Here is a 111093-nt window from a genome sequence, read left to right as displayed (position 1 = left end):
ATTGACGATGCGTGACACGCCCCGCTCCGCCTTCCCCCATTTCATGGCGCTGCCGACGCGCTGGATGGACAACGACAGCTACGGGCATGTCAACAACGTCAACTACTACAGCTTCTTCGACACCGCAGTCAATCGCTTCCTGATCGACCGCGGCGTGCTCGACATCCACAAGGACGAGATCGTCGGCTTCGTCGTCGAGACGAGCTGCTCCTACTTCAGTTCGATTTCCTTCCCCGACACCATCCACGTCGGCGTGCGCGTTGCCAAGCTCGGCAATTCGAGCGTGCGCTACGAGCTGGCCCTGTTCCGCAACGACGAGCCCCTGCCCTCGGCGGCCGGGCATTTCGTGCACGTGTACGTGGATCGGCCGAGCGGCAAGTCGGTGCCGATTCCGGCGCCGGTGCGCGACGTCTTGGCAAGCCTGCAGGCTGCCTAAGCCATCAAGTGCGCAATTTCAACGGAACCTTGTTCGTCGAAGATGGGCGATGACTCGGCCAGGCGCACGGCTTCGTTGAAATCCGCTGCCGTCACGAGACAATAGCCGGACAAGGCGCTGCTGCTCAGCTTCGGGCCGATCAGCCGCGTCGGCACTTCCACGCTGCCGTGGCTCAAGGCGCCGCGGTCGACGAGGGCTGCGCCCAGCCCATCGAACCAGGCATCCCACTGCAGCGGATTGTGGCGCGGCCCCTCCGATTCTCCCACGGTGGCGCCCCGAAATACGATCAAAAACTTTTCCATGCCGGCCTCTTTCGCGCCTTGTTTGCGCATGCGTTGACGATCCAGTGACCCAACCGTAGCACAAGCGTCGGGGCCGCGACGCACAGCTTTGCCTTGTCCCGGATTTGAAACGGAGCACCCGGCGACAGGATTTTCCAGCCAGTGCTAAGCTGTTGCATTGTTAACAGTGTTGTAATTTTCACCAACACTGCCATTTCACCACAGGAGAATCGCAATGCACATGGACACCGGAATCAGTACCGAAGACCGCGCCAAGATCGTCGAATCGCTTTCGACCGTCCTGGCCGATGCCTACATGCTTTATTTGAAGACGCACAATTTCCACTGGAACGTCACCGGCCCCATGTTCTCGACCCTGCACGTGATGTTCGAGGAACAGTACACCGAGCAGTGGAACGCGCTGGACGACATCGCCGAGCGCATCCGCTCGCTGGGCCATTTCGCGCCGGCCACCTACAAGCGCTATGCCGAGCTGTCGAGCATCACCGAAGAGCCGGAAGTGCTGTCGGCCAAGGAAATGATCCGCCAGCTGGTCGAAGGTAACGAAACCCTGGTGCGCACCCTGCGCGCCGGCGTCAAGGTGTCTGACGAGCTCGACGACTACCCGACCGCCGACATGCTGACGGCCCGCATGGACGTGCACGAGAAGAATGCCTGGATGCTGCGCTCCTTCCTGGAGCAGGGCGCGGGTGCACAGCAGGGCGACGCCTCGTCGGACTAAGTCCGGCCGCAGCGCTGGCTGCATGAACAACGCCAGCTTTCGGGCTGGCGTTGTCGTTGGTGGATCCGGCGCTGCCGGCTGGGCTAGCGCTGCGCGATGCGCGACGTGGAAACGACGACCACCTGGGCCAGGCGCCCCTCCGGCACATAGCTCATCGTCATGTCGTCCTGGAACTCGCCCTGGTTAAAGTGCATGGTGACATTGCCGTCGCGCGAGACGAAGCGGTCCGGCGACACCGCGCGCAGGCGCATCGGCTTTTCGCGGTCGATGCGCGCTTCGATCCACTTGGTCGACACCGGATTCACGCTCAGGCGCCAGCCGTTCGACATTTTGTAGGCGCCGGTAATCTGCCGGGTCTGGTCTTCGGTCAGGCGCACCGTCGAGGCGGGCGCCCGCACCTGCACGGTCGAAGACGCCTCGGTGTCGGACGGCGGATACGGCGTGGTCTGGGCAGAGGCGCAGCAGGCGAAGACAAACAGGGATGCGGGCAGCAGGTGGGCGAGGCGCATGATGGTTCCTTTTCGAAGCGGATTGGGTTCGGACAGGCCACGCGGCGTGCGCGTGAAACCTGTCCCCTGGAAGTCCGCAATGCGGTCTGAACGGATTGCGGATGGGCCCAGTGTAGGCCCGTCCAGGCCATCGAAAAAGCGCTATACGCCCCGTATCACGAAACAATCTCATTTCGCATAAAGCCAGATCCTAGCGAAATGAAGCGAAAAATCGCATGCAGATGCGGCTTTTTGTATCATGAAGGGTCGATTCTGCCCCTGTCGGGCTCGCTTCCTGCCCGCCCTCCCCTCTACCTCAAGCCTGCGGCAGGATGAAGTCGAATTCGTAGAAGTGCTTGCGTTCCTCGATGCGGATGTGCATGGTGCCGGCGATCCCCGCCAGCTCGCCGGTGCCGGAATCGGGCACCACCGTGATCGACAGCGCCTGGGCGCCGCGCGCCATCGTGCCGCTGTGCTGCACGACGAAGCTGCCGCGCTTGCCCTGCAGTGTGCCGCTCACGCGCTCGATGGCGACATAGCCGGCCGAGCCTTCGGTGGTGGTCATGGCCGACAGCATTTCGCCGACGCCCGTTCCCTCGAGCTCGCCGTGGTAGCGCTTGTCGATGGCCATGCGGCCGGTGGTCACGCCGTCGCGCACCTCGGGCTGGCCCTGCGGGGTGACGGTGACGTCGAACGGTCCTGCGACATGTTGCTGGCTCATGGTCGGCTTTCTTGTGGGTGAAGAGATAGCGAACATTCTAGAGCAAAGCGGCGCCCTTGCGTTCATCGGCAGGCCGCTTCCTCAGCCGGCCGGAGGTGTCAGCACGCCGGGGTAGTCGCGGGCGTCGACGATGGTGACGATATCGACCGGCCCGGCCAGTTCGACCGCGCCGCTGCTGCCGATACGCGCGGGATCGAGCCTGAGCAGGCTGCACTGGCCGATCGTCGCGTCGGCGGCGCCCGTCCCGCCGACGCGCAGTTCTCCGCCCGCCTGCAGGAAGCAGGCTTTCAGGGTGTCGTAGCTGGCATGCTTCTCGGTGCGCATCGAAATACTGAAAAGCGAAATCCGCTTCTGCACGGCGCGCAGCTCGCGCAGCGCCTGGCCGATCTCGGCGAAGGGCAGACGTCCGCTCGCGTCCGTGCGCAGGATCCAGGCCACGTCGAGCGACTTCTTGCGACTCTGCTCCCTGAACATAATGGTCGCGTCTTCCTCATCGGCCCGTGCGAGCTCGGGCAGGATGAAATAGCCGCCGCGCCTGAGCGCCAGCGTCTCGTCGACGGTATCGCCGACCACCGACACGCCCCAGCTCAGCGGCTGGTAGCCATCGCGCTCGGCCATCGGCAATTCGGTAAAGGAGATGCGGAAATTGAAGTCGAGCTTGCGCGGCTCGGGCGGCAGGTAGGACTGCAGCTGGCGCTGCGCGCGCAGGAAGAAGCGGTAGGGCAAATCGCCAGGATTCTTGCGTGTAACAATCTTGATTTCGGCGGGCGGGGCGCCGGTTTCCTGGGCCAGGCCCGGAGTGACGGCCAGCAGCGGAAAGAACAGCAACAGCAGGCGGGACAGGATGGACATGGGGCTCCAAGGACAGGGCTGAAGAATGTTGCTAAACAACCATTCTTCAACGCGATGGATTGAATGTCAACTGCCGTATGCGGTGCGCCTGCGTCGGGAGGGGAAGGCTAGGAAGTGAGGCCCGGCAAATGCAGGTCGATCACCTTCATGATCGCCAGCGTGGTGCCTATGCTCATCTCGCCGCTGGCGAAGGCATGGCGCAACGCGGCCTGCGGCAGGCCGGCCGCGGCGGCCAGGTGGGTCGTGCCTTCGGCGCGCGCGGCGGCGGCAAAGGCGTCGGCCAACATGGCTGAGTCGCCGCTCTCGAAGGCGGCGGCGAGATAAGCGCACAAGGCTTCGAGCGTCGTCAGCTGCGCCGCGGGATCGTCGGTCTGCATGCTCTTAATGGGTTGGGCCGGCGGCGGCGGGCTTGCCGTCCTTGCCCGGTTTCGGCGGCGGTGGTGGCGGCGGTACCGTCATGGATTCGGCCGGCTGCTCGTCTTTCCGGAGCACCTGAACGAAGATTTCGTTTTGCTTGATCATGCCAAGCTCCAGGCGCGCGCGTTCCTCGACGGCGCCGGTGCCTTCGCGCAGGTCGCGCACTTCCGATTCGAGCTTGGCGTTGCGCGCCTTGAGTTTATCGGTATGCGCGTGGGCCAGCGTGACCTGGTCGCGCAGGTCGGCGACGGCCAGCATCCCGCCCTTCCCCAGCCACAGCGGGTACTGGATCAGGAGCAGCAAGGCGGCGAGAACGAGGGTAATGATGCGCATGGGGGAATTCTGGAAAGCGGGCCGCCACAATGGACGGCCCGCGGGTACGACGGATTACGTCAACCGGTGTTACTTCAGGTTGTAGAACGCGTCACGGCCAGGATAGCTGGCGACGTCGCCGAGGTCTTCCTCGATGCGCAGCAGCTGGTTGTACTTGGCCATGCGATCCGAACGCGACATCGAGCCGGTCTTGATCTGCAGGGCGTTCAAGCCCACGGCGATGTCGGCGATGGTCGAGTCCTCGGTCTCGCCCGAACGGTGCGAGATCACGGCGGTGTAGCCGGCGCGCTTGGCCATCTCGATGGCGGCGAAGGTCTCGGTCAGGGTGCCGATCTGGTTGATCTTGATGAGGATCGAGTTGGCGATGCCCTTCTGGATGCCTTCTTTGAGGATCTTGGTGTTGGTGACGAACAGGTCGTCGCCGACCAGCTGCACGCGCTTGCCCAGGGCGGCCGTCAGCGTGGCCCAGCCTTCCCAGTCGCCTTCGTGCATCGCGTCCTCGATCGAGATGATCGGGTACTTGTCGCACCAGGTCGCGAGCATGTTGGTGAAGTCGGTCGCGGTGAGCTGCAGGCCTTCGCCTTCCAGGTGGTACTTGCCGTCCTTGTAGAACTCGCTGGCGGCGCAGTCCAGGCCGAGGGCGATGTCCTTGCCGGCTTCGTAACCCGCGTCTTCGATCGCCTGCATGATCAGCTTGATCGCGTCTTCATGGTTGGCCACCGACGGCGCGAAACCGCCTTCGTCGCCGACCGCGGTCGACAGGCCCTTCGCGTGCAGGATCTTTTTCAGGGTGTGGAAGACTTCCGCGCCGTAGCGGATCGCTTCCTTGAACGAAGGCGCACCGACCGGGATGATCATGAATTCCTGGATGTCCAGGTTGTTGTCGGCGTGGGCGCCGCCGTTAATCACGTTCATCATCGGCACCGGCATCTGCATCGCGCCCGAACCGCCGAAGTAGCGGTACAGCGGCAGGCCCGCTTCTTCGGCGGCGGCCTTGGCCACGGCCATCGAGACCGCCAGCATGGCGTTGGCGCCCAGGCGGCTCTTGTTCTCGGTGCCGTCCAGGTCGATCAGGGTGCGGTCGAGGAAGGCCTGTTCATTGGCGTCCAGGCCCATGATGGCTTCGCTGATTTCGGTGTTGATGTTCTCGCAGGCTTGCAGCACGCCCTTGCCGAAATAACGCTTCGGATCGCCGTCGCGCAGCTCGATCGCTTCGCGCGAACCGGTCGATGCGCCCGACGGCACGGCCGCGCGGCCCATCACTCCCGATTCCAGCAGCACGTCGCATTCGACGGTCGGATTGCCGCGCGAGTCAATGATCTCGCGGCCGATGATATCAACGATAGCACTCATGTTCTACATCTCCAGAAGGGTGAAAAATCGTCTCGCACATGAAAGACGAGGCGCCATTGTGGCGCCTCGTCTTCATGCTTCGTTAGCTCAGCAGTATTATGCCTTGAAGTCCGACTCGAGGAAGCCCGCACGTTTCACGACGCGGTCGATCTCGACCAGGGTCGTGAGCAGTTCCTTCATGCGGCCCAGCGGCACCGCGTTCGGGCCGTCGGACAGGGCATTGGCCGGATCCGGGTGGGTTTCCATGAACAGGCCGGCGATGCCCGCGGCTACCGCAGCACGCGACAGCACCGGGATGTGTTCGCGCTGGCCGCCCGAGGACGTGCCCTGCCCGCCCGGCAGCTGCACCGAGTGGGTGGCGTCGAACACCACCGGGCAATTCGATTCGCGCATGATGGCGAGCGAACGCATGTCCGAGACCAGGTTGTTGTAGCCGAAGGAGGCGCCGCGTTCGCAGGCCATGAAGTTGTCTTCATTGAGGCCGGCTGCGCGCGCCGCATTGCGCGCCTTGTCGATCACGTTCTTCATGTCGCCCGGAGCCAGGAACTGGCCCTTCTTGATGTTCACCGGCAGGCCCGAACGGGCGCAGGCATTGATGAAATCGGTCTGGCGGCACAGGAAGGCCGGGGTCTGCAGCACGTCGACGATGGACGACACTTCCGGAATCTCTTCCTCGGTGTGGACGTCGGTCAGCACCGGCACGCCAATGGTCTTCTTGACGTCGGCGAGGATCTCCAGGCCCTTCTCGCGGCCGGGGCCGCGGAACGAGGTGCCCGACGAGCGGTTCGCCTTGTCGAAGGACGATTTGTAGATGAAGGGGATGCCCAGCGCGCTGGTGATCTCCTTCAGCGTGCCGGCGGTGTCGATGGCCATCTGGCGCGATTCGATCACGCAGGTGCCGGCGATCAGGAAGATCGGGTGTTCCTGGCCTACTTCAAAGCCGCAGAGTTTCATGCTGCATCTCCTTGCAAAGCGGTGGGGGCATTCGCCGCAGTCTTGGGGTTGGCCGACTGGTGCGCCAGCGCCGCCTGGATGAACGACGTGAACAGCGGGTGGCCGCTGCGCGGAGTCGACTTGAATTCAGGGTGGAACTGCACGCCCATGTACCACGGGTGTGCGTTCTCGCCGGTGCGCGGCAGTTCCATGATTTCGCACAGGTCTTCGTTCGGGGTGCGCGCCGCGACGACCATGCCGGCCGCTTCCACCTTCGGCAGATAATGGTTGTTGGCTTCGTAGCGGTGGCGGTGGCGCTCGGTCACGACGCTGCCGTAGATCTCGGCGGCCAGCGTTTCCGGTTTCACCGCGCAGGTCTGGGCGCCCAGGCGCATGGTGCCGCCCAGGTCCGAGGTCTCGTCGCGCTTTTCCACTTTACCGTCGTGGTTCTGCCACTCGTTGATGAGGGCGACCACCGGCTGGTCGGTCTCGAGGTCGAATTCGGTCGAGTTCGCGTTCGGCAGGCCGGCCATGTGGCGCGCGTATTCGATCAGCGCGACCTGCATGCCCAGGCAGATGCCCAGGTACGGGATCTTGTTTTCGCGGGCATAGCGCGCGGCCATGATCTTGCCTTCCACGCCGCGCTTGCCGAAGCCGCCCGGCACCAGGATCGCATCGTATTTGGCCAGGTGGTCGCAGCCCTTCGATTCGATCTCTTCCGAATCGAGGTATTCGATGTTGACGCGGCTCTCGGTGTGGATGCCGGCGTGGCGCAGCGCCTCGGTCAGCGACTTGTACGATTCGGTCAGGTCGACATACTTGCCGACCATGCCGATGGTGACTTCGCGCTTCGGGTTTTCCAGCGTGTGGATCAGCTTCGCCCACATCGACAGGTCGGCCGGCGGCGCCTGCAGATCCAGAGCTTCGAGGATGATGTCGTCCAAGCCCTGCTCGTTGAGCACCTGCGGCACCTTGTAGATGGTGTCGACGTCCCAGACCGAAATCACAGCCTGCTCTTCGACGTTGGCGAACAGCGAAATCTTCGCGCGCTCGTCGTCGGGAATGCGGCGGTCGGCGCGGCACAGCAGCGCGTTCGGCGAGATGCCGATCTCGCGCAGCTTCTGCACGCTGTGCTGGGTCGGCTTGGTTTTCAGTTCGCCGGCCGAAGCGATGTACGGGACGAGCGTCAGGTGCACGAAGGCGGTCGACTTGCGCCCCGAGCGCAGCGACAGCTGTCGCGCCGCTTCCAGGAAGGGCAGCGATTCGATGTCGCCGACGGTGCCGCCGATTTCGACCAGCGCCACGTCGACGCCTTCGGCGCCGCGGCGGATGTAGTCCTGGATCTCGTTGGTGATGTGCGGGATCACCTGCACGGTCTTGCCGAGGTACTCGCCGCGACGCTCCTTGCGGATGACCGATTCGTAGATCTGGCCGGTGGTGAAGTTGTTCACCTTCTTCATGCGGGTGCTGATGAAGCGCTCGTAATGGCCGAGGTCGAGGTCGGTCTCGGCGCCGTCGTCGGTGACGAAGACTTCGCCATGCTGCATCGGGCTCATCGTGCCCGGATCCACGTTAATGTAGGGATCGAGCTTGAGCATGGTGACTTTGAGACCGCGCGATTCGAGGATCGCAGCGAGGGAAGCGGCCGCGATTCCCTTGCCCAGGGAAGACACGACGCCGCCAGTGACGAATACAAATTTGGTCATTGTGCTGAAGGTGCCGAATGGCACGCGCGGGAAATGGAAATTATACCTTAAACAGGCACAAACATTGTCACCGTCAGCCCCTTGTCGGCTTGACACGGCCGTTTTCAGCTCCGCCAGACTGTTCGAAAGCGAATGTGTTTCGCGATGACAACATCACTGTGACCTACTTCCGGAAACCGGCCATTTGTGACTTCTGTGCAATTGCAATTGCCATAGATCAAGGTTACATTGGCCTTTTCCTTATTTGTATAGGCAAGATCCTCATGGGCTTTTTTAACAACCTCAACATCGGCAAGCGCCTCGCGATCGGGTTCGCGCTGACGCTGGCCATGGCGGTGCTGATCGCCGCGGTCGGTATCGCCCGCGTCAACAGCGGTGCCGCCAGCACGGCGCAGGTACTGGCCGAACCGCTGGCCAAGGAACGCATGATCACCGAGTGGTACATGCAGGTGTTCGCCGCGGTGCGCCGCACCGCCGCCATCGTCAAGAGCAGCGACGCCTCGCTCGGCCCTTACTTCAAGGAAGACGCCGCGCAAACCGGCAAGCGTTCGGCCGAGCTCCTGAAGCAGATCGAGCCCCTGATCGTGGCGGGCGAGGAAAAAGCCCTGTTCGACCGCATCACCGAGCAGCGCAAGGCCTATTCGAGCGCGCGCGACGAAGCCGTCAAGGCCAAGGCCGACGGCGACCAGGAACTGGCCGCGCGCATCCTCGACGAACGCTTCACGCCCACCGCCAAGGCTTACCAGGAATCGATGCAGCAGCTGGTCGCAATGCAGGCCGCCCACATCACCGCAACCGCACGCACCATCGACGACAACGCCGACGGCAGCGAAACCCTGATCGGCCTCCTGGCCCTGGTCTCGGTGCTGATCGGCGCGGTCTCATCCTGGCTGCTCACGCGCGGCATCGTGCGTCCGATCCGCGAAGCCGTGGCCCTGGCCGAAACCGTCGCCAGCGGCGACCTGACCCGCCGCATCGACGCCACGGCAAAGGATGAAACCGGCGCCCTGCTGCGCGCCCTGCGCCACATGAACGACAGCCTGGTGAAAATCGTCACCGAAGTGCGCGGCGGCACCGACACCATCGCCGGCGCCTCGGGCGAAATCGCCGCCGGCAACATGGATCTGTCTAGCCGCACCGAGCAGCAAGCCGCCTCGCTCGAAGAGACGGCCGCCTCGATGGAGCAGCTGACCGGCACCGTGCGCCAGAACTCGGACAATGCGCGCCAGGCCAACCAACTGGCCATCACCGCCTCCAACGTGGCGGTCGAGGGCGGCGCCGTCGTCGGCCAGGTCATCACGACCATGGGCTCGATCAACGAGTCCTCGCGCAAGATCGTCGACATCATCGGCGTCATCGACGGCATCGCCTTCCAGACCAACATCCTCGCCTTGAACGCGGCCGTGGAAGCGGCGCGCGCCGGCGAACAGGGCCGCGGCTTCGCGGTCGTGGCCTCCGAGGTGCGTACCCTGGCCCAGCGTTCGGCGGCGGCGGCCAAGGAAATCAAGGCCCTGATCGGCGACTCCGTCGAGAAGGTCGACCTCGGCGCCAAGCTGGTCGACCAGGCCGGCGCCACGATGGAGCAGGTGGTGGAATCGATCCGCCGCGTCACCGACATCATGGCCGAGATCACCCACGCGACCGCCGAGCAGACCGGCGGCATCGAGCAGGTGAACCGGTCGATCGGCCTGATGGACGAGGCGACCCAGCAGAACGCGGCCCTGGTCGAGGAATCGGCCGCGGCGGCCGGCGCGATGCAGGAGCAGGCGGCCAAGCTGGCGCAGGTGGTGGGCGTGTTCAAGCTCGATGCGCAGGCAGTTGGGGCGCCAGTGGCGGCCGCAAAACCCGCGCCGGCCCGTGCGGTGGTGGCGCTGCCGAAGAAGCCTGCAGTTGCGGCCAAGGCACCTGCACCAGCCAAGCCCGCAGCGCGCGCCAAAGCTGCGGCGACGGCGGACGAGTGGGAAGAGTTTTGATCGTTAGTTGAAGGTGTTTGAAGAAGCCGCCTGCATGCCGGGCGGCTTTTTTTTGCGCCGCGTGTTTGCGAATGATGCGACCGCGTGGGCACGGAGTGCCCACGCGGTCTCACGGGAAGCATATCCGCACCTCGCCAAAAAAAACGCCGGCATCACGCCGGCGTTTTCACTCCTACCTATTCTCTTACTTCTTCTGGCCCGGCTTGAGCAGATCCAGCAGGATCGCCGTCTCCGCCGCGATGAACGAACGCACGGTCGGCTTGAAGTCCGGGGCCCACTGCGGCGAGTGCGTGCCTGGCGGGTACTTGCCGGCCTTGCGGGCGTCGGCCAGCTTCTTCGGCTCGACCGCGCCCACGTGCAGCAGCACGGCCTTCACGCCGGCCTGGCCGTAGTTCGCGAAGTCTTCCGACGTCATCTTGGCCGGCATCTCGACGACCTTGTCCTTGCCCAGCGCGCCTTCGATGGCGGCGACCGAACGTGCGACCAGTTCCGGATCGTTGTAGACCGAATCGGCGCCCGGCACGATGTCCACTTGCGGCTTCTTCGGCATGCCGGCGGCCTGCGCTTCGCCTTCGACTTCGCGCACGATGCTGGCGAGGACGCGCTGACGCACTTCCGGACGGAAGGTGCGGACGGTCAGCTGCAGCTTGACCTGATCCGGCACGATGTTGGCCTGGGTGCCGCCGTGGATGCTGCCGACGGTGATGACGACCGGGTCGGCCGGGTTGTTTTCGCGCGAGATCAGGGTCTGCAGCGCCATCACGACACGTGCCGACATCACGACCGGATCACGGGTTTCCTGCGGCGTGGCGCCGTGGCCGCCCTGGCCGTGGATGGTGATGGTGACGGTATCGGCCGAAGCGCGGAAGTGGCCGGCGCGCCAGCCGACCTGGCCGGCCGGCAGCGTACCTTCGTCGTGCATCGAGATCGCGTAGTCAGGCTTCGGGAAGCGCTTGAACAAACCATCCTTGAGCATCGCGGCCGAACCGGTCAGCGGCTCCTCGGCCGGCTGGCCGACCAGCATCAGGGTGCCGCTCCAGGCCTTGCGGTTTTCCGCCATCAGCTTGGCCGTGGCATACCAGGCCGACATGTGGACGTCGTGGCCGCAGGCGTGCATGGTCGGCACGGTCTCGCCGGCCGCGTTCTTGGCGGTGGCGGTGCTGGCGAACGGCAGGCCGGTCTTTTCCTGCACCGGCAGGCCATCGAGTTCGGTACGCAGCATGGCGATCGGGCCGGGGCCGTTCTTCAGGATCGCGACGATACCGGTGCCGCCGACGCCGGTCGTGACCTCGAAGCCGAGGGCCTTGACGCGCTCGGCGAGCTTCTTGGCGGTCTGGTGTTCGTTGAAGGCCAGTTCAGGGGTGCGGTGCAGATCCTGGTAGAGCGCTTCGATGGTGGGATAGTCCTTCTCCATCTGGGCCGTGAATTCGGGCGGCAGGGGCGCGGCGGCGTGGACGGAGCCGGCGGCGACGACGCCGGCCAGCAGGAGGTGTTTCAGGAGGCGGGAGGATGGTTTCATGGTCTTTTTTGTTAAAACGCTGTTGGGCGCGATGACACAGAATCTAGAGCAGATTCCAGCGGGCCGCAAGGATAACCAACGCAATACTGCAAAGCAATATTTAACAATTAACGTGGTAAAGCTATCAGCAAAAGTGTCGTAAAAATTTCCCTCCATCACTTTTTTACTTCATTCTTGAACGAAACCTCCGTAGAATTCCCCCTCTCAAAGCGCCCGCCCGGCCGCTTCGTGGCCGCCTCTCCACGCTTCCGGCCGCTACCCAAACCACCACGACAAGGAATGCTGTAATGGGCTTCATCTCGAATATCAAGATCGGCAAGCGCCTCGGACTCGGCTTCGCGCTGATCCTGGCCATGACCGTGCTGATCGCATGCGCCGGCATCTGGCGTCTCAACGAAGTGGCCGACGCCACCCGCACCATGATGGCGGCGCCGCTGACCAAGGAACGCCTGATCACCGACTGGTACAGCCTGAACTTCGCCTCGATCCGCCGCACCGCCGCCATCGTCAAGAGCACCGACCCGGCGCTCGGCCCCTACTTCAAGGAAGACGCGGCCGCCTCGGTGAAGAAGGCCGCCGAACTGCTCAAGGAGATCGAGCCGCTGATCGCCGGCGACGCCGAGAAAGCCCTGTTCGCGAAGATCCTCGAACAGCGCAAGCTGTACAGCGCCTCGCGCGACGGCGCCGTCAAGGCCAAGGCCGCCGGTAACGAGGAAGAAGCGGCGAAACTGCTGGACGAGAAATTCACGCCGGCGTCCAAGCTGTACCAGGAACTGCTGCACGAACTGGTCGTCATGCAGCGCACCAGCATCGACGCGACCGCCAAGGCGATCGACGCCAGCGCCGGCCGCAGCACCACCATCATCGCAGCGCTGACCGCCGTGGCCGTCCTGCTGGGCGCCGCGCTGTCCTGGCTGCTCACCAACGGCATCACCCGTCCGATCCGCGACGCCCTCGAACTGGCCGAAACCGTGGCCGGCGGCGACCTCACCCGCAACATCGACGCCAGCGCGAAAGACGAAACCGGCGCCCTGCTGCGCGCCCTGCGCCACATGAACGACAGCCTGGTCAAGATCGTGACCCAGGTGCGTAACGGTACCGACACCATCGCCACCGGCTCGGCCGAAATCTCGGCCGGCAACCTCGATCTGTCGGCCCGCACCGAACAGCAGGCCGGCGCGCTGGAAGAAACCGCCGCCTCGATGGAAGAACTGACCACCACCGTGCGCCAGAACGCCGACAACGCCCGCCAGGCCAACCAGCTGTCGATCGCCGCGTCGGAAGTGGCGGCGCAAGGCGGCGCGGTGGTCGGCCAGGTCATCACGACCATGGGTTCGATCAACGAATCGTCGCGCAAGATCGTCGACATCATCGGCGTCATCGACGGCATCGCCTTCCAGACCAACATCCTGGCGCTGAACGCCGCCGTGGAAGCGGCGCGTGCCGGCGAGCAGGGCCGCGGCTTCGCGGTCGTGGCCTCCGAAGTGCGCAACCTGGCCCAGCGCTCGGCCGCCGCGGCCAAGGAAATCAAGGTGCTGATCGGCGACTCGGTCGACAAGGTCGACGTCGGCGCCAAGCTGGTCGACCAGGCCGGCGCGACGATGGAACAAGTCGTCTCGTCGATCCGCCGCGTCACCGACATCATGGCCGAGATCACCCACGCCAGCCAGGAACAGACCGGCGGCATCGAGCAGGTGAACCAGGCCATCGGCCAGATGGACCAGGTCACCCAGCAGAACGCCGCCCTGGTCGAGGAAGCGGCCGCCGCCGCCGGCTCGATGCAGGATCAGGCCGCGAAGCTGGCGCAAGTGGTCAGCGTCTTCAAACTGTCCGGCCCGGCGCTCGGCGCTCCAGCCGCCCCGGTTGCTTCGGCCCGAACCGCCGTTCCGGCGCGCGCCCTCGCCCGCTCGGCCCCTGCCGTGCGCGTGGCCAAGGCCGCGCCAGCCAAGGCGCCGGCACGCGTCAGCGAAGACGAGTGGGAAACCTTCTAAACGGTTTTTATTGTTTCATCCCACGGCGCTCCTGAAGCACCGCGAAAGCCGCCCGGTTCCGCCGGGCGGCTTTTTTTGCGTCCGGCAGACCTCCTCCGGCCTGGTGCGGCATGCTCTTTTCACTCCGACAAGCTTACTGGCAAAGTTCATGGCAAAGTTGACCATGCTTTGAAGCCTGGGCGCGACATTCGCACTCCTTTCATTCGTGCGCTCCTTGACGCTCCTTCCCCGCTGGGGCAGAGTTGCGCCATGGCACTATGCTGCCAGTGCATCCGTCCGCTACCGACCCCGTTTCCATGCCTATCGACTTCCAGCCTCCTCCGACCACGACCGTACAGGTACAGCCCGCCAGCCCGGCATCCTTCGACGAACAGTACGACAAGGCGCGCACGCTCGCCAATTCCGGCCAGCCGGCGCTCGCCCTGGCCGCCTACAACGCGCTGCTGGCGCAGTCGCCCGGCAATGTCGACGTGCTGCTCGGCCGCGGCATCGTCTACACGCGCATGGAGCGCTGGGCCGAGGCGCAAGCCGACCTGGAGGCCGCGGCGCAGGCTTCGCCCGACTACGCCGACGTCTGGCTCGCGCTGGGCAACCTGCACCAGTGGCACGATCAGCCGGCCCAGGCCATCGAGGCCTATGGCCGCCTGGTCGCGCTGCGCCCGAACGACGCCTCCGGCTGGCAGGCCCGCGCACGCGCCTACCGCGCCGCCGGCCGCGTCGACGACGCCCGCGCCGACCTCGAAAAGGCACGCGCTCTCGGTGCCAACGGCGCCGAGATCGACGCCGCCATGGCGGCCATGCAGCCGGCGCCGGCGCCGGCGGCTGCATCGACACCGGTCACCCGCGCCGGCAACCCGGAAGCGGCGCTGGCCTCGGGCTATACCTGGGCCGCCAGCCTTTCCGGCAGCTGGACGGATGTCGGCAGCGGCCCGCGCTGGAACGACCAGACCGCCAGCGTGCGCCACTACATGAAGGGCGGCTCGATCGGTTTCGAGACGCTGCGCGCGCACCGCTTCGACCAGACCGGCCACGCCTGGGCGCTCGACGCCTATGCCGACCTGTGGAACGGCGCCTACGCCAACATCCGCTACCAGCGCGCCCCAGCCGCGCGCCTGTTCCCGGCCAATTCGGGACGCATCGAGGTCTATCAATCGCTCGGCAACGGCTGGGAAGTCTCGCTCGCCGACGACGTGCTGGGTTTCGAATCGCGCGTGAACATCTACGGCCTCGCCCTCGGCAAGTACGTGGGCAACTGGTATGTCCAGCTGCGCCACCAGAACATCGTCTCGGAAGGCTCGCGCAGCAACGGCCAGCGCCTGCTGGCGCGCTACTACTACGCGGGCGACGCCGACAGCTACCTGGAAGCGACCGCCAACAGCGGCCGCAGCGACGATCCGCTTTCGCTCTCGGGCGGGCGTGCGCGTTCCGGCGGCGGCAGCGTGACCTGGGTGCGCTACTGGTCGGACAACTGGGGCAGCAAGGTCGGCGCCAGCTTCTCGCGCGGCGCCAACGACGCCCGTGAGCGCGGCGTCTCGGTCGGGCTGTACCGCCGATGGTAATGCCGGCCGCCTTGCGCGCCGGCGGCGGGCGCCTGGCGCGCGCCCTGGCGTTTGTACTCGATGCGCTGCCGGCCCTGGCGCTGGCCTGGCTCTGCCTGCGCATCGCCGAAGCGATCCACGCGGGCGGCGCCGGTGTGCCGCAGGCCACGCTGTTCGGCGCGGCCCTCGGCAACGACCTGCTCTCGCTGCTGCGCTTCGGCTTCGTCTTCCTGCTCGGCGGCCTGCCGCTGGCGCTGATTCCCTCGGCACGCTGGCGTACGCTGGCGCTCGGCCTGGTCTGGAGCGCGCTGCTGTTCGCCCATGCCGCCCTGCTGCAATACCACTGGGTGTCGGGCGTGCCGCTCGGGGCCGACCTGTTCGCCTATTCGCGCGGCGAAGTCGCCGCCACCGTAGCCGGCGGCTGGGCCCTCAGTCCACTGCTGGGGATGGGCCTGCTCTCGGCGCTGGCCGTCCTGTGGACGCTGCTGTCGCTGAGCGTGCGCGACTGGTGGCCGCGTGCCGCCGCCCGCACAGCCGGCATCGCCCTCGGCGCAAGCCTACTCGCGTTCGCCGTCCTGCCGCAGCGCTTCGCGCCGCCGGTGGCGCGCACCGATGCCGACCTGGCTTACCTGGGCAACAAGACGGCCTTCTTCATCGATAACAATATCGCCCGCCTGCGCAACCCGGGCGACGAAGCGCAGGTGCCGCGCGCGAAGGCGCAGGCGCCATGGTCGGGCGTCGATCCGCGCTACCCTTTCCTGCGCGCCGAACGCACGCCCGACACCCTCGGCCCGCTGTTCGACGTGCGTCCCGGCGCCGCGCCGCCGAACCTCGTCTTCATCATCGTCGAAGGCCTGGGACGCAGCTTCTCCGGCCCCGGCGCGCGCCTGGGCAGCTTCACGCCCTTCCTCGACGAACTGGCCGCGCGCAGCCTGTACTTCGAGAACTTCCTGGCCGGCCAGGGCCGCACCTTCGGGGTGCTGACCACGGTCTTCGGTTCGCTCCCCTTCGGTGAGAACGGCCTGGCCGCGCTGGGCGAGAAGCTGCCCCGGCACGAATCGCTGCTGACGGTGCTGAAAGCCCAGGATTACCGCCTGCGTTTCTATTCCGGCTCGAACCTGGACTTCGACAACGAAGGCGTGTTCCTGCGCCGCCAGGGCGTCGACACCCTGGTAAGCGAACCCGATTTCAAGCCGCCCTACCGCCGCAGCAACGACTGGGGCTATGCCGACCGCGACCTGATGGAGATGGCGCTGGCGCGCGAAGCGGCCGCACCCGCCGGCCCGCATGTCGGCATCATCCAGACCACCAGCATGCACAGCCCCTTCACCTTCCCGGACAAGGACGCCTACCTGCGCCGCGTCGACCAACGTGTGCGCGACCTGAAGCGGCCGCCGTCTCCGGTGTATGCGAACGGCCGCGAGATCTTCGCCAGCATCCTCTACACCGACGACGCGCTGCGCATGTATTTCGAGCGTGCGAAAACGCTGCCGGGCTACGAGAATACGATCTTCGTCATCACCGGCGACCACCGCCTGCCCGAACTGCCCATGGACACGCGCATCGAGCGCTACCACGTGCCGCTGATCGTGTATTCGCCGCTCCTGAAGGGGCCGCGCAGCGTCAAGGCGGTGTCCTCGCAGTTCGACATCGCGCCGTCGCTGCTGGCCTTCCTCGCCAGGGGCTACGGTTTGAAATCGCCGGCGGACGTGACCTGGATCGGCACCGGCCTCGACACCGAGGAATCCTTCCGCAACCTGCACGCGATCCCGCTCAAGCAGACCAAGAGCGAGATGAGCGACTTCGTCTCCGGCACCGCCTATCTGGCGCAGGGCCAGCTCTACACGCTCGGCGACGGCATGCAGGTCGACCGCAACGACGACCCCGAGGCGCTGGCGCGCGCCCGGGCCCAGTTCCGCGCCTTCCTGAAAGCGAACGGCACCGCCGGACGCAGCGCGGCGCTGGCGCCGGGCAAGACGAAGCTGGCGAACTACGGCGGCGAACGCACGCTGCGCGGCGTGGCGCTGGCCTCGACGGCCGGCGACGTCGGCGTCGCCCGGTTGCAGCGCGCATCCGGCGCTGGATTGGTCTATCAGGCCACCTTCACCAACCACGCCGCAACCCGCTCGCCGCAGTTCGTGCCGCTCCTGGTCGTCACCAACGAACACGGCCTCGAACTGGGCGAAACCGCGGCCCCGGCGCGCACCCTGGCGCCGGGCGAAGTGGCGACCATCACCTGGGAGCCGAAGCTGAGCAAGGTCGCGCCAGGCACCTATTTCGTCTCGGCCCTGCCCTCGCATCCCGAGACCGGCCGCCCGATCGGCATCGGCCAATACCACGTGGAGACCGAGCTATGAAACGTCCGCTCGCCAGCCTGCTGCTGGCCTGCGCCTGCGCCCTCGCCGGCGCGGGCGCGCAGGCCGAACCGGCCGCACCGGCCGAACCTGCGAAACCGTCCGCCCCGCGCGCGATCTGGACGTGGGAAGAAGATTCGTACGCGATGCTGGAGCAGCCGGCGGCGGCGGGCCGCGCGATCGGCTTCCTGCAATCCAAATCGGTGGACACCGTCTTCCTGTACGCCGATGCCTACGGCGGCCGCAACCTGATCGCCACCCAGCCCCAGCTCTACCGGCGCCTGATCCGGCGCCTGCACGCATCCGGCCTGAAGGCCTACGCCCTGCTCGGCTCGGGCTACCTGAACACCGAGCGCTATGTGCTGCCGAAGCACCGCGCGGAGGCGCTGGCGATGCTGCAGCGCGTCCTCGACTACAACAAGGCGGCCGCGCCCGAGGAACGCTTCGACGGCATCAACGTCGACATCGAGCCGCACATCCTGGCCGAATGGTCGACCCGCAAGATGGAACTGCTGCGCGAGTTCGTCGAGCTGTCGGATGCGCTGATGCGTGCGAAACGCGCCTCCGGCCAGACGCTGCCGATCGGCCCCGCGATCCCCTTCTGGCTCGACGGCCTGAACGTGGAATACAAGGGCGTCGCGAAACCGGTCAGCCAGCACGTGCAGGATCTATACGACTACGTCGCCCTGATGGATTACCGCGACCGCGCGCTCGGCGGCGACGGCATCGTCAGCCATGCGATGGACGAACTGGCGTATGCCGACAAGACCGGCAAGCAGGTGCTGATCGGCGTCGAGACGCTGCCGAACGCGATCAAGAAGGTGTCGTTTTTCCACCTGAAGGAAGCGGATCTGGAGCGCGAACTGGGCATCACGGCCAGGGAGGTCGGGAGCATGAAGCCGTTCGGGGGCTTCGTGATTCATCATTACGGGCAGTATCGGAAGTGGCTGGGGCTGGACTAGCGTCGTCGTTCGTTCCCGTCCAGTCGTGCTTCGTCGCTTTCCCCTTCCGCCGCGCTTCGTCCTTTCCTAGACTGCCTCCATTGCCTTATATTCATGAGCGATGGAGGAAGACATGTTTCGCAAACTGATCGATTGGTACGACGACTGGGAAGCCGAGCAGATCGCGGTGCTGGAGCGCCCCGAGCTGGCGCAAACGATCCCGCCCGGCTACCGGCGCTATTGCGCGGAGAAGCTGGCGGCGATGTCGCCAATCGAACGGCGCGAACTGCGCGCCTTTTCGCTGACCTACCGCGGGCGCCGCCTGTGGATCGCCGTGGCCAAGCTGGCCGCCGCCTTCACGCTCGCCGGCCTGCTGCTGGCCTATGTCGTCGGCGGCAAGGTCGGCCCGGTCGCGCTGGTCGTCATTGCCAACCTGGTCGGCTTCAGCTTCGTCATCGGCGGCATCGGCTCCTGGTTCAACCCGAGCGAAATGGTCGCCTCCAAGCGCAAGGTCGTGGCCGGGCTGATGGTCGGCGCCCTAGTGGGCGGCATCGGCGCCTATGTCGGGCTGACGCTGGCCCATGGCGAGCCGCTGGCCGAGATCGGGCCGCCCCTGCTACGCGTCATCGCCATCGCCATGCTCGGTGCGCCGGTCTGCGTCGGCATCCCGATGCTGGCGATCAGCGCCATGCGCCGCCGCCAGCAGGCCGAGCTGGCCGAGCAGCTGCGGCGCGACGCCGAGCGCGAGCGCCTGGCGCGCGAGCTGAGCGAATCGCAGCTGCGCATGCTGCGCGCTCAGATCGAACCGCACTTCCTGTTCAACACCCTGGGCGCGGTGCAGCAGCTCGCCCTCGACGGCGCACCGCGCGCCGCCGCCCTGACGGCCGACCTGATCGCCTTCCTGCGCGCCAGCTTCAGCGACATGCGTTGCGAGCAGGTCAGCCTGGCCTCCGAGTTCGGCGTCGTCGAATCCTATCTGCGCGTGATGGCCGCGCGCCTCGGCACCCGCCTGCACTTCAGCATGGCGCTGCCGGACGCGCTGACGCAGGTGCCGGTGCCCAGCATGATCGTGCTGACCCTGGTCGAAAACGCCGTCAAGCACGGCATCGAGCCGGCCCTGCGCGGCGGCGAGATCGCGGTGTCGGCGGCGGTATCGAGCAGCGGGGTGCTGGTGTCCGTCCACGACACGGGCGTCGGCATGAGCGACACACCGGGCGGTGGCGCAGGCCTGGACAATGTGCGCCGGCGCCTGCAGCTGGCCTATGGCGAGGCCGCCACGCTGACCCTGCGCGAGGCCGATCCGGGCCTGGTGGCGGAACTGCTGCTGCCGCTCGAACGCGCGGAGGCGGCATGACCCGGGTGATGATCGCCGAAGACGAACCGCTGATGCGCGAGCGCCTGGTCGCCCTCCTCGGCAGCGCCTGGCCCGAGGCCGAGCTGGTGCTGGTCGCGGAAAACGGCGTCGATGCCTGGGACGGTTTTCAGGAACACGAGCCGGAGGTCGTCTTCCTCGACATCCGCATGCCGGGCATGTCGGGCCTGGAAGTGGCCGAGCGCATCGGCGACAGCGCCCACGTGGTGTTCGTGACGGCCTACGACCAGTACGCGGTCGAGGCTTTCGACGCCGGCGCGGTCGACTACCTGCTCAAGCCGGTGCAGGCCGACCGGATGGACAAGGCGGTGGCGCGTATCCGCGCCAAGCTGGGCAAGGCGCCGCCCGACCTCGGCAACCTGCTGCGCGACCTGCAGTCGGCGCTGCCCGGCGCCCAGCCCAAACGCACGCGCTGGATCAAGGCCAGCGTGGGCCGCCAGATCCGCCTGATCGACGTCGAGGAGGTGCTGTTCTTCCAGTCCGACACCAAGTACACGCGGGTGGTGCTGCCCGGCTCGGAGGCGCTGGTGCGCGTGGCCTTGAAAGACCTGCTCGGCGGCCTCGATCCGGAGCGCTTCTGGCAGATCCACCGCGGCACCGTGGTGAACGTGAGCGCGATCTCCGCCGTCGAAAAGGTCGACGCCGAGCGCATGCAGGTGCTGCTGCGCGGCTGCGACGAAAAGCTGCCGGTGAGCCGGAGCTACCTGCACAGGTTCCGCGACTGAGCCGCGACTGAACCGGGCGCAGCGCTGGCGCAGCCTGGATTAGAATCGGCGCATCGGAAATGGAGGAACCGACCATGTCCCATCGACTGCGCCCGCAAGACGGCGTCCCTTCGCTCAACGAGATCATTCACTCGGCGGTGAACCTGGCCCGCATCTGCCTGAACATGGACGTGGCCTTCATCACCGAGTTCAAGGACGGCAGGCGCATCTTCCGCCACATCGCGACCGTCGAGGAATTCGTGCCGATCAAAGCCGGCGATTCGCATCCGCTCGAAGAAAGCTACTGCCAGTACGTGGTCGACGGACAGATCCCCCCGATCGTCGACGACAGCCACATCTACCCGATACTGCAAGCGCTCAGCGCGACCGAGGCGATGAAGATTCGCGCGCACCTCGGGGTGCCGATCCGCCTGTCGGACGGCTCGGTATTCGGCACCTTCTGCTGCTACAGCCGCAGCCCGGCCTCGCACTTGCGCGAGGTCGACGTCGAAGCGATGGCGCGCTTCGCCGACCTCATCGCGTGCATGCTGGAACAGCGGGTGCTGGCCGAACGCGCGCACGAGACGGCGTCCGCGCGCCTGTCGGCGCTGATCGCGGCGCGCGGTATGCACATGGTTTACCAACCCATCGTCGACATCGCGACGCGCCGCGCCGTCGGTCTCGAGGCCCTGGCGCGCTTCCGACCCGAGCCGCTGCGCGGGCCGGACAAATGGTTCGCGGAAGCGCATGCACTGGCGCGCGGCGCCGAACTGGAACTGCTCGCCATCGAACATGCGCTGGCCGATCTCGCCAGGCTGGCGCCGGGCGCCTACCTGGCGCTGAACGTCTCCCCGCACACGATCCTGAGCGGCAAGCTGGAAGCCGCCCTGGCCGGCGCGCCGCCGGAGCGCCTGGTGCTGGAGATGACGGAACACGCGCCGATCGAGGAGTACGACAGCCTGGCGCGCGTCCTGGCGCGCTTGCGCGCGGCGGGCCTCAAACTGGCGATCGACGACGCCGGCTCGGGCTATGCGAGTTTCCGCCACATCCTGCAACTATGCCCCGACATTATCAAGCTCGACCAGAGCCTGATCCGCGACATCGACCTCGATCCGGGGCGCCGCGCGCTAGCGCTGGCCCTGATCACCTTCGCCGGCGAGACCGGCAGCACGATCGTGGCCGAAGGCGTCGAAACGGAACGCGAGCTGGCGGTACTACGCTCGCTTGGGGTGGATCTGGCGCAGGGCTATCTGCTGGGGCGGCCAGCGCCGGCACCCGCGCTTGCCGGCTGCTGACCCGTACGATGGCCAGCGCGCGCGATGTTGTATTTGCGCAAGTGAGCATGCCCAAATGAAATAAAATCGGTAAAAACAGCATATACTCGTTCCAAGTCGACCGGGTGTGCGACACGAATGCGCCCAGCGACTGTTTTGCCGATTTCAGGCCAACCGTTCTGGGGCACTGCCTTGCGTACCAACTTACCGATCACTCACAACGAGATCATCCTCGCCGACGACAAAACGATCGTATCGACGACCGATCTGCGCGGAAACATCCGCTATGCCAATCCCTATTTCGTCGACATCAGCGGCTTCACGGAAGAAGAACTGATCGGCGCGCCGCAGAACATCGTGCGCCATCCCGACATGCCCGCCGAAGCCTTTGCCGACCTGTGGAACACCATCCATGGCGGCCGCCCGTGGAGCGGCATGGTCAAGAACCGCTGCAAGAACGGCGACTACTACTGGGTGGTTGCGAACGTCACGCCGGTCATCGAGGATGGCAAGCCGGTCGGCTACATGTCGGTGCGCACGAAACCGACGCGCGAGCAGGTAGCGCAGGCCACGCGCGACTACGCCGCCCTGAAGGGCGGTACGGTACGGGCGCCGGGCGGCGAGCGCGGCCTGCATGCCCTGGTCAAGGCCGTGCGCGGCCATGCCTCGTCGCTGCGCAGCCAGGTCGACCTGCTGGCGGGCGTGGCGCTCGCCGCCCTTGCCGCCGTCCTGTTCGACGCCTGGGGGGAAGGCCTGTCGACGCTTGGCCTGCTGGCGCTGCTGGCCTGCATGGGCAGCGTGGCCGGCCTGTGGCTGCTGGTGCGCCAGCGCATCCTGGCGCCGCTGCGCCGGGCGACCGGCTTCACCCTGCGCCTGGCCGGGGGCGACCTTACCAGTTCGCTGGACGACGGTGGCAGCAGCGAGATGCACGAGCTGGTCGCCGCGCTGCGCCAGACCCGGGTCAACCTGTACAGCATCATTGGCGACATCCGCGGCAATTTCGCCCAGATCGAGGGAGTGACGGGCGAAATCGCCGAAGGCAACATGGATCTGTCGGGCCCCACCGAAGCGCAGGCCTCGAGCCTGGAGCAAACCGCGGCCAGCATGGAAGAGATCAACCAGAACGTGGCCCAGTCGACCGAGAACCTGGAAACGGCCAGCCGCCTGGCCAGCCAGGCCGCCGAGATGGCAGGCCGCGGCGGCGAGACGGTGGCGCAGGTGGTCGAGACGATGAGCGCCATCGAAAGCTCCTCGCGCAAGGTGCTCGATATCGTCAGCATGATCGACGGCATCGCCTTCCAGACCAACATCCTGGCCCTCAACGCCGCCGTCGAGGCGGCCCGTGCGGGCGAACAGGGCCGCGGCTTTGCCGTCGTGGCCGCCGAGGTGCGCTCGCTGTCGCAGCGCAGCGCGGCTGCCGCCAAGGACGTCAAGCAGCTCGTCGGCGCCGCCATCGGCGCGGTGGAAGACGGTGCGCGCCTGACGCGCAGCGCCAGCGCCACGGTCGGCGAGATCGCGCAATCGGTCAGCCAGGTGGAGGCGATGATGAGCGAAGTGACGGGCGCGGCCCGCGAGCAGGCGGCCGGCATCACCCAGATCAACGGCGCGGTCGGCCAGCTCGACGACATCACCCAGCAGAATGCCGCCCTGGTCGAAGAAGCGGCAGCGGCCACCGCGGCCCTGGTGAAGCAGGCCGACAACGTGTCGCGCGCACTGCGCGTGTTCCGCCTGCAGGGGGCGGGACATGCGGCCGCGGCGCCGCAGCGCCGGGCCGCCGCCATGCCGACGCAGGCGCGCGTCGCGCTCAAGGCTGCCTGAGCGTTTGCGCACCGATCGAAAGGAAGCCCGCATCTGCGGGCTTTTTTTCGTCCACTCTCCCGGACGGGCTCCGCGGCTGGCCTGCCGTACCATGGCGCTTCAATGCAGATGATCGACATGGAGGAAATCGACGATGCTGAAACTCGGAACCGACCCCGCGCTGGTCGACAAGCTGGGCGCGCTCGCCGCGCAGGTGGTCGAAGAGGCGCTGGCCTCGGGCTTGAACTGGGACGAGGCGATCACCGCCTTCGGCGTGGCCAGCCAGGCGATCGCGATGAAGGCCGCCGGCCAGGGCGTCGGCACGCCCGAGCAATGCGCGGCCCATGCCCGCAGCCGCCTGCAGCTGGGCATGGAGCAGGGCCCCGACGTGCTCAAGGCCTATCTGAGCTGAGCGCGGCGCGCCGCGCTCCTGGGCCGCGTCTCAGTCAGTCACCACGTGCCACACGTCCTTGACCTTGTCGCCCTTGCGCTCGCCCGGCTTGGTGTCGTTGGCGAACAGGTACAGGGGCTTGCCCTTGTAGGCCAGCTGCTTCGAGCCGTCGTCGCGCGTCACCGTGGAATAAGGAGCGGCAACGCGTTCCTCGGTGACGGGCACCGGCGGCCACATCTTGGCGCAGCCTTCATTGCACGCGCTCTTGCCGGCGCTGTCCTTGTCGAAGGTGTAGACCGTCATGCCCTTGGCGTCGGTCAGCACGCCGTCCGCTTTCTTCATGCCCGCTTGCGCGAGCGCGCCGCCGGACGACAAGACAATCACGGTGCCCAGTGCGACAACAGCGGAATGAATCGCTTTCATGGCCAGCTCCTGAGGTAAGGATGGAACTTCAGTATAGGCCGCGCCGTGGCGCGCGGCGACGCCGCCATGGCGAATCGGTCTTGCCGCAACCATCAGTGCCGATAAAGCAACAACGGTGTGCATGGCCGCCGCCAAAGTTATCAAAAGTAATTGACAGACTTGCCAGCAAAAGCGGATATTGCTTGTCGTTAAGTTTTCTTTCACTGGCATGTCACCTTTCGACACTCCCGTTCCTGTCGCCGCAGACGCTTTCGTCTCCGCGTTCCCGCCGGCCGCTCCCGAACAGCGCATCCTGGCCTTCGGCTTCAGCGGCAGCGGCGGCGAATACTTCCGCATCTGGATCGTCAACCTGCTGCTGAGCGTGGCCACGCTGGGCATCTATTCGGCCTGGGCCAAGGTGCGGCGCCTGCAATACTTCGACCGCAATACCACGCTGGGCGGCGCCGGCTTCGATTTTCACGGCGAGCCGAAACCGATCCTGCGCGGACGCATCCTGGCGGTGGTGCTGCTGGCGGCCTACCAGTACGCCTTCGGCTTCTCGCTCGTGTTCGGCATGGTGGTGGCGGGTCTGCTGCTGGCCGGCCTGCCCTTCATGATGCGCGGCGCCCTGCGTTTCCGCCTGGGCCATACCTCGTGGCGCGGCCTGCGTTTCCAGTTCACGGGCTCGGTACCGCTGGCCTATGTCAGCTACCTGGCGCCGATCGCCGTCTTCCTGCTGCCCGGCGTCATGGTCGCCCTGCTCGGCCAGACGCGCTGGTCGCTGCTGCCCTTCGCGCTCTACATCGCCTGGCCCGCCATGTTCTGCTGGATGAAGCGCTACCAGTTCGGCCATGTGGCCTATGGCGACCAGCCTTCTTCGGCCGATCTGTCGCTGGGCGAGTTCTTCGAAATCTACGTGCGCGGCCTGTGGATGGCAGCCATTCCGATCGTCCTGGTGGCCGCGGCGGCCTGGGCCTCCTTCTCCCTCTTCAAGTCGAATCCCTGGCTGCCGGCCCGGATCATCGTTCCCATCTTCACAGCCCTGGTGCCGCTCGCACTGGTGCTGCTGCTCTACTTGCTGCTCGGCCCCTACCAGCAGGTGCGCGTCCTGAACCTGTGCCTGCGGAACACGCGCTTTCCCGGCGTGCGCTTCGTGTCGATGCTGTCGGTGCGCCGCTTCGCCTGGCTGCACCTGAAGAACCTGGTGTTCACGCTGCTCACGCTGGGCCTGTACCGGCCGTTCGCGGTGGTGAACGTCCATAAATACCGCCTCGCGCACATGCTGCTCGAGGTCGACGAGGGCTTCGAGCGTGTGCTGGCCGACGTCAAACCCGCCGGCGGCGCGGTCGGCGATGGCGCCGCCGACTTCCTCGGCGTCGACCTGTCCTGGTGAATGTCATGATGATTGCAGCGCATTTCTACGACGGGCGCAGCGCCCGCCTTCACTCCGTCGACGTGAACGCGGCCGACGGCTTCATCGTCCTGCGCGGCGACGTCGAGCGCAGCTATGCAGCCGGCGCCACGCGCATCGCCGAACCCTTCGCGCATGCCCCGACCGTGCTGTATTTCGACGACGGCGCGCGCTGCGAAGTGCCGGGCGCGGAGCCGGGCCAGGCGCTGCGCGACGCGCTCGGCTATCGTCCTTCGCGCGTCGTGCGCCTGACCGACCACACCTGGGCCGCCCTGCTGGCGCTGGCGCTCCTGGTGGCCCTGCTGTTCGCGACCGTCACCTGGGGCGTGCCGGCCCTGGCGACGCGCATCGCCGACGGGCTACCGCCCTCGGTCGACCGCGCGCTCGGTGAAACCGCCCTCAAGGCGCTCAATGCCAGCGGCAAGCTCGAGGAAAGCCGCCTGAGCGACCAGTGGCAGGCCGAAGTGCGCGCCGTGCTGCCGCGGGTGGTGCCCGCCGACATGCGCGTGCGGCTCCTGCTGCGCAACTCGCGCTTCTTCGGCCCGAACGCGCTGGCGCTTCCCGACGGCACCATCATCATGACCGACCAGATGGTGCGGCTCATCGTCGGCCCGCGCGGCAGCTTCGGCGAGGCCGAGCGTGCGCAGCTGGCCGGCATCCTCGCCCACGAGATCGGCCACGTGCGCATGCGCCACAGCACCCGCATGCTGGCCAGCTCCTCACTGACGGCGGCGCTGGCGGCCTCGGTGTTCGGCGACTTCAGCACGGTCGCCGCCCTGCCCGCCGTCCTGCTGCGCATGAGCTACTCGCGCGACAAGGAAACCGAGGCGGACGAATACGCCATCGCCGTGATGCGAGCGCGCGGCATCTCGACGCTGCCGCTGGCCGACCTGCACGACCGCCTCGCCGGCCGCAAGAAGCCCGACAGCAAGCAGGGCGCCTGGGTAAGCGAAGCGATCCGCTTCGTCGCCAGCCACCCGGTGTCGGCCGAACGCAGCGCGCGCCTGCGCGCCGCGGCCCAGGCGCCGACCAACCCGCAGTAATCGAATCACACGTACCGATCGAGAGGAACCCATGCCCGCAAACCAGATGGCCGACCAATACCTGCACACCTTCCGCGCGGACGGCGAATTCCCGGGCGGTCTGGCCTTTCGCAAGGCGCTGGTGCAGGCTGATCTCGATTTCACGCCGGAGAGCCTGGCGCGCATCGACCGGCTCCTGCGCCAGATGCGCACGCAACTGCAGCCGTCCTACGGCGCCTTCACCGACCGGCAGGACAACCAGAACTTCCTCTACCTGCTGTGCTTCTATGTGGGCGCCGTGGTCTACCGCTATACCGGCGAAGGCTACGCCTGGTATCCGTACGACGAACTGAAACAGGTGGCGCCGCCGGACTTCCTGGCCCAGTATCCGGAAGCCTTTGCGTCCTCGATGATCTGCATGCTGGAAGAAAGCGGCACCTTCCTGCCGCTGTCTTCGATCCTGGACGTGCTGTTCGGCGACGACCCGGAGCGCAGCGTGCTGGCCAGCGCCGACCAGTTCATGAACCGCCTGTCCGACGCCACGCCGATTGCGCGCCCTTCCGCGCCCCTCGCCCTGCGCGAGGACAAGGTGACCGGGGCCCTGCGCGCCGCCGCCGGCGAGGCCGGCTGGGCAGCCGGCTTCGCGATCTGGACGATCTGCGAAGGCGCTGCGCTGGGCCGGATGATGCAACACCGGATGCCCAATGGCCAGCGCCTGGGCGTGGCGCTGATGCACGGCTCGCTGCAGGAAGCCTTCGACCGCCTCGAAAATAACGAGGAAGGTGCCCTGGAATCGGTGCTCTCCTACCAGGGTGTGGTCGGCCTGCCGGCGCGCCGCTCGGAAGCGGTCGTACTCGAAGTGCGCCGCTTCGGCGAGGCCGCGATCATGCTGACGATGGTCGTGCCCTTCCGTCCCGCGGGCGCGACTGCCGGCTTCGCCGTCGGCCGGCCGCGCGTGCTGCGCCCGGCGAACCTGAGCGCGGCAGCGCAGCAGGTGATCGCCGCCGGCTTCTTCGAAGGCATCGACAGCTACCGGCCGGCGGGGCTGCTGGAGAAGTATCTGGATCCGTCGGTGTAAGCCGAGCGCCGGGTGAGAATCTGCGCATCTTGCGTCTTTACACCCGTGCTATATTGCATGCCTTTTAACTTTTCCAGCAGGTGAAGCCGTGACCGGCAAGGCATGGCGCACCAGGGCATCGCGTCAATGAGCAAGCATCGGCCGCCTTTGCGGCTTTACGGCCTGCTGGCCGCCGCCACGCTTGTGGCCAGCACAGCACAGGCATCCGGCGATCCGGGCCTGCGCGCCCTGCGCATCGTCGCAAGCGAGACACCCCGTATCGACGGCAGCCTCGACGATCCTGCCTGGCAGCGCGCTCCGGCCTACGCGGGCTTCCACAAGCACCTGCCGCGCGACGGCGCCGACGCCCCTGGCACGCGCAAGACCAGCGTGCGCCTGCTGATCGACGACGATGCCCTGGTGTTCGGCATCCGCGCCTGGGACGACGCACCCGCCCTGCTGCGCGGCGCCCTGGCGCGGCGCGACAAGGTCGACGTCGACCAGGACTTCATCGGCATCTGGATCGACCCGGCCGGCCATGGCCGCAACGCCCAGTTCGTGCGCATCAACACGGCCGGCGTCGTCAGCGACGGCATGCACCGCGCCGAGGACGACGAGTCCGATCTCGGCCCCGATTTCCCGGTCGAGACCGCGGTCACCCTCCTGCCCGACGGCTACAGCATGGAAGTGCGCTGGCCGCTGTCGAACCTGCGCTTTCCCTATGCGGGCGGGCGCAACTGGCGCGTGATGGTCGAACGCAGCATTCCCCATGCCGACGGCACCCTGCTGATCACGGCGCCGTTCCGCGCGGACGCGCTCAGCCACCTGAGCTTCCTGCAGGAGATCGAAGGGATGGAGGCGAGCGTGACGGCGGTGCGCGACCGCGCCTTCCTCGAACTGCGCCCGGAACTGACGGTGCGCAGCGAACGGCTTGCGCTGCCGGGCCGGCGCAGCCGCGGCAGCCAGGCCGAACTCGGCCTGGAAATCAATGCGCGTCCGCGTGCTGACTGGGTCTTCAACGCCACCATCAATCCGGACTTTTCGCAGGTCGAGATCGACCATCCGGTTTCGCAAGGGGCGGCCAACGTCGCACTCAGCCTGCCCGAGCGGCGCGGATTCTTCCTCGAGAGCGCGGACGTGCTCGGCCTGCCGCTGCCGGCCTTTTATTCGCGCACCGTGAACGACCCGGAATACGGCCTGCGCGCGACCTGGCGCGCGGCGCATGCCGACGCCACGGCCATGAGTCTGCGCGACGAGCCGGGCGGCCTGGTGCTGCGCGGGCGGCCCTACGAGACGCTGGAATATGTGCAGACCGGGCGCACGATGGCGAGCCTGGCGCGTGCGCGCTGGCATGGGGAGGGCCTGCTGCTGGGCGCGTTTGCCTCGCAGCGCGACTACCACCGCTTCGGCAGCAACGACGTCCTCGGCATCGACGCCCAGTGGCGCGGCACCTCGGAGGACGGCGTGCAGCATCAACTGTCCGGCGTGGCGATGGCCTCGCGCACGACGGCCGGTTTTGATGATGACGACAGCGCGGCCAGGCTGCCCGCGCGCTCCGGCGGCTATCTGTGGGCGAAATACCTGCACAATACCGAGGAATGGACGCACGAGGTCGAGGCGGAGGCAATCGCGCCCGGTTTCGTCAACGACAACGGCTTCGTGCCGCAAACGGGCGTCGCGCGCCTCACCGGCTCGTTCAACCGCCTGCTCGGATCGCGCTCGTTCGGTTCGCTGTCGCTGTACGAGTTCGAAACCTATCTCGGCTTCCACGAGATGCGCACCCTGGCCGACGCGACGGCTGGCCAGCGCGGCGGCGAGACCGTCGGGCGCAGGCTGCGTCCCGGTGTCTGGATGGCCCTGCCCTTGCAGACGGGCTTCTGGGCCGAACTCGGCTTCGACCGCCAGCGCGCCCTGGCTGGCGGGCGCCTGCACGATACCCGGGTCGTCAACTTCGGGATCGAGACCACGCCGGTGCCCTGGATCTCGAAGATCGCCGCCGAGGTCGTCCTCGGGCGCCAGCTCGACTTCGATGCCGACCGCGTCGGGCCGGGCGGGAACGTGATCCTCGACGTCGCCATGCGCTTTCCGCTGCGGCGCGGCTGGTCGCTGGAACTCGACCAGCACCTCAACCGCGCCTGGGTACAGGGCACGCTGGGCAAGCCGGCCTTTGCCGACACGGCCTGGCGCGCGCTGGCGACCCTGCACTTCAGCGCCCGCGATTCGCTGCGTCTGCTCGCCCAGAACACCTGGGCCGCACGCCGCGACGACGGCGTGACCCAGTTGGAGGCGTGGAGCGACCGCCAGATCCACCGCTCGCTGCTGTACCGCTACGAGTGGCGCCACGGGCGCCGCATGTCGTTCGGCTATGTGGACGACAAGTCGCCGCTGGCCGAGGAGCGCAGGAAGTCGCTGACGTTCAAACTGCAGTGGGAGGTGTAGGGCGTAGGGACTGCCGCCCCTCAGCCAAGGCGCATATGCAGGATTGGATAGGGCTTTCCGAAGCCGTCGGTGGCCGAGCGGCCTTCGGTGCGAAAGCCGAGCCGCTCGTAGAAGCCGAGCGCCTGCCTGTTGTCCTCGTTGACGTCGACCTGCGTGACGCCGAGCTGGTTCAGCGCATGGGTAGCGAGAAGCCGCCCAGCTCCCTGACCGCGGCGGGATGGATGGACGAACAGCATTTCCAGCATTCCTTCCTGCACGCCCATGAAGGCGAAAGGCAGACCGTCTTCGCCGCGGATGCAATGGATTGGCGTGAAGCTGTGCAGCAGCTCTTGCACGATGGGCGCAAGGGCGGCGATCGCGGCAGCGTCGAGAAAGTCGTGGGTGGCTGTCACGGACGCTTCCCATACCTCGAACAGGTGTGGCGTGTCGGCGGGGCTGGCGAGTGTGATGTGCATGGCTGGCTGCGTGGTGATCGGAAGGTCGGCGGCGCCGGCAATGATGTTCGCTTCAGCGCGCCGGGCCATGCATGACATTCTAATGCCGGTTTGCGTGGCACGGTGGACTCGCCCGCCGTCAGCAAAAATCCCGGCTATGCGTCGCCAGCCTGCCCAGCAGGTGCGACATGTCCACCAGGCGCTTGGCCACCAGATGCTTCACCGGCCCCTGGCTCTGCCAGACGCCGTAGACGCCGAGCAGGTTCGCGCCCAGCACCTCGCGCCGTTGATGCTCCACCAGATCCGGCCAGACGATCACGTTCACGTTGCCGGTCTCGTCTTCCAGCGTCATGAACAGCACGCCCTTGGCGGTGCCGGGCCGCTGGCGCACGGTGACCAGGCCGCAGCCGCGCGCCAGCTGGCCGTCGGCGTATTCGTTGAGTACCGAGGCCGGCATGAAGCGCTGCGCCAGCAGCTGCTTCCTCAATAGCGCCACCGGATGGCGGCCCAGGGTGAGGCCCTGGGCGCGGTAGTCGCCGACGATCTCGTCGCCCTCGGAGGGCGCTGCCAAGGTAGGGCTTTCCTCCTCCAGCGTCGTCGGACGCAATAAATCCCTGTCGGGCACGGCGCCGACCGCCTGCCACAAGGCTTCCCTGCGATGGCCAGCCAGCGAACGCAGCGCGTTGGCGCCGGCCAGCACCTGCAGGTCGCCGCGATCGAGCCCCGCCCTGCGCGCCAGGTCGGCCACGCTGTCGAAAGGACGGATCGCGCGCGCGTCCTCGATGCGGGCCGCCGCCTCGCGGCTCATGCCGCGCTGGAGCGAAAGACCCAGGCGCACCGCCGGCTGGCGCGTGCTGTCGTGCAGTTCTTCCAGGGTCGACTCCCAGCCGCTGATGGCGATGTCGACCGGCCGCACCTCGATGCCGTGGCGCTGCGCGTCCTGCACCAGCTGCGAGGGCGAATAAAAGCCCATCGGCTGGCTGTTGAGCAGCGCGCACAGGAAGGCGGCCGGTTCGTGGCATTTCATCCAGGAGCTGGCATAGGCCAGCAGCGCGAAGCTGGCCGCATGCGATTCGGGGAAACCGTATTCGCCGAAGCCCTGGATCTGGCTGAAGATCGCTTCCGCGAATTCGAGTTCGTAGCCGCGCTCGAGCATGCCGCGCACGATGCGGTCGTAGTACTGTTCCAGGCCGCCCTTTCTCTTCCAGGCCGCCATCGCGCGGCGCAGCTGGTCGGCTTCGCCCGGCGTAAAGCCGGCGCCGAGGATGGCCACCTGCATCACCTGTTCCTGGAAGATCGGCACGCCCAGCGTGCGTCCGAGCGCCGCCCGCATCTCCTCGCTCGGATACACCACCGGCTCCAGGCCCTGGCGCCGGCGCAGGTAGGGGTGCACCATGCCGCCCTGGATCGGGCCGGGGCGTACCACCGCCACCTCGATCACGAGGTCGTAGAACACGCGCGGCTTCATCCGCGGCAGCATGCTCATCTGCGCGCGCGACTCGATCTGGAACACGCCCACCGTGTCGGCTGCGCAGATCATGTCGTAGGTCGCCTTGTCGTCGGGCGGGATGTCCTGCATCTCGAACAGCGAGCCGTGGCGCAGGCTAACTAACTCTAATGCGCGCCGCAGCATCGACAGCATGCCCAGCGCCAGCACGTCGACCTTCATCAGGCCCAGTTCCTCGAGGTCGTTCTTGTCCCACTGGATGACGCTGCGGTCGGCCATCGCCGCGTTCTCGATCGGCACCAGGCGCGAGAGCTTGCCGCGGGCGATGACGAAGCCGCCCGGGTGCTGCGACAGGTGGCGCGGGAAGTTCAGCAGCTGGGTGGCCAGCGTCGCCCACTGGCGCGACAGCGGCGCCTCCGGATCGAGGCCCGATTCGGCCAGGCGATTCAAGAGGTCGGCCTTGCTGTCGAACCAGCGGTGGCTTTTGCAGACTTTTTCGATGATGCCGAGATCGACGCCGAGCGCACGCCCGCTGTCGCGCAGCGCGCTCTTCGGCCGGTAGCTGATGACGACCGCCGCCAGCGCGGCGCGGGTGCGGCCGTACTTGTTGTAGATGTACTGGATCACCTCCTCGCGGCGCTGGTGCTCGAAGTCGACGTCGATGTCGGGCGGCTCGTTGCGTTCTTTCGAGATGAAGCGTTCGAACAGCAGGTTCGCGCGTGCCGGATCGACCTCGGTGATGCCGAGGCAGTAGCAGACGGCAGAATTGGCGGCCGAACCGCGGCCCTGGCACAGGATATTGTTCGCCCGCGCGAAGTGGACGATGTCGTAGACGGTGAGGAAGTAGTGCTCGTAACCCATCTCGGCAATCAGGCCCAGCTCGTGCTCGATCTGGGCCTGCACCCTGGCCGGAATCCCCTCCTTGAAACGCCGGTGCGCGCCGATATAGGTTTCGGCACGGAGGAAACTCGACGCCGTATGCCCCTTCGGCACCACTTCGTTCGGGTATTCGTAGCGCAGCTCGTCGAGCGAGAAGGTACATAGGGAAGCGATACGCAGTGTCTCGTTTAAGGCCTGGCGCGAATAGATGTTGGCCAGGCGCAGGCGCGCGCGCAGGTGCTGCTCGGCGTTCTGGGCCAGGCCGTAGCCGCATTCGGCCACGGGTTTGTTCAGACGCGTGGCGGTGAGCGTGTCCTGCAGCGGTTTGCGCGAACGTACGTGCATGACGACGTGGCCGAGGGCGACAATGGGCAGGCGGTGCTGCCAGCCGACTTCCTCGATCGTCACCCGGTGCGCATCGTCGAAGGCGCGGTGCAGCAGCACCAGGCCGAGCCAGGCGCGCCCCGGAAACTGCGCCGCCACCCAGCGCGCCTGTTCGTGCAGGCGGTCGACGTCCTTCGGCTCGTGGCCCGGATAGTGCGGCAGCAGGATCGCCAGGCAGTCCGGCATGCCCTTCAGGTGCGCGTATTCTCCCTGCGGATTGGCGATGTCGTCCGGCGTCAGGAAATACGTTCCCTTCTCGCTGCGCATACGCCCGAGCGTGATGAATTCGGAGAGGTTGCCGTAGCCGTTGCGGTTCTGCGCCAGCAGGATCAGGGACAGCGCCGGGTCGCCGCCCGGATGACGCAAATGAAAATGGGCGCCGACGATGAAAGGCAGCGCCGCCTTCTTCGCCTCGGCATGCGCGCGTACCACGCCGGCCAGCGAACACTCGTCGGTCAGCGCCAGCGCCGCATAACCGAGGCGCACCGCCCGCTCCACCAGTTCCTCGGCATGCGAGGCGCCTTCCAGGTAGGAGAAGTTCGACAGGCAGAACAGCTCGGCATACTCAGGCAAATGCGCGGGCGGGTTCTGGGTCGGCGGTGGCGAGGACATCGGCAAGTAAAGCTTGTGAGTTCACAAACTACTGTATAAAAACACAGTATAACCGACGAGGTCAACTTGGCAATAATTTCCGTGCGTCTACTAAAAGTCAGGCCTCAGCCGAAGAACTTCATCGCCATGAACAGCAGCGCCTGCACCGACGCGAAGATCACCCCCGAGACCAGGGCCGCCGCCCCCACCGCCGTCACCAGGCCGCCGATGATCCAGTAGCCGTCGCGTTCGAGGATGCCCAGCGCCAGCATGCTGATCGCCAGCGCCGGCAGCATGTTCCCGAGCGGGATGGGCAGCAGCACCACGATGGCCAGCACCAGGCAGACCAGGCCGACCAGGTATTCCATCGGCGGCAGGGCCCAGGCGCTGGCGCGCGGGCGCAGCATCTGTTCGGCCCGTTGCAGCCAGGGGCGGATGCGCGCGATCAGGGCCTGGAAGTCGGCGCGCGCCATCGAGCGCCGCGCGATGAAGCCCGGCAGCCAGGGTTGGCGCTTGAAAGCCAGCTGGGCCGCCAGCAGCACCAGCGGCGCGCCCAGGATCACCGAAGTGCCGGGCAGTGCCGGCAGCGCGTTCGGACAGGCGAACACGAACAGCAAGGCGCCCAGCGCGCGGTCGGCCAGGGCCGTCAGCAGGTCGCCGACCGCGATGCGCTCGCGGCTGTCGTCGTCGGCCAGCGCCTGCAAGATCTCCGACAGGGCCGGGCCGCCAGGCAGTTCCTTCATCCTCATTCCTCCATGTTCGCGTGCGGCTCCCCTTCCCGCGGCGCGTCCTTCGCCACCCGGCGGATCGCCACCCGCACGATGCGCCGCTCCTCGACCGCGAGAATCTCGTAACGCAGGCAGCCCAGTTCCAGCGTCTGCCCGACCTCCGGGAAGCGCTCGAAATGCGCCAGCAGGAAGCCGGCCAGCGAGGTGTAGTCGGCGTCCATGCCGGCCAGGCCGTCGGTATCGAGCACTTGCTCCAGCAGGCGCAGGTCGGCCGTTCCCATCACTTCCCATGCGCCGGAGCCTCTGGCCTGGATCGCCAGCTGTTCGTCCTCGTCCGGGAATTCGCCGGCGATCGCCTCCAGGATGTCGACCGGCGTCAGCAGACCCTGGACGATACCGTATTCGTCGGTCACCAGCACCAGTTGTCCGTGCGCGCGCTTGAGCGTGTCGATGGCCTTGAGCACGCCGGCGGTGTCCGGCAGGACGATCGGCGCACGCAGCAGGCCGCCCTCGCCGCCTTCCTCGAGACGGCCGTCCACCAGCAGCGCCCCGATCAGATCCTTGGTGCGGCCGATGCCCACCACCTGATCGAGTTCGCCGCGGCACACCGGCACCAGGCTGTGCGGCGTCTCGCGCAGATGCTGCAGGATGGCGTCGGCGCCGTCCTCGAGGTCGATCCACGACATCTCGGAACGTGGCGTCATCACCGAGCGGATCGAGCGGTCGGCCAGCATCAGCACGCCGCTGACCATGTTGCGCTCCTCGGCGGCGAAAGCGCCTTCCCCGGCCGCCTTGTCGTCTTGCGCGCCGTCCTCCAAGCCGTCCTGTGCGGCATTGCGCGTGCGCCCGCCCATCAGGCGCAGCACCCGGCCCGCCGTGCGTTCGCGCAGCGGCACGCGCGCCTCGTTCTTGAGAAGATTACGGCGTGCGAACTGGTTCAGGGCTTCGATCACGATCGAGAAGCCGATCGCCGCATACAGGTAGCCTTTCGGGATATGGAAGCCAAGGCCCTCGGCCACCAGCGACAGGCCGATCATCAGGAGGAAGCTCAGGCACAGCACGACCACCGTCGGATGCGCGTTCACGAAGCGCGTCAGCGCCTTCGAGGCCAGCAGCATGACGCCGATCGACATCACGACCGCCGCCATCATCACGCCCAAGTCGTCGACCATGCCCACCGCCGTGATGACGGCGTCGAGCGAGAACACGGCGTCGAGCACGACGATCTGCGCGACGACCACGCCGAAGCCGGCGTATACCTTCGATTCGGTCTGCGCGTGCGTCACCCCTTCCAGGCGCTCGTGCAGTTCGGTGGTGGCTTTGAACAGCAGGAACAGGCCGCCGCCGAGCAGGATCAAGTCGCGTCCCGAGAAGCTGAAGGAGCCCAGCGCGAACAGCGGCTGCGTCAGCGTCACCAGCCAGGAGACGATGGTCAACAGACCCAGGCGCATCAGCATCGCCAGCGACAGGCCGATCAGGCGCGCGCGGTCGCGCTGGTGCGGCGGCAGCTTGTCGGCCAGGATGGCGATGAAAATCAGGTTGTCGATGCCGAGTACGATCTCCAGCACGACGAGCGTCAGCAGGCCCGCCCAGATCGTCGGGTCGAATAGCCATTCCATGTAATACCTCGTAAAAAATCAGAACCAAGTGCTTCCAGGGCGGAAGCGGACATCCGGCCAGCGGCAAAGCCGGTCACGAAGGGCTTTGTCCGGCGTACCGGCGTATGCGGACAGGGGCGCCGGCCGGTGAACGGCGGCGCCGCGCGTCAACGCACGGGGGGCGGTTTGATGGGGGGAGAAGGCGCGCGGCCCTGCCGCGAGGGCGGGTGCGATGAAGGCAGGCGTCCCGGCAGGAGCGCCAGCCGTGGGGGTGCCGGCGCATCGAGCGAATCGTGGAAATCGGTGCCGGTGGGCGGCTCGTCCGCATCGATGTCGCCCATCGACTGCATGGCGGGCGCATCGCTGGCGGAGACATGCGGCGCATCGGCCTGCCCCATCGACGAGACGGACATCGACAGCGCAAAGACGTTCAGGGGGAACAGCAGGATCAGGAAGATGACGAAGGCTCGCCGCATAAGGATGTCGTTGGATCGGACGGGCCGAGTATATCAGCTATTCTTGCATGCAGTTTTCACAAGACTTGAATCCCTACGATGAACATCACCGCATTCACCTGCTTCGCCGCCGACGATGGCGGCGGCAATCCCGCCCTCATGATCGAGGACGGCCCGGCCGGTCAGGCCGAACGCGAGGCACTGGCGCGCGGGCACGCGCGCACCTGCGTCTTCATCGACGCCGCCGCCGAAGACGGCATCGATGCCACGCTCGATTTCGTCTACCCGCACATGCGCAGCCCGCTGTGCCTGCACGCCACGCTGGCGGCGGCGCGCGTGCTGTTCGCCTGCCACGGGAAAGCGCCCCTGCGCGTGCGCACGGCGATGCGCGGCCAGCAGCTGCTGCTTTCGCAGGAAGGCGAGGATGTCTTCGTCGCCCTGGCACGGCAGGAGGCGCCGCGCGTCGAGGCTGACGCCGCCCTGTGCGCGCGCCTGCTGGCCGCGCCCGGCCTCGACCTGGCCAGCGCGCCCGTCGTCGCCTCGGTCGGCAGCCCCAAGCTGCTGCTGGAAGTGAAGGATATCGAGACGCTGTACTGCCTGGCCCCGGATCTGGCCGCGATCGCCGCCTGGGGCCGCGAACAGGGCGTGAACGGCTGCTACGTCTGGTGCCGCACGGACGATGGCACATACGAAGGCCGCAACTTCAACCACCTCGACCCGCAACTGGAAGACAGCGCGACCGGCGTCGCCGCCGGCGCCCTCACGGTCGCCCTCGGGCATGGCCTGCTGCTGCGCCAGGGCCGGGCCACCGGGCGCGCCTGCCTGATCCGCACGGCGCTGGCGGACGATGCGGTGCTGGTCGGCGGACGGGTCGCCTGAGCGCGAAAAGCCACCCTGTGTCTGTGGCAAGATAGGAAGACATAACGAAAACGGAGACTCCACATGCGCTTCTGGACGAACACCCGGTGCGGCCTCGCCGCCCTCGCCTTTGCCCTGCCGGCTGCGGCATCGGCCTTCCCCACCGCTCCCATCGAATGGGTCGTGCCCTATGCCGCCGGCGGCGGCTCGGACGTCGTCGCGCGCGTGGTGGCGTCCGAGATGACGAAGACGCTCGGCCAGCCGATCGTCATCAACAACAAGCCGGGCGCCGGCACCAACATCGGCGCGGCCTATGCGGCGAAGGCCAAGGCCGACGGCCACCTCGTGCTCACCGCCGACACCGCCACCTTCGCCACCAATGGCTTCTTGTATGCCAAGCCCGGCTACAACGCCGAGCAGGACTTCGTGCCGGTCGGCCTGATGGCGCGCTTTCCGATGATCCTGGTGGTCAATCCGCAGGTACCGGCGAAGAACCTGCAGGAGTTCCTGGCCTGGGCGAAGAGCCAGGCCAATCCGGTCGCCTACGGCAGTCCCGGCGCCGGCAGCCCGCACCACCTCGCCACCGAACTGTTTTCCGATGTCGCCAAACTGAAGCTGCTGCACGCACCCTATAAAGGCGCGGCGCCGGCGGTGCAGGACGTGATCGGCGGCCAGGTACCCTTCATGTTCGTCGATACCGCCGCCGGCGGTTCGCACATCCGCGCCGGCAAGCTCAAGGCCATCGGCGTCGCCAGCCCGAAACGCGTCGCCGGCTTCGACACGATCCCGACGCTGAACGAACAGGGACTGTCCGGTTTCGAAGCCTATGCCTGGCAAGGCATGGTGGCTCCCAGCAGGACGCCCGCGGCCGCCGTCGAGGCATTGAACCGTGCCCTGGTCAAGGCGATCGGGACGGATGCCGTCAAGGCGCGCTTCGATACGCTGGGCCTGGAGGCGATTCCGGGCAGCCCGGCCGAGATGGCGGCCTATGCCAAAGCCGAGCGCGAGAAGTGGGGCAAGCTGATCAAGGCGAAGGGGATCCGGCTCGATTGAGCGGCGCAGGGTTCACAACGCTGCGTCGAACGCCGCCTTGAATGCTGGAACGACCTTGCCCTCGCCGAACGCGTAAGCCGGGTCGTTTCGAATGCTCTCGAAGTGGAGGCCGATCTCGGTCAGCAGTCCGGCGTCGACCAGCATCTTCGTACTTTCGGCGATGAAGAAGTCGACGAATTCAGGCATGGCCGCGATGATTTCCTCGGCGTCGACCAGCCCTTCCTGTTCCGGTACCGACAGCAGCTTGAACGGATTCTCGTTATGGACACCGAAGCCGAACCAGCCGAATTTCGGGAAGTTGGTGCGCCTTCTCCACTCGTCGTAGGCATTGGTGTTATGGGTGAACAGGGCCTGGTCGGTGAGCACGATCATGAAGAGGGAGAGCACGAAACGCGGCCGGTCTTCCGGCGGAACCCGGGCCAGATCCGTTGCGGCGTTTTCCCAATCGGATCCGCCAAAGAACAAGGCGCCGCCGAGATGATGCATCTCGCTCAAATATTGGGGAGGTTTCAGGTACGACAGGGTCTTCAGCTGGTTCGGGAATACGGAATAAAAATAATCGTGCACGTTCATCTCCTATCTTCACTGATCGGCCACCGGACGCGCTACCCGCTCCCTCCGAATCAGCGCGACGGCCTGTTCAATTTGCGTCGCTCCAAAATTCACGAAACCGTTTGTAACGAGGTTGTTCGTGCGCAGCCAGAGCGTTCCGTTGCGGCAACGCCACTGCAGCGTTTGCTTCCTATGTCCTGCGACGACCTCACTTGCCCAACCCACGCGTATGAGCGGATCGTTCTTAATCCAGGTGTCGTGCTGCGTCTTGCCATGCAAGATCACGACCTCTGGTTTGTGCTCGTCCACCATGTCGATCAGCCGCCGAACCATGATCGGCCTGGCATGCTCAATATAAGCGTCCTTGTCCTGGAACCAGCCGCGGTACGCTTCCGGCCATTGGTTGTGCTGAGGCCGTGGCAGCGGCAATATTTCACTCAACAACATGTCGCTGCGTTGTGGATCCAGCCGGCCAATCTCGGTATCCGCACCGTACACCCCACGATAGATCTCGCGTGCGATACGCCATACCGACACGCGCTCGACGGCAGGCATTGCGCCTTGCAATTCAACATGAAACGCTTCGACGTCCAGGAAACGTTGCGGATCGGCCGTGCGTAAGTCGATGCGTCCCTGGATATCGGCCGCATCTCCACAATGTTCTTCGAGCCCAACGACCCAGAACCGTGCGCCGGGATGGCCGTAGCCGAATAATTCCTGCATTGCTTCGTACATGTTCTTCCTCCGATGTCGATAACGTACCAGAACACGTACTCAAGGCGTGCTCGAATAAACGGCCGCCATCCAACGCGATCTTCTTGTCTCTGCTCGTCTCGCCGTACCGCCGTACTGTCTTCGACGGTGCGCCTTGCTCCGAAAGCTTTGTCAGGCGCTCCTGGACGCCCCTTTTCGGTGCAACTGTTGTGTTTCAGACACATCCAGTAGTTGCGCCAGCCGATATTGTTTAGGATGCAATTTTGACCTTTGGAGAAGTTGCGTGTTCAAACAAAAACAATGTCGCCGCGCCGTCCTGCTGGCCCTGTACGGCAGCGCCGCCCTCACCCTCTCCCCGTCCAGCTCGGCGCAAACCGCCACCCCCGACACGGCGCAGGCCCAGGGTGAGGCAATGCAGAGCGTGCGTGTGGTCGGCACCCGCCGCGTCGGCGCGTCCTCGTCCACCGACACCCCGGTGCCGATCGACGTCATCCCGATGACGCGCCTGGCCGAGCAAGGCAGCCAGTTCGACCTGGCCCAGACCCTGACCAACATCTCGCCCTCGTTCAACTCGACCCGCCAGACCGGCGCCGACGGCGCCGACCTGGTCGACTCGGCCGCCCTGCGCGGCCTCGGTTCCGACCAGACCCTGGTACTGGTGAACGGCAAGCGCCGCCACACCACCGCCCTGGTCAACCTGTTCGGCGCGCGTAACCGCGGCAACACCGGCACCGACATGAACGCGATCCCGCTGCTGGCGATCCGCAACGTGCAGGTGCTGCGCGACGGCGCGGCCGCCCAGTACGGCTCGGACGCGATCGCCGGCGTGATGAACATCGAACTCAAGAAAAGCCTGGGCTGCGAAGCCGTCACCGGCTTCGGCGAATACACCGAAGGCGACGGCGAGAACTACCTGGCCTCGGCCTACTGCGGCGTCGCGCTGGCCGGCGGCACTTTTGGGGTGACCGGCGAATACCTGTTCCGCGACCGCTCGAACCGCGCCGAAGCGGGCAACCCGCGCATCATCGGCGACAGCCGCTCGGAAAACCAGACCGTGTACATCAACGGCGACATCCCGCTCGGCACGGGCCGCTTGTACACCACCCTCGGCGTGCAGCGCCGCGACGCCTCCTCGGCGGCCTTCGCGCGCGGCGGCATCGGTTCCGACGACATCCCGTCGCGCAACTCGGCCGCCATGTACCCGAACGGCTTCGTCCCCTTCATCAACGGCGACGTCGACGACCGCTACGGCACCCTCGGCTACCGCTTGAAATTCGGCGAGTGGAATGCGGACTTCTCGCAGACCTACGGCTACAACCGCCTCGACTACACCATCGCCAACACCCTGAACGCCTCGATCGCCAACCTCGACCTCGAGCGCGGCGGCCGCGGCGTGAGCGCCAGTTCGTTCGGCGCGGGCGGCTTCGCCTTCCGCCAGCTGACCACCAACGCCGACTTCAGCCGCTTCTACAGCGGTGTGTTCCAAGGCCTGAACGCGGCCTTCGGCCTCGAGCACCGCCGTGAGAACTACAAGATCTTCGCCGGCGAAACCGGTTCCTACATCGACGCCGACGGCGTGGGCGTGGGCGGCAACGCCGGCAGCCAGGGCTTCCCGGGCTTCCAGCCGGGCGACGCGACCGACCGCAGCCGCCACAGCAACGCCGCCTACATCGACCTGGAAGCGGACATCAGCGACCGCCTGAAGCTGCAGGGCGCGCTGCGCCACGAGCGCTTCTCGGACTTCGGCTCGACCACCGACGGCAAGCTCGCCGCCGCCTTCAAGCTCGACGGCGGCGTGCTGCTGCGCGCTTCGGCCAGCACCGGGTTCCGCGCACCGTCGCTGCAGCAGGTCTGGTTCTCCTCGACCTTCACCGACTTCGTCAACGGCCAGCCGCTCGACGTGGTGCTGGCGCCGAACGGCGGCGCCGTCGCCAATGCCGCCGGCATCCCGGCCCTGAAGGAAGAAAAATCGAAGAGCCTGACCGTCGGCGCGACCTGGACGCCGACCCAGTCGACCTCGATCACGGCCGACCTCTACCGCATCGACATCGACGACCGCATCGTCCTGTCGGGCCGCTTCGACGCGGAGAACTACCCGGCCCTCGGAGCGACCCTGCAGACCCTGGGCGTGGGCCAGGCCCAGTTCTTCGTCAACTCGGTCGACACGCAAACCGAAGGCCTCGACATCACGGCCTCGCACCGCATGCCCCTGGCCGCCGGCCGCCTGAACACCTTCCTCGCGCTGAATTTCAGCAAGACCGAAGTGAAAGGCGTGCACGCACCGAGCGCCCTGGCCGGCTTCGAGGACGTGCTGCTGTCCGAGCGCGAGCGCCTGTTCATCGAACAGGGCGGCCCGCGCCGCAAGGCCACGCTCGGCTTCGAGTACACCCAGGGCAAATTCGGTTCGGACTTCCGCATCATCCACTTCGGCCCGCAGACCCTCGGCACCTTCTCCGGCCCGCCGGTACCGAACGCCTACTACGAACCGAAGACCTCGGCCGACCTGTCCTTCAGCTGGTCGTTCAGCGAGAAGACCAAGCTGACCGTGGGCGGCACCAACATCTTCAACGTGAAACCGACGGCGCAGGATCCGAACGAGACCGACAACGGCTTCAAGTATGAGAGCGTGCAGTTTGGCCTGAACGGCGCGGCGTATTTCGCCCGCCTGTGGCACAAGTTCTGATGCACCGGGCGTCGCGAGGCGCTTTGTGAACACTGCGGTGTGAAGGAAGGGGGCATGCGAATGCCCCCTTTTTCTATGGGCGCCGGCAACTGCGGATAAATGTAGACAGTAATGTCTAGATCAGTGAATAATGTCTCTTCATCGACGAGACTAGGAATCGACATGCCGCATCGAACACTCCGCCTGGCCACGCTGCCGGTACTCCTTGCCACCCTGGCCGCGTGCGCGGCTCCCCCTGCGGCCTCCCCCACGGCGCAGGCCGACGCCGCTGCCACCTCGGCCACCTCGGCCACCCCGGCCGCCATCGTGTTCGGCAGCTGCCCGCAAAAGCCGGCCTGGCCCGAGGCGGCGCGGCGCGAGAAGCGCGAGGGCACGGTGGCGCTGGCCTTCGAGATCGACGCCGACAACACGGTGCGCGATGCGCAGATCCGGCGCAGCAGCGGGCACCCCGACCTCGACGAAGCCGCGCGCGCCGGTCTTGCCGCCTGCAAGTTCAGGGCCGCCACCCGCGACGGCCGTCCCGTGCGCGGGTGGGCGGAAGTCAAGTACGTGTGGTCGCTGTAGGCGGGCTGGCCGGGACACGCCGGCACAGGGAATGCTAGACTCATCCATTTCCTACCGAGCACAAAAAGCCCCATGCAGATCGCCTTCGAAACCCCGGATCGGCCCGACGTACGCGCCCTCGTCGTCGAACTCGACGCTTACCTGTATTCGCTCTACCCCGCCGAGAACGTGTACGCGCTCGACATCGCTTCGCTGCTGGCGCCGAACGTGCTGTTCGCCGTGGTGCGCGATGCGGCCGGGGCCGCGCTCGGCTGCGGCGCCATCGTCCTGGCGGCGGAATATGGCGAGATCAAACGCGTGTACGTGCGGCCGCAGGCACGCGGCCAGGGCCTCGCGCGCCGGCTGATCGGCGCCCTGGAAGCGAAGGCGATGGAAGGCGGCTGCCGCAGCTTCATGCTCGAGACCGGGCCGACGCAGCCGGAGGCGCTGATGCTGTACGAGCGCCTCGGCTACCGCTACCGGGGGCCCTTCGGCGATTATCCGGCCTCCCCCTTGTCGGTGTTCATGCAAAAGGACGCGCAATGAACGAGAACGAACGCAGCGCACTGGTTCGAAGCGGCTGGGCGATCCACGGCGCCGTGGAAGCGGCCTACCTGGCCCATCCGCCCGCCGACCGCGAGACCGATCCCGAGGCCTGGCGCGAGCGCCAGCGCCTGCTCCTGGCCGACATGGCCGTGCACCTGCTGCAGACGGCGCTGCGGCCCGGCGCGATCGAGCCGGATCAGCTAAAGCACAACCTGCACGCGATCCTGACCATCGCGGATGCCTTCCTGCCGCATGCCGGCCTGAAGGCGGCCAGCGGCAAGCTGTACAGCGATTCCTGAGGCGGCGCCGGGTAGCCAGGGTCAGGTCTGACATTCGGACACGAGCTCGACAAGGCGCCGGTTCAATCGGCCAGTTGCAAGCCGTTCTCTTCGCACCACTGGCGCAAGGCGGTTCGGGTTGCTTCCTCGTGAAAACGTTCCCAGGTCTCTGCCGCGCCGCGCTCTTCCAGCAAGCGGGCGAAACCTTCGGTGTTGCGGTCACGGAACAGGTCGCGCACGGTGTCCTGCTCGCCAGCCAGATGGGTGGCGGCAAAGCGCAGCACCAGCCCGTCTCCGATGCCAAGCACACCCGCGGGCGGAACGCGCACATAGGACTCGGTGCCACCGGACGCCGACGGCACCGGCGCCTCGTCGTCCATGTACTCGTCGTTCAACAGATGGATCATGCCTGTGTCGCGCGACACCATCGCCGTGACCGTGCCGCCGCCATCCTCGACCGCCATGGCTGCGCTCTCGAGTTCATCCAGGTTGATTGGTGACATGGCTAATCCTTTGCGCGTAATCGGACGCAAGCAGTATGAAGCGCCTGCGCGCGGCAGGTGCGCACGCTTGGTAGCCATGGCAGGTCATCGGCACGGATCCGACCGCCCCTCGATACAAAAACAGCAGCCGAAGCTGCTGTTTCCCTCATCAGGCGACTACCTTCTCCCGCTCATCCGGTGTCGTTCCAGCCGCGCCGGCCACGCGCCGCTCCCAGTAATCCGCGTTCTTGATACCCAGCGCGACAGGATCGAACTGCGGATCCTTGCCCTGCGCCTTCTGCGCTTCATAGTCGCGCAGGCACTTGAAGGCGACGTTCCTCAGCAGGACGATCGCGACCAGGTTCAGCCAGGCCATCAGGCCGACGCCGATGTCGCCCAGCGCCCAGGCCAGATCGGCCGTCTTGACGGTGCCGTAGATGGTGGCGCCGATGATCGCCGCCTTGAGCAGGTAGGTCAGCCACGGATATTTGCCGTCGCGGTCGATGTAGGCGATGTTGGTCTCGGCGATGTAGTAGTAGGCGACGATGGTCGTGAACGCGAAGAACAGCAGCGCGACGGCGACGAAGATCGCGCCGAAGCCGGGCATCACGTTTTCCAGCGCCGTCTGCACGTAGCCGGGGCCGCTGGCCACGCCCTGCACGCCGACGAACATGGCCTTGCCGTCGGGGCCTTCGACGTTGTACTGGCCGGTGATGAGCAGCATGAAGGCGGTGGCCGAGCACACGAACAGGGTGTCGATGTAGACCGAGAAGCCCTGCACCAGGCCCTGCTTGGCCGGGTGGCTCACTTCGGCCGCGGAGGATGCGTGCGGGCCGGTGCCCTGCCCCGCCTCGTTCGAATAGACGCCGCGCTTGACGCCCCACTGGATCGCCAGGCCGAGGATGGCGCCGAAGCCGGCATCCATGCCGAAGGCCGACCGGAAGATCAGCGACATCACTTCGGGCAGGCGCTCGATGTTCATCAGGATGATGAACACGGCGACCAGGATGTAGCCGAGCGCCATGAAGGGCACCACGACTTCGGCGAAGGTGGCAATGCGTTTCACGCCACCGAAGATGATAAAGGCGAGGACGAGTGCCAGGCCGGCGGCGGTGATGCCGCGATCGAGGCCGGTGGCCGTCTGCAGGCCTTCGGCGATCGAGTTGGCCTGCACGCCCGGCAGCAGCAGGCCGGTCGCCAGCAGGGTGGCGAAGGCGAAGGTCAGTGCATACCATTTCATGCCCAGGCCCTTCTCGATGTAGAAGGCGGGGCCGCCGCGGTATTCCTTGCCGATCTGCTCCTTGTAGACCTGGCCGAGCGTGGACTCGACGAAGGCCGAGCTGGCGCCGAGGAAGGCCACGGCCCACATCCAGAACACGGCGCCGGGGCCGCCGAAGGTGATCGCGGTGGCGACGCCGGCGATGTTGCCGGTGCCGACGCGGCCGGCCAGGGTCATGGAAAGGGCCTGGAACGAGGACACGCCCTGCTCCGAGCTTTTACCCTCGAACATCAGGCGGATCATTTCCCTGGCGTGGCGCACCTGCAGGAAGCGCGAACGCAGCGAAAAATACAGGCCCACGCCCAGGCACAGGGCGATCAGGGCCGGACTCCAGATAATACCGTTGATGCTGCTGACTAGCTCGTTCATCTACTTCTTCCCCTGGACTTGCGTTGATTAAATTGTTTTACAGGCAAAATCAGAAGATACCCGAAGCGGGCACGGATGGGCAACGTATTACGCGGCGGCGTGGTGCGAACGCCCCGGCACGGACTTGCGCAGGAGTACTGCGCGCTTGCCCGTTCGTGTAAAATCGGTTAGTCAGATGGACAATTCAACCAAAGGATGTCGGATATGAAGCTACTCTCCAAATCGTTCGTTCTCGCCTTCGCCGCCTCGGTCGTTTCGCTGAGCGCCGTGGCCCAGAACTGGCCCGAGAAGAATGTAAACGTCGTCGTGCCATGGCCACCGGGCGGTCCGTCCGACATCGCGGCGCGCCCATGGGCCAAGGAACTGACCCAGTCGCTGGGCAAGACCTTCGTCATCGACAACCGCGCCGGCGGCGGCGGCAATATCGGCACCGCGGCGGTCGTGCGTTCGCCGGCCGACGGCCACACCCTGCTCATCACCTCGAGCGCGCCGATCGTCATCAATCCGAGCGTCTACAAGAACATGGCCTTCGATCCGCTGAAGGATCTGGCGCCGATCAGCAACCTGCTGCGCGTGCCGCTGGTGCTGGTCGCCAATCCGTCGGTGCCGGCCAAGAACCTGAAGGAGCTGATCGCCCACATCCAGTCGAAGAAGGGTTCGTTCTCCTTCGCTTCGTCGGGCAACGGCACGCCGCAGCACCTGACCGGCGAACTGTTCAACAGCGTCCAGAAGCTCGAGATGGTGCACGTGCCGTACAAAGGTTCGGCGCCGGCGATTTCCGACCTGCTGGGCGGCCACATCCCGGTCATGTTCGACAGCACCATCGCGATCATGCCGCACATTAAGAGCGGTAAAGTCAAGCCGATCGCCATCACCAGCGCCAAGCGCTCGCCGCTGCTGCCGGACGTGCCGACCTTCGCCGAACTGGGCATCCCGCAGATCGAGTCCTACGCCTGGTACGGCCTGTTCGCACCGGCCAAGACGCCAAAAGCCGTCATCGACAAGATCAATGCCGAGACCATCAAGTTCATGAAGTCGCCGGAGTTTGCCAAGGTGCGCGCCGAAACGGGTTCGGATCTGCTGGTCGACACGCCTGAGAACTTCACCAAGTTCGTGCAGGCCGAATCGACCAAGTGGTCGAAGGTGGCGAAGGATAGTGGCGCGACGGTGGATTGAGCGTTACGTAGCTAGCTGGACGTGAAAAAGGGACTGGTAAAACCAGTCCCTTTTTTGTTGCTGTAGGGTGGGCGGGTCTCCCGCCCACGCGTTCAACGCACGGTAGCAAACCAGAGTACGACCAGGCACCCGCTGGTTGAACGCGTGGGCGGCGTCCACGCAGCGTGGTGATCAACGCCCCAGGTACAGCCGCCCACCCTACGGGTATGCAGCAGGACGTAGGGTGGGCGCCCCGAGCCCATGCGGAACGATGCGCCAACACGACGCATGCGTTCGCGTGGGCACGGGGCGCCCACCCTATAGCGGAAAGCTGACCGTGGCCGCCAGCCCGCCCAGCCGCTCCGACTTGTCCAGCCTGAGCGTCGCCCCATGCCGCTCGGCGATCGCCTTGATGATGGCGAGTCCAAGCCCGCTGCCGGCGGCGTCGCTGCCGGCCACGCGGTAGAAGCGGTCGAACACGCGCTCGCGCTCTTCCGGCGGAATGCCGGGGCCGCTGTCCTCGACGATGACCTCGACCTTGTCCTTGTCGGCGCGCACCGCGATGTCGACGGTGCCGCCGCTCGGCGTGTATTTCACCGCGTTCTCGACCAGGTTGCGCAGCAGGATGTGCAGCGCGTCGGGCTGGCCCTTCACGCTGGCCTCGTCGGCGTGCTGCAGGCCGAGGTCGACTTCCTTGGCCTGCGCCAGGCCGACCAGGTCGCCGACCGTGCGCCGCGCCAGTTCGGCCAGGTCGACCGGGCGGGTGGCGACGCCGTTCGCGGCCGAGGCTTCCTGGCGCGCCAGCACCAGCAACTGCTCGACCAGGCGCGTGGCGCGGTCGATGCCGGCCGTCAGGCGGCCGACGGCCACTTTCCGCGCTTCCGGATCGGCGGCGCGATCCAGGCTTTGCGCCTGCAGGCGCAGCGCGGCGAGCGGCGTGCGCAGCTCGTGGGCGGCGTCGGCGACGAAATTCTGCTGGGCGTCGAACGCCGTGCGCACGCGCCCGAACAGCAGGTTCAGCTCGTGCACGAGCGGGCGCACCTCGTCGGGCAGGCCGGCTTCCGACACCGGCGACAAATCGTCGGCCTGGCGCCGCGCGACCTGCGAGCGCACGCGCGCCACCGGTTCGAGCGAGCCGCTCACCACCCACCAGACGACCACCATCAGGATCGGCATCATGACCGCGATCGGGCCGAGCGTGCGCAGGGCCAGGTTACCGGCCATGTTGCGGCGCACGGCCAGGTCCTGCGCGACCTGCACGGTCTGGTTGTTGGTCTGGATCGAGAACACGCGGTAAGTCGTGCCGTTCGCCTTCAGGTTGGAAAAGCCGAGCACCGCGCGCTGCGGCAGGCGCGCGCGCGAAACGCTGTGGAATACCTGCACGCCGTCGGGCGACCACATCTGCACCACCAGGTCGTCGTTGCCGGGGGCGCTTTCCAGGCGTTCGGTCGCCTCGGTGTTCGACAGCGGCGTGCTCGAACGCAGCGACAGGGCCATCTGCTGCATGTGGTAATCGAAGATCTGGTCGGCGTCGTCGAGCGCCGTGCGGTAGGCGATCGAGGCTTGCGCCAGTGCCGCCAGGGTGATGGCCGCCAGCAGGAACCACAGCAGGCGCCCGCGCAGCGAATGGGTGACCTTCATGCTTTCGGCACCATGTAGCCGACGCCGCGCACGTTTTGAATCAGGTCGCTGCCGAGCTTCTTGCGCAGGCCGTGGATGTAGACCTCGACCGCATTGCTGGAGACCTCGTCGCGCCAGCTGTAGAGCTTTTCCTCGAGCTGGGCGCGCGACAGCACCGCGCCCGGACGCGCGACCAGCGCTTCCAGCACGGCCCATTCGCGCGCCGACAGCGAAACCGGCTCGCCGTCGATCAGCGTCTCGCGGGTGGCGGGGTTGATCGAGATGTTCTTGTATTCGAAGATGGGTTCGGCGCGACCGGCGGCACGCCGCAGCAACGCGCGGATGCGCGCCAGCAGCTCGTCGAGATCGTAGGGTTTCAGGACATAGTCGTCGGCGCCGGCATCGAGCCCGGCGATGCGCTGGGCGACCGAGTCGCGCGCGGTGGCGACCAGCACCGGGGTGCGATCCTTGCGGGTGCGCATGGCGCGCAGCACGTCGAGCCCGTCCTTGCGCGGCAGGCCCAGGTCGAGCAGCACCAGGTCGTAGTTCTGGTTCTGCATCAGGGCCGTGTCGGCCATCTCGCCGTCCTTGACCCAATCGACGGCGTAGTGCTCGGCCCGTAACAGGTCGAGCACCACTTCGCCGATCATCGTATCGTCTTCCACCAGTAACAACCGCATCATCTACCCCGATTCATGTGATCCGGTCGCGCTGGCAAAAGGCGTCTTCAGCCAATCCGCACCGGAATGAAGATTCTGTCATTCCCGCGCTGGATCAGCAAGGCCACCGACTTCGTGGATTTGCCGACCATGTCGCGCACCTGTGCCACGCTGGAGACCGGCTTGCCGTTCACCGACAGCAGCACGTCGCCCGGCATGACGCCGGCGGCGATCGCCTGCCCGCCCGCCGCCTCGATCACGAGACCGGAGGTGATGCCGCTCTGGCGCTGCTCGATCGGCTCGAGCGGACGCAGGGCCAGGCCCAGCTTGGCGCCCTTGTCGAGCGACGCCACTTCCTCGCGCTCGGCCGGTTCGCTCTTGTCGCTGGCGTTGGCCAGGGTCGCGGTCAGGCGCACGATCTTGCCGTCGCGCCAGACGTCGAGCGCGACCTTGTCGCCCGGCTTGGAGACCGCCAGCATGCCCGGCAGGTCGCCCGACCCGATGATGGTCTGGCCGTTCACCTTGCGCACCACGTCGCCCGCTTTCAGGCCGGCGCGTTCGGCGGCGCTGCCGCGTTCCACGTTGGCGATCAGCGCGCCTTCCGGCGAGTCCAGGTTGAACGAATCGGCGAAGCCCTGGTTCACCTCCTGGATCGAAACGCCCAGCTTGGCATGCTGCACCTTGCCGGTGGCGACGATCTGGTCCTTGATGCGCACCGCGACGTCCATCGGGATGGCGAAGGACATGCCCATGTAGCCGCCGGTCTGGCTGTAGATCTGCGAATTGATGCCGACCACTTCGCCACGGGTGTTGAACAGTGGGCCGCCCGAGTTGCCGGGATTGATGGCGACGTCGGTCTGGATGAAGGGCACGTTGGTATCGCTCGGCAGGTTGCGGCCGGTGGCGCTGACCACGCCGGCCGTCACGGTCGACTCGAGGCCGAAGGGCGAACCGATGGCCAGCACCCACTCGCCGACCTGCAGGTTGCGCGAATTGCCGAGCGGGGCGACCGGCAGGTTCTTGGCGTCGATCTTCAGGACGGCCACGTCGGTCTTCGGATCGGAGCCAAGCACCTTGGCGCGGAACTCGCGCCGGTCGGCCAGCTTGACCGTGACTTCGTCGGCGCCCTGCACCACGTGCGCGTTTGTCAGGATGACGCCGTCCGGGCTTACGATGAAGCCCGATCCGGCGCCGGAAATCGGAATGTCGCGTTGCGGGCCGCGGTACTGCGGCCCCTGGAAGCGACGGAAGAATTCATAGAAAGGATCGTTCGGATCCATCTGCGGGCCGCCGCGCGCGCTGGTCTTGGTGCTGCCGGTAACGCGGATGTTCACGACCGCCTTGCCGTTCTGGGCGGCGATGCGGGTGAAGTCGGGCAGCGTGACGGTGCCAGCGGGTGCGCTGGTAGGTGCGCCGGCGGCGACCGGAGGCGCTGCTACCTGCGCCGGCGCAGGCGCCATGGCAAGCGGTGCGCTCTGGGCGACGGCATTGTTATGATTGACTGTGATCGCTCCGACCGCGCCGCCGATAACGCCCGCCGCGCATAGCGCCAGCGTGAGACGTTTTGCGGTGATGGCGGTAACTGCACCTTCGTTTTGCATGGACGTGCTCCTGGTTTTAGGGTTGGTCGATAACGGTGTATCGATGTTGAATAGTGTCGCCGATGTGTCTTAGATGGTGCTTAAAACTCATCGGTAGGCTGCGTTCGTCTGTGCGTCCGTGCGGCGTGCGAACGCGTGGGCATGCCCACCCTACGGTGCACCGCCGTCTCGATCAAATCACGCGGCCGTGGCGTAACGTAGGGCGGGCATGCCCGCGTTCACACGCCGCACAATCGAAACGCATGCCCTGGACAAAACTGTCCGCGCCGAGACGCAAAAAAGGGCACCCCGACTTCGGGCGCCCTCTTCCTTACTGCCTGTACTGCTTATGCCACGAGGGCTGCCTGGATCAGCTTAGGCCGCCTGACGCTGTTCGATCTGCTGAACATTGTCGACGGTGCCGCTGGCATCGCCAATCTGGATCTTGCGCGGCTTGAGTGCTTCAGGCACTTCGCGCACCAGGTCGATGGTCAGCATGCCGTTGTCGAACGAAGCGGTGGTCACCTTCACGTGGTTCGCCAGCTGGAAGCGCTGTTCGAAATCGCGGGCGGCGATACCGCGGTGCAGGTAGGTACGCTGGGTTTCGTCCTTCTGCTTGCGGCCGGTCACGTGCAGGGTGTCTCGCTCGGAGACGATTTCCACTTCATCGCGCGAGAAGCCTGCGAGGGCCATCACGATGCGGTACTTGTCTTCGGCGAGCAGTTCGACGTTGTACGGCGGGTAGCTCGGCTGCGATTCGGCGCGTTGCTCGAGCAGGCTGGCCAGGCGGTCGAAGCCGATGGCGGAACGATACAGGGGAGCGAGGTCAAAAGTACGCATGATAAATATCCTTGTCAAAGTTAAGCGATATGTTGACGGACCTCATCGTGAGCATCCGTTGGAACCAATCTAATGCCACGCCTCGCCCTTTTCAAGGCATACGAAATACGGATTTTTAAGCCTCTTTGCAAATTTTATTTGTATCGATGTTTCATACTATTGTGCAATTTCTTGCGTGCTACACTCGTCCGGTTTTGTCCTTCACATTGCCTACGAGATGACCGCACACGCCACGTTCTCCTTCGCCGCCAAGACGGCTTCCAGCATCGCCCTCGCCCTCGCGCTGACCTTCCCGGCGCAGGCCGCCGTGCCCGCGCCGGTCGACCAGCCCTACCCCGGCACCATCGTCCTGAAAGTCGACGCGACCAACCTGTCGCAGCAGATTTTCCGGATGCGCATGACGGTGCCCGTGAAGCCCGGCCCGATGACCTTCCTGTATCCGCAATGGCTGCCGGCGAACCACGGCCCGAGCGGCCCGCTGACGCAGCTGGCCGGCCTGAAGTTCACGGCCAACGGCAAGCCGGTGGCATGGACGCGCGACCCGGTCGAAGTCTTCGCCTTCCACGTCACCGTACCGGAAGGCGTGACGACGCTGGAAGCGGAATACCAGTTCCTCTCGCCGCTCGAACCGGGCCAGGGCCGCATCGTCATGACCGAGGAGATGCTCGGCCTGCAATGGCCGTCGGTGACGCTCTACCCGGCCGGCTATGTGGCGCGCCGCATCACGGTGCAGCCGTCGCTGACGCTGCCCGCCGGCTGGCAGTACGGCACGGCGCTGGAGACGGCGCAGCGCACAGGCGACGAGATCCAGTTCAAGGCGCACGACCTCGAGACCCTGATCGATTCGCCCCTGTTCGCGGGCCGTCATTTTAAAAAGTTCGACCTCGATCCGGGCGCCAAGGTGCGCGTCTCGCTGAACGTCGTGGCCGACAATGCCGAGAGCCTGGAAGCCAAGCCCGAGCAGATCGCCGCGCACCGCGCGATGGTGCAGCAGTCGCTGAAGCTCTTCGGCTCGCACCACTACGAGCACTACGACTTCCTGCTGGCGCTGTCGGACGAATTCGGCGGCATCGGCCGCGAGCACCACCAGTCGAGCGAGAACGGCGTCAAGCCGGGCTACTTCACCGACTGGGCGCGCTCGGAGGCGGGCCGTGACCTGCTGCCGCACGAATTCACCCACTCGTGGAATGGCAAGTTCCGCCGCCCGGCCGGCCAGAACGTCCCGAACTTTAACACCCCGCTGCAGAACGAACTGCTGTGGGTCTACGAAGGCCAGACCCAGTACTGGGGCAGCATTCTGGGCGCGCGTTCCGGCCTGGTCTCGCAAGCCGGGGCGCGCGACGCGCTGGCCTCCACCGCGGCCCGCTACGACAACGTGCAGGGCCGCGCCTGGCGCCCGGTGCAGGACACGGTGAACGACCCGATCGTCATCGCCCGCCGCGCCCTCGGCTGGAGCAACTGGCAGCGCGGCGAAGACTACTACTCCGAAGGCGCCCTGATCTGGCTCGACGTCGACACCAAGATCCGCGAACTGTCCGGCGAGAAGCGCTCGCTCGACGATTTCGCACGGGCGTTTTACGGGATCAAGAACGGCAGCTACCTGCCGGAGTTCTACACCTTCGAGGACGTCGTCGCGACCTTGAACAAGGTACAGAAATTCGACTGGGCGCCCTTCCTGCGTGCGCGCCTGGACGGCAACGGTCCGGGCGCCCCGCTCGACGGCCTGAAGCGCGCCGGCTGGAAGCTGGTCTACACCGAGACCCCGACCGACTACATCAAGGCCGCTGAAGACCGCAGCAAATCGGCCGACTTCAGCTACTCGCTGGGCTTCGCCGTGCGCGCCGACGGTGGCGTGAGCAACGTGCAGTGGGACGGCATCGGCTTCCGCGCCGGCCTGGCCGCCAACACGACCATCGTCGCCGTGAACAACAAGGTGTTCAAGCCGGAAGTGCTGAAGGCGGCCGTCAAGGCGGCCAAGGGCACGACGGCGCCGATCGAGCTGCTGGTCAAGAAAGGCAACACCCTGCGCACGATCGCGCTGGACTACCACGGCGGCCTGCGCTACCCGCGCCTGGAACGGATCCCGGGCACGCCGGATCGCCTGGAAGCGATCTACAAGGCGCTGAAATAAAAGAAGCATCGATAAACCTACTGCGCGTCGGATTGTTTGCCTGCGATGCTCGCTGTACTTCCGTACAGCTTCGCGTCTCGGCAAACACTCCTTCCGCTCGCTACGGTTTCTCGAAGCTTCTTGGGTCGGTGGTATGCTGTAGCCATGACTACCGATACCGACATTGAACTGTCCGGCCCGTTCAAGGCCGTTGACAGCACCGGCCGTTCCCACGACGTCAAGGCGATCCGCATTTTCGACGAGGGCTACGGGATCATCGACGTGTACGTCGACTTCGCCGCACCCATCGATCCAGGCCTGCACCAGGACAAGGCCCTGATCAAGGCTGTCATCGACCGCCTGCGCGCGCTCGGCTACAAGGGGCCGGACTTCGGCCTCAGCGATCCGGGACTGCAGGAACGCAAGCTGATGGTGCTCGAAGCGCCCGAGGAGTTCGCGCCGTTTGCGAAGAGCCGGGGGTGGAAGAACCTGGCCGAAGAGTTCGACGAATAATCACGCGCGGTTATGCCGTTCGAGAACCTCGAGCGCGAAGGGCTGGTAGGGCAGGAAGCCCAGCAAACTCAGGGGGTTGAAGCGGTACTTTTCCCTGGTACCGCGTTTTCCAGCCTCGGTCGACCGCCAGGTTTCCAGATGCAGGTGCGGATAAGCCGAGTCACCGTTGCCTGAAATGCCGGTCAGGCCGATCAGCGTGCGTCCCTCCAACGGTGAACCTGTCTTGACGTAGACTTCGGAGAGGTGCGCGTACAGTGCCCAGCAGGTCATGTGCGGCAGGTTCACCCTGGTCAGGACGCATTTGCCCCAATCCCACTTTTTGTCGACTTCGATCCATTCCACCTTGCCCGGCCCCATCGCATAGGTCTCGGTACCAGGCTCGGCGTACAGGTCGACGCCGCCATGGAATTGCTTGCCGTTGCTACGCGTGTAGCCGTACAGCCCGCCGGAAAGACGGCGCAGGTAGGGATCGCAGCGCAGCACGCATTTGGTGAGCGGCTTGACGACACTGTCGGCGGCAGGGATCTTGCGGGCTTCCATGGGAACCTCTCGTAAACGAATGTGGACGGGATGGCACTGCGGAAACAGAAAGAAACAAGACCGCCGATCGTGCAGACGGTCTCTAGACTATAGATGAAGGCCGCACCGTCTTCCAGAACAATCGGGGACTTTCGGCGCGCGCTCCCGGCTAGCGGGACTGACCGGGCGTGAGGCCGCCCGCATCGATATACCGTCCGCTCCAGGCCGCGATCATCGCCGCCACCTGCGCCGCATCCTCCCGCCCCGTCACCAGGTGATCGACCCCGTCGAGCGACACGAAGCTCTTCGGATAGCGCGCCAGCTCGAAGATCCGCAAGGCATTCGCCATCTCCACCGTATCGTCGCCTGGTGCATGCATGACCAGCAGCGCCCGATCCAGTTGCGCGATCCGCTCGGCCAGCCGGTGCTGCGTCGCATCCTCGACGAACTGCTGGCGGATATTGAAATCGCGCCCCGCCAGTTTCACGCGCGCCTCGCCCAGTTGGGCGATCGTGTCGAGGTGCTCGGACAGGAGCGCGTTGACGACGTAATGCGGATCGCTCGGCGAGGCGATCGTCACCACGGCCTTCGACTCCGGAATCCGGTGCGCCGCCGCCAGCACGGCCGTGCCGCCCATGCTGTGCCCGACCAGCAGGCGCGGCGCGGCGAATTTGTCGCGCAGAAAAGCCGCGGCCGCCACCAGGTCTTCCACGTTCGACGAAAAATTGGTGTCGCCAAAATCGCCGGCGCTGGCGCCGAGTCCGGCGAAATCGAAGCGCAGCATGCCGATGCCGTGCGCCGCCAGTCCCTGCGAAATCCGGTTTGCCGCCAGCACGTCCTTGCTGCAGGTGAAGCAATGGGCGAAGACGCCATAGGCGCGCGGGATGCCGTCCGGCAGATCTAGCTTGGCGGCCAGTTTGCCGTGCGGCCCTTGAAAGTCGACGCGTTCGGTGAGCATGCGCCCCTCCTGTTTGATGAATGCAGCACTCTGCAACGAATCGCGCTTCCGTGCAAGATCCTGCCTGGCCTTTTCGTTGCTCGAAACTGTCTCAGGAAAAATTACTCTCCGTCCCTCTTGTCCCTGTATTGAACCGATTTTTGTGGCGTGCTTGCCCTATTTTTGCACCGGTTCGAACTATATTGCAGGACAAGGAGCGACGCTCTCCGACCACATCATCACTTACCGATATGGGAGAAACGAATGAAAGTGCGACATTTCATGAAGTTCGGCCTGGCCATTCTGGCGCTTGCAACGACGCTGGCCGGCTGCGGTGGGGACGACGACGACGCTGCCGGCCAGGCCAACATTGCCGAGGTAGCGAAAGCACAAGGCTTCAATGCCTTGCTGGCAGCCGTTACCAAGGCGGGCATCGGCGGCACCCTGACCGACGCCAATGCCCAGTTGACCGTCTTTGCGCCGACCGACCAGGCCTTCGCCGATCTGGCTGGAAGGCTGGGATTCGCCAACGCCACCGCCATGGTCGACGCCCTGCCCGCGCCTGCCCTGCAGAGCATCCTCAGCTATCACGTGCTGGGCACGAAAAAACTGGCGGCCGACCTGGCCGCGGGCGGAGCGACGCAAGCGACCGCCTATACCTATGCGAGCATGCCGGCCATGCTGCGTCTGGACAGCAGCAATGGCGTCAGGATCACGGACGCCGCCTTGACGGTCGCCACGGTCACCACGCCGAATGTCATGGCCAGTAATGGTGTGATCCATGTGGTGGACAAGGTACTGATTCCGCCAGGCGTGCTCAACATCGTGCAGATGGCCCGGGTCAATCCGCTCTTCAGCTCGCTCGTCAGCGCGGTCGCCACGGCCGACCTGCAATCCACCTTGAGCGGCGCCGGCCCGTTCACGGTATTTGCGCCGACCAACCCGGCATTCGCCGCGGCCCCACAAAATCTGACGGTGCCCCAGCTGCGCACGGTGCTCACCTACCACGTCGTGAGCGGCCAGGTGCTGTCGAACCAGATACCCTTCGACACGCCGATCGCAACGGTCGCCGGGCAAGCGATCAGGATCACGGCGGGAACACCGCCCCTCATCACCGACACCACCGCGACCCAGGCCAAGATTGTCGCGGTCGACGTCAGGGCCAGCAATGGCGTCATTCACGTGATCGACAAGGTACTGATTCCTGCGCTGTAAGCCGTCGGACATGTCGCCAATGCAGGTCGATACCTGGTATCGATCTGCATTGGCGCGCCTGCAAGGCATCGCCTTACCCAAACAACCCATGCAGATACCACCGCGGATCCGCATCCTCCCCCGCCCCCACGATGCGCTCCCGGTACACCCAGTACAAGGTGTGATCCTGCCCCTCCGCAATGAAATAATCGCGCGTCTGCGGTTCTGTCCACCAGCCTGCTTCGATCCGTTCCGGCGTCGACGCCATCTTCAAAGGCGAGCCATAGAAGGGCCGGTGGTTGCGCATCAGCAGTGCGATCGGTTTCGCCAGGATCCAGGTCGGCCGCGGCAGGCTTTGCACGTCGGCCGGCATCTGTGCGGAACGCACCGATTCGCGCACCTTTTGCTGCACCGGCACCCAGGCGTTGGCTACCTCGGGCCGGTAGTCGGCTTGCGGCAGCGCCTGTAAAACGTTGTCGGGGCCAAGGCGGGCCACCAGCAGTTCCAGCATGCGCACACGGTCTTCTTCGCTGCCGCCGGGCTCCGGGAACAGCGATTCGCTTGGCGGCGCCATCGGCTGCAGTTGGGCGGCTTCCAGCGCAAGGGCAATCACGGGAGCGTCGAGCACGGTTTTCGCCAGGCGCTCGCGCAGCAAACGCACCAGGTGCTCGTCGCGCCAGGTCGGTTCGCCCAGCGCGATGTCGACCGCCGTGGGCGGGCGCGCCACGCGGCCGCGCTCGTGGTCGAGCAGCAGGGTGATGCGTTCGACGGCGAGCTGGTGCGCGCAAAGCCAGCCGGTCAGTTGCTGCACCAGGCGCTGGGCGCCCTGCAGGCACTCCTCGGCGTTTTCGATGCGGTCGAAGAGTTCGATCTTGGCCTGAAAACTTGTCGGCGCCTCGATCCATTCGAACAGCTCGGGCGCCATGCCGTAGGCGGCGTCCAGCATGTCGAGCAGCGCGCGGCCGCAGCGGCGCTGCAGGCCTGGGCGCGGCAGGCGCCGCATGGCGCCGATGTCGAAGCAGCCGATGCCTTCGAACCAGTTGGCGTAGGCGCGCGCCGGCGGCGGCAGCGTGCTCGGCAGGCGGTCGAGGCGGCGCGTGAGCGATTCGATGGTGAGCACGCGTCCGGCGCGGCGGCGTGCCAGCAGCCAGGCGCCGCGCGCGGTCGGCGCGCAGCTGAGCTGGCCTGAAAAGCCGAGCGCGCGCAGGCTGGCGCGCACGCGCCGGCACAGGGCACGGATGCCGCCGAACAGGCGCAGGCTGGCGCCGATGTCGATCAGGATCGTCGATTCCTCGGCCTGCGCCACCTGCGGCGTGTACTGCAGCAGCGCCATCGCCACCGCGTGCAGGGCCTCGGCTTCGCGCTCGGGCGAACGCTCGACGATGCGCGCCTCGGGCATGAGCATCAGCACGCCGCCGCGGCGCATGCCGGGCTGGACGCCGGCGGCGCGCGCCAGGGGCGAGGCCGCCAGCACCCGCTCCTGCTCAAGGACGACGAGCCCGGCGTCAGTTGACCAGTTCGGGGCGAAGACCTCGAGCGGTAAGCGGGGCAGATACAGGCCGATCCACAGTCGCATGGCGTTGGAGCAGAGAAGGAGTGAGTGGCAGGAACAGCGGCGCGTCGCGCTGCGGCCCCCGGCGTTTGATGAAACCGATGTCGAGTCCGCCCGCGGCGGGCCGCAGCGACAAGCGCAGCGGCGCCGGCGAGGAATCCTGGGCGCTGGCCAGCGGGCGCATCATGAAGAACAGGGTTTCGCCGCATTGGGCCGCCAGGTGCAGGCGGCGCAGGCTTTCGCCGCGCGCATGGTTGGCCCAGAACAAGAGCGCCCCGCAACTGCCGCTGCGCAGCACCTGCTCGGCGGCCCACAGCGCGTCGGCCCCGCGCGTGCTGCGCAGCCAGATCAGTTGCGAGGGCGGCACGCCGAGCGCGGCCAGGGCCAGTGCCTGCGGCGGATGGGGCGGCTGCAGCAGCACGATGCGGCGCGAGGCCGCCGCTGCCAGCGCCGGGCGCAGCAGGCGCATCTCGCCGATGCCGGGCTGCTGCAGCAGCAGGTCGATCAGGGTGCCGGTGGGCCAGCCGCCGCCCGGCAACTGCTTCGACAAGGCCGGATGGCCGGTATCGACACAGCGCGTATTCGCATGCGCCAGCTGCGAGGCACGCCACAAGGAAGGGTGCAAATCTTCCGGCGCGGCAGTGTATTGTGAACAAGACATGATTGAGGGTAACGCAAAAGTACTGGATGGATATACAGTACTAGCTCATTCATGTTTTGGCAAGATGTGTATAGCTTGAAAACGTAGGATTTAACCTTGTGCTTGTTATCGGACACATCCGACTTCTTCCCTATCTGTCCTTGCGCTTCCCTGCTGCGAACTCCTCGATCTTCCTGGTCGGCCCTGAAACGATGAGCAGATCCGCGGGACGGATGCGGGTCTCGGGCAATGCATGCTGGAAATCCTGGTTGGCACGCTTGACGCCGACGATCGTCACGCCGAAACGCGAACGCACATGGGCTTCGGCCAGGGTTTTGTCATGGGTCTCGGCCGGCGCATGGATCTTTGCGATCGCGAATCCATCTTCGAATTCGATGAAATCGATCATCCGTCCCGTGATCAGGTGGGCCACGCGTTCGCCCATGTGCGCTTCGGGGTAGATGATGTGGTGGGCGCCAATGCGCTGGGCGATTTGTCCATGCTCGGGCGACATGGCCTTGACCCAGATATCCTTGATTCCCAGCTCGGTCAGCACCATCAGCGTCATCAGGCTGGCAGCCAGATCCGACCCGATGGCGACAATCGCATGCGAGAAGTCGGCAACGCCGAGCTGCAGCATCACGTTCTCGTTGGTCGAATCGGCTTGCACCGCATGGGTCAGGCGATCGCCCCATACCTGTACGAGGTCTTCCTTGCGGTCGATCCCCATGACGTCGTGACCAAGGCGCACCAGCGACTGGGCGACAGCGCCGCCGAAGCGCCCCAGGCCGATCACGACCACGCTGTCGCTGCTCGAAAACGCGAACTGCTCTGTGAAAATTCTACCCAACAATTGGATGCTCCTCCGGAAAACGGTAAGGCATGCGCCGCTCGCCCATGACCAGCGAGGTGGCCAGCGTAATGGTTCCTACCCTGCCAAAAAACATTAACAGCAACAGCACCAGCTGGCCGGCCACCGGCAATTGGGCGGTGATGCCAGTCGACAGGCCGGCGGTACTGAAGGCGGCGATGACCTCGAAGATGATCCGATCGGTCGGAAAATCGGTCATGCGCAGCAAGGCCAGGGTACCGAGCACCACCAGCACGCTGGCAATGACGAGCACCGTGATTGCCTGCCGCTGCGCTGATGCCCCCACGCGCCGTCCGAACGCTTCGGTGTCGCTGTGCCCTTTTGCTTCGGCCAGCACGAGCAGGAACAGGACGGCGACCGTCGCCACCTTGACGCCGCCGGCGGTGCTGGCGCTGCCGCCGCCGATGAACATGAGCAGGTAATGCAAGGCCCAGGTTTCCTGCGTCAAGGCGGCAATGTCGATCGTGTTGAAGCCCGAAGTACGGGCCGCGGCCGATATGAAGAAACTGTTGAGCAGTTTCTCGCCCACGCCCATGGGGCCCAGCGTCCCTGCGTTGTCCCATTCGAACAGCAGCACCGCACAGAAACCGCCCAGCAGCAAAACCAGCGTGCCCACCAGCGTGAGCTTGGTGTGCAGCGACCAGTGGCGCGGATCGTTCAGCCGCTGGCGCAAGTCATGCAATACCGGGAAGCCAATACCGCCGAGAATGAAGCCCATCAGGATGGGAAGCAGAATGAATGCATCTCCGGCGTAGCGCATCAGGCTGTCGGCATGGATCGAAAACCCGGCGTTGTTGAATGCGGAAACCGCATGGAACAGTCCCGACCATGCCGCTTCACGCCAGTCGAGGCCATGCCCGAGGCGCAACCTCAACATGAGTGCCAGCGCGATGATGCACTGGCACAGCAAGGTCATTGCCAACACCACTTTCGCCACGCTGCGTACATCGCCCAGCGCGAGCGAACGCGTTTCGGTCTGCGTCAGCAGGCGCGTACGCAGGCCCGGCGAGCGGTTCACCATCAATCCGAGCAGGGTCGCCGCCGTCATCATGCCGAAGCCGCCCAGTTGAAACAGCCCCATGATGGTCGCCTGGCCGAAGGTCGACCAGTAGGTACCCGTATCGACCGTCACCATGCCGGTGACGCACACCGCCGACACCGAGGTGAAGAAGGCCACCATCAGGGGCGCATTGCTCCCGCCCGCACGCGCCATCGGCAGCATCAGGAGCAGCGTGCCGATCATGATCACCGCCAGGAAGGCCAGGGTCACCGCCCTGGCGGGATGGAGAATCGCATTCATGTCAGCGGCCGCGCAGCGGGGTATCGTCGAAGTCCATCGTATCGGTATCCGGATCCGAGGCCAGCGGTGTACCGAGGAATTTGAGCCAGGTAAAACCGATGATTCCCGCAACCAGCGATCCCAGGAGAATCGCCATCTTCGATGCATTGATCACCTCCGCCTGGCCTGTGTAGGCCAGGTTGGTGATGAAGATGGACATGGTAAACCCGATGCCGCCAAGCAGGCCGGCGCCAAGCACATGGCGCCAAGCAAGGTCGAGCGGCAGGCGGCAGATACCGAGCAGGACGGCGCCAAAGCTGAACAGGAAGATGCCGACCGGCTTGCCTACGACCAGCCCCAGCAGGATACCGAGGCTGTTCGCCGACATCAACTCTCCGGCCCAGCCCGTGCCGATCACGATTCCCGTATTGGCCAGGGCAAACACCGGCAGGATCAGGAAGGCGACCGGCTTGTGCAGCATGTGTTCGAGCCGGTGCGAGGGCGACGTGGCATCGTCCTCGATGCTCGAATACGGGATCGTGAAGGCCAGCAGCACGCCGGCGATCGTGGCGTGCACGCCCGACTTGAGCATCAGGAACCACATCAGCGCGCCGCCCAGCAGATAAGGCCACAGCGCCATCACGCGCAGTATGCGGTTCATGGCCAGCAGCGCCGCAAAGACCGCAAGGGCGCCCATGAGATACAGGAACGACAATTCGGCCGTATAGAACACGGCGATGACAACGATCGCACCGAGGTCGTCCATCACGGCCAGCGCCGTCAGGAAAATCTTCAGCGATGCCGGCACCCTGCTTCCGAGCAAGGCCAGCACACCGAGCGCAAACGCGATGTCGGTCGCCATCGGAATACCAATGCCGGCCTGGGTCGGCGTTCCCCCATTGAGCAGGAAGTGGATCAGCGCGGGCACGGCAATACCGCCGGCAGCGGCCAGGATCGGCAGCATGGCGTTTCTCACGTCCGACAGTTCGCCGTTCTGCAGTTCGCGCTCGAGCTCCAGCCCGATCAGCAGGAAGAAGATGGCCATCAGCGCGTCGTTGACCCAATGCTCGATGGACAGGCCGGCCACGTACTGGCGCCAGAAACCGAGATAACCCTCCCCCAGGGGCGAATTGGCGACCAGCAGCGAGATGAGCGTGCAGACGATGAGCACGATGCCGCCCGCCTTGCCCGACTCGGTGAATTGCTTGAATGATTGTGAAAGTCGCTTTTCGATGCGCAATTTTTTACTCCGTGGCCGACCTGTATGGCGGATCGGATTGGATTTGTGGAAAGCCCATACGCGGCGCGAAGGCTTTTGTCTGCTAGGGAAGAAATACGTGTCGTGGACACGCTTGCCGCCTCTCAGGAGGAATCGATTGCCAGCGCCGATCCGGCATGCGCGGCGATGTCGCCACGACGGGTATGAAAATGAGAGGGCGGGAAGATTGCCGGTAGCGGCAAAACGGCAGGGAATCGGATGATCATGGCGATGGACGTAACGGTAACCGCGTGGCGGCCCGACCATCGCGCATCCTGTCGCACCTGTACGATGCGATCACCCTGGCAAAATTATACCTCGCTCGGCAGAACGCCAACGATTCACTTGTCCGTCGAGAAACCACAGGATCGCGTCCGGCCCGCATCAAAAGGTGAAATAATGGCGCTTCATTCATTATTTGCCTGACAATGCCCGCTTCCCTCTTCCGCACCGGATCGCGCCCATGACCACAATACAATTGGTCGGCGCCGCCCTCTTCGCCTGCGCCCTCCTCCACACCTTCGCCGCCAAGGGTTTCGAGATCCTGGCCGACCGCCACCCGCGCCATGAAGGCCTGTTCCACCTGCTCGGCGAAGTCGAGGTCGTGTTCGGTTTCTGGGCCTTCGTCCTGATCGTGACGATGGCCTTCGTCGCCGGGCCGGGCGCGGCCGTCGACTATGCCGAATCGCGCCAGTTCACCGAGCCGCTGTTCGTGTTCGTGGTGATGGTGATCGCGGCCTCGCGCCCGATCCTGGACGCCGTGCGCGTCCTGCTGGGCACGGTGGCCAGGCTGGTGCCCGTGCGCACCGAAGTCGCACTGGCCTGGCTGGGGCTGGCCCTGGTGCCCTTGTCCGGCTCGCTGATCACGGAGCCGGCGGCGATGACCCTGGCCGCGCTGATGCTCGCGCCTCAGGTGTTCCGCCCCGGCATTCCGGAAGCGCTGAAATACGGCGCGCTCGGCGTGCTGTTCGTGAACGTCTCGATCGGCGGCACCCTCACCTCCTATGCCGCGCCGCCGGTGCTGATGGTGGCGTCCACCTGGGGCTGGGACAGCGCCTACATGCTGACTCACTTCGGCTGGCGCGCCGCCCTGGCTGTGCTGATCAACGCCAGCGTCGTCACCCTGCTGCTGCGCAAGCACCTGGCGCCGGCCGCCGCCGAGGAACGCACGCCGGTGCCCCTGAAAGTGTCGGTCATCCACCTCGCCTTCCTGGCGGCCGTCGTGCTGCTGGCGCACCACCCGGTGCTCTTCCTCGGCCTGTTCCTGCTCTTCCTCGGCTTTACCCAGGCTTACGGACGCCACCAGGATCCCCTGATCCTGAAAGAAGGTTTATTGGTCGGCTTCTTCCTGGCCGGCCTCGTGGTGCTGGGCGGGATGCAGCAATGGTGGCTGCAGCCGATCATTTCCAGCCTCAGCCCCACCGCCCTGTTCTTCGGTGCGCTGGGCCTGACCGCGATCACCGACAATGCGGCACTGACCTATCTCGGTTCGCTGATCACGGGCTTGTCCGAGCACGCCAAGTACATGCTGGTGGCGGGCGCGGTCGCCGGCGGCGGCCTGACCGTGATTGCCAACGCCCCGAATCCCGCCGGCGCCGCCCTGCTGCGCAATGGCTTCAACGACGAATCGATCGGCGCCCTGGGCCTGCTGGGCGGCGCCCTGGGCCCGACCATCGTCGCCGCAATCCTGTTTCTGATCTAGAGGAGTGAGCATGGACGACACCGTATTGGTCGGCAAGACCGGCATCATCGAACGCTGCTGCCGCCGCGCCCGCGAAGAATACGAGAAGGATCCGACGACTTTCGTGGGCGACCTCACGCGCCAGGACGCGGCGACCCTGAACGTGATCCGCGCCTGGGAAGCGGCGGTCGAGATGGGCGATTACGTGATCGCCATGGCCGACCTGGGCGAGCCCTTCAACGAGCGCGAGGTCATCAGCATCCTGGCCGACAACGGCTGGATCGACGCCACCCTGGCCGAAGACCTGAAACGCACCGGCGAATTCTGCCGCGCCGAATGGGATCACCAGGCCGCGCCGCTGCCGGCCCTGGTCACCATCATCAAGCGCGGGCTCGATGATTTCGGCGCCTACAGCCAGGCGCTGCTGGCCGGGGCGGCGACGCTGCCGCCGTCGCCACAGGCGGACTGACACCCGATGGCTGGGTTTATCGCCACACCGAAGACGAGGTGCGCGCGCTCGCCGCCGCCGCGCGCTACGATCCCAATCCCATGCCGGAGCACGATCACGACGGCGAGAGCCTGGAATACGTCTTTCATTTCCTGAAGTCGCACGCGGTCATGTTGCAGTCCGCAGTCGAGCGCGAGCTGGGCGTCGCCTACGCGGAAATGAATACCTGAATACCATCGATCCATAGGAAACGCGTCATGTCGGACATCTTTCTGCTCATGACCGGGCTGCTGTCCGGCATCGCGCTCGTGCTCTACTTCTTTCCCTACCGCCAGTTGCTCAATTTCGTGGATTACGGCTCCCCGCAAGCCACGCCGCGCATCAACCGCTACGCCGCGCGGCGCCTGCTGCTGCCCGTCGCCATACACGCGCTCTGCGTCCCGATCGCCGCGCTGCGTCCGGAACTGGGCGTGCCGCTGCTGTTCCTGACCCCGCTCTCGATCCTGGCCGCCGTGGTCTGGATCGCGGCCGGCGTCCATCGTCTGAACACGTTTCCCGCAACTTGACCCGAGGAGATCCGGCATGGACGAAGTGACTGGCGGCTGCCTGTGCGGCAAGGTGCGCTTCCAGGCGACGGGACGTCCCTACCGGGTCGGCATCTGCCACTGCCTCGACTGCCGCAAGCACCATGGCGCGCTGTTCTACGCGGCCGCGATTTTTCCACAGCAGGCGGTGACGGTCAGCGGCGCCACCCGCGCTTATGCCGGACGCCACTTCTGTCCGGAGTGTGGCTCCTCCGTATTCGCGCGCAGCGGCGACGAGATCGAACTCCACCTCGGCGCCCTGGATGCTCCGAACCGGTTCACGCCCACCTACGAAAACTGGACGGCGCGGCGCGAATCCTGGCTGCCGCCGTTCCCACTGGCGCACAGCTATATCCACAACCGTGAGGCACCCGACCGTTCCGAATGAGCGCCTAGCCGAAGGGCCGGATATCTGGCGCGTGCTCGGCCGACACGCCTTGCGCCAATGCGGCGGCTTCCTGCGCCGCCAGTGCGCGTCGAAAACCGTCGCGCTGGCGCAGGCGTTCCCAATACGCCGCCACCGCCGGCGTGAAGCGCGCGCTCAAACCCAGGTGCTCGGCCAGCAGCAGCGCGTAGCCGACCGAGACGTCGGCCGCCGTGAAGCGGTTCGCGGCGAGAAAATCGTGCTGCTCCAGGCGTGGTTCGAGCGTGCGCAAGCGCGCCAGGAACCACTTCGCATAATCCTCGGCCACCTGCGGCGCGCGCCGCTCCGGCGCTTCGAAATGCGTATAGCGCAGCACCAGCGTCTGCGGGAAGGTCAGCGTCGCTTCGCCGAAGTGCAGGAAGTTCAGGTAGGCGGCGTAGTCCTGCTCGCCGGGCCGGATCTCCATGCCCGAACCGGTGGCGAGGTACTGGCAGATCGCCGCCGATTCCGTCATGCGTAGCTCGCCGTCGGCCAGTGCCGGCACCGTGCCCAGGGGATTGATGGCCAGGTAGGCCTTGTCGAAGGCGCGCGGCGGGAAGGGCAGCATCTTCAGTTCGTAGGGCAGGCCCAGTTCTTCCAGCATCCACAAGGGGCGGAAGGAGCGCGCGCTCATGCAATGGTAGAGGGTGATCGTCAAGACAGCGTCCTTACAAAGCCGGGCGCGCACGAAACGGCGCGCAGGGGTGGCGGGATTTCAGTATAAATAGCACCTGATCATAACAAGCGGATGGAGACCACATGCACGCAAGCCCGAGCTATGTACATGGCGCACATGAGCTGCCCCTGATCGGCGAGACGATCGGCCCGTTTTTGGCGCGCATCGCCGCCACGCACGGCGACAACGAAGCGCTGGTCGTGCCGCACCAGAACGTGCGCTGGAACTACCGCGAATTCGATACGCGCGTGAGCCGCCTGGCGGCCGGCCTGCTGGCGCTGGGACTGCGTCCGGGCGACCGCGTCGGCATCTGGTCGCAGAACTGCGCGGAGTGGGTGCTGGTGCAGTTCGCTACCGCGCGCGCCGGCCTGATCATGGTGAACATCAATCCGGCCTACCGCCGCTCCGAGCTCGAATACGTGCTCGAGAAAGTGGGCTGCGCCGCCCTGATCCTGGCGCCCGCCTTCAAATCGAGCGACTACCTCGCCATCGTCAATGACGTGGTGCCGGAACTGCGGTCGAGCGCCCCCGGCCGGCTGCAGTCGGCGCGCCTGCCGCAGCTGCGCCACGTGATCCGGCTCGGCGCGGACACGAGCCCGGGCATGCACAATTTCGATGTGCTGCCGGTGCCGGAAGGCGACCCGCGCCTGACGCAGCTGGCCGAGCTCGAAGCGTCCCTGCAGTTCGACGATCCGGTGAACATCCAGTTCACCTCGGGCACCACGGGCGCCCCGAAAGGCGCGACGCTCACCCACCACAACATCCTGAACAACGGCTTCTTCGTGGGCGAAGCGATGAAGCTGTCCAGCCATGACCGGCTCTGCATCCCGGTGCCGCTGTATCACTGCTTCGGCATGGTGCTGGGGAACCTCGCCTGCGTCACCCACGGCGCCACGATGGTCTTCCCGGGCGAGAGTTTCGAACCGAAGTCGGTGCTGGAAACCGTGCAGGCCGAACGCTGCACCGGCCTGCACGGCGTGCCGACCATGTTCATCACCCTGCTCGACCATCCCGACTTCGCGCAGTACGATCTGTCGACGCTACGCACCGGCATCATGGCCGGCTCGCCCTGCCCGGCCGAAGTCATGGGCCGCGTGATCGAGAAAATGCACCTGGGCGAAATCACGATCGCCTACGGCATGACGGAGACTTCCCCGGTCAGCTTCCAGAGTTCGGTCGACGACCCCGTGCACCTGCGCGTCTCGACCATCGGCCGCGTCCATCCGCATCTCGAAGTGAAAATCGTCGACGCCGACGGCAGGATCGTGCCGCGCGGCGTGAAGGGCGAACTGCTCACGCGCGGCTATTCGGTGATGCTCGGCTACTGGGGCGACGAGGAAAAGACGCGCGAGACCATCGACGCGGCGCGCTGGATGCATACCGGCGACCTGGCCGTGATCGACGACGCCGGTTTCGCCACCATCGTCGGCCGCGCCAAGGACATGGTGATCCGCGGCGGCGAAAACATCTATCCGCGCGAGATCGAGGAATTTTTGTACCGCCACCCGAAGATCCTCGACGTCCAGTGCGTCGGCGTGCCCGATGCGAAATACGGCGAAGAGCTGTGCGCCTGCATCGTCCTGCGTCCGGGCATGGAAGCGAGCGAGGACGAGATCCGCGAGTTTTGCAAAGGGCAGATCGCGCACTACAAGATCCCGCGCCATGTCCGCTTCGTGACCAGCTTCCCGATGACGGTGACGGGGAAGATCCAGAAATACCTGCTGCGCCAGCAGGTGACGACGGAGCTCGGTTTGGGCCTGACGCCTTAGAGCGTTAGGCGCTCTTAGTGGCCGAAGTGGCCGTATAAACCCAGACAGAGCTCGACGAAAATCAGCAGGAAGATCGCCGTCTCCAGCCTGTGCGAGCTGTGGTAGCGCATGGTTTCGACCAGGGTTTCCGAGGTATGCGACAAGGTCGTGAGCTTGCGGTCGAGGGCGGACGCGCGGTCGTGCAGTTCGTAGTCGCCTTCCAGCCTGGCGTACAGGCCAGACAGGCCCGGGTTATCCCACAGCAGATCCGGGCGATCGAGCACGCCGGCGCGGCCATTGAGGCGGTTTTCGGCCAGCAGCATGTTGCCGACCGCCTTCAGGAGTTCGGACGGTTTCGCCGAGAAGCGTCCGTCCTCGGCCAGGTCGCGCGCCAGCGGTTCGCTGCGGTCGAAGTCGCGCGCGGCGCGCCGCTCCTGGAAGGACAGCATGGTGGCCTTCGCCATCACCTCGGCGATGAGCTGCAGGCGCAGGCGATCGGCATTCTTGATCTTGATGTACTGGCCCGCGGGGCCTTCCTCGTCGTCCGGGCCGACGTGGATCATGGCCGTTTCCTCGGCGCCGATGTCGCCCTCGCCGGAAGAATGCGCCGCGATCGTCTGCAGCAGGCGCGCCTTTTCGCTGCTCGAGGCGTTGAACAGCACCACCGCGCCGTAGCGGAACAAGGCCGCGATACCGCCCTCGCCCAGCTTCACCATGTAGGGCGATTTGGCGATGATCTCGAAGCCGGACAAGGTGCGCAAGTCCATGCGCTCGGCCACCATGATGGCGCTCGCGCTGAACTGGAGCTGGGGAATGACGGGCCGCTGGTAGGGCAGCTTCTCGGTTTTCAGGTGCAGGCCCGCGCGCTTGCGCGGGCGCGGATTCCAGCGGATCTGCTTTCGGTCGATGTGGCTGTCCATGAGTGCTCGTGTGCTTCGCGCAAGGTGGTCGGGATCGCTGCCGAGTCAGCGGCGCTGGCCTCATCATAGCGGATGCGCCGATATCCCCGGCACGAAAGCAAGCAGGCGCAAGCCCGGTCACAGCCCGTGTAAGATCGCGTATCTCTTCAATCATCCACGCCGCCATGACCGCCAATTCGTCCGCCGCCCTGCGCCACGTCGTCCTCTTCTCCTTCAAGAACGAGGCCAGCGCCGAACAGATCGATACCGTCGTCGCCGATTTCGGCGCCCTCGCCCAGGCCGTTCCCGGCATCGTGTCCTATGAATGGGGCACCAACGTCAGCCCGGAAGGCCTGAACGACGGCTTCACCCACTGCTTCACGCTGACCTTCGGCAGCAACGAAGACCGCGACGTCTACCTCGTGCATCCGGCCCATACTGCTTTCGTTTCCACCCTGGGCGCCTGCCTGGCGCGTTCGCTGGTGGTCGACTACTGGGCGAAATGATCGCTCATGCCGCGCCGGCCTGGCCGGCGCGGAACTGGCGGCGGTAATGCGAAGGCGAGGTATGCAGGCTCGCCTTGAAATGCTGGCGCAATGACAGCGCCGTGCCGAAACCGGCTTCGCCCGCCACCACTTCGATCGGCACATTGGTGCATTCGAGCATGCGCTGGGCCTGGGCCAGCCGCTGGCTCAGCAGCCACTGCTTGAACGAGGTGCCGGTCGCCTGGCGGAAATGGCGCGTGAAATGCCGCCGGCTCATGGCCGCGCGTTCGGCCAGGGCGTCGATGCCGTGCGGCTGTGCGAGGTTGTGCAGCACCCAGTCCAGCACTTCCGCGAAGCGCCCTTCGCTCGCCTTCGAGGGCAGCGGATGCTCGATGAACTGGGCCTGGCCGCCCTGCCGGTGCGGCGCGATGAGCAGGCGCCGCGCCACTCGGTTGGCCACTTCCGCACCGCGCAGTTCGCGCAGCAGGTGCAGGCAGCAATCGAGCCCCGCAGCCACGCCGCCCGAGGTCAGGACATTACCCTCGTCCACATACAGCACTTCCCGGTTCACCTTCACCTTCGGATAGCGCCGCGCCAGGGCGGCGGCCAGTTCCCAGTGCGTGGTCGCGGTCTTGCCGTCGAGGAGACCGGCCTGCGCCACCGGAAAGGCGCCCAGGCACAAGCCCACCACGCGCGCGCCGCGGGCATGGGCGCGGCGCAGGCGCTCGATCAATTCGTCCGGCGCGCGCCGGCAGTCTTCGTGCCAGGCGGGCATGACGACGATGTCGGCCTCGTCGATGGCCGACAGGTCGCGCTCGACGGCGATGACGAAACCGGCGGCCGTGCGTAGCGGCCGGCCTTCGGCGGCGCAGACCAGTACCTCGAAGCCCGGCTCGGCGCCGGCATCGGTACCGAACACCAGGCAAGGAACCGACAGGTGAAAAGGCGTCATGCCCTCGAAGGCGACGACGGCGATGCGTTGCGGGCGGGAAGAAGAAGCGATGGTCATGGCCCGATTATATCGAACATCGACCTTCGGGCCACTGTTGCCGCCGGGCCAGGAGGCCGACAATGGCTTCACCTTCACAACAACAGGAACACGTCCATGACCCTCGTCCCCACCCTCGACACGGCCGCCGCGCGCATTCCGTCCGGCGCCGCCGGCCTCGGCTTCCAGCTGATCCGCAACGCCACCGTCAAGCTCCGCTTCGGCACCACCACCTTCCTGGTCGACCCGATGCTGGCGAAAAAGGATAGCTTCCCCGGCTTTCCCGGCACGATGAACAGCCACCTGCGCAATCCGACGGTCGAGCTACCCCTGCGGGTCGCGGAGATCGTCCAGGCCGACGCCGTGATCCTTACCCACATCCATCCCGACCACTGGGATGCAAGCGCCAAGGCGGCGCTCCCGAAAGACATCCCGATGTTCGTGCAGAACGAGGACGACGCCGCCGGCATCCGCCGCGACGGTTTCACGGATGTGCGCGTGCTGGGCGCGGACAGCGCATTTCGCGGCGTGCGCCTGCACCCGGTCACGGGTCAGCACGGCAGCGAGACCCACATGGCCATGCTGGGCAGCTTCCTGGGCGAGACGGTGGGCGTGGTGCTGCGTGGCGAGGGCGACGAAGGCGACGAGGGCAAGACCGTGTACATCGCCGGCGACACGGTCTGGACGCCCGAGGTGGACAGAGCGATCGCCACCTGGCAACCTGACATCATTGTCCTGAACACGGGCTATGCGCGCATCGAAGGCTTCGACGGCGCCATCATCATGGGCAAGGAAGACCTGAAGCGCGCGCACGACGCGGCGCCCGGCGCCACCGTCATCGGCATCCACATGGAAGCCTTCAACCACATGATGCAGTCGCGCCGCGAGCTGCTCGACTATGTGCGCGACACCGGCATGGACGCAGCGCGCGTGCTGGTGCCGGACGACGGGCAGGCCTACCGCTTCTGAGCTGCGCCGGAAAAGAAAAAGGAGTGGGCGCACCCACTCCTTTCTTGCCAAGCTCGGTTGCTCAGACTTTGGCGGTACGGCGGCGTGCCACCACACCGGCGCCCAGGATGGCGATGCCGAACAGGGCCAGCGAACCCGGCTCCGGCACTTCGGACAGCTTGAACTGACCGTTATTGCTGACGAAGAAATAGGTGGGGGTATTCGCGTAGGCCTGGCCGTTGCAGCCGTTACCCGTGAAGCCGGCGTATTCGCAGGCGACTTCGCTCACCAGGGTCTGGGTTGGGCTACCGATGGTATTAGCGTTGGTAAAGGCAAAAGCCATGATCGATTCCATCGACAGGTCATCTCCGTTTTCACGGAAGAAATAACCCTCATCCAGCGCCCCCGCCGCGGCACGTGCGAACACGGTGATTTGACCATTGTTCGTCGGCGAGCCGCTCGCATCGACCAGGCCGCCGCCGCCGGCCATCACGGTGAAGACCGCGATTTCATTGCCCAGGTTGGCGCCGTAGATGCCGGCCGTGCTCGAATACTGGTTGGTTTCGTTCTGGTACATGCGGATCGTGCCGCCAGTGAAGGTGAAGGCGCCGCCGAAGTTACCGGTGCCGGTCGCTTCGAAGGTAGCGGAAATATTGCCGCCAGCGTAATTGTCGTCGAAGTCCTGGCCATTGCTGTCGGCCTGATCGATGTTGAACACGGCGTGTTCCCTGAACGTGAAGCTCGATCCGCTGCCTGGAGTAATCTGGATGAAGGAATTGCCGTTCACGTCCAGGTATTCGTTGATCGTCTGCCCGTCGGCGAAGCCGCCGCCGTTGGGATTGAATACCCAGTTGTTCAGCACCGGAGCCGCCTGGGCGGCGCCCATCGACATTGCAACGGCAGTAGCACAAGCCAATTTTTTCAAAAGTTTCATGACCGGATTCCTCATCAGTGATTGATCGAGCGTAGGCACAGCATTTCATTACTAGCAACCCCCGTACCAGCTACGCTAGTGGCATAGATATCAATCACTTACGCGTTATTGTTAACTCAACAGTAATAAAAATGTAAAGAATTCCGAACTCGGCAGTAGCTGGCGCGGCCTGCGCAAGGCTGCCGGGCTGCGAAAAAAATCCGGTTTCGGTGTCGAATACGGAACCCGCCGTTCGTCGTAGCGCCAGAGGGATGTCCTCTGCGTTCAAACAAGGGAGATCGATCATGTCCACGAATACCGTCGAGCTGCACCGCGTCCTGAAATCCAATGCCGAGCGCGTCTACCGCGCCTTCACCACGCCCGCCGCCCTCGCCAAATGGCTGCCGCCGCACGGCTATTTCGGCACCGTGCACGAGGCCGACGTGCGCGTCGGCGGCCGCTACCGGATGTCCTTCACCAACCTCACCACCGGCGCCAGCCAGGCCTTCGGCGGCGAATACCTGGAGTTGGAACCGGGAACCCGTCTCTGCTACACGGACGAGTTCGACGATCCGAACCTGCCGGGCCGGATGCTCACCACGGTGAGCCTGCGCGAAGTCTTTTGCGGGGTCGAACTGCGCATCCGCCAGGAAGGCATTCCTGCGATGATTCCGGCGGAGGCTTGTTATCTGGGCTGGCAGGAGTCGCTGCAGCAGCTGGCGCAGCTGACAGAAGCGGAAATCAAGGAATAAATCCCCTACTAACGAAAGGAGAAACACCATGGTCAGCAAGAACACGATCTGCCTCTGGTTCGACGGCACCGCGCTCGAGGCCGCGCGCTTTTACGCCGAAACGTTTCCCGACAGCGCAGTCAAAGCCGTCCATCACGCACCCAGCGACTTCCCGTCCGGCAAGGAAGGCGATGTCCTGACCGTCGAGTTCACGGTGATGGGCATCCCCTGCCTCGGTCTGAACGGCGGCCCGCTCGTCCCCCAGACCGAAGCATTCTCCTTCCAGGTCGCCACCGACGACCAGCCTGAAACCGACCGTCTCTGGAATGCGATCGTGAACAATGGCGGTCAGGAAAGCGCCTGCGGCTGGTGCAAGGACAAATGGGGCCTGAACTGGCAGATCACGCCGCGCGTGCTCACCGACGCCATCGCCAACCCGGACAAGGCGGTGGCGCGGCGCGCTTTCGAGGCGATGATGGGGATGAGGAAGATCGACGTGGCGGCGATCGAGGCGGCGGTACGGGGCTGAGCGCGCTCGTGTGCCCAGGGCTGTGTCCGGCAACCCAGCCCTGCCCTCTCCAACGCAGGTATTGCAATCCTCCAGCAGGGCAGCATATGGGCTGAAGTGGCAGCTGCGTGCGCGCATAGTCTGTGGTCGAACTGGTATCATTCGCGTTTGCCTGGATCCGGCCCCGACGCTGTCCGACAGCGCGCCAGTCCTTCAACCTACAGAACATCAAGAATGAGCACACCGACCCAACTGCCCTCTTTCTGGAGCCGGCTCTCCCTCGCCTTCGGCACCTTTTTCAAGACCATCGGCGACGCCGAATTCGCCGCGCGCGTGCGCGATGACCAGGTCGGCCCGGTAGCCGGCCCGACCGCTGCCCCCGCACCTGCTCCGACGCCGGCCCCGGTCGCCCCCGCGCCTGTCTTGCTGCGCGAAGCCACCCCGGACGCCGCCCTGCAGCTGCTGACCCTGCTGCAACGCGAGGCGCGCCTGATCGACTTCGCCCACGAAAACCTGGCTTCTTACGCCGACGCCGACATCGGCGCCGCCGCCCGCGTCGTGCACGAAGGCTGCGCGCGCGTGCTGAAGGATCACTTCACGATCCAGCCAGTGCGCGGCGAAGCCGAAGGAAGCCGCGTCACGCTGGAAGAAGGTTTCGATGCCGCCAGCGTGCGCCTGACCGGCAACGTGGTCGGCAAGGCGCCGTTCAAGGGCACCCTGAGCCACCGCGGCTGGAAGGCAAGCGAGGTACGCCTGCCGCAGCTGGCCAAGGAACACGACGCCAGCGTGCTCGCTCCCGCCGAGGTGGAACTGTGAACGCGCCTGCGATTGCACCCGTGAACTCCCGTTACGCCATCGGCATCGACCTCGGCACCACGCACAGCGCGCTGTCGTATGTCGACCTGGAAGCGAGCGACGGCGAGACCACCGCCCACGGCGTGCTGCCGATCCCGCAGCTGAGCGCACCGGGCACGGTCGAAGCCTTGCCGCTGCTGCCCTCCTTCCTCTACCTGCCGCACCCGGACGAACTGGCGCCGGGCGAACTGGCGCTGCCCTGGAATACCGACGGCGAGACCGCCGTGGCCGGCGAAATGGCGCGTTCGCGCGGCGCCACCACGCCGATCCGCCTGGTCTCCTCGGCCAAGAGCTGGCTCTGCCATCCGGGCGTGGATCGGCGCGCCGCCATCCTGCCGTCGGACGCGCCGGACGAAGTCACGCGCGTCTCGCCGCTGGAGGCCTCGACGCGCTATCTGCAGCACCTGCGCCGCGCCTGGGACAGTGCCCATCCGGACGCGCCTTTCGACCAGCAGCAGGTCACCGTCACCATCCCCGCTTCCTTCGATCCCGGCGCGCGCGAACTCACCGCGGAAGCGGCGCGCAATGCCGGCTATACCTCGGCCACCTTGCTGGAAGAACCGCAGGCGGCCCTGTACAGCTGGATCCAGGGCAGCGGCGGCGGCTGGCGCAAGCAAGTGAAAGCGGGCGACATCGTGCTGGTGGTCGACGTCGGCGGCGGCACCAGCGACTTCTCGCTGATCGCCATCCTGGAAGTGGACGGCAAGCTCGAACCGCACCGCGTGGCCGTGGGCGACCACATCCTGCTCGGCGGCGACAACATGGACTTGGCGCTGGCCCACCTGGTCGCGCGCAAGCTGGCAAGCAACGGCACCCAGCTCGATGCCTGGCAGATGCGCGCCCTGACCTACGGCTGCCGCGCCGCCAAGGAACACCTGCTGGCCGACGCCAACGCCACGACCTGGCCGATCGTCGTGCCGAGCCGCGGCTCGAAACTGATCGGCGGTTCGATCCGCACCGAACTCACGCGCGAGGAAGTCACCACATTTATTACCGACGGTTTCTTCCCGCGCGTGGAAGCGTCGGCCCGCCCGACCGTGCGCGCCCGCGCCGGCCTGACGCAACTGGGCCTGCCCTACGCGCAGGATGCCGCCGTCACGAAGCACCTGGCCGCCTTCCTGGCGCGCCAGGCCGGCGCCACCGCCGAACTCGCAGGTTTTGAAGGCCGGGTCTCGGCCGAACACAGCTTCCTGCATCCGAGCGCGGTGCTGTTCAACGGCGGCGTGTTCAAGTCAAGCATCCTCGCCCAGCGCGTGATGGACACCATCAACGACTGGCTCTACATGGAAGGGGCCGAACCGGCGCGCATGCTCGAAGGCGCCGACCTGGATCTCGCCGTCGCGCGCGGCGCAGCCTATTACAGCTATGCGCGGCGCGGCGGCGGCGTACGCATCCGCGGCGGCACGGCCCGTTCCTACTACGTCGGCGTCGAATCGTCGATGCCGGCCATTCCCGGCATGGAGCCGCCGATCCAGGCCCTGTGCGTGGCGCCCTTCGGCATGGAAGAAGGCAGCGAACTCGAACTGCCGGGCCAGGAATTCGGCCTGGTCGTGGGCGAGCCCGTCCACTTCCGCTTCTTCGGTTCGACCACGCGCCGGCAAGACCAGATCGGCGAGGTGCTCGACTTCTGGGGCCCGGACGAGCTGCAGGAACAGAACGAGATCCAGGCGACCCTGCCGGCCGACGGACGCATGCCGGGCGACGTGGTGCAGGTCAAGCTGCATGCCCTCGCCACCGAAGCCGGCACCCTGGAACTGGCGGCGGTGGCGCGTGACGGCCAGCGCTGGAAAGTCGAATTCGACGTTCGCACGACGACAGAACAGTGACGCCTTACCTGGTCAGCATCGATCTCGGCACCACGAACACGGTGCTGGCCTATGCCGCACCGGGTGCGGCCGACATCACGCTGTTTTCGATCGACCAGTTGGTCGCGCCCGGCGAAGTGGCCGGCGCGCCGCTGCTGCCCTCGAACCGCTATCACCCCTCTTCCGAGGAACTCGGGCCGGGTCAGCTGCAGCTGCCCTGGCAGCAGCCTGACGTCGCCGGCGTCGAACGGGTTGCCGTCGGCCGCCTGGCGCGCAGCCTGGGCGCGGCGACGCCGGGGAGGCTGGTGGCCAGCGCCAAGAGCTGGCTCTCGCATCCGGGCGTCGACCGCATGGCGGCCATCCTGCCCTGGGGCGCCGAGCCCGAGGTGCCGAAGGTCTCGCCGGTGGCCGCCAGCGCCAGCTACCTGGCCCACCTGCGCGCCAACTGGAACACCCGCTTTCCGCAGCAGCCGCTGGAACGGCAGGAGCTGGTGCTCACCGTGCCCGCCTCCTTCGACGAGGGCGCGCGCGCGCTGACGCTGGAAGCGGCGGCACTGGCCGGCCTGCCGCAACTGCGCCTGCTGGAGGAACCGCAAGCGGCCCTCTACGACTGGCTGTACCGCCACCGCGCGACACTGGCTGAGGAGCTGGCCGATGCCAAACTGGTGCTGGTGGCCGACGTCGGCGGCGGCACCACCGACTTCAGTCTCGTCAAGGTCGAACTCGTCGACGGCGCGCCGCAACTCACACGCATCGGCGTGGGCAACCACCTGATCCTCGGCGGCGACAACATGGATCTGGCCTTGGCGCACCTGGTCGAGGCGCGCATGGCCGAGCAGGACGGCCCTGATGCGCCGCGCGCACGCCTGTCGGCCGCGCGCCTGGCCCAGCTGACGGAACGCTGCCGCGCGGCCAAGGAACAGCTCCTCGCCGTGGACGCGCCCGAACAAGTATTGGTGACGCTGCTCGGCGCCGGCGCGCGCCTGATCGGCGCCAGCCGCAAGGCCGCACTCACGCGCGCGGACATCGGCCGCGTCGTGCTGGACGGCTTCTTCCCTCTGAACGACACGCAGGAAAGCGCCCGCCGCGCGCGCGCCGGCATCGTCGAATTCGGCCTGCCGTATGCGAGCGATCCGGCCGTCACGCGCCACCTGGCCGGCTTCCTGCGCCAGCACGCGGCGGCGGCGCGCGAAGCGCTCGGGCTGCCTGATGACGACGATACGCTGCCCGTGCCGGACACCCTGCTCCTGAACGGCGGCGTGTTCCGCGGCCAGGCGCTGGCCGAACGCCTGGCCGACACACTGGCGCAGTGGCGCGGTGCGCCGCTGCGCATCCTGCACAACCTCGACCCGGATGTCGCCGTCGCCCGCGGCGGCGTCGCCTATTCGCTGGCGCGCCAGGGCGCCGCGCCCGCCATCGAAAGCGGCGCCGCGCGCAGCTATTACCTGCTGCTCGACGGCGAACGCGGCAGCGGCGGCCTGTGCGCCGTCTGCCTGCTCCCGCGCGGCACGGCGGCGGGCGTCGAAGTGCGCCTGCACGAGCGCAGCTTCGCGCTGCGCCTGGGACGGCCGGTGCGCTTCCACCTGGTGTCGACGGTGGCCGATGCGGGCGCAGCGCCACGCCCCGGCGACCTGGTGGAGCTGGCGCCGGACGATGTGGTGCGCCTGCCGCCGATCGCCACCGTGCTGCGCGCCGCGCCCGGCGCTGCGCCGCGCAGCGAAGTCGCGGTGCAGCTGGCGGCGTCGCTGAGCGAAGTCGGTTCGCTCGAAGTGCATTGCGTGGCCGAAGACGGCGGCGCGCGCTGGCAGCTGGCCTTCGAATTGCGCGACGCGGAGAGCCAGGAGGAAGTACTGGAACTCGAGACGCTGCCGCCGCAGTTTGAGGCCGCGATTGAGAAGATCGAGCGCGTCTTCGGCACCCGCTCGAAAGCCGTCGATGCGAAGGAGGTGCGCCAGCTGCGCGCCAGCCTGGAACACCTGCTGGGCCGGCGCGAAGCCTGGGCCACGCCCCTGCTGCGGCGCCTGTTCGACGCGCTGATGGAACGCGCCAGGGGCCGGCGCCGCTCGAGCGAGCACGAACGCGCCTGGTTCAACCTGGCGGGCTTCTGCCTGCGTCCGGGCTTCGGCGACGCGCTCGACGGCTGGCGCATCGAGCAGTTGTGGGCCATGTTCGAGACCGGCGTGCAGTATCACAAGGACACGCAGGTGCGCGCCGAATGGTGGACGCTATGGCGGCGCGTGGCCGGCGGCCTGGACACCGAAGCGCAGCTGCGCCTGCTGGACGATTTCGCCTTCAACCTGCAGGCCGACGCTTCCGAGCGCGGCAAGCGCCCCATCACCCTGGTCGACGGCAGCGAGGACGACATGCTGCGCCTGGGCGCCTCGCTCGAACGCATTCCCGCGGCCTACAAGGCGGAGATCGGCCACTGGATGATGGAGCAGATCGAGGCCATCCCGCGCGCCGCCGCCAAGCTCGACGCGAAGACGCTGGCCGCCTACACGCGCTACCTGTGGGCGCTGGGCCGGGTCGGCGCACGCCAGTCCTTCCACGCCAGCGCGCACGAGGTGGCGCCGCGCGAAGCCGCCGAGGAGTGGCTGGGCAAGCTCCTGCTGCTGGACTGGAAGAAGATCGAACCGGCGGGCTTCGCCGCCACCCACATCGCGCGCATGACGGGCGATCGTTCGCGCGACATTGGCGAACCGGTGCGCGCCGAGGTGTTGCGCCGCCTGGCTTCGATCGGCGCACCGCCCGCCTGGACGGCGATGGTGCGCGAGGTTGTGGAGCTGGATCAGGCCAGCGCGACGCGCATGCTGGGCGAGGCGCTGCCGCCGGGCTTGAAGCTGTTGCGCTGACCGACCGCGCTAGCAACACGTAGGGCGGCTACACCCGACGGTTCGCCTCCACGCTGCCTGAACGCCGCCCACGCGTTCAACCACGACATGAAACCGCGCGACACCGTATGCATGACCGATGGCACATGTGCCCATCGAAGCGCTTTCCTAGAATCTGGTCTCCACCAACCAAGGAAAGCACCATGTCCAAGTCCCTCCTCTTAACCGCCCTCGCCGTCCTCCTGCTCGCCCCGTCCGCCCAGGCCCAGAAAGTCTATGTGGGCGCCACGGTGTCCGGCGGCACCCTGCACTACCGCGCGCCCGGCGTGGCCGGCGCGCCCGAGGTCGACGACCATGTCGGCTTCGGCAAGCTGTACGGCGGCTACGCCTTCGACAACCGCTTCGCGCTGGAAGCCGGCTGGGCCGCCAACCAGACCGCGCGCTACGCCAGGGCCGACACGGGCGCGCCCTACGACGTCACCTTCAAGTCGAACCTGGTGTACGCGGCCTTGCGCGCAACGCACCGCTTCAGCGACACCTGGTCGGTCGCCGGCAAGCTGGGCGCGGCGCGCCATTTCCAGGAACAGCACGCGGGCAAGGGCCCCGAGCGCCACCATGCGCTGCGCGCGATGTTCGGCGCGGGCGTCAGCTACGACGTCACGCCGAACGCGGCGCTGACGCTCGACTTCAACCACTACGGCACCGTGCGTACCACGAACACCCTGCACCGGATGATGAAGCTCGAAGCCGGCGCCAGGTTCAGCTTTTGAAAAACGGTTCCTAGTAACTGCGCAGCAGCATCAGCGAGTAACCGACGCTGTTGCGCCGTTCGACCAACGCGCCGCGCGCGGCGGCGCCATGCAGGCGCCTGGCGTCGAACCCGACGAAGACCCGGTACTTCGGGTTCGGCTCCCACTCCCAGCGTCCTTCGACGTGGCTGTCCTTGACGCCGCCCGACGCATCCGGCTCGGCGCCCAGCTGCGCCCGCAGGTAACGCCGGTCGGCCAGGCGCAGGCCGGCGCCCACTACCAGCGTGTGCTGCGCCGCCAGGCTGTGGTGGGTGGCCAGCTGCAGGTTCATCGTCGTGCCGCCGCGGCTGCCCGCCATGCGGTAAGTGTCCACACCCAGCTGCAGATTGTGCAGCAGCCGATATTCCACGAAGGCGCCGAACACGGGCAGCAGGCGCGTATCGCGTCCTGGCCTGGCGCTGCGCTCACGCCCCAGCGTCAGCAGCGGGCCGTAGCCGATGCCGGGCGCTTCGGACAGCTGCATGCCGACCGTGAAGCCCTGCAGGAACACGCCATTGCTCCAGCGCGCATCGAGATAGGGCATCAGGTAGGCCGCGCGTTTGCCGCCGCCCTCGTCCTCCTCGCGGCTACCGAGCACCGCGCCGACGGCCAGTTCGCGCGTCCCTTCGGGCATCATGAAGGGAGACGCGCCGGCAGCGGCAGCGTTAAGGAAGGCGAGCACGGCGACGAGGCGACGCGGCGCCATCAGATGCATCCCGTTTCCAGCCCGCGCAGCACGGCGCGCACGCGGTCGCGCACGCCCAGCTTGGCGAGGATGCTCGACACGTGGTTCTTGATCGTGCCTTCGCTCGGGCCCAGCGCCGCCGCGATCTCGGCATTGTTGAAGCCGGCCGCCATCAGCGCGAGGATCTCGGTTTCGCGGCTGGTGAGCGCCACCTGTCCCGCGGCCGGCACGGCTCCCGCAATCGTGCTGCGCTCGTAGGAGGCGCGCGTGCGCTCGGTCAGCGCCGGCCGGAACAGGGTGGCGCCGGCGGCGACGCTGCGGATGCCCTCGGCCAGGCGTTCGAGCGAGATGTCCTTCAGCAGGAAGCCGCGCGCGCCCAGGCGCATGCCCTCGAACAGGGCCTCGTCGTCGTCGAAGGTGGTCAGCAGGATCGTTGGCGGCAGCGCCGTCCCGGCGCGGCGCAGCAGTTCGATGCCGGACACTTCGGGCATGCGCACGTCGAGCAGCAGCACGTCCGGCTGCGCCGCGGCGATGACGGCCGGGGCGGCTGCGCCATCGGCCGCTTCGGCCACCACACGGATGTCGGGCGTGAGCTCGAGCAGGCCGCGGATACCGCTGCGCACCAGGGTCTGGTCGTCCACCAGCACTATCCGGATCATGACTCCACCCCAATCATGCCGCTACCTCTGCCAGCGGCAGCGAAAGCGGCAACGAAAGCGCCAGGCGGAAGCCCCGTCCTGGCGCGTTGCCGGCGTCCAGCGTACCGCCCAGTTCCGCCACGCGTTCGCGCATGCCGCGCAGGCCGTTGCCCTCGGGCCGCGTACTGCCCTGGCCGTCGTCGGCGATGCGCGCGGTGATTCGTTCGCCATCGCGTTCGAGGTCGATGCTCAAGCGCGCCGCGTTCGCATGACGCACCGCGTTCGTCACCGCTTCCTGCACGCAGCGGAACAGGACGTGCGCCGTCGCCGCCGAACAGTCGCTCATGTGGTCGCCGATGCGCAGCGCGATGACGGGCGACGGAATGCCGGCGCACAGCAGGCGCAGAGCCGCCTCGACGTCGATGCCACGTTCCTGGCGTGCGCCGCCGACGACGCCGCGCACCTCGGCCAGCAGGCCCTGGGCCAGCTCGCGCGAGGTGTGCAGCGAAGGCGGCGCGTCCGCGGCCTGGCGCAGCGCCAGGTCGAGGTGCAGGTTGAGCGCGGTGAGGTGGTGGCCGATCGAATCATGCAGGTCGCGCGCGATGCGCATGCGTTCGGAGGCGCGCACGGTCTCGCCGAGCAGCATCTGGGTCGCCTGCAGTTGGGCGTGGGCCTGCGCCAGACGCAGGCGCGCCGCGTGCTCCTTGCGCACCAGCCAGACCAGCGCAAAAGCCAGCGGCAGCAGGCAGCGCTCGAAGGTCAGCACCGCCAGGTGCGTCTGCAGCCTGGCGTCGCCCACCGCGTGGGACATCTGCAGCAGCAGGAACACGTCGAGCGCCACGCCCAGCGCGAACTGCAGCAGGAGCCAGCGCAGGCCGCGCGCCAGCGGAAGCAGGGCCGCGATCTGCACCGTGGCGAGCAGGCTGAAGACGAGCGAGTCGAGCGCCACCCCGATGCCCAGCTGGGCGGCGAGCGGCAGCGCGCTCGTCGCCGGTGTGCGGCCCGGATGGAAGACGGTGCGTACCAGCAGCGCGAGGAACAACACGACCAGCAAGCCCTGGGCGCCGACGAACAGCAGGTGGGCCAGCTCGGCGCGCTCGGAACCGGCCCGCACCAGCGACGGCGCCGGCGTGAACAGCGCCGCCACCGCGCTCGCCATCATGCCGGCCGGATTGTGCAGGTTGTCGCCGCCCGGGCCGCGCAGCCAGCGCGAGGCCAGCTCCGAGGTGGCGAACACCAGGCCGGTCGCCAAGGCGGCGGCGGCATAGCGTCGGACTGGGGGCGGCCTGCTGTGGAATTGGTTGGCGTGCATTGCTTGCTGTTATGATAAGTCCGACCGGCAATTCTACGCGAGGCATGCGATGTGGAACAGCCTACGCTAGAGGAGGCATGACTTCCGGCACGGGTGGGGCATCCGCATGCACCCTAGAATCGCCCGCACCGCCCCGCACCACCATGGAAACGAATGAAGACAGCGATGTTCGCCGGCGCCCTGCTGGCACTGGCCCTGCCGGCCAACGGAACGGAACCCGAACCTGAACCCACCCCGGCCAGGGTCTACGTGAGTACCGCGCGCGACTCCGAATGGCACAGCTACCGGCGCGCCTGGAAGGCGGCCCATTTTTTCGAGGCCTATACGCGCACGCGGCCGCTGATCCAGGCCCACATGCAGATCCGTCCCTTGCAGCCGGATCTGCCGATGGAGGGCCTGCACATCCAGCTGCGCGGCACCACCACCGCGGCCGAGATCCCGGTCGACCCGCTCGGCCGCGCCGAACTGCCGCTGATCAAACAGGCCTTCGAGGAGGACGCGGTGCTGCGCCTGAACCGCCACAAAGGGCACTACCAGTTCAACGGCCGCTATTCGATCCGCGAGCGGCCCGACGGCGTGTACGCCGGCGCCGACCTGCGCGCGGCCTGCGAGCAGCTGCTGGATGCGCAGCGGGTCTCGGGCTACCGCTGGCGCCTGCTGGGCAAGCGCTGCGCCGGGGTGAAATTCATTTACCGCCTGGGCGATCCGGCGCCGCGCATCGTGCACCGCGACGCGGCCGGCGCCGAACGGGCGCTGCCCATCGCCTCGGGGCAGCCGTTCGAGAACGCGACGATGGGCTTGTACCAGGTGGCGCTGTACCGGTTTGCTGACTGGCCGGCGGCGGGGACGGTGGTGGCGCAGTCGCGGCCGCTGGGGGTGGGAACCTTGTACGAATAGCCGTCGCGCCGCGGCGGCTCGCAGGCTGGTNACTGGCCGGCGGCGGGGACGGTGGTGGCGCAGTCGCGGCCGCTGGGGGTGGGAACCTTGTACGAATAGCCGTCGCGCCGCGGCGGCTCGCAGGCTGGTTGAACGCGTGGGCGGGAGAACCCGCCCCCCTACGTCCTGCTGCTGACCGTAGGGTGGGCGCCCTGTGCCCACGCGGAACGATGAAGCGTGTTGGCGTTGGGAGCGCGAGATAGCGTATGTAGCCGCGTGGGCACGGGGCGCCCACCCTACGCCACTGGCCGGCGGCGGGGACGGTGGTGGCGCAGTCGCGGCCGCTGGGGGTGGGAACCTTGTACGAATAGCCGTCGCGCCGCGGCGGCTCGCAGGCTGGTTGAACGCGTGGGCGGGAGGACCCGCCCNCACTGGCCGGCGGCGGGGACGGTGGTGGCGCAGTCGCGGCCGCTGGGGGTGGGAACCTTGTACGAATAGCCGTCGCGCCGCGGCGGCTCGCAGGCTGGTTGAACGCGTGGGCGGGAGAACCCGCCCACCCTACGGTTCGCCTGAACGCTGCGTGAACGCCGCCCACGCGTTCAAGCACCCGTCGAAACCTCGCGCCGCCCTACTCCACCGTGATCGCCAGATCCCGCCCCTCGACCGCCACCTGCCCCGCGTAATCGGCCGCATAGATGCGCAGGATGTAGTCGCCCGGCGCCAGGGCGCCCACCTGCCAGCTACCCGGCGCCACGCGTCCGCCCTGCAGCGTGTTGTTGACCGCATAGGCGAAGCGCGTCGCCTTGCTGCCGTAGACCGTGATGCCGCTGTTCTCCGCGTACAGCAATTTGACGGCTTCGCGTTCGCGCGGCAGGCGGTCGTAGACCTGGGTGATGCGCGGCTGCTCGAAGCCCGGCAGCGCGCTGCCGTCGAGCCGCAGCAGCTGGTAGCCGAGTTTATACAAGCCGAGCCGGCGCCGCGCCAGGTTGCCGTCCATCTGGTCGTAGGCGTCGGCCACGATCGAGACCTCGCCCAGCGTGCGCGCCACGCGTACCGGCTGGCCCTTCTTCGCGCCCAGGCGGCGGCCGATGCTGTCGTACAGGGCCACGCCTTGCAGGCGCGGCGCGATGGTGTCGGCCACGCCCGGGAACGGCAGCGTCAAAGGATTGACCAGCGATCCGCCCGGATAGTAGTCGAGGTGGACGTGGGCCATGCTGTTGATGCTGCCGAGCGCATCGCCCACGGCGAAGCGCGTCCCGCGCGGCACGCGCACCCGCTCCGGCTTGCCGCGCGCATCCTTCAGGATCTGGAAGCGCGCATCGAACGGCTTGTCGCGCGTGTCGCGCCCGACCCGCATGTGGATGTACGACAGCGGCCCGATGGCGATGCCTTCGCTGAGCGAGCCGAAGCCCCAGTTCGCATGCGGGTCGCTGACCTTGGTGGCCGTGATCGCAAGTACGCGCGAGCCGATGTCGGCGCGCACGTCGAGGCCCGCATGGAAATGATCGCGGCTCTCGCCGTCGTAGCTGCCGCGCACTTCGCCCATCAGGCCGACGACTTCGTGCGGCATGTCTTGCGGGCCCACCGGCCAGGGCATCGGCGTGCTGCGCTTTGCCGGCACCGGCGCCGGCAGCGCCGGCGCCGGTTCGCCCGCCTTCGGCGGCGCCAGGCGCAGCACGCGCAGCGCCAGCGCGTCGGCCACGACCAGGCTGCCGTCGCGCTCGACGGCGATGCCATGCGGCGCGTACAGCTGCACCTTGCCGTCGCTGCCGAAAGTGGACTCCGGCGGGCGGTCGGCATCGTCGAGGGCATGCAGTTCGCCGCCCGGCGCCAGCTGCAGCACGCGCCCGCCGCCGCCGGCGATATACAAATAGCCATCGTTCGTCAGCGCCAGGCCGGTCGGGCGGCGCAGCAGCGGCCGCCGTTCGCCCTCGAGCGGCGCGGCCAGGGTGCTGACGATGCCGTCGGCGCCGATGCGGCGCAGCGCATTGTTGCCGGTATCGGCCACGAACAGGTTGCCGTCCTTGTCGACGGCGACCGCGCTCGGCGTGTCGAAGGAGGCGCCCGCCGCCGGGCCGTCGGCATTGCCGGGCCGGGCGCCGCCGGCGACCGTGCTCACGCTGCCGTCGGGCGCGATGCGGCGAATGCGGTCGTTGTAGGTATCGGCCACGTAGACGTTGCCGCGCGCGTCGACCGCGACGCCCACGGGCGCATTGAAGCGCGCCGCGCGCCCCTGGCCGTCGGCATATCCCGGCTGGCCGTCGCCGGCCAGGGTGCTGACGCCCCCCTGCGGCGTGATCTTGCGGATCGCGTGGTTGCCGGTGTCGGCCACGTACAGGTTGCCGAAGCGGTCGACGGCCAGCGCTGAAGGCGTGTGGAAGGCGGCCGCGGCGCCGGCGCCGTCGGCGAAGCCTTCGCGCCCGCCGGCGAAGGTGGAGACGGCGCCATCGCGGCCGATACGGCGGATGCGGTTGCTGTCGCCGCCGTCGGCGACATAGACCACGCCGTGGGCGTCGACGGCGACGCCGAAGGGGTCGCTGAAGCGGCTCTGCGCCTGCGGCCCGTCGACCACGCCGTCTTCACCGGTGCCCGCGAGCGGAGAGATGCGCGCGGCCCAGAAGGGTTTGGTCGGCGCGGGCTTGGCCAGCAGCACGGCAGCGGCGCCCGGCGCGGCCGGTTCGCGCTGGCCCGCGATGAAGTAGCCGGCCACTGCGGCCACGAGGACGCCGGCGCCGGCCAGGGATGCGATCTTGCTTGTTCGGTTCACTGCCGGTACCCATCCTTATGCAAAGCGCAAGTCTAACCGATCGGTTCGCTTTGCACGGCAGGACAGGGCCTGCCAGCTTCAGCCGTATGCCGCCGGTTTCCGAAGATCGCTACCATGAGTTACCGCCGTCGACCGCGATCGCGGCCCTTCCTTTCCCTCTTCAGGAGCATGCATGGATTCGAACGATCACAAGCCGGCGCCCGCGCGCCGCCGTTTCGTCGGCACCGTCGCCGGCGGCCTCGCCGCAGTGGCGGCAGTGCCGGCGGCCGCCCAGCAAGCCGATCCCGCGGCGGGCCAGCCGCCCGCCGGCCGCGCGCGCGAGGCGGCCAGCCGCTATCCGCGCCCGCCTTTCCAGAACCAGTCGCAACCCTGGCCCGGCCTCGCGGGCAAGATGACGCCGCGTCCCGACCATGGCGAGACCACCTATCGCGGCAGCGGACGCCTGACCGGGCGCAAGGCGCTGGTCACCGGCGGCGATTCCGGCATCGGCCGCGCCGCCGTGATCGCGTTCGCGCGCGAAGGTGCCGATGTCGCCATCAACTACCTGCCGGCGGAAGAAGCCGATGCGCGCGAGGTCGTGAAACTGATCCAGGACGCCGGACGCAAGGCGGTCGCCCTGCCCGGCGATATCCGCGACGAAGCCTTTTGCCGCAAGCTGGTGGCCGAAGCCGTGCGCCAGCTCGGCGGTCTCGACATCGTGGTCAACAACGCCGCGCGCCAGCACTCGACGGACTCCATCCTCGATCTCACGACCGAGCAGTTCGACTGGACGTTCAAGACCAATGTCTACGCGATGTTCTGGATCACCAAGGCTGCCGTACCGCACCTGAAGGCGGGCAGCTGCATCATCAACACCGCTTCGGTGCAGGCCTACGACCCCTCGCCCAACCTGCTCGACTACGCGCAGACCAAATCGGCGCAGGTTGCCTTCACCAAAGCGCTGGCCAAGCAGCTGGGCAAGAAAGGCATCCGCGTGAATGCGATCGCACCGGGGCCGATCTGGACGCCGCTGCAGGTGTCGGGCGGACAGACGCAGGAAAACCTGAAAAAGTTCGGCGAAGATTCGCCCATGGGACGTCCCGGCCAGCCGGCCGAGCTGGCGCTGGCCTTCGTGACGCTGGCGGCGGACGAGTCGAGTTACACGACCGGGCAGGTGTATGGGGTGGCAGGAGGTGCGGGCAATCCGTGATCGGGCCTACCTTGCGTCGGTTGTGGCATGACGGCCTGACGCAAGGGTCGTCGAGACCAAGGTCATCGATGGCGGCGCAGCGGAACTCTACTGCTCTTTCAGCGTCCGCGCAGCAACCTTGCCAGCAAGGAAGTCAGCGACACGGTCGGAATCCGCTTTGCCAGCGGACCTGGATGGTTGCAGCGCGAAGTAATGGTCATGTTGTAGTCTCCGAAACACTGCTTGTCAGGATAATCACATTGCTGAGCTTGCTCTGTGCGCCAGCTCGCATAGTGTGACGCGCGCTGATGACGCGCGCGTGACAAGCGTGCGACAAGCGCGCGCACCCCCGCGCGTTTGCGTCCTATGATGGGTCTTGCAGGGCCGCGGCCTGCTGGAGGCCGGCTTTGCGAGCGATGCGCACACAGACCAGGGAGAACGACATGGGCTATGTAAATCGTGACAAGTACGGGATGTACAAACGCAGCGGCAGCGCAGGCCCCGGGCCGGCGCTGATGGGCGCCGATACCCTCATCGGCGACGGCGTCGTCAACGGCACCGGGCAGGATCTCGGCGACATCAAGGAAATCATGCTCGACATGAACACCGGCCAAGTCGCCTATGTCGTGCTTGCCTTCGGCGGTTTCCTCGGCATGCACGAAAAGCTGTTCGCCGTGCCCTGGCAGGCCTTGCACCTCGACACGGCCAATCACCGCTTCGTGCTGAATGTCGAAAAGGAACGCCTGAAATCGGCGCCCGGTTTCAACAAGGATGCCTGGCCCGACATGGCCGACATCGACTGGGCCAACCAGATCCACGGCTTCTACGGCACCGATCCGCAGCGCAGCAGCGCGCTGACCATGGGGCCGGGCACGACAGTGGATGACGGATCCGGCCTGGGCAAGAGCCGCAGCCTCGATCCGAGCCCGGGCACGGGGGGCGACGACAAGAGCCTGAGCCATATTCGCGGCAGCAATATCGGTTAAGACATGCGTCGAAGGTAGACGCTGCATGCGCTGACCGCATGCAGCCTTGCCCGTCCGGCACAACGCGGCCTGTGTCTGCCGGTCAGGCGGGAAGCGCGTGGACGAGCGCCTGGCCGGCCAGGCGCGCGCTCGCCAGCAGGCGCTCCAGGCTTTGCCCATGGCGGGCGCTGGCCGACAGGCCGGCCATCGTGGTGGTCACGAAATCGGCCACCCGATCCGCCTCCTGCGGATACCGTTCGGCGATGGCCTGACGAATGAAGTCCTGCGCGGCAAGGTGGAAGCCGCGCGCGAGCTCACGCGCCTGCGCGTCGTTACAGCGCGTCCCCTCTAGCACCATGCACCCGGTTGCGCTCGCATCGGCGGCATACGCGCGCGCCGCTTCCTCCAGCAACGCGGCAAGCGATGCGGCCAGCGGCCGATCCGCGCCCAGGATCTGCTTCAGGGGAATCGCCCCCGTCAGCGCGTAGCGGTCGAGGATGCGCGCGTACAGTCCGGCCTTGCTGCCGAAGGCGGCGTAGAAACTGGGCGGCTTGATACCCAGGGCATCGGTCAGGTCGGTAACGCTGACGGCGTCGTAACCCTTCTCATGAAACAGGCGCTGCGCGACGGCGACCGCCTCGTCCGGATCGAACCGGCGCGGCCGCCCGCGGGTGGCCGATATTTTTGTAGTCATCACTAAAAAATTCCTTGACAGCTGCGATGGCGATTATTGTATCATGCGCTACATTAATCAAAAAGGAGTGGTCATGACGAATTTCACGAACAAATCGGTGCTGGTGCTCGGCGGTAGCCGGGGCATCGGTGCAGCCATCGTACGGCGCTTTGCGGCAGACGGCGCCAGGGTGGCGTTCACTTACTCGGGCTCGCCGGAAGCGGCCCGGCTCCTCGCGGCGGAAACCGGGAGCACGGCCTTCCAGACCGACAGCGCCGACCGCGATGCGGTCATCGCCCGCGTCCGCGACAGCGGCGCATTGGACGTACTGGTAGTCAATTCCGGCATCGCCCTCTTCGGCGACGCGCTCGAGCAGGATCCGGATGCGGTGGATCGCCTGTTCCGTATCAATGTCCAGGCGCCCTACCATGCGTCGGTGGAAGCCGCGCGGCAGATGCCGGCGGGCGGTCGCATCATCGTGATCGGATCGGTGAACGGCGACCGCATGCCCCTGCCCGGGATGGCCTCCTACGCCCTGAGCAAATCCGCACTGCAAGGCCTGGCGCGGGGCCTGGCGCGTGATTTCGGCCCGCGCGGGATCACGATCAACGTCGTGCAGCCCGGCCCGATCGACACCGACGCGAATCCGGCCGACGGCCCCATGCGCGATCTGATGCACAGCTTCATGGCGCTCAAGCGCCACGGCCGTCCCGAGGAAGTCGCAGGCATGGTCGCCTGGCTGGCGGGGCCGGAGGCGGGCTTCGTCACCGGGGCGATGCACACGATCGACGGCGCGTTCGGCGCCTGACCCCGGGCCGACGGCACCGGCCGGGCCACGGGCATGCGCATGCTATCCGAAGATCAGGCAAGTCGTGGTCGCATGCGCATACAGCTTCCCATCCGGCCCGACAATGCGTCCCTCCGCCGTCGCGACCTGCTTTCCGGCATGGATCACCTTGCCTTCAGCGCGGACGAAAGGCACGTCCTTGTTCAAGGCGCGCACCATGTTCACCTTCAGTTCCAGCGTCGTATAGCCCTTGCCCGCCGGGAGCATCGTGTGCACGGCGCAGCCGACGGCCGAATCGAGCAACGTGGCGTACCAGCCGCCATGGACGGTGCCGAGCGGGTTGTAATGCCTGAATTGGGGACGGCCCTGGAAGATGGCGACGCCGGGTTCCATGTGGATCGGCACGAAATCGAGGGTCTCGCCCATCGGCGGCGGCGGCAACTCGCCGGCGAAGATGGCCTGGAACATCTCCATGCCCGAAAGCGTGCGCACCTGTTCGTGTGCGGCGACGCCGGGCGCCATCAAACGCGCACGCACGCCTTGTTCTTCGTGCTCCCAACGGGCAATGACTTCGTCGAGTCCCATCGCTGACTCCCTTTCATTGTTATTGAACGATGGGATAGCGTACAGGATGCCATGACATCTTGCCGAAGCCAGCCTCTGCGCCGGCCGCGCATGCTCCGGAGCCGGGGAAGCAACTCATCTCTTTCCGAAAACGGAGTATTTAAACTCCGCTTTCGGAGCTCACTGCAGCATCAGGTCTTGTACTTCACGGCGCAGCCATACGGCCGCGTCGTCGCCTGGGCGACGTTCTCGCCCTTCAGCACCGATTCCAGCGCGGTCTTGAAATACGGATCGGCCTTTTCGATATCGGCCGGTTTGGCCGAGGCGATGCTGTCGATGCCGCCGGCGTAGCGCAGGATGCCCTTGGCGTCGATCACGTACATGTGCGGCGTGGTGCGCGCGTCGTAAGCCCGGCCGATCTCACCTTGCGGGTCGAGCAGCACCGCCGTCGGCTGCGCATTGCGGCTGGCCGTCAGTTCGTCGGCCTTGGCGCCGGTGACGTGGCCCTGCTCGCCCGGCGCCGACGAGATCACGCTCAGCCACACCACGCCTGCCCCCTTCGCCTGCTTCTGCAGATTCTGCATGTTCGAGGCGCCGTAGTGCTTCTTCACGTAGGGGCAGTCGTTGTTCGTCCACTCCAGCACGACGACCTTGCCCTTCAGGTCGGCCAGCTTGTGCTGCTGCCCCTTGCTATCGACCGCCGTGAAGGCCGGCGCGGGCTGGCCGACCGTGGCTGCGGCCAGCGCCGGTGCGGCGAACGTGAAGCTGGCGCCGGCCAGGGCGGCCAGTGCAGTCATGCGCAGCATGGCGCGGCGTGGGAAACGGTTCATGAAGTCCTCCTTGAAAAAACGCGGTTGAGAGTTCGGTGAAAACGACGCTACTGCTTGGCTACCACTGCTGTCTTGTTACCTGCTTGCTGCTCGAATGCCTCGGTCAGGATCGCCTGCGTCAGCACCGGCGGCAGAACCGCCGGCTCCTTGCCCGGCGCATAGAACACGTAGAACGGCAGGCCGTCGCGCCCGAACGAGCGCAGGAAGGCCGTGATGGCCGGATCGCGATTCGTCCAGTCGCCCTTCATGTAGACCACCTTGTGCGCTCCCATGGCCTGCTGCACGGCGGCGGTCGAGAGCGTCGTGCGCTCGTTGACGAGGCAGGTGATGCACCAGGCGGCCGTCATGTTGACGAACACCGGCTTGCCGGCGGCGCGCAGGCTGGCAAGCCGCTCGGCGCTGTAGGGTTCCACGTTCTGCGCCTGCACGCTGGTGGACGCTGGCGCCGGCTCGGTGCGGTACAGATTCGCCATCAGGCCGGCCAGTCCCGCCAGCGCGAGCAGCGCCATGCCGCGCGGCCACCACGCGCGCTTCGCGCCATGGTGGTTCAGGCCAACCAGCCAGGCCACCAGCCCGACCAGCACGGTGCCCGCCAGCGCCAGGCGCAGGCCCACTTCGCCCGCCTGCTGGGCCACGACCCACAGCAGCCAGGCGGCGGTGGCATACATCGGAAAAGCCATGGCCTGGCGCAGTCTCACCATCCACAAGCCGGGCCGCGGCAGGCGCTGCGCCACCGCCGGGAAGATCCCGAGCAGGAGGAAAGGCAGCGCCAAACCGAGGCCCATCATCGCGAACACGACGAGGCTGACGAACCACGGCGCCACCAGCGCCGAGCCGATCGCCGCGCCCATGAAGGGCGCCGTGCAGGGCGTCGCCACCACCACGGCCAGCAGGCCGGTGAAGAAGCTGCCGGCGTGGCCCTGGCGCTCGGCCAGGCCCTGCCCTGCACCGGCGAGCGAACCGCCGACCTCGAACACGCCGGACAAGTTCAGGCCGATCGCCAGCATCAACCAGCACATGGCCGCCACGAACAGCGGCGACTGGAACTGGAAGCCCCAGCCGACCGCGCTGCCGCCCGCGCGCACCGCCAGCAAGGCCAGCGCCAGCGTCATGAACGCAGCCAGCACACCCAGGGTATAGAACACGCCGGACATGCGCACCGCGCGCCGGTCGCCGCCAGACATGCCGGCCACCGCGGTCGCCTTGATCGCCAGCACCGGGAACACGCAGGGCATCAGGTTCAGGATCAGGCCGCCGAGGAAGGCAAAGGCGGCCATCTGCCACAGCGGCAGGCTGGCGGGTGCTTCCGCCGCCGCGGCGGCATCGGCCGAAGGCGCACCGGCGGGCGCCAGGTCGAGCGCAAACCAGCGCTTCTGGCCGCCGCCATCGGTGAGCGCCAGCAGACCCGCCGACGGCGCCGGCGTATAGCCCTGCCCCTTCGGCAGCGTCAGGGTCAACGCGCCTCCTTCCACCTTCAGGGTTTGTTCGGCGACGTGGTCGACCACGCCCCAGCGCTCCGGGAAGTACAGGGCCGCGCGCACCGACTGCCCAGAGATGCCCTCGCCCGCGACGCGCATCCGCAGCGCCGACCCGCCATCGCTGACCGACGCCTTCCACGGCGCCGCCTGCGGCTGGCGCGCATCGGCAATCGCGAAGGCCGCGCCCACGTCGGCGCCGGCCGGCCGCGCGCTCCCTTCCACCGGCAAAGTTAAACGAAACTTCCCCTCCTCCGGAATGCATTCCTTCTCGCAGACCACCCAGTCGGCAGCCGCCTCGATGACCAGCTGGCTGCCGGGCCGCGCGTCCTGCGGCACCGTCAGGGTCATCGGGAAGACGATCTCGTTCTCGTAGCCGTAGCTGGCCACCGGCCCGATGATGAAGCGATCCGGCCCCGGCCAGACGATCTCGCCGACGCTGGCGCCGGGCGGCAAGGTGAAGTCGATATTCGGCGGCGAGCCCGCGTCGCCAGGGTTCTTCCAGTAGGTGTGCCAATGCGGCGCCAGGCGCTGGCGCAGGCCGATGCGCAGCTTCTGCCCCGGGCTGACGGCCGCGTATTCGCTCACCAGCGACACCGTGGCGCGCGGACTGCGCTGCACCTTGCTCTCCGCGGCGAAGGCAAGCGCCGGGATCAGCAGGATCAACGCGAACGCCAGCATGGCGTTCAGCTTGTGCCAGTCGATGCGGACGTCAGGTCGGAGGGATGGGCGCATGGGCGTGTCGATAAGGAGAGTCGGCAGTCTCATGCAAAATTAACACGCCGGCGCAAGCTTGAGTGAAATGGCTTGGTAACGAAGTGTATGGACAGTGGCGGCCGCTCGGTAACGGGTCGCAAGGAGGAGCGCACTTACTTGCTGCCAAGATTCCACGCTTCCGGAAACTGGCTTATGACTTTTGCGCTGGAAACGGAAAGGCGATTGCCCTGGATGGCGAGCCGAACGAATCGTTTGGTCAGGTATTCGAGCGGAAGATGCGCTGCATTGGCCAGGAAAGCCTCCCGCAATCGCAGCGCGCACTTCAACATGCCCGCGACGTCATTGCAATCGCGTAGAGCGACCGCCATTGGCACGTCAAAGTTCGCCTGGATTTCCTCGCCCCCGATAAGAAATCGGGCGTCGAGCGTATCGAGCCATGCTTCGTATTCGTCCAATCCGCCTCTGCCCATCGCCATCCTTGTTAATTGACGTCTTGCAGCACGCTCACGCTGATTGCGAGACGAGGCCGCATAGTTCAGACAAGGACGCAATCGCATCTCCCGTGCTGGAGCGCCCTTTCCGATCCAGCAAAAGCGCCTGCATCCCGAATGCGCGCGGCCCATCGACATCGGCTTCGACCGTATCCCCGACCATCAGTACCTCGCCCGGTGCACAGCCCAGCTGCCGACACGCCCGCTCGTAAATGCGCGAATCCGGCTTGATTGCCGCCGCGTCGAAACTCCAGACATAAGCATCGAGCGTGATCGGCAGCGACGACGTGACCGGCGCCGCATAATCAAGCGCAAGATTCGAACATAGTCCCAGTTTGAAGCCGCGGCTTTTTAATTCATGAAGCACCGGCAACGTGTCCGTAAATGGCGTGATCGACGCAATTTCGGTCGCCAGCTCGCTTTCCAGATGAGCGCGATCCGCATCGGTCAAGCGAATTCCCAGCAGGTTGGCGGTTTCCTGCAATCCGACAGCCCGGCCCATGATGATGGCGGCGTCTTGGGCGCTGGGCTTGCGGCCCTGGCCCGCGCCGATCTGAATCAGCTGACGAAACGGCGCACGTTTATCGCCAATCTCGACGAGGGTGCCATACACGTCGAACAGGATGGCTTTCACGGCGCTGCTATCCAATTTCTCCATATGTTCTCAAAGCCTATGCCGTTCGTTTTCAACCATTTTCTACAAGTGTGGCTTATCACCTTCACTCGTTGAACTCGTCAGCGTTCTTTCACCGGTCGCTGGATAGCCAGTTCAGCGTCATCGCAGCGATGTTATCTGGAAACACCACAACGCACCATTATCAAAACCACTACGTTAAAATAACGTCAATACAACCACCGATGGGACAACGATGTTCAACGGAAGCTGCTGCTGTGGTGCCGTTCGATTTACCCTGTCGCGCGCACCGTCGATGATGGGCACCTGTCACTGCACGCGCTGCCGCAAGGTGGGCGCGAGCGCACTCGTGTTCGTCGAGCGCGATGCGTTTACGCTCGTTGCGGGTGCGGACACCATCGTCACCTACAAACCGGAGCCGCCCTACCGATACAACCGCTGCTTCTGCGCGCAGTGCGGCACCTCGCTCGGCGAGCCGACGTCGACGAGTGCTTCGTTTCCGATTGCGGCCAATTGCTTCGATGACGATTTAAGCATCGCCAACGGCTTCCACATGTTCGTCAGCGACAAGCCGGCCTGGTACGACATCTGCGATGCGGCGCCCCAATTCCCGGAAAATCCGCCGGCTTGATCGATGACGATGCGCGGCCAAGGCTGAATTAAAAAGGCCGCCCGGTCACCGCGGACGGCCTTTTTGTCCTGGAAGTCAGCGGATCATCGACTCCCACACCTTCTGCAGCCGCTTGGCCGACACCGGCATCGGCGTGCGCAGCTCCTGGGCGAACAGCGAGACGCGCAGCTCTTCCAGCATCCAGCGGTACTCCGTCATGCGCGGATCGTTGACCTTGCCCGGCTGCTTGGAGACGCGCTGCCACTGGCTGGCGGCATTCTGCCAGTCGGCCATCAGCTGCGCGTCGCGCGAGGGATTGCCGCGCAGTTTTTCCAGGCGTACGTTCATCGCTTTCAAATAACGCGGGAAGTGCGCCAGCTGGCTGTACTCGTTGTCGGCGATGAAGCGCTTGTGCACCAGTCCCGCCAGTTGCTCCTGCATGTCGGTGCCGACCGCGGGCGGCAGGCCTTTCAGGCGCTTGGGCATGCCGTGGAACTCGGAGAGGATCGACCCCACCAGGCGCGCGATCTCGTTGATGAGCAAACCGATGCGGCCCTTGCCTTCGTCCTTGCGCTTGTTGAAGGAGGCGGCATCCGTCGGCAACGGATCCTGCAGGCAGGCGATGTCGATCGCCTTCTGCACGATCTGGTCGCGCAGCTCTTCCTGCGAGCCGACCGTCATGAACTGCATGCCCATCCCCTGTAGGCCGGGGATGTTCTTCTCGGCGAATTTCAGTTGATCCTTCAGCTGCAGCGCGAACAGGCGGCGCAGGCCGATGCGGTGGGTGCGCGCGGCCACGTTCGGGTCGTCGAAGACCTCGAGGTCGCAGTGCGTGCCCTTGTCGACCAGGGCCGGGAAGCCGATCAGGGTCAGCTTGCCCTGGTTAATCTCGAGGAGTTCGGGCAGCTCGCCGAAGGTCCAGCTGGTGAGATTGGTGTGCTGGCTGACGGCGGGCGCCGCGGCCTTTGGCGCCGGCGCGGCGCCTTTGTCCTGCGCGGCGGGCGGCGGCGTGACCGGCGCCTTGCCCTTGCCGCCGCCCCAGGCCGCGGGCGTGGCCACGGCGCTGCGCACGTTGCCCAAGCTGCCAACTGCGGCCGGCGTCGCTTCCGCCATCCGCTGGAAGCTCTCGCGCGCCTGCCTGCCCAGTTCGGCCTGCAGGCTGGCGAGATTGCGCCCCATCTCGAGCTGGCGGCCGTTCTCGTCGATGATCTTGAAATTCATGAACAGGTGGGTCGGCAGCGTTTCGAGCTTGAAGTCGCCCGTCAACACGTTCACGCCCGTTTCCGCACGCACGTCCGCGATCAGCACGTCGACCAGGTCGCCGCGCCCGAAGGCATTCGCCGCATGGATGCGTTCCACGAAACGCGCCGCGTAGTCCGGCAGCGGCACGCAGTGGCGGCGCAGCTTTTGCGGCAAGGACTTCAGCATCAGGTGCACGCGTTCCTTGAGCATGCCCGGCACCAGCCAGGCCGCGCGCTCTTGCGGGATCTGGTTCAGCGCGAACAGCGGCACCGACAAGGTCACGCCGTCGCGGGGACTGCCCGGCTCGAAGTGGTACGAGAGGCCCATCTCGATGCCGGTGACGTTCATCGTCTTCGGGAACAGCTCGGTGGTGACGCCGGCCGCCTCGTGGCGCATCAGCTCTTCGCGGTTCAGGTACAAGAGCTTGGGGTTGTCGCGCGATGCGTCCTTGTACCACTTCTCGAAGCCGGCGCCGTTGACCACGTCCTTCGGGATCTCGGCGTCGTAAAAGGCGGCGATCAGCTGGTCGTCCACCAGCACGTCCTGGCGCCGCGATTTGTGTTCGAGGTTCTCGATCTCCTTCACCAGCTTGTGGTTGTGCGCATAGAAGGGCTGGCGCGTTTCGTAGTCGCCCGCCACCAGCGCGTCGCGGATGAAGATCTCGCGCGCTTCGTACGGGTTGTGCAGCGCGTGGTTGATGCGGCGGCCGCTGTAGACGACGATGCCGTACAGGGTGGCGCGCTCCAGCGCGGACACCTGCGCCGGCTTCTTTTCCCAGCGCGGCTCGCCCCAGGATTTTTTCAGGAGGTGCGCGCCGACCTTCTCCACCCACTCGGGCTGGATCTGCGCGATGCAGCGCGCGTACAAACGCGTGGTCTCGACCAGTTCGGCCGCCATGATCCAGCGGCCCGGCTTCTTGGTCAGCGAGGAGCCCGGCCAGATGTGGAACTTGATGCCGCGCGCGCCGAGATAGGCGCCGCCCGGTTCGTCCTCGGCCTTGAAGCCGATGTTCCCGAGCAGGCCGGTCAGCAGCGCCAGGTGCAGCTGGTCGTAGGTGGCCGGCGATTCGTTCAGGCGCCAGCCCTGCTCGCGCACGATGGTGAGCAGTTGCGAATGCACGTCGCGCCACTCGCGCAGGCGCACCTGCGACAGGAAGTTGGCGCGGCAGTTTTCCTGCAGCAGGCGGTTGCTCTTCTTGTGTTCGATCGCGTCCTCGAACCAGTTCCAGATTTTGATAAAGCTGAGGAACTCGGACTTCTCGTCGGCGAATTTCTTGTGCTTCTCGTCGGCCTGCTGCTGGAACTCCATCGGCCGGTCGCGCGGATCCTGCACCGACAGGGCCGAGGCGATGATCAGCATCTCGGAGAGGCAGTTGTTGTCGAGCGAGGCGAGGATCATGCGGCCCACGCGCGGGTCGAGCGGCAGGCGCGCGAGCTTGCGGCCCAGGGGCGTGAGTTCGTTGGCATCGTCGACCGCGCCCACTTCCTGCAGCAGTTGGTAGCCGTCGGCGATCGCGCGGCCTTGCGGCGGCTCGATGAAGGGGAAGGTCTCGACGTCCGTCAGGTGCAGCGACTTCATGCGCAGGATGACGGCGGCCAGCGAAGAGCGCAGGATCTCCGGGTCGGTGAACTTCGGGCGCTGATTGAAATCGTCTTCTTCGTACAGGCGGATGCAGACGCCGTCGGCCACGCGGCCGCAACGGCCGGCACGCTGGTTCGCGGCCGACTGCGCGATCGGTTCCACCTGCAGCTGCTCGACCTTGTTGCGGAAGCTGTAGCGTTTTACGCGCGCGAGACCGGCGTCCACCACGTAGCGGATGCCGGGCACGGTCAGCGAGGTCTCGGCCACGTTCGTGGCCAGCACGATGCGGCGCGCGTTGGTGGTGCGGAAGACGCGATCCTGCTCCTCCACGGACAGGCGCGCGAACAGCGGCAGGATCTCGACATGCGGCGGATGGTGCTTGCGCAGCGCTTCGGCGCAGTCGCGGATCTCGCGCTCGCCCGGCAGGAAGACCAGCACGTCGCCCTGCCCCAGGCGGCACAACTCATCGACGCCGTCGACCACGGCGTCCATCAGGTCGCGCTTTTCGCGCGCCTGCTGCGCTGGTTTTTTCCCACCTTGGGCGGGCTTGTTGTCGACGCCGCCGCTTCCAGTACCTGCGACAACCGGATCGCGGTCGACCGGACGATAGCGGATCTCGACCTTGTACAGGCGGCCCGAGACCTCGATCACGGGCGCCGGCTTGCCGTCCTGGCGTGCAAAGTGGCGCGCGAAGCGTTCGGCGTCGATCGTCGCCGAGGTGATGATCACCTTGAGGTCGGGACGGCGCGGCAGCAGCTGCTTCAGGTAGCCGAGCAGGAAGTCGATGTTCAGGCTGCGTTCGTGGGCCTCGTCGATGATGATCGTGTCGTAGGCCTTGAGCAGCGGGTCGGTCTGGGTTTCGGCCAGCAGGATACCGTCGGTCATCAGCTTGATCGAAGCGCCCGGCTGCAGCGTGTCGTTGAAGCGCACCTTGTAGCCGACGTGTTCGCCCAGCGGCGTGCCGATCTCCTGCGCGATGCGTTTCGCGGTGGAAGACGCGGCGATACGGCGCGGCTGCGTGTGGCCGATCAGGCCCTTCTCGCCGCGGCCCAGCTGCAGGCAGATCTTCGGCAGCTGCGTGGTCTTGCCGGAGCCGGTTTCGCCGGAGACGATGATGACCTGGTTCTCGACCAGGGCCTTGGCGATCTCCTCGCGCCGGCCCGATACCGGCAGGTCTTCCGGATAGGTGATCGGCGGTAGCGGCGTCTGCACGCGCGGGGCGCGAGGCGCTTTGGATTCGTCACGCGGCGCTTTCGACTCGTCGCGCGGCTTGCGTTCGCGCGGTGCGGCATCGGCCTCGCCTTGCGGACGCGCGCTGCGCTCGCCCTGCGGCCGCGGTGCGCGCTGTGCGCGTTCGCCCGGGGTGCGCTCGCCTTGCGGCTGCTGGCGCCCTTGCCCGCGCGGCTCACCCTCGCCAGCATGGCGGCGCTCGCGTTTCACCTGCAGCTCCGGCGTCTGCGTCAGCGGCGCACGCAATTCTCCGCGTGCGCGCGACTGCGTGTCATGACTGGTCGGGACTGCTGCGCGCGCCGTGTCCGGCTTAGGCTTGTTACTCTGTTCAGACATTGATTTTTACGAGGTATTTGGTGCGCAAGTCGCGCAGCGAATTATAATGCGGCAAATGGAAAACCCTACCCAATTCGTCCAGTGGCTGCGCTCTGTCGCGCCGTATATTCATGCCTTTGGCGGCAAGACGTTTGTCGTCGCTTTTCCCGGCGAACTGGTGGCTGCCGGCGCCCTGCCGGTGCTGGCGCAAGACCTGTCCCTGCTCGTCGCACTCGGCATCCGCATCGTGCTGGTGCACGGTTCGCGGCCGCAGGTGGCCGAGCAGCTCGCGCTGCGTAACGTCGAGGGACGCTTCCACAACGGCGTGCGCATCACCGACACCGCGGCCATGGAATGCGCCAAGGAAGCGGCCGGCGAACTGCGCCTCGATATCGAAGCCGCGTTCAGCCAGGGTTTGCCGAACACGCCGATGTCGAACGCCCAGATCAGCATCGTCTCCGGTAACTTCGTCGTCGCCCGTCCGCTGGGCGTGATCGACGGCGTCGATTACGAACTGACGGGTGTGACGCGCAAGATCTCGCACGAGAAAATCGCGCCGATCCTGCAGACCGAAGACAACCTGGTGCTGCTCTCGCCGCTGGGCTTCTCGCCGACTGGCGAAGTATTCAACCTGACGATGGAAGACGTGGCCGCGGCCGCCGCGATCGCCCTCCACGCCGACAAGCTGATCTACATTACCGAGACGCCGATGATGTCGGACGCCGCCGGCACCGAGATCCGCGAGCTGTCCTCGCACCAGGCCGAGGCCGTGCTGCAGGCGAATTTTTTACCGCCGGACGCCGCCTTCTACCTGCGCCACGCAATCAAGGCCTGCAACAGCGGCGTCGACCGCGCCCACATCGTGCCTTTCGAGATGGACGGCTCGGCCCTGCTCGAGCTGTTCACCCACGACGGCGTGGGCACCATGATCAGCCACGAGAATCTGGAGAGCCTGCGCCAGGCCACAATTGAGGACGTCGGCGGAATTATCAAGCTGATCGAGCCATTGGAAGCCGACGGCACGCTGGTGTACCGCGGCCGCGAGCTGATCGAACGCGAGATCGACCAGTTCTCGGTCATCGAGCACGACGGCGTCATCTTCGGCTGCGCCGCGCTGTACCCGTTCCCGGAATCGAAGATGGGCGAGATGGCCTGCCTTACCGTGAACCCGGACGTGCAGGCGCAGGGCGACGGCGAACGCATCCTGAAGCACATGGAAAACCGCGCGCGCGCCGCCGGTCTGACGAAACTGTTCGTGCTGACCACGCGCACCGCGCACTGGTTCAAGAAGCGCGGCTTCCAGCCGGCGACCGTGGACGACCTGCCGAAGGACCGCCAGCACATGTATAACTGGCAGCGCAAGTCACAGGTTTTCATCAAGACTTTATAATCGCTGTTTTATTTCATACCGAATCAGGAGCACACATGGCCCGCACCGTCCACTGCATCAAACTGAACAAGGAAGCCGAAGGGCTGGACTTCCCGCCGGTTCCCGGCGAAATGGGCAAAAAATTGTACATGTCGGTGTCGAAGGAAGCCTGGCAGGGCTGGCTCAAGCACCAGACCATGCTGGTCAACGAGAACCGCCTGAACGGCACCGACGACCGCGCGCGCAAGTACCTGGCGCAGCAGATGGAAAAGTACTTCTTCGGCGAAGGCGCCGACCAGGTCGCCGGCTACGTGCCGCCGACGGCGTAAGCGTTTCTTCCCTTCCGGACGGGCGTCCTGCCCGTCCGTCCGCATCACAGCAAGTCTTCTAGTCAGCCTCGTTTTCCGCTTTCGCTTCCGGCGGGTACACGATCTTCTCCCCCACGACCTGCGCGAACGGCGTCAGCCTGGCCGGCCGCCGCTTGCCCGGATTGATGATGTGCTCGACCGGAATGCCGCGCACCAGCAGCGCATCGGCCACCATCGAGCGGTGGCAGCGCCAGGGCACGGATTCGGCGCACATCAGCGCGCAGCGCATCTCGCCCGCCAGCGCTACCACCTGCTCCACGTTTTCGCGAAAAGCCTCGGTCTGCATGTAGTCGGCATAGCCGCGAAACGAGGTGTTGCGCCAGCCGCTGTTGGGCGAATCCTTCAATGGCTTGCGCAGGCCGCCCAGGCCCGGGATCTGGCGGTAGCCGATGCCGGCCGCCGCCAGCGAGACGGGCAGCGCGTCCTGGCCGAACTGCGGGTTATGGCGCGACTTGGGCACCGTGCGGATGTCGAGCACGCAGGCGACGTCGTTTTGACGCAGCAAATCGATGAATTCCTCGATCGGCCGGTTCGAATGGCCGATGGTGCAGACGAGGTCCGTGTTCACTGTACAACTCCAAGGGGGCCTGCATGCGCGAAATCGCGAAATCGCGAAATCGCGAAATCGTATTCTCGCGCGGATGAGATTCGACCGGCGCCGCGGAGCTCGTCGTAAAATGAAGGCGTCCTCTACCCGCCTCCATCACCCATGAACAAGCTCGCCGCCTTCGACAACCTGCTGATGGACGACCGCCCGCGCGATTTGACGAGCCTGCGCCGCGGCCTGGTCGAGTTCCTCTACTTCGGCTTCAAGAACGCGCGTTCCTGCCTGTTCGTCTTCACCTTCATGGCCACCGTGCTGGTGATGCCGCGCGCCGGCCTGTTAGGCATTCCGCGCTACGACCTGTTGCTGCTCGTCGCGCTCGGCATCCAGTTCTGGATGGTCTACGCCAAGCTCGAAACCTGGGACGAACTGAAGGCGGTCTGCCTGTTCCACGTGGTCGGCTTTGCGCTGGAGGCCTTCAAGGTGTCGGGCAGCATCCAGTCCTGGAGCTACCCTGATTTCGCCTACACCAAGATCTTCGGCGTGCCGCTGTTCGCCGGCTTCATGTACGCCTCGGTCGGCAGCTATATCGTGCAGGCCTGGCGCATGTTCGACCTGCGCATCCGCCACCATCCGCCCTACTGGATGGCCGCCACGATCGCGATCCTCATCTACGCCAACTTCTTCACCCACCACTACATCGGCGACTACCGCTGGTACCTGGCCGCCTGCGCGCTGGGCCTGTATTCGCGCACCGTCGTCATCTACCGCCCGCTCGACCGCGACCGGCAAATGCCGCTGATGCTGGGTTTCGTGCTGATCGGCTTCTTCATCTGGCTGGCCGAAAATATGGGTACCTTCTGGGGCGTGTGGCGTTATCCGAACCAGTTGGGCGCCTGGTCGATCGTCCACATCAGCAAATGGAGCTCATGGTCGCTGCTGGTGATCATGACGTTCACGATCGTGGCCAGCCTCAAGCACATCAAGAGCAAGATCCACATCGCCGAGGCATGAACATGAAAAAACCGCGCAGCAAGGCTTACACGATCGCGAAATGGGTGCTGATCGCCCTGCTCGTGCTCTTCCTCGTCACGCGCGTGATCCGATTCGTGCTGCAGTAGCGCCAACGACAACACCCGCGCACCTTGCGGCTGCGGGTTGCGGTGGACAGCCGATGCGGCTGTCCGATGTATGCTCGGACTCGCTGACGAATTACTTCGAGGCGTCCTGCATCTTCTCGCCGGCGCGCTCCAGGCCCTTGCCGGCCTTGTCGGTCACGTTGGCGGCGCCTTCCTTGACTTCGGCAGCGGCTTCTTTCGATTCCTGGCGGATCTCGGCGCCGGCTTCCTTCATGTTGGCGGCAGCGCGGTCAGCGGCGGCATCGACATTTGCGGCGGCCTTCTCGGCACCCTGCTCGACGTTTTCGGCGGCGCGCTCGGTGGCGTTGCCCACGGCAGCAGCAGCTTCTTTCGTTTCCTGAGCGGCGTTGGCAGCGGTGTTGTCGATCGCTGCGCCGGCTTCCTGGGCTGGGCCCGTCGATGGATCGGCGTCTTTCTTGCAACCAGTGGCGAGGACGGCAACGGCAAGCATCAGGGCGGAAATGGTAGTCTTGTTCATGGTGGTTCTCCTTATCAAATTGTTATGCTCAGATTACACCTTTCCGACAATACAGGCCACACGTTACAGTTGTTACAAAAACACATCTTTTTCCGGCATGATGGAGGGCCCGAATAAATGGAAGCACAGTGACACCCGAGATCAATCCCCACGAGGTCGAATTCATCGCCATCCGCGCCCAGGGCCCCGGCGGCCAGAACGTCAACAAGGTGTCGTGCGCGGTGCATGCGCGTTTCGACATCGCCGCTTCCTCCCTGCCCGCCTGGGTGAAGGAGCGCCTGCTGGCCATGCGCGACACCCGCATCACGCGCGAGGGCGTGCTGGTGCTGAAAGCCCAGCAGTCGCGCAGCCTGGAGCAGAACAAGGAAGACGCGCTCGGACGCCTGCAGGCGCTGGTCGCGCAGGCCTCTGAGGTGCAGGCCGTGCGCCGGCCGACCAAGCCGACGCGCGGCTCGCAGCGGCGCCGGCTCGATGAAAAGACGCGCAGTGGGCAGATCAAGGCCTTGCGCGGCAGGGTCAGCGAATAATGCGCATCACGCCGGACGGCGGCGATGGAAGGTCAGCGGGCTCACCGAAGCATATGGCACGGCTGACGGCGGCGCCGAGCGCAGGATGCCGGGCTTCATGGCGCCGACCACGTGCATCTCGCAGGGCTTGCAGTCGAAGCGCAGCGTGTAGGTGTCCTCGCCCGTGGTCAGCGTCATCGGTTCGGCCTTCACCTGGCCCTGCACCCCCTGCACGCCCTTGGCCTGCTTCGGGCACAGGTTGAACGAGAAGCGCAGGCAGTGCTTGGTGATCATCAGCGACACTTCGCCCGGTTCCTGGTGCGCCTCGTAGGCCGCGTCGATCAGGCCCACGCCGTGCTTGTGATAGAAGGCGCGCGCCTTTTCGTTGTAGACGTTGGCGAGGTAGGACAGATGGGTGGCCGGATAGACCGCGGGCGGCTGCACCGGCGCCTTGCGCTCCGGGCGCTCCCACGCAGCCAAGCGTGCCGCCTCGTGCGCCGCCACGGCGTCGCGCCGCAGCGCGTTGATGGCGGCGGCGGGGACGAACCACGGCTGCGACAGGTTCAGGACGATGCCGTTGGCTTCGAACATCGTGTTGCCGAGTTTCGTCAGGCTGGTGCGCAGCGCCGCGTCGGCCTGTTCAAGGTTGTGCGCCGCTTGCAGCGCCAGCTGCGCGCGCGTCACGCTTTCGATGCCGTCCTCGTCGCGCAGAGTCAGGGCGAGGCCGCCCTCGCTTTTCGCCAGCGTCAGGTGCAGCGCCACCTTGCGCTCGGCCGAGCGTTTGGTGAGCGCCGCTTCCCATTGGTGGTCACGATTGCGGTGAATCCGGATACCGGGCTTCAGGCCGGGCAAGGCGCTGATCGGCTCGTTCGGGAAGACGCGCCAGCGCTGGCCCTCCTCGCTTTCGCCCAACTTCTGCACGGTGTTGGCCCCGACGCCGACGCTGGTGCGCTTGTTCATGTAGTTCAAGCCGTCGCCGTTGGCCAGCGCCGCGTCGGTCATCATCTCGAAGTGGTCGAGGCCGACCTTGCTGACGGCGCCCACTTCCACGCCCAGGTACTTGGGCGAATTGAAGGCACCGATGTCTTCCTGGCGGCCCTGCGCAAAATAATCCGTGTGGCCGCGGTTGAAGTTCTTGTCGACGTCGGGCGTGAAGAAGATCTGCGTGTGACCGCTGGCGGCGCGGACAAAGCCAGCGCGGCGTTCCAGGATCTCGTCGAGCAGCAGGCGGTAGTGGGCCGTGATGTTCTTCACATAGCCCATGTCCTTGTAGCGGCCTTCGATCTTGAACGAGCGGATGCCGGCGTCGATCAGCGCTTCCAGGTTGCGACTTTGATCGTTGTCCTTCATCGACAGCAGGTGCTTGTCGTAGGCGACGACGCCGCCCTTGCCGTCGGTGAGCGTATACGGCAGGCGGCAAGCCTGGGAACAGTCGCCGCGGTTGGCGCTGCGGCCCGTGTCCGCATGCGAGATGTAGCACTGGCCCGAAAACGCGACGCACAGGGCGCCATGGATGAAGTACTCGAGCGGGGTGTCGACTTCGGCGCGGATCTTGCGGATCTGTTCGACCGTCAGTTCGCGCGCCAGCACCAGCTGCGAGAAGCCGACGTCGCCCAGGAACTTCGCCTTCTCCACGGTGCGGATGTCGCACTGGGTGCTGGCGTGCAGCTGGATCGGCGGCAGGTCGAGTTCGAGCAGGCCCATGTCCTGGATGATGAGCGCATCGACGCCCGCCTCGTACAGCTGCCAGACCTGCTGGCGCGCCAGATCGAGCTCGGCGTCGTGCATGATCGTGTTCATCGTCACGAAAATGCGCGCGCGGTAGCGGTGCGCGAACTGCACCAGGCTGGCGATCTCCTCCAAGGAATTGCTGGCGTTGTGGCGCGCGCCGAAGGCGGGGCCGCCGATATACACGGCATCGGCGCCATGCAGGATCGCCTCGCGGCCGATCTCGGCGGTCTTGGCAGGCGACAGGAGTTCGAGCTGGTGCTCAAGTAGGGACATGGCGCATTCCTCGGTGGAGAAGACCGTCGATTATAGCTTTGGGGGTGCGGCCTGTCATCGTCGCCGAGGTTGGGGAGCTATCCGATCGCCTACCCATTGTCTTGCACGGATTTCAACTGGGACATTTTGTCTCGTTGTATTGAAATTTCTTTTAAGTACAATGGCTTAGCACGTACAGCAGAAGCATCCTCCCCTGGCAGTCGCTGACGTTTTCTCCTCCCTCATCTGCGTTCGCAGCTCACCTGGAAATACTCGACATGGAATGGTTCCCTATCGTCGCCGTGACCTTCAAGCTTCTCGTGCTAGGCACGGGAATGTTCTTCGCCATCAAGTGGCATTACGATCAGGGAAAGAAGGGCAAGGTGCAGGAGCGGCACGCGGTGCTGCAGGGCGCGGCCAAGGCGGCCGCCATCTTCATGCTGGCGCTGCTGGCCCTGGGGTTCATCATCTTCGGCCTGGTCAGCAGGCTTAGTCTGGATTTGAGCATGCCTTGATGGCCTCGGCCGATATCCGATGCGGCGGTGCTAGCGGCCTGTGAACTCCAGGTAGCCGGGAAAGCGTTCGGATGGGATGGCCCGAAACGGCCAGCGCGCATCCGCCATCGCAGCCTCGAGCGACACCGGCGCATTCCACAGCTCGGACACCACGTCGATCCCGGCAGTATCGGGAACGACACTGCCCAGTTCCAGATAGTTGAGCCAGAATGAGTCCGGTTCGTCCCATTTGGAAGGGAGGCTGTGCAGGCCGCGCTTGCGCTCCGCCTCGAAGATCGAATTGTATCGACCTTGCCAATTCAGATTCTGCAGGTTACCGATGGAGTAGACGAAATCGGCCGGTATGAACGGGTGCGGCACCATGGCGAGCACGGCAGGCTCGACGGAGACCAGAAAGAAGCGCTTGTTCGCGAAATAGATAGCGCGGCGGGCATCCGCTCCGTTCAGCCGGGCAGATTCCCATCCTCCCATTCGCACCAGCAATCGCTTGGCAACCGACGTCACCTCGTCTTCGCCGAAGCGCGCGAACAGGCCCTCCCCCTTGTAACGAAACTTGCGTGGCTGGCCCGGGTCGAAACCGAGAGAGAAGGTGTAACGCAGCTCCATCTTCATGGGCTTGCCTTTGTGGAGCGGCACCGAGGTAAATTCGGTTGCGGGTTCCCATTGGGCTGCGGCTAGCGGGATGTCGAGGAGCAGGAGTAGCGCCACGATGATTCTAAGCAGCACACCAAGGTGGCATCCGTTTGTTAGCCGTGTCGATAGACGCATTGTCGGCTTCCTCAGTTATCGCGGCATGCTTCGACCTGGACGTCTACGCTCGACCTGACGTGGATACTGTCCGCGTGAGACGTATGCACGCTACAACACTCTTGCTGGAACGAGATAGCAGCGGTTGGGTTTGCTCGGGCTGAATTGTTACAATCAGGCATGCGAAAAATAGTTCTTCTAATTGACGATCAGATGTTGGACATTGCATTGACACGCCAGGCCTTGAGCGACTGCAGCATCGAACACGAGATCATTGCCACGTTCGACGGTTTCGAGGGACTCACCCAGCTCGCGTCGAAACGGTTCGATGTCGTCATTCTCGATCTAAAAATGCCGAAAGTCGATGGGTTTGAAGTATTGGCGCAAATGCGCGTGCAACCCGCCCTGTCGACGATTCCCGTCATCGTCGTGTCCAATTCAGATCTGCAGGTTGACCGTGCCCGCGCGTCGACCTTGGGCGCAGTCGAATACGTTCACAAGTCTCTGGATTATTCCGATTTCAAGAGCAACTTGAAGGCCGCACTGGGCCAGCACGGGTTTTGCTGACAGGTGAATCGACCTTGGTCGGGTGATGGCTGACGTTTGCTGTCTCTATGTATAGAGACGTTTAATAGCGTCCGCTTTCGACTGACGGCTGAGCTGGCTTGCCGTCTGCTTACGACCCTTAGCGGTCACAGGACCATGCCAAGAACTCGCCAACGGTGTCCGAGGAGGTCAGCACTAGCAGCGCCTCTGCAAGCTCGTGTTGCCCCTTTGCCGCGGCAGTAGCAGACAAGGCACAGGCCGTAAAAGCAGCGTTCCACTGCTTTTCTCCGGCGCTCGCAGCTAGGGCAGGAATGCGGCTTAGCGATTCGAAGTAGTCTGTTACTAGGTCATGGGGAACATCGATACCATTTTTGTGCCGGCAGATTTCAACCCAGGCTGGGAAGTGAAAATACACGTCAGTCACGCGTTCTGGTGAGCTAGCGATTGCCGCGATAACGTGTGGAACCGCTGCAAACGAGGCCGAGTACACGTCGCCCTGATGGGCAAGGGCGCTCCATAGGCTGAACCACGGTTCGGAACTGCCATCATCACTCGGTAAAGCAGATAGCTGCCGAAGAAGCTCAGGAATTCTCGCAGCGCTGCCGTAAGCATCGGACAGCTCGCCCCATCGTGGACTGCTTAGTTCCAGCATCTCTTATCCCCTTTATCTTTTGACGCATCGCCTACTCCCTCGACGACCGCTTCTGGCCGGTTGCAGTCATTCGGCCGAGCATAGCACGTTGCCAACAAAGAAATCTCATGTGCTGTCGCGGACTCCTGCACCGACATCCTCTAGTGCCATCGACACACCATGGTGTACCATTGATCTTTCGTCAACGGTATAGTGGTTGTTAGGAAACGTATGAGCACAGCATTGCTTCAAGCGTTGGAGAAACAAGACATTCACGGACTCGTCTCCGCAATCGAAGCCGGTGCTGACGTGAACGAATTTGTAAAGCCCAACGGCGAACGGCCACTTACAGTCGCTATTGAGTCTTTTGAATGCCCTGTGGAGCGGCACACTGCATTGCATATTCTGCTAGCTGCAGGTGCCAATCCGACGCTTCTTGACGATGACGAGGAGTTCCTTGGACCACTATTTTCCGCCATGCTTGCTCAAGATGCGAAGTCGCTACGAATACTCCTTACAGCCGGTGCTGATCCGGCCTTGGAACACCGAGGTCTTGGAGAAACTCTATATGAGGCGGCTGAGGTCGACTACCTGCTCGAAACCTGGATGATGGAACTCCCAGAGCAACCGATGGACGCAGACAAAGCCTCTGAAGAGGCATGGCTCGGGTTCCTAAAACGAATAGCGGTCGAACACGGCAAGCCTACGCCCGACTGCATGTTTGAACTGTGGAGCGCAGGCGCATGTAGGTCTCTCCGGAGATCAGATTAACCAGCGGATTACAAATTTAGTACGAACTTGGTTGACAGTAGGTCAGGTGCTGGTAGGTCCGCTTCCGACCCATTGCGGACCTTCAAGTGCCGCGTATTGGAAAGTCGTTCAACAACCGCACACACTGCGATGACAATGGACGCAAGTAGCTTTGATCGATGGAAAAGGTGAATCGATGTTCTTGAGTTAACTGGTCCGGCGTGATTTGCACTTCCATCTCAACTGCGCCTAGAGACCGCGCCTTTAACGTCACGCCAATCTCAGGCTCCATGCATGCGAGTTTCGCCTCACCCTCTATCTCCGCGAGCAGCTTGTCTACAGCATGCTGCCAATCGGAGATTTCGTTCGTGCGGATGAAGGCTCCCCGTACAAGCACAGTTGCACCATTCTCAGAGCAGATCGCGGTAGCGTTCAGCCAATTTCCGTCCCAGTAGTCGTCCGCGTTCCGATACTGGTATCCGTGCACCCAAAGCTTGAGGCCAGCAAGATGAAGATGTGGCTCGCCCAGTTCGTCTATGTAGCGGTTCATTCTCAGTAGCTTAACGGGTGAAATGGTCTCGGTGTATGTCCGCTTGTGGCCGATAGCAGACGATACTAAAGCGATTAGTCTACCCTAGTTGTTGCCAAATTGGAAAGTTTAGACAGCTTGACTTGAAGAGCTTAACGTCCGCTTCNGTCCGCTCCTGGCCGATAGCAGACGATACTAAAGCGATTAGTCTACCCTAGTTGTTGCCAAATTGGAAAGTTTAGACAGCTTGACTTGAAGAGCTTAACGTCCGCTTCCGACCGAGAGCAGACGTTTATAGTGTGTTGGAGACTAGGGTTGCTCGAACGTCTGACGCATGACTTCCAAGTCGTACTCGAGTAACAAATCGCTATGTCGCGTGTATAGCTCGGCTAGAGCTGACTTCTGTTGACCAATTACGTCCATCCCCCTATCGTCGTACGGGTGACAAACAATGCCCTTGTGCGAGTTGAGCAGGTAAACGCGGCAATGTGGATTTGGATGTAATGAGCCAAAATCGGTAACGACGGCACACCAAAGGAGGTTTTGGAGTTTGGTCACTGGGACTTCAAAAGCGCAGCTAACCCAATGTCCAGCTCCGTAGTCGTCATCGTCGTCAGTTTGATCTACCCATACGTCCCTGACGCTTGGAATGACGATTCCGGCCAGTCGAAGCTCGCGAAGCATCTCGCGAAAGCTAAAACGCGATGCTGATGCAAATGCCTGTAGATGAACAAGAATCTGCTCTTCTCCCATGAACACATCATTGCAAACGGCGGTTGCCTTGCGCAGAGCCGTCAGCACCTGGTCGAGCGGACTGCCTCCACTTGACAGTCCAAAACGAAGACTTCCCGGAAACCTGTAAAACAGTCCAAATCGATACGTGTCCCCGACGGCTTCCTGAATTTTTTCTCTGAGCATCATAGGGTCATTCTCTGCTTTAGMAGCAGGAGGCGGCGCAAGAGGCCAGGGCGTGACTCACAGTGACCGTTCCTGGCAATCCCTGCCTAAACATAGGTGCTCCGATAAAGAAACTCATGAGTAATCGCCGCCCTCGACAACGCTGACCACATAGACGTCTGCTTCTGGCCGA

The 111093-nt window shown here is 65.8% G+C and carries 105 protein-coding genes; 52 read left to right on the top strand and 53 right to left on the bottom strand.

From position 1 onward, the window contains the following. Positions 1–7 precede the first annotated feature (7 nt). Positions 8–436 carry a thioesterase family protein gene (locus ASF77_RS00510; protein ID WP_056332778.1) on the top strand — a complete coding sequence of 143 codons (429 nt, stop codon included), beginning with the start codon at positions 8–10 and terminating at the stop codon, positions 434–436. On the opposite strand, the gene ASF77_RS00505 is transcribed toward ASF77_RS00510, so the two are convergent. Beyond that, complete coding sequence (locus ASF77_RS00505; RefSeq protein ID WP_156648688.1) at positions 433–738, bottom strand: hypothetical protein; 306 nt, start codon at positions 736–738, stop codon at positions 433–435. The genes ASF77_RS00510 and ASF77_RS00505 overlap by 4 nt on opposite strands. A gap of 214 nt (positions 739–952) precedes the next feature. On the opposite strand from ASF77_RS00505, the gene ASF77_RS00500 reads away from it, so the two are divergent. Further along, complete coding sequence (locus tag ASF77_RS00500) at positions 953–1459, top strand: Dps family protein (RefSeq protein WP_056332772.1); 507 nt, start codon at positions 953–955, stop codon at positions 1457–1459. A gap of 83 nt (positions 1460–1542) precedes the next feature. On the opposite strand, the gene ASF77_RS00495 is transcribed toward ASF77_RS00500, so the two are convergent. From ASF77_RS00495 to ASF77_RS00460, 8 genes are all read right to left on the bottom strand, one after another. After that, on the bottom strand, positions 1543–1968 hold the full coding sequence (locus ASF77_RS00495) for a hypothetical protein (protein WP_056332769.1): 426 nt from the start codon (positions 1966–1968) through the stop codon (positions 1543–1545). A 295-nt stretch (positions 1969–2263) separates the two neighbouring features. Continuing rightward, entirely contained in the window at positions 2264–2668 is a 405-nt protein-coding gene (locus tag ASF77_RS00490; protein WP_056332766.1) for a DUF3224 domain-containing protein, read from the bottom strand. A gap of 81 nt (positions 2669–2749) precedes the next feature. Next, positions 2750–3520 carry a hypothetical protein gene (locus ASF77_RS00485; protein WP_056332763.1) on the bottom strand — a complete coding sequence of 257 codons (771 nt, stop codon included), beginning with the start codon at positions 3518–3520 and terminating at the stop codon, positions 2750–2752. 107 nt (positions 3521–3627) lie between these two features. After that, the gene (locus tag ASF77_RS00480) at positions 3628–3897 is read right to left on the bottom strand and encodes a hypothetical protein (RefSeq protein ID WP_056332761.1); all 270 of its coding nucleotides are present in this window, start codon (positions 3895–3897) and stop codon (positions 3628–3630) included. Between the two features lie 4 nt (positions 3898–3901). Further along, entirely contained in the window at positions 3902–4270 is a 369-nt protein-coding gene (ftsB, locus tag ASF77_RS00475; protein ID WP_056332758.1) for a cell division protein FtsB, read from the bottom strand. 69 nt (positions 4271–4339) lie between these two features. Next, positions 4340–5623, bottom strand: coding sequence for a phosphopyruvate hydratase (gene eno, locus ASF77_RS00470; protein ID WP_056332755.1), 1284 nt, complete (start codon positions 5621–5623; stop codon positions 4340–4342). Between the two features lie 96 nt (positions 5624–5719). After that, positions 5720–6577, bottom strand: a complete 858-nt coding sequence (gene kdsA / locus ASF77_RS00465) for a 3-deoxy-8-phosphooctulonate synthase (RefSeq protein ID WP_056332752.1) — start codon at positions 6575–6577, stop codon at positions 5720–5722. After that, on the bottom strand, positions 6574–8262 hold the full coding sequence (locus tag ASF77_RS00460) for a CTP synthase (protein ID WP_056332749.1): 1689 nt from the start codon (positions 8260–8262) through the stop codon (positions 6574–6576). The genes kdsA and ASF77_RS00460 overlap by 4 nt, the downstream gene beginning before the upstream one ends. Before the next feature lie 263 nt (positions 8263–8525). Between ASF77_RS00460 and ASF77_RS00455 the strand changes: the two genes are divergently transcribed. Further along, on the top strand, positions 8526–10235 hold the full coding sequence (locus ASF77_RS00455) for a methyl-accepting chemotaxis protein (RefSeq protein WP_056332745.1): 1710 nt from the start codon (positions 8526–8528) through the stop codon (positions 10233–10235). A gap of 184 nt (positions 10236–10419) precedes the next feature. Here the strand turns inward: ASF77_RS00455 and ASF77_RS00450 are convergent, their stop codons facing one another. Further along, a complete protein-coding gene (locus ASF77_RS00450) occupies positions 10420–11754 on the bottom strand; it encodes an amidohydrolase (protein WP_056332741.1) in 1335 nt (444 codons plus the stop codon). 287 nt (positions 11755–12041) lie between these two features. On the opposite strand from ASF77_RS00450, the gene ASF77_RS00445 reads away from it, so the two are divergent. From ASF77_RS00445 to ASF77_RS00405, 9 genes are all read left to right on the top strand, one after another. Next, on the top strand, positions 12042–13745 hold the full coding sequence (locus tag ASF77_RS00445) for a methyl-accepting chemotaxis protein (protein ID WP_056332738.1): 1704 nt from the start codon (positions 12042–12044) through the stop codon (positions 13743–13745). Between the two features lie 296 nt (positions 13746–14041). Continuing rightward, positions 14042–15304: a YaiO family outer membrane beta-barrel protein gene (locus tag ASF77_RS00440; protein WP_056332735.1), complete on the top strand. Its 1263-nt coding sequence runs from the start codon at positions 14042–14044 to the stop codon at positions 15302–15304. Beyond that, positions 15304–17640, top strand: coding sequence for an LTA synthase family protein (locus ASF77_RS00435; RefSeq protein ID WP_056332731.1), 2337 nt, complete (start codon positions 15304–15306; stop codon positions 17638–17640). The genes ASF77_RS00440 and ASF77_RS00435 overlap by 1 nt, the downstream gene beginning before the upstream one ends. Continuing rightward, complete coding sequence (locus ASF77_RS00430) at positions 17637–18599, top strand: hypothetical protein (protein ID WP_056332728.1); 963 nt, start codon at positions 17637–17639, stop codon at positions 18597–18599. The genes ASF77_RS00435 and ASF77_RS00430 overlap by 4 nt, the downstream gene beginning before the upstream one ends. A gap of 112 nt (positions 18600–18711) precedes the next feature. After that, positions 18712–19932, top strand: a complete 1221-nt coding sequence (locus ASF77_RS00425) for a sensor histidine kinase (RefSeq protein WP_056332724.1) — start codon at positions 18712–18714, stop codon at positions 19930–19932. Beyond that, on the top strand, positions 19929–20675 hold the full coding sequence (locus ASF77_RS00420) for a LytTR family DNA-binding domain-containing protein (protein ID WP_056332721.1): 747 nt from the start codon (positions 19929–19931) through the stop codon (positions 20673–20675). Before ASF77_RS00425 ends, ASF77_RS00420 begins: the two co-directional genes overlap by 4 nt. Before the next feature lie 74 nt (positions 20676–20749). Beyond that, the gene (locus ASF77_RS00415) at positions 20750–21949 is read left to right on the top strand and encodes an EAL domain-containing protein (RefSeq protein WP_056336119.1); all 1200 of its coding nucleotides are present in this window, start codon (positions 20750–20752) and stop codon (positions 21947–21949) included. A 171-nt stretch (positions 21950–22120) separates the two neighbouring features. Next, the gene (locus tag ASF77_RS00410; RefSeq protein WP_056332718.1) at positions 22121–23746 is read left to right on the top strand and encodes a PAS domain-containing methyl-accepting chemotaxis protein; all 1626 of its coding nucleotides are present in this window, start codon (positions 22121–22123) and stop codon (positions 23744–23746) included. Between the two features lie 133 nt (positions 23747–23879). Further along, positions 23880–24137, top strand: coding sequence for a hypothetical protein (locus tag ASF77_RS00405; RefSeq protein WP_056332715.1), 258 nt, complete (start codon positions 23880–23882; stop codon positions 24135–24137). A gap of 30 nt (positions 24138–24167) precedes the next feature. On the opposite strand, the gene ASF77_RS00400 is transcribed toward ASF77_RS00405, so the two are convergent. Further along, positions 24168–24539 carry a hypothetical protein gene (locus ASF77_RS00400; protein WP_056332711.1) on the bottom strand — a complete coding sequence of 124 codons (372 nt, stop codon included), beginning with the start codon at positions 24537–24539 and terminating at the stop codon, positions 24168–24170. 208 nt (positions 24540–24747) lie between these two features. Here ASF77_RS00400 and ASF77_RS00395 point away from each other — a divergent pair, with 208 nt between their 5' ends. From ASF77_RS00395 to ASF77_RS00380, 4 genes are all read left to right on the top strand, one after another. Further along, complete coding sequence (locus tag ASF77_RS00395) at positions 24748–25911, top strand: YjgN family protein (protein ID WP_056332709.1); 1164 nt, start codon at positions 24748–24750, stop codon at positions 25909–25911. A 5-nt stretch (positions 25912–25916) separates the two neighbouring features. Then, on the top strand, positions 25917–26972 hold the full coding sequence (locus ASF77_RS00390) for a M48 family metallopeptidase (RefSeq protein ID WP_056332707.1): 1056 nt from the start codon (positions 25917–25919) through the stop codon (positions 26970–26972). 31 nt (positions 26973–27003) lie between these two features. Further along, positions 27004–28029: a hypothetical protein gene (locus ASF77_RS00385; protein WP_056332704.1), complete on the top strand. Its 1026-nt coding sequence runs from the start codon at positions 27004–27006 to the stop codon at positions 28027–28029. Between the two features lie 126 nt (positions 28030–28155). Then, a complete protein-coding gene (locus ASF77_RS00380) occupies positions 28156–30447 on the top strand; it encodes a hypothetical protein (protein ID WP_056332701.1) in 2292 nt (763 codons plus the stop codon). Positions 30448–30467: 20 nt separating this feature from the next. Here the strand turns inward: ASF77_RS00380 and ASF77_RS00375 are convergent, their stop codons facing one another. The 5 genes from ASF77_RS00375 to ASF77_RS00355 all read right to left on the bottom strand — a co-directional run bounded on the left by ASF77_RS00375 (position 30468) and on the right by ASF77_RS00355 (position 36984). Continuing rightward, a complete protein-coding gene (locus tag ASF77_RS00375; protein WP_200934117.1) occupies positions 30468–30971 on the bottom strand; it encodes a GNAT family N-acetyltransferase in 504 nt (167 codons plus the stop codon). A 49-nt stretch (positions 30972–31020) separates the two neighbouring features. Continuing rightward, entirely contained in the window at positions 31021–34203 is a 3183-nt protein-coding gene (locus ASF77_RS00370) for an error-prone DNA polymerase (protein ID WP_056332698.1), read from the bottom strand. 104 nt (positions 34204–34307) lie between these two features. After that, on the bottom strand, positions 34308–34925 hold the full coding sequence (locus ASF77_RS00365) for an exopolysaccharide biosynthesis protein (RefSeq protein ID WP_229445161.1): 618 nt from the start codon (positions 34923–34925) through the stop codon (positions 34308–34310). Between the two features lie 2 nt (positions 34926–34927). Beyond that, positions 34928–36529 (bottom strand): transporter associated domain-containing protein, encoded by a 1602-nt coding sequence (locus ASF77_RS00360; RefSeq protein WP_056332694.1) that lies wholly within the window; start codon positions 36527–36529, stop codon positions 34928–34930. Between the two features lie 146 nt (positions 36530–36675). Beyond that, positions 36676–36984 (bottom strand): hypothetical protein, encoded by a 309-nt coding sequence (locus tag ASF77_RS00355; protein WP_056332692.1) that lies wholly within the window; start codon positions 36982–36984, stop codon positions 36676–36678. A 78-nt stretch (positions 36985–37062) separates the two neighbouring features. Between ASF77_RS00355 and ASF77_RS00350 the strand changes: the two genes are divergently transcribed. Both ASF77_RS00350 and ASF77_RS00345 read left to right on the top strand, forming a co-directional pair. Continuing rightward, entirely contained in the window at positions 37063–37842 is a 780-nt protein-coding gene (locus ASF77_RS00350; protein WP_056332689.1) for a PhzF family phenazine biosynthesis protein, read from the top strand. A gap of 63 nt (positions 37843–37905) precedes the next feature. Further along, positions 37906–38874 carry a tripartite tricarboxylate transporter substrate binding protein gene (locus tag ASF77_RS00345; protein ID WP_056332686.1) on the top strand — a complete coding sequence of 323 codons (969 nt, stop codon included), beginning with the start codon at positions 37906–37908 and terminating at the stop codon, positions 38872–38874. Positions 38875–38886: 12 nt separating this feature from the next. Here ASF77_RS00345 and ASF77_RS00340 read toward each other — a convergent pair whose 3' ends face one another. Continuing rightward, positions 38887–39447 carry a hypothetical protein gene (locus ASF77_RS00340; protein ID WP_056332683.1) on the bottom strand — a complete coding sequence of 187 codons (561 nt, stop codon included), beginning with the start codon at positions 39445–39447 and terminating at the stop codon, positions 38887–38889. Between the two features lie 9 nt (positions 39448–39456). Then, on the bottom strand, positions 39457–40161 hold the full coding sequence (locus tag ASF77_RS00335) for a hypothetical protein (RefSeq protein WP_056332680.1): 705 nt from the start codon (positions 40159–40161) through the stop codon (positions 39457–39459). A gap of 262 nt (positions 40162–40423) precedes the next feature. Here ASF77_RS00335 and ASF77_RS00330 point away from each other — a divergent pair, with 262 nt between their 5' ends. From ASF77_RS00330 to ASF77_RS00315, 4 genes are all read left to right on the top strand, one after another. Continuing rightward, complete coding sequence (locus tag ASF77_RS00330) at positions 40424–42823, top strand: TonB-dependent siderophore receptor (RefSeq protein ID WP_056332677.1); 2400 nt, start codon at positions 40424–40426, stop codon at positions 42821–42823. 162 nt (positions 42824–42985) lie between these two features. After that, entirely contained in the window at positions 42986–43387 is a 402-nt protein-coding gene (locus ASF77_RS24595; protein ID WP_082493484.1) for an energy transducer TonB, read from the top strand. Between the two features lie 72 nt (positions 43388–43459). Next, positions 43460–43912 (top strand): GNAT family N-acetyltransferase, encoded by a 453-nt coding sequence (locus ASF77_RS00320; RefSeq protein WP_056332675.1) that lies wholly within the window; start codon positions 43460–43462, stop codon positions 43910–43912. Next, positions 43909–44211: a hypothetical protein gene (locus ASF77_RS00315; protein WP_056332673.1), complete on the top strand. Its 303-nt coding sequence runs from the start codon at positions 43909–43911 to the stop codon at positions 44209–44211. The genes ASF77_RS00320 and ASF77_RS00315 overlap by 4 nt, the downstream gene beginning before the upstream one ends. A gap of 62 nt (positions 44212–44273) precedes the next feature. Here the strand turns inward: ASF77_RS00315 and ASF77_RS00310 are convergent, their stop codons facing one another. Beyond that, complete coding sequence (locus tag ASF77_RS00310) at positions 44274–44693, bottom strand: hypothetical protein (RefSeq protein ID WP_056332670.1); 420 nt, start codon at positions 44691–44693, stop codon at positions 44274–44276. A 148-nt stretch (positions 44694–44841) separates the two neighbouring features. Further along, positions 44842–46320 carry a sodium:alanine symporter family protein gene (locus tag ASF77_RS00305; protein WP_056332667.1) on the bottom strand — a complete coding sequence of 493 codons (1479 nt, stop codon included), beginning with the start codon at positions 46318–46320 and terminating at the stop codon, positions 44842–44844. A 204-nt stretch (positions 46321–46524) separates the two neighbouring features. Between ASF77_RS00305 and ASF77_RS00300 the strand changes: the two genes are divergently transcribed. Beyond that, on the top strand, positions 46525–47496 hold the full coding sequence (locus ASF77_RS00300) for a tripartite tricarboxylate transporter substrate binding protein (RefSeq protein ID WP_082493483.1): 972 nt from the start codon (positions 46525–46527) through the stop codon (positions 47494–47496). A gap of 297 nt (positions 47497–47793) precedes the next feature. On the opposite strand, the gene ASF77_RS00295 is transcribed toward ASF77_RS00300, so the two are convergent. The 4 genes from ASF77_RS00295 to ASF77_RS00280 form a co-directional block, all read right to left on the bottom strand. Further along, a complete protein-coding gene (locus tag ASF77_RS00295) occupies positions 47794–49116 on the bottom strand; it encodes an ATP-binding protein (protein ID WP_056332662.1) in 1323 nt (440 codons plus the stop codon). Continuing rightward, positions 49113–49775, bottom strand: a complete 663-nt coding sequence (locus ASF77_RS00290) for a response regulator transcription factor (protein ID WP_056336111.1) — start codon at positions 49773–49775, stop codon at positions 49113–49115. The genes ASF77_RS00295 and ASF77_RS00290 overlap by 4 nt, the downstream gene beginning before the upstream one ends. A 47-nt stretch (positions 49776–49822) precedes the next feature. Further along, positions 49823–51355: a Do family serine endopeptidase gene (locus tag ASF77_RS00285; RefSeq protein WP_056332659.1), complete on the bottom strand. Its 1533-nt coding sequence runs from the start codon at positions 51353–51355 to the stop codon at positions 49823–49825. A 354-nt stretch (positions 51356–51709) separates the two neighbouring features. Next, positions 51710–52174 carry an Hsp20 family protein gene (locus tag ASF77_RS00280; protein ID WP_056332657.1) on the bottom strand — a complete coding sequence of 155 codons (465 nt, stop codon included), beginning with the start codon at positions 52172–52174 and terminating at the stop codon, positions 51710–51712. 217 nt (positions 52175–52391) lie between these two features. Between ASF77_RS00280 and ASF77_RS00275 the strand changes: the two genes are divergently transcribed. Continuing rightward, a complete protein-coding gene (locus ASF77_RS00275; protein WP_056332654.1) occupies positions 52392–54305 on the top strand; it encodes a M61 family metallopeptidase in 1914 nt (637 codons plus the stop codon). A gap of 144 nt (positions 54306–54449) precedes the next feature. Beyond that, on the top strand, positions 54450–54797 hold the full coding sequence (locus ASF77_RS00270) for a hypothetical protein (protein ID WP_056332653.1): 348 nt from the start codon (positions 54450–54452) through the stop codon (positions 54795–54797). Here ASF77_RS00270 and ASF77_RS00265 read toward each other — a convergent pair whose 3' ends face one another. Both ASF77_RS00265 and ASF77_RS00260 read right to left on the bottom strand, forming a co-directional pair. After that, complete coding sequence (locus tag ASF77_RS00265; RefSeq protein ID WP_056332650.1) at positions 54798–55337, bottom strand: M23 family metallopeptidase; 540 nt, start codon at positions 55335–55337, stop codon at positions 54798–54800. A gap of 148 nt (positions 55338–55485) precedes the next feature. Continuing rightward, entirely contained in the window at positions 55486–56274 is a 789-nt protein-coding gene (locus ASF77_RS00260) for a S9 family peptidase (RefSeq protein WP_056332647.1), read from the bottom strand. Between the two features lie 243 nt (positions 56275–56517). Between ASF77_RS00260 and ASF77_RS00255 the strand changes: the two genes are divergently transcribed. Then, positions 56518–57468: a fasciclin domain-containing protein gene (locus tag ASF77_RS00255; RefSeq protein WP_056332644.1), complete on the top strand. Its 951-nt coding sequence runs from the start codon at positions 56518–56520 to the stop codon at positions 57466–57468. A gap of 73 nt (positions 57469–57541) precedes the next feature. Here the strand turns inward: ASF77_RS00255 and ASF77_RS00250 are convergent, their stop codons facing one another. From ASF77_RS00250 to nhaA, 5 genes are all read right to left on the bottom strand, one after another. Beyond that, positions 57542–59023: a DNA polymerase Y family protein gene (locus tag ASF77_RS00250; RefSeq protein WP_082493482.1), complete on the bottom strand. Its 1482-nt coding sequence runs from the start codon at positions 59021–59023 to the stop codon at positions 57542–57544. Continuing rightward, positions 58953–59660, bottom strand: coding sequence for a translesion DNA synthesis-associated protein ImuA (gene imuA, locus ASF77_RS00245; RefSeq protein WP_056332639.1), 708 nt, complete (start codon positions 59658–59660; stop codon positions 58953–58955). Before imuA ends, ASF77_RS00250 begins: the two co-directional genes overlap by 71 nt. 130 nt (positions 59661–59790) lie before the next feature. Continuing rightward, a complete protein-coding gene (locus ASF77_RS00240; RefSeq protein WP_056332635.1) occupies positions 59791–60489 on the bottom strand; it encodes a TrkA family potassium uptake protein in 699 nt (232 codons plus the stop codon). Beyond that, positions 60482–61780 carry a TrkH family potassium uptake protein gene (locus ASF77_RS00235; protein ID WP_229445159.1) on the bottom strand — a complete coding sequence of 433 codons (1299 nt, stop codon included), beginning with the start codon at positions 61778–61780 and terminating at the stop codon, positions 60482–60484. Before ASF77_RS00235 ends, ASF77_RS00240 begins: the two co-directional genes overlap by 8 nt. Positions 61781–61811: 31 nt before the next feature. Further along, a complete protein-coding gene (gene nhaA, locus ASF77_RS00230) occupies positions 61812–63029 on the bottom strand; it encodes a Na+/H+ antiporter NhaA (RefSeq protein ID WP_056332631.1) in 1218 nt (405 codons plus the stop codon). A 481-nt stretch (positions 63030–63510) separates the two neighbouring features. Between nhaA and ASF77_RS00225 the strand changes: the two genes are divergently transcribed. Genes ASF77_RS00225 through ASF77_RS00210 form a run of 5 tightly spaced genes read left to right on the top strand, consistent with a single transcriptional unit; the run spans position 63511 to position 66148 of the window. Continuing rightward, positions 63511–64749 (top strand): putative Na+/H+ antiporter, encoded by a 1239-nt coding sequence (locus ASF77_RS00225; RefSeq protein WP_056332628.1) that lies wholly within the window; start codon positions 63511–63513, stop codon positions 64747–64749. A gap of 10 nt (positions 64750–64759) precedes the next feature. Continuing rightward, positions 64760–65197, top strand: coding sequence for a DUF86 domain-containing protein (locus ASF77_RS00220; RefSeq protein ID WP_056332624.1), 438 nt, complete (start codon positions 64760–64762; stop codon positions 65195–65197). A 38-nt stretch (positions 65198–65235) separates the two neighbouring features. After that, the gene (locus ASF77_RS23920; protein ID WP_156648687.1) at positions 65236–65406 is read left to right on the top strand and encodes a hypothetical protein; all 171 of its coding nucleotides are present in this window, start codon (positions 65236–65238) and stop codon (positions 65404–65406) included. 27 nt (positions 65407–65433) lie between these two features. Next, positions 65434–65742: a hypothetical protein gene (locus ASF77_RS00215; RefSeq protein WP_056332621.1), complete on the top strand. Its 309-nt coding sequence runs from the start codon at positions 65434–65436 to the stop codon at positions 65740–65742. Between the two features lie 16 nt (positions 65743–65758). After that, positions 65759–66148 carry a GFA family protein gene (locus ASF77_RS00210; RefSeq protein WP_056332618.1) on the top strand — a complete coding sequence of 130 codons (390 nt, stop codon included), beginning with the start codon at positions 65759–65761 and terminating at the stop codon, positions 66146–66148. Between the two features lie 4 nt (positions 66149–66152). Here the strand turns inward: ASF77_RS00210 and ASF77_RS00205 are convergent, their stop codons facing one another. Next, positions 66153–66815 (bottom strand): glutathione S-transferase family protein, encoded by a 663-nt coding sequence (locus ASF77_RS00205; protein WP_200934131.1) that lies wholly within the window; start codon positions 66813–66815, stop codon positions 66153–66155. A 107-nt stretch (positions 66816–66922) separates the two neighbouring features. On the opposite strand from ASF77_RS00205, the gene ASF77_RS00200 reads away from it, so the two are divergent. Next, on the top strand, positions 66923–68608 hold the full coding sequence (locus tag ASF77_RS00200) for an AMP-binding protein (protein WP_056332612.1): 1686 nt from the start codon (positions 66923–66925) through the stop codon (positions 68606–68608). A 14-nt stretch (positions 68609–68622) separates the two neighbouring features. Here the strand turns inward: ASF77_RS00200 and ASF77_RS00195 are convergent, their stop codons facing one another. Then, positions 68623–69507 carry an RMD1 family protein gene (locus ASF77_RS00195; protein ID WP_056332609.1) on the bottom strand — a complete coding sequence of 295 codons (885 nt, stop codon included), beginning with the start codon at positions 69505–69507 and terminating at the stop codon, positions 68623–68625. A gap of 164 nt (positions 69508–69671) precedes the next feature. Between ASF77_RS00195 and ASF77_RS00190 the strand changes: the two genes are divergently transcribed. Beyond that, the gene (locus tag ASF77_RS00190) at positions 69672–69992 is read left to right on the top strand and encodes a Dabb family protein (RefSeq protein ID WP_082493480.1); all 321 of its coding nucleotides are present in this window, start codon (positions 69672–69674) and stop codon (positions 69990–69992) included. A gap of 4 nt (positions 69993–69996) precedes the next feature. On the opposite strand, the gene ASF77_RS00185 is transcribed toward ASF77_RS00190, so the two are convergent. Beyond that, positions 69997–70980 carry a GlxA family transcriptional regulator gene (locus tag ASF77_RS00185; RefSeq protein WP_056332606.1) on the bottom strand — a complete coding sequence of 328 codons (984 nt, stop codon included), beginning with the start codon at positions 70978–70980 and terminating at the stop codon, positions 69997–69999. Between the two features lie 96 nt (positions 70981–71076). Between ASF77_RS00185 and ASF77_RS00180 the strand changes: the two genes are divergently transcribed. Then, on the top strand, positions 71077–71928 hold the full coding sequence (locus ASF77_RS00180; RefSeq protein ID WP_082493479.1) for an MBL fold metallo-hydrolase: 852 nt from the start codon (positions 71077–71079) through the stop codon (positions 71926–71928). 61 nt (positions 71929–71989) lie between these two features. On the opposite strand, the gene pepA is transcribed toward ASF77_RS00180, so the two are convergent. After that, the gene (gene pepA, locus ASF77_RS00175; protein WP_162244815.1) at positions 71990–72841 is read right to left on the bottom strand and encodes a flocculation-associated PEP-CTERM protein PepA; all 852 of its coding nucleotides are present in this window, start codon (positions 72839–72841) and stop codon (positions 71990–71992) included. A 284-nt stretch (positions 72842–73125) separates the two neighbouring features. Between pepA and ASF77_RS00170 the strand changes: the two genes are divergently transcribed. From ASF77_RS00170 to ASF77_RS00145, 6 genes are all read left to right on the top strand, one after another. After that, the gene (locus ASF77_RS00170) at positions 73126–73572 is read left to right on the top strand and encodes an SRPBCC family protein (protein ID WP_056332601.1); all 447 of its coding nucleotides are present in this window, start codon (positions 73126–73128) and stop codon (positions 73570–73572) included. Positions 73573–73600: 28 nt separating this feature from the next. Continuing rightward, complete coding sequence (locus ASF77_RS00165) at positions 73601–74080, top strand: VOC family protein (protein WP_056332598.1); 480 nt, start codon at positions 73601–73603, stop codon at positions 74078–74080. A 213-nt stretch (positions 74081–74293) separates the two neighbouring features. After that, positions 74294–74875, top strand: a complete 582-nt coding sequence (locus tag ASF77_RS00160) for a DUF2760 domain-containing protein (protein WP_056332596.1) — start codon at positions 74294–74296, stop codon at positions 74873–74875. Positions 74876–74895: 20 nt separating this feature from the next. Next, positions 74896–76740, top strand: a complete 1845-nt coding sequence (locus ASF77_RS00155; RefSeq protein ID WP_373961388.1) for an Hsp70 family protein — start codon at positions 74896–74898, stop codon at positions 76738–76740. After that, positions 76737–79571, top strand: a complete 2835-nt coding sequence (locus ASF77_RS00150; RefSeq protein WP_056332593.1) for an Hsp70 family protein — start codon at positions 76737–76739, stop codon at positions 79569–79571. Before ASF77_RS00155 ends, ASF77_RS00150 begins: the two co-directional genes overlap by 4 nt. 182 nt (positions 79572–79753) lie before the next feature. Continuing rightward, positions 79754–80320 (top strand): outer membrane beta-barrel protein, encoded by a 567-nt coding sequence (locus ASF77_RS00145; protein WP_056332590.1) that lies wholly within the window; start codon positions 79754–79756, stop codon positions 80318–80320. A gap of 10 nt (positions 80321–80330) precedes the next feature. Here the strand turns inward: ASF77_RS00145 and ASF77_RS00140 are convergent, their stop codons facing one another. From ASF77_RS00140 to ASF77_RS00130, 3 genes are read right to left on the bottom strand one after another with little or no spacing between them, the layout of a single operon-like run. Beyond that, on the bottom strand, positions 80331–81044 hold the full coding sequence (locus ASF77_RS00140; RefSeq protein WP_229445158.1) for a MipA/OmpV family protein: 714 nt from the start codon (positions 81042–81044) through the stop codon (positions 80331–80333). After that, positions 81044–81682: a response regulator transcription factor gene (locus tag ASF77_RS00135; protein ID WP_056332584.1), complete on the bottom strand. Its 639-nt coding sequence runs from the start codon at positions 81680–81682 to the stop codon at positions 81044–81046. The genes ASF77_RS00140 and ASF77_RS00135 overlap by 1 nt, the downstream gene beginning before the upstream one ends. Positions 81683–81695: 13 nt before the next feature. Beyond that, a complete protein-coding gene (locus ASF77_RS00130; RefSeq protein WP_156648686.1) occupies positions 81696–82973 on the bottom strand; it encodes a sensor histidine kinase in 1278 nt (425 codons plus the stop codon). A gap of 153 nt (positions 82974–83126) precedes the next feature. On the opposite strand from ASF77_RS00130, the gene ASF77_RS00125 reads away from it, so the two are divergent. Then, positions 83127–83870, top strand: coding sequence for a hypothetical protein (locus tag ASF77_RS00125; RefSeq protein WP_056332579.1), 744 nt, complete (start codon positions 83127–83129; stop codon positions 83868–83870). A gap of 607 nt (positions 83871–84477) precedes the next feature. Here the strand turns inward: ASF77_RS00125 and ASF77_RS00120 are convergent. Next, a complete protein-coding gene (locus ASF77_RS00120) occupies positions 84478–86616 on the bottom strand; it encodes an NHL repeat-containing protein (RefSeq protein WP_056332576.1) in 2139 nt (712 codons plus the stop codon). A gap of 172 nt (positions 86617–86788) precedes the next feature. Between ASF77_RS00120 and ASF77_RS00115 the strand changes: the two genes are divergently transcribed. Together ASF77_RS00115 and ASF77_RS00110 are read left to right on the top strand one after the other, a co-directional pair. Continuing rightward, positions 86789–87805 carry an SDR family oxidoreductase gene (locus ASF77_RS00115; protein WP_056332573.1) on the top strand — a complete coding sequence of 339 codons (1017 nt, stop codon included), beginning with the start codon at positions 86789–86791 and terminating at the stop codon, positions 87803–87805. 422 nt (positions 87806–88227) lie between these two features. After that, positions 88228–88770, top strand: a complete 543-nt coding sequence (locus tag ASF77_RS00110) for a PRC-barrel domain-containing protein (protein WP_056332570.1) — start codon at positions 88228–88230, stop codon at positions 88768–88770. Positions 88771–88852: 82 nt separating this feature from the next. On the opposite strand, the gene ASF77_RS00105 is transcribed toward ASF77_RS00110, so the two are convergent. Further along, a complete protein-coding gene (locus tag ASF77_RS00105; protein WP_056332567.1) occupies positions 88853–89443 on the bottom strand; it encodes a TetR/AcrR family transcriptional regulator in 591 nt (196 codons plus the stop codon). A 73-nt stretch (positions 89444–89516) separates the two neighbouring features. Between ASF77_RS00105 and bdcA the strand changes: the two genes are divergently transcribed. Next, positions 89517–90230 (top strand): SDR family oxidoreductase, encoded by a 714-nt coding sequence (gene bdcA / locus ASF77_RS00100; protein ID WP_056332565.1) that lies wholly within the window; start codon positions 89517–89519, stop codon positions 90228–90230. Between the two features lie 42 nt (positions 90231–90272). On the opposite strand, the gene ASF77_RS00095 is transcribed toward bdcA, so the two are convergent. The 5 genes from ASF77_RS00095 to ASF77_RS00075 all read right to left on the bottom strand — a co-directional run bounded on the left by ASF77_RS00095 (position 90273) and on the right by ASF77_RS00075 (position 94944). Beyond that, a complete protein-coding gene (locus tag ASF77_RS00095; RefSeq protein WP_056332562.1) occupies positions 90273–90794 on the bottom strand; it encodes a PaaI family thioesterase in 522 nt (173 codons plus the stop codon). Between the two features lie 170 nt (positions 90795–90964). Then, on the bottom strand, positions 90965–91603 hold the full coding sequence (locus ASF77_RS00090) for a redoxin domain-containing protein (protein ID WP_200934116.1): 639 nt from the start codon (positions 91601–91603) through the stop codon (positions 90965–90967). 47 nt (positions 91604–91650) lie between these two features. After that, positions 91651–93813, bottom strand: coding sequence for a protein-disulfide reductase DsbD (locus ASF77_RS25080; RefSeq protein WP_082493476.1), 2163 nt, complete (start codon positions 93811–93813; stop codon positions 91651–91653). A gap of 134 nt (positions 93814–93947) precedes the next feature. After that, on the bottom strand, positions 93948–94250 hold the full coding sequence (locus tag ASF77_RS00080) for a hypothetical protein (RefSeq protein WP_156648685.1): 303 nt from the start codon (positions 94248–94250) through the stop codon (positions 93948–93950). Positions 94251–94299: 49 nt separating this feature from the next. Next, positions 94300–94944, bottom strand: coding sequence for an HAD family hydrolase (locus ASF77_RS00075; RefSeq protein WP_056332555.1), 645 nt, complete (start codon positions 94942–94944; stop codon positions 94300–94302). Positions 94945–95155: 211 nt separating this feature from the next. Here ASF77_RS00075 and ASF77_RS00070 point away from each other — a divergent pair, with 211 nt between their 5' ends. Then, on the top strand, positions 95156–95551 hold the full coding sequence (locus tag ASF77_RS00070; protein WP_056332552.1) for a GFA family protein: 396 nt from the start codon (positions 95156–95158) through the stop codon (positions 95549–95551). Between the two features lie 75 nt (positions 95552–95626). Here ASF77_RS00070 and hrpA read toward each other — a convergent pair whose 3' ends face one another. Then, positions 95627–99919, bottom strand: coding sequence for an ATP-dependent RNA helicase HrpA (gene hrpA, locus ASF77_RS00065; protein ID WP_229445153.1), 4293 nt, complete (start codon positions 99917–99919; stop codon positions 95627–95629). Positions 99920–99974: 55 nt separating this feature from the next. Between hrpA and argA the strand changes: the two genes are divergently transcribed. Both argA and ASF77_RS00055 read left to right on the top strand, forming a co-directional pair. Next, a complete protein-coding gene (gene argA, locus ASF77_RS00060; protein ID WP_056332548.1) occupies positions 99975–101288 on the top strand; it encodes an amino-acid N-acetyltransferase in 1314 nt (437 codons plus the stop codon). 35 nt (positions 101289–101323) lie between these two features. Further along, entirely contained in the window at positions 101324–101596 is a 273-nt protein-coding gene (locus ASF77_RS00055; RefSeq protein WP_056332541.1) for an oxidative damage protection protein, read from the top strand. 58 nt (positions 101597–101654) lie between these two features. Here the strand turns inward: ASF77_RS00055 and ASF77_RS00050 are convergent, their stop codons facing one another. Further along, a complete protein-coding gene (locus tag ASF77_RS00050; RefSeq protein ID WP_056332539.1) occupies positions 101655–102203 on the bottom strand; it encodes a DUF488 family protein in 549 nt (182 codons plus the stop codon). A 174-nt stretch (positions 102204–102377) separates the two neighbouring features. Here ASF77_RS00050 and ASF77_RS00045 point away from each other — a divergent pair, with 174 nt between their 5' ends. Further along, positions 102378–103193 (top strand): DUF817 domain-containing protein, encoded by an 816-nt coding sequence (locus tag ASF77_RS00045; protein ID WP_200934130.1) that lies wholly within the window; start codon positions 102378–102380, stop codon positions 103191–103193. A gap of 198 nt (positions 103194–103391) precedes the next feature. Here the strand turns inward: ASF77_RS00045 and ASF77_RS00040 are convergent, their stop codons facing one another. Then, on the bottom strand, positions 103392–103796 hold the full coding sequence (locus ASF77_RS00040) for a hypothetical protein (RefSeq protein ID WP_229445150.1): 405 nt from the start codon (positions 103794–103796) through the stop codon (positions 103392–103394). Between the two features lie 128 nt (positions 103797–103924). On the opposite strand from ASF77_RS00040, the gene arfB reads away from it, so the two are divergent. Further along, the gene (gene arfB, locus ASF77_RS00035) at positions 103925–104323 is read left to right on the top strand and encodes an alternative ribosome rescue aminoacyl-tRNA hydrolase ArfB (RefSeq protein ID WP_056332533.1); all 399 of its coding nucleotides are present in this window, start codon (positions 103925–103927) and stop codon (positions 104321–104323) included. A gap of 6 nt (positions 104324–104329) precedes the next feature. On the opposite strand, the gene ASF77_RS00030 is transcribed toward arfB, so the two are convergent. After that, a complete protein-coding gene (locus tag ASF77_RS00030) occupies positions 104330–106306 on the bottom strand; it encodes a U32 family peptidase (RefSeq protein ID WP_056332529.1) in 1977 nt (658 codons plus the stop codon). 257 nt (positions 106307–106563) lie between these two features. On the opposite strand from ASF77_RS00030, the gene ASF77_RS00025 reads away from it, so the two are divergent. Continuing rightward, positions 106564–106800, top strand: a complete 237-nt coding sequence (locus ASF77_RS00025; RefSeq protein WP_056332526.1) for a hypothetical protein — start codon at positions 106564–106566, stop codon at positions 106798–106800. A 30-nt stretch (positions 106801–106830) separates the two neighbouring features. Here ASF77_RS00025 and ASF77_RS00020 read toward each other — a convergent pair whose 3' ends face one another. After that, on the bottom strand, positions 106831–107508 hold the full coding sequence (locus ASF77_RS00020; RefSeq protein ID WP_156648684.1) for a hypothetical protein: 678 nt from the start codon (positions 107506–107508) through the stop codon (positions 106831–106833). Between the two features lie 219 nt (positions 107509–107727). On the opposite strand from ASF77_RS00020, the gene ASF77_RS00015 reads away from it, so the two are divergent. Then, entirely contained in the window at positions 107728–108114 is a 387-nt protein-coding gene (locus tag ASF77_RS00015; protein WP_082493475.1) for a response regulator, read from the top strand. Between the two features lie 118 nt (positions 108115–108232). Here ASF77_RS00015 and ASF77_RS23440 read toward each other — a convergent pair whose 3' ends face one another. Continuing rightward, positions 108233–108745, bottom strand: a complete 513-nt coding sequence (locus tag ASF77_RS23440) for a hypothetical protein (protein ID WP_082493474.1) — start codon at positions 108743–108745, stop codon at positions 108233–108235. Between the two features lie 210 nt (positions 108746–108955). On the opposite strand from ASF77_RS23440, the gene ASF77_RS00010 reads away from it, so the two are divergent. Further along, complete coding sequence (locus ASF77_RS00010; RefSeq protein ID WP_056332514.1) at positions 108956–109495, top strand: ankyrin repeat domain-containing protein; 540 nt, start codon at positions 108956–108958, stop codon at positions 109493–109495. Positions 109496–109577: 82 nt separating this feature from the next. Here the strand turns inward: ASF77_RS00010 and ASF77_RS00005 are convergent, their stop codons facing one another. Further along, complete coding sequence (locus ASF77_RS00005) at positions 109578–110024, bottom strand: hypothetical protein (protein WP_056332511.1); 447 nt, start codon at positions 110022–110024, stop codon at positions 109578–109580. 288 nt (positions 110025–110312) lie between these two features. Next, positions 110313–110924: a DUF3885 domain-containing protein gene (locus ASF77_RS23435; protein WP_082493473.1), complete on the bottom strand. Its 612-nt coding sequence runs from the start codon at positions 110922–110924 to the stop codon at positions 110313–110315. Positions 110925–111093 lie beyond the last annotated feature (169 nt).

Source organism: Massilia sp. Leaf139 (genome assembly GCF_001424165.1).
In the GTDB taxonomy this organism is placed as follows: Bacteria; Pseudomonadota; Gammaproteobacteria; order Burkholderiales; family Burkholderiaceae_D; genus Telluria.
This window is presented reverse-complemented; position numbering and strand designations above follow the sequence as displayed.

Excerpts from the sequence above, each read along its gene's own strand:
- ASF77_RS00130 (WP_156648686.1), bottom strand. The coding sequence starts at position 82,973 with ATGCACGCCAACCAATTCCACAGCAGGCCGCCCCCAGTCCGACGCTAT.
- argA (WP_056332548.1), top strand. The coding sequence starts at position 99,975 with ATGGAAAACCCTACCCAATTCGTCCAGTGGCTGCGCTCTGTCGCGCCG.
- ASF77_RS00190 (WP_082493480.1), top strand. The coding sequence starts at position 69,672 with ATGACCGCCAATTCGTCCGCCGCCCTGCGCCACGTCGTCCTCTTCTCC.
- ASF77_RS00320 (WP_056332675.1), top strand. The coding sequence starts at position 43,460 with ATGCAGATCGCCTTCGAAACCCCGGATCGGCCCGACGTACGCGCCCTC.
- ASF77_RS00105 (WP_056332567.1), bottom strand. The coding sequence starts at position 89,443 with ATGACTACAAAAATATCGGCCACCCGCGGGCGGCCGCGCCGGTTCGAT.
- ASF77_RS00310 (WP_056332670.1), bottom strand. The coding sequence starts at position 44,693 with ATGTCACCAATCAACCTGGATGAACTCGAGAGCGCAGCCATGGCGGTC.
- ASF77_RS00275 (WP_056332654.1), top strand. The coding sequence starts at position 52,392 with ATGACCGCACACGCCACGTTCTCCTTCGCCGCCAAGACGGCTTCCAGC.
- ASF77_RS00385 (WP_056332704.1), top strand. The coding sequence starts at position 27,004 with ATGCCCGCAAACCAGATGGCCGACCAATACCTGCACACCTTCCGCGCG.
- ASF77_RS00200 (WP_056332612.1), top strand. The coding sequence starts at position 66,923 with ATGCACGCAAGCCCGAGCTATGTACATGGCGCACATGAGCTGCCCCTG.
- ASF77_RS00420 (WP_056332721.1), top strand. The coding sequence starts at position 19,929 with ATGACCCGGGTGATGATCGCCGAAGACGAACCGCTGATGCGCGAGCGC.
- ASF77_RS00135 (WP_056332584.1), bottom strand. The coding sequence starts at position 81,682 with ATGATCCGGATAGTGCTGGTGGACGACCAGACCCTGGTGCGCAGCGGT.
- ftsB (WP_056332758.1), bottom strand. The coding sequence starts at position 4,270 with ATGCGCATCATTACCCTCGTTCTCGCCGCCTTGCTGCTCCTGATCCAG.
- ASF77_RS00265 (WP_056332650.1), bottom strand. The coding sequence starts at position 55,337 with ATGGAAGCCCGCAAGATCCCTGCCGCCGACAGTGTCGTCAAGCCGCTC.
- ASF77_RS00215 (WP_056332621.1), top strand. The coding sequence starts at position 65,434 with ATGTCGGACATCTTTCTGCTCATGACCGGGCTGCTGTCCGGCATCGCG.
- ASF77_RS00485 (WP_056332763.1), bottom strand. The coding sequence starts at position 3,520 with ATGTCCATCCTGTCCCGCCTGCTGTTGCTGTTCTTTCCGCTGCTGGCC.
- ASF77_RS00305 (WP_056332667.1), bottom strand. The coding sequence starts at position 46,320 with ATGAACGAGCTAGTCAGCAGCATCAACGGTATTATCTGGAGTCCGGCC.
- ASF77_RS00250 (WP_082493482.1), bottom strand. The coding sequence starts at position 59,023 with ATGCGACTGTGGATCGGCCTGTATCTGCCCCGCTTACCGCTCGAGGTC.
- ASF77_RS00425 (WP_056332724.1), top strand. The coding sequence starts at position 18,712 with ATGTTTCGCAAACTGATCGATTGGTACGACGACTGGGAAGCCGAGCAG.
- ASF77_RS00140 (WP_229445158.1), bottom strand. The coding sequence starts at position 81,044 with ATGGCGCCGCGTCGCCTCGTCGCCGTGCTCGCCTTCCTTAACGCTGCC.
- ASF77_RS00145 (WP_056332590.1), top strand. The coding sequence starts at position 79,754 with ATGTCCAAGTCCCTCCTCTTAACCGCCCTCGCCGTCCTCCTGCTCGCC.
- ASF77_RS00040 (WP_229445150.1), bottom strand. The coding sequence starts at position 103,796 with ATGAACAAGACTACCATTTCCGCCCTGATGCTTGCCGTTGCCGTCCTC.
- ASF77_RS00430 (WP_056332728.1), top strand. The coding sequence starts at position 17,637 with ATGAAACGTCCGCTCGCCAGCCTGCTGCTGGCCTGCGCCTGCGCCCTC.
- ASF77_RS00295 (WP_056332662.1), bottom strand. The coding sequence starts at position 49,116 with ATGAAGGTCACCCATTCGCTGCGCGGGCGCCTGCTGTGGTTCCTGCTG.
- ASF77_RS00395 (WP_056332709.1), top strand. The coding sequence starts at position 24,748 with ATGTCACCTTTCGACACTCCCGTTCCTGTCGCCGCAGACGCTTTCGTC.
- ASF77_RS00075 (WP_056332555.1), bottom strand. The coding sequence starts at position 94,944 with ATGGAGAAATTGGATAGCAGCGCCGTGAAAGCCATCCTGTTCGACGTG.
- ASF77_RS00225 (WP_056332628.1), top strand. The coding sequence starts at position 63,511 with ATGACCACAATACAATTGGTCGGCGCCGCCCTCTTCGCCTGCGCCCTC.
- ASF77_RS00125 (WP_056332579.1), top strand. The coding sequence starts at position 83,127 with ATGAAGACAGCGATGTTCGCCGGCGCCCTGCTGGCACTGGCCCTGCCG.
- ASF77_RS00360 (WP_056332694.1), bottom strand. The coding sequence starts at position 36,529 with ATGGAATGGCTATTCGACCCGACGATCTGGGCGGGCCTGCTGACGCTC.
- ASF77_RS00500 (WP_056332772.1), top strand. The coding sequence starts at position 953 with ATGCACATGGACACCGGAATCAGTACCGAAGACCGCGCCAAGATCGTC.
- ASF77_RS00115 (WP_056332573.1), top strand. The coding sequence starts at position 86,789 with ATGGATTCGAACGATCACAAGCCGGCGCCCGCGCGCCGCCGTTTCGTC.
- ASF77_RS00345 (WP_056332686.1), top strand. The coding sequence starts at position 37,906 with ATGCGCTTCTGGACGAACACCCGGTGCGGCCTCGCCGCCCTCGCCTTT.
- ASF77_RS00015 (WP_082493475.1), top strand. The coding sequence starts at position 107,728 with ATGCGAAAAATAGTTCTTCTAATTGACGATCAGATGTTGGACATTGCA.
- ASF77_RS00365 (WP_229445161.1), bottom strand. The coding sequence starts at position 34,925 with ATGAAGGAACTGCCTGGCGGCCCGGCCCTGTCGGAGATCTTGCAGGCG.
- ASF77_RS00280 (WP_056332657.1), bottom strand. The coding sequence starts at position 52,174 with ATGCGTACTTTTGACCTCGCTCCCCTGTATCGTTCCGCCATCGGCTTC.
- ASF77_RS00445 (WP_056332738.1), top strand. The coding sequence starts at position 12,042 with ATGGGCTTCATCTCGAATATCAAGATCGGCAAGCGCCTCGGACTCGGC.
- ASF77_RS00255 (WP_056332644.1), top strand. The coding sequence starts at position 56,518 with ATGAAAGTGCGACATTTCATGAAGTTCGGCCTGGCCATTCTGGCGCTT.
- ASF77_RS00270 (WP_056332653.1), top strand. The coding sequence starts at position 54,450 with ATGACTACCGATACCGACATTGAACTGTCCGGCCCGTTCAAGGCCGTT.
- ASF77_RS00185 (WP_056332606.1), bottom strand. The coding sequence starts at position 70,980 with ATGACCATCGCTTCTTCTTCCCGCCCGCAACGCATCGCCGTCGTCGCC.
- ASF77_RS00300 (WP_082493483.1), top strand. The coding sequence starts at position 46,525 with ATGAAGCTACTCTCCAAATCGTTCGTTCTCGCCTTCGCCGCCTCGGTC.
- kdsA (WP_056332752.1), bottom strand. The coding sequence starts at position 6,577 with ATGAAACTCTGCGGCTTTGAAGTAGGCCAGGAACACCCGATCTTCCTG.
- ASF77_RS25080 (WP_082493476.1), bottom strand. The coding sequence starts at position 93,813 with ATGCGCCCATCCCTCCGACCTGACGTCCGCATCGACTGGCACAAGCTG.
- ASF77_RS00480 (WP_056332761.1), bottom strand. The coding sequence starts at position 3,897 with ATGCAGACCGACGATCCCGCGGCGCAGCTGACGACGCTCGAAGCCTTG.
- ASF77_RS00095 (WP_056332562.1), bottom strand. The coding sequence starts at position 90,794 with ATGGGACTCGACGAAGTCATTGCCCGTTGGGAGCACGAAGAACAAGGC.
- ASF77_RS00510 (WP_056332778.1), top strand. The coding sequence starts at position 8 with ATGCGTGACACGCCCCGCTCCGCCTTCCCCCATTTCATGGCGCTGCCG.
- bdcA (WP_056332565.1), top strand. The coding sequence starts at position 89,517 with ATGACGAATTTCACGAACAAATCGGTGCTGGTGCTCGGCGGTAGCCGG.
- ASF77_RS00350 (WP_056332689.1), top strand. The coding sequence starts at position 37,063 with ATGAACATCACCGCATTCACCTGCTTCGCCGCCGACGATGGCGGCGGC.
- ASF77_RS00315 (WP_056332673.1), top strand. The coding sequence starts at position 43,909 with ATGAACGAGAACGAACGCAGCGCACTGGTTCGAAGCGGCTGGGCGATC.
- ASF77_RS00030 (WP_056332529.1), bottom strand. The coding sequence starts at position 106,306 with ATGTCCCTACTTGAGCACCAGCTCGAACTCCTGTCGCCTGCCAAGACC.
- ASF77_RS00505 (WP_156648688.1), bottom strand. The coding sequence starts at position 738 with ATGGAAAAGTTTTTGATCGTATTTCGGGGCGCCACCGTGGGAGAATCG.
- ASF77_RS00290 (WP_056336111.1), bottom strand. The coding sequence starts at position 49,775 with ATGCGGTTGTTACTGGTGGAAGACGATACGATGATCGGCGAAGTGGTG.
- ASF77_RS00195 (WP_056332609.1), bottom strand. The coding sequence starts at position 69,507 with ATGGACAGCCACATCGACCGAAAGCAGATCCGCTGGAATCCGCGCCCG.
- ASF77_RS00340 (WP_056332683.1), bottom strand. The coding sequence starts at position 39,447 with ATGAACGTGCACGATTATTTTTATTCCGTATTCCCGAACCAGCTGAAG.
- ASF77_RS00415 (WP_056336119.1), top strand. The coding sequence starts at position 20,750 with ATGTCCCATCGACTGCGCCCGCAAGACGGCGTCCCTTCGCTCAACGAG.
- ASF77_RS00455 (WP_056332745.1), top strand. The coding sequence starts at position 8,526 with ATGGGCTTTTTTAACAACCTCAACATCGGCAAGCGCCTCGCGATCGGG.
- ASF77_RS00160 (WP_056332596.1), top strand. The coding sequence starts at position 74,294 with ATGAGCACACCGACCCAACTGCCCTCTTTCTGGAGCCGGCTCTCCCTC.
- ASF77_RS00375 (WP_200934117.1), bottom strand. The coding sequence starts at position 30,971 with ATGGCCCGGCGCGCTGAAGCGAACATCATTGCCGGCGCCGCCGACCTT.
- ASF77_RS00090 (WP_200934116.1), bottom strand. The coding sequence starts at position 91,603 with ATGAACCGTTTCCCACGCCGCGCCATGCTGCGCATGACTGCACTGGCC.
- ASF77_RS00390 (WP_056332707.1), top strand. The coding sequence starts at position 25,917 with ATGATGATTGCAGCGCATTTCTACGACGGGCGCAGCGCCCGCCTTCAC.
- ASF77_RS00490 (WP_056332766.1), bottom strand. The coding sequence starts at position 2,668 with ATGAGCCAGCAACATGTCGCAGGACCGTTCGACGTCACCGTCACCCCG.
- ASF77_RS00005 (WP_056332511.1), bottom strand. The coding sequence starts at position 110,024 with ATGAACCGCTACATAGACGAACTGGGCGAGCCACATCTTCATCTTGCT.
- ASF77_RS00355 (WP_056332692.1), bottom strand. The coding sequence starts at position 36,984 with ATGCGGCGAGCCTTCGTCATCTTCCTGATCCTGCTGTTCCCCCTGAAC.
- ASF77_RS00285 (WP_056332659.1), bottom strand. The coding sequence starts at position 51,355 with ATGCAAAACGAAGGTGCAGTTACCGCCATCACCGCAAAACGTCTCACG.
- ASF77_RS00335 (WP_056332680.1), bottom strand. The coding sequence starts at position 40,161 with ATGTACGAAGCAATGCAGGAATTATTCGGCTACGGCCATCCCGGCGCA.
- imuA (WP_056332639.1), bottom strand. The coding sequence starts at position 59,660 with ATGTCTTGTTCACAATACACTGCCGCGCCGGAAGATTTGCACCCTTCC.
- hrpA (WP_229445153.1), bottom strand. The coding sequence starts at position 99,919 with ATGTCTGAACAGAGTAACAAGCCTAAGCCGGACACGGCGCGCGCAGCA.
- ASF77_RS00260 (WP_056332647.1), bottom strand. The coding sequence starts at position 56,274 with ATGCTCACCGAACGCGTCGACTTTCAAGGGCCGCACGGCAAACTGGCC.
- ASF77_RS00405 (WP_056332715.1), top strand. The coding sequence starts at position 23,880 with ATGCTGAAACTCGGAACCGACCCCGCGCTGGTCGACAAGCTGGGCGCG.
- ASF77_RS00380 (WP_056332701.1), top strand. The coding sequence starts at position 28,156 with ATGAGCAAGCATCGGCCGCCTTTGCGGCTTTACGGCCTGCTGGCCGCC.
- ASF77_RS00210 (WP_056332618.1), top strand. The coding sequence starts at position 65,759 with ATGGACGAAGTGACTGGCGGCTGCCTGTGCGGCAAGGTGCGCTTCCAG.
- ASF77_RS00400 (WP_056332711.1), bottom strand. The coding sequence starts at position 24,539 with ATGAAAGCGATTCATTCCGCTGTTGTCGCACTGGGCACCGTGATTGTC.
- ASF77_RS00170 (WP_056332601.1), top strand. The coding sequence starts at position 73,126 with ATGTCCACGAATACCGTCGAGCTGCACCGCGTCCTGAAATCCAATGCC.
- ASF77_RS00025 (WP_056332526.1), top strand. The coding sequence starts at position 106,564 with ATGGAATGGTTCCCTATCGTCGCCGTGACCTTCAAGCTTCTCGTGCTA.
- ASF77_RS00070 (WP_056332552.1), top strand. The coding sequence starts at position 95,156 with ATGTTCAACGGAAGCTGCTGCTGTGGTGCCGTTCGATTTACCCTGTCG.
- ASF77_RS00165 (WP_056332598.1), top strand. The coding sequence starts at position 73,601 with ATGGTCAGCAAGAACACGATCTGCCTCTGGTTCGACGGCACCGCGCTC.
- pepA (WP_162244815.1), bottom strand. The coding sequence starts at position 72,841 with ATGAAACTTTTGAAAAAATTGGCTTGTGCTACTGCCGTTGCAATGTCG.
- ASF77_RS24595 (WP_082493484.1), top strand. The coding sequence starts at position 42,986 with ATGCCGCATCGAACACTCCGCCTGGCCACGCTGCCGGTACTCCTTGCC.
- ASF77_RS00110 (WP_056332570.1), top strand. The coding sequence starts at position 88,228 with ATGGGCTATGTAAATCGTGACAAGTACGGGATGTACAAACGCAGCGGC.
- ASF77_RS00440 (WP_056332735.1), top strand. The coding sequence starts at position 14,042 with ATGCCTATCGACTTCCAGCCTCCTCCGACCACGACCGTACAGGTACAG.
- ASF77_RS23435 (WP_082493473.1), bottom strand. The coding sequence starts at position 110,924 with ATGATGCTCAGAGAAAAAATTCAGGAAGCCGTCGGGGACACGTATCGA.
- ASF77_RS00045 (WP_200934130.1), top strand. The coding sequence starts at position 102,378 with ATGGACGACCGCCCGCGCGATTTGACGAGCCTGCGCCGCGGCCTGGTC.
- ASF77_RS00370 (WP_056332698.1), bottom strand. The coding sequence starts at position 34,203 with ATGTCCTCGCCACCGCCGACCCAGAACCCGCCCGCGCATTTGCCTGAG.
- ASF77_RS00435 (WP_056332731.1), top strand. The coding sequence starts at position 15,304 with ATGCCGGCCGCCTTGCGCGCCGGCGGCGGGCGCCTGGCGCGCGCCCTG.
- ASF77_RS00450 (WP_056332741.1), bottom strand. The coding sequence starts at position 11,754 with ATGAAACCATCCTCCCGCCTCCTGAAACACCTCCTGCTGGCCGGCGTC.
- ASF77_RS00055 (WP_056332541.1), top strand. The coding sequence starts at position 101,324 with ATGGCCCGCACCGTCCACTGCATCAAACTGAACAAGGAAGCCGAAGGG.
- ASF77_RS23440 (WP_082493474.1), bottom strand. The coding sequence starts at position 108,745 with ATGCTGGAACTAAGCAGTCCACGATGGGGCGAGCTGTCCGATGCTTAC.
- ASF77_RS00495 (WP_056332769.1), bottom strand. The coding sequence starts at position 1,968 with ATGCGCCTCGCCCACCTGCTGCCCGCATCCCTGTTTGTCTTCGCCTGC.
- ASF77_RS00180 (WP_082493479.1), top strand. The coding sequence starts at position 71,077 with ATGACCCTCGTCCCCACCCTCGACACGGCCGCCGCGCGCATTCCGTCC.
- ASF77_RS00220 (WP_056332624.1), top strand. The coding sequence starts at position 64,760 with ATGGACGACACCGTATTGGTCGGCAAGACCGGCATCATCGAACGCTGC.
- eno (WP_056332755.1), bottom strand. The coding sequence starts at position 5,623 with ATGAGTGCTATCGTTGATATCATCGGCCGCGAGATCATTGACTCGCGC.
- ASF77_RS00010 (WP_056332514.1), top strand. The coding sequence starts at position 108,956 with ATGAGCACAGCATTGCTTCAAGCGTTGGAGAAACAAGACATTCACGGA.
- ASF77_RS00460 (WP_056332749.1), bottom strand. The coding sequence starts at position 8,262 with ATGACCAAATTTGTATTCGTCACTGGCGGCGTCGTGTCTTCCCTGGGC.